The 115,343-nt window shown below is 43.7% G+C and carries 99 protein-coding genes, 1 tRNA gene and 1 pseudogene (2 of these 101 only partly in view); 58 read left to right on the top strand and 43 right to left on the bottom strand.

Features of this window, described 5'->3' with window-relative positions:
• The 12 genes from FLA_RS24895 to FLA_RS32095 all read left to right on the top strand — a co-directional run.
• A protein-coding gene (locus FLA_RS24895; protein WP_076375431.1) for a T9SS type B sorting domain-containing protein crosses the window boundary here: on the top strand, nt 1–200 show its end. It extends 2,611 nt beyond the left edge of the window; only the last 200 of its 2,811 coding nucleotides appear in the window; the start codon falls outside the window, past its left edge; the stop codon is at nt 198–200.
• Between the two features lie 56 nt (nt 201–256).
• Nucleotides 257–1,267 (top strand): PorP/SprF family type IX secretion system membrane protein, encoded by a 1,011-nt coding sequence (locus FLA_RS24890; protein ID WP_076377302.1) that lies wholly within the window; start codon nt 257–259, stop codon nt 1,265–1,267.
• Nucleotides 1,268–1,299: 32 nt separating this feature from the next.
• Nucleotides 1,300–3,291 (top strand): OmpA family protein, encoded by a 1,992-nt coding sequence (locus FLA_RS24885; RefSeq protein WP_231940325.1) that lies wholly within the window; start codon nt 1,300–1,302, stop codon nt 3,289–3,291.
• Nucleotides 3,292–3,581: 290 nt separating this feature from the next.
• Complete coding sequence (locus tag FLA_RS24880) at nt 3,582–3,896, top strand: hypothetical protein (protein ID WP_076375429.1); 315 nt, start codon at nt 3,582–3,584, stop codon at nt 3,894–3,896.
• Between the two features lie 30 nt (nt 3,897–3,926).
• Nucleotides 3,927–4,427, top strand: a complete 501-nt coding sequence (locus tag FLA_RS24875; RefSeq protein ID WP_144263952.1) for a hypothetical protein — start codon at nt 3,927–3,929, stop codon at nt 4,425–4,427.
• A gap of 12 nt (nt 4,428–4,439) precedes the next feature.
• Nucleotides 4,440–4,727 carry a hypothetical protein gene (locus FLA_RS24870; RefSeq protein WP_144263951.1) on the top strand — a complete coding sequence of 96 codons (288 nt, stop codon included), beginning with the start codon at nt 4,440–4,442 and terminating at the stop codon, nt 4,725–4,727.
• Between the two features lie 846 nt (nt 4,728–5,573).
• Nucleotides 5,574–6,197: a hypothetical protein gene (locus tag FLA_RS24865; RefSeq protein WP_076375423.1), complete on the top strand. Its 624-nt coding sequence runs from the start codon at nt 5,574–5,576 to the stop codon at nt 6,195–6,197.
• A gap of 3 nt (nt 6,198–6,200) precedes the next feature.
• Entirely contained in the window at nt 6,201–6,602 is a 402-nt protein-coding gene (locus tag FLA_RS24860; protein WP_076375421.1) for a DUF5675 family protein, read from the top strand.
• Between the two features lie 18 nt (nt 6,603–6,620).
• Nucleotides 6,621–6,872 (top strand): hypothetical protein, encoded by a 252-nt coding sequence (locus tag FLA_RS24855; protein WP_076375419.1) that lies wholly within the window; start codon nt 6,621–6,623, stop codon nt 6,870–6,872.
• Entirely contained in the window at nt 6,859–7,056 is a 198-nt protein-coding gene (locus tag FLA_RS24850; protein WP_076375417.1) for a hypothetical protein, read from the top strand. Before FLA_RS24855 ends, FLA_RS24850 begins: the two co-directional genes overlap by 14 nt.
• Before the next feature lie 78 nt (nt 7,057–7,134).
• Complete coding sequence (locus FLA_RS24845) at nt 7,135–7,566, top strand: MauE/DoxX family redox-associated membrane protein (RefSeq protein WP_076375415.1); 432 nt, start codon at nt 7,135–7,137, stop codon at nt 7,564–7,566.
• Nucleotides 7,567–7,667: 101 nt separating this feature from the next.
• On the top strand, nt 7,668–7,922 hold the full coding sequence (locus FLA_RS32095; RefSeq protein ID WP_394337436.1) for a DUF6520 family protein: 255 nt from the start codon (nt 7,668–7,670) through the stop codon (nt 7,920–7,922).
• Here the strand turns inward: FLA_RS32095 and FLA_RS24840 are convergent, their stop codons facing one another.
• Genes FLA_RS24840 through FLA_RS24830 form a run of 3 tightly spaced genes read right to left on the bottom strand, consistent with a single transcriptional unit; the run spans nt 7,923 to nt 13,662 of the window.
• Nucleotides 7,923–9,278: a RagB/SusD family nutrient uptake outer membrane protein gene (locus tag FLA_RS24840; RefSeq protein WP_076375413.1), complete on the bottom strand. Its 1,356-nt coding sequence runs from the start codon at nt 9,276–9,278 to the stop codon at nt 7,923–7,925.
• Nucleotides 9,279–9,287: 9 nt separating this feature from the next.
• Nucleotides 9,288–12,719 (bottom strand): SusC/RagA family TonB-linked outer membrane protein, encoded by a 3,432-nt coding sequence (locus tag FLA_RS24835; RefSeq protein WP_076375411.1) that lies wholly within the window; start codon nt 12,717–12,719, stop codon nt 9,288–9,290.
• Between the two features lie 13 nt (nt 12,720–12,732).
• Entirely contained in the window at nt 12,733–13,662 is a 930-nt protein-coding gene (locus tag FLA_RS24830) for a FecR family protein (protein ID WP_159445053.1), read from the bottom strand.
• A gap of 359 nt (nt 13,663–14,021) precedes the next feature.
• On the opposite strand from FLA_RS24830, the gene FLA_RS24825 reads away from it, so the two are divergent.
• The 8 genes from FLA_RS24825 (at nt 14,022) to FLA_RS24790 (ending at nt 26,230) form a co-directional block, all read left to right on the top strand.
• On the top strand, nt 14,022–14,663 hold the full coding sequence (locus FLA_RS24825) for an RNA polymerase sigma factor (RefSeq protein ID WP_076375407.1): 642 nt from the start codon (nt 14,022–14,024) through the stop codon (nt 14,661–14,663).
• Between the two features lie 289 nt (nt 14,664–14,952).
• Nucleotides 14,953–16,371, top strand: coding sequence for a hypothetical protein (locus tag FLA_RS24820; RefSeq protein WP_076375405.1), 1,419 nt, complete (start codon nt 14,953–14,955; stop codon nt 16,369–16,371).
• A 19-nt stretch (nt 16,372–16,390) separates the two neighbouring features.
• Nucleotides 16,391–19,654 (top strand): RHS repeat domain-containing protein, encoded by a 3,264-nt coding sequence (locus FLA_RS24815; protein WP_144263949.1) that lies wholly within the window; start codon nt 16,391–16,393, stop codon nt 19,652–19,654.
• Nucleotides 19,655–19,685: 31 nt separating this feature from the next.
• Complete coding sequence (locus FLA_RS24810) at nt 19,686–20,093, top strand: hypothetical protein (RefSeq protein WP_076375401.1); 408 nt, start codon at nt 19,686–19,688, stop codon at nt 20,091–20,093.
• Nucleotides 20,090–24,466, top strand: coding sequence for a DUF6443 domain-containing protein (locus tag FLA_RS24805; protein WP_076375399.1), 4,377 nt, complete (start codon nt 20,090–20,092; stop codon nt 24,464–24,466). Before FLA_RS24810 ends, FLA_RS24805 begins: the two co-directional genes overlap by 4 nt.
• Before the next feature lie 15 nt (nt 24,467–24,481).
• The gene (locus FLA_RS24800; RefSeq protein ID WP_076375397.1) at nt 24,482–25,153 is read left to right on the top strand and encodes a hypothetical protein; all 672 of its coding nucleotides are present in this window, start codon (nt 24,482–24,484) and stop codon (nt 25,151–25,153) included.
• 206 nt (nt 25,154–25,359) lie between these two features.
• Complete coding sequence (locus tag FLA_RS24795) at nt 25,360–25,788, top strand: hypothetical protein (protein WP_076375395.1); 429 nt, start codon at nt 25,360–25,362, stop codon at nt 25,786–25,788.
• Nucleotides 25,763–26,230 (top strand): hypothetical protein, encoded by a 468-nt coding sequence (locus FLA_RS24790; RefSeq protein WP_076375393.1) that lies wholly within the window; start codon nt 25,763–25,765, stop codon nt 26,228–26,230. The genes FLA_RS24795 and FLA_RS24790 overlap by 26 nt, the downstream gene beginning before the upstream one ends.
• Before the next feature lie 93 nt (nt 26,231–26,323).
• Here the strand turns inward: FLA_RS24790 and FLA_RS24785 are convergent, their stop codons facing one another.
• Nucleotides 26,324–27,562: a hypothetical protein gene (locus FLA_RS24785; protein WP_076375391.1), complete on the bottom strand. Its 1,239-nt coding sequence runs from the start codon at nt 27,560–27,562 to the stop codon at nt 26,324–26,326.
• Between the two features lie 328 nt (nt 27,563–27,890).
• On the opposite strand from FLA_RS24785, the gene FLA_RS24780 reads away from it, so the two are divergent.
• A complete protein-coding gene (locus tag FLA_RS24780) occupies nt 27,891–28,961 on the top strand; it encodes a hypothetical protein (RefSeq protein ID WP_076375390.1) in 1,071 nt (356 codons plus the stop codon).
• Nucleotides 28,962–29,076: 115 nt separating this feature from the next.
• On the opposite strand, the gene FLA_RS24775 is transcribed toward FLA_RS24780, so the two are convergent.
• Nucleotides 29,077–29,403, bottom strand: coding sequence for a hypothetical protein (locus tag FLA_RS24775; protein WP_076375388.1), 327 nt, complete (start codon nt 29,401–29,403; stop codon nt 29,077–29,079).
• Nucleotides 29,404–29,524: 121 nt separating this feature from the next.
• Here FLA_RS24775 and FLA_RS24770 point away from each other — a divergent pair, with 121 nt between their 5' ends.
• A complete protein-coding gene (locus FLA_RS24770; RefSeq protein ID WP_096511285.1) occupies nt 29,525–29,998 on the top strand; it encodes a DUF6438 domain-containing protein in 474 nt (157 codons plus the stop codon).
• Between the two features lie 62 nt (nt 29,999–30,060).
• Here the strand turns inward: FLA_RS24770 and FLA_RS24765 are convergent, their stop codons facing one another.
• A complete protein-coding gene (locus FLA_RS24765; protein WP_076375384.1) occupies nt 30,061–30,522 on the bottom strand; it encodes a DinB family protein in 462 nt (153 codons plus the stop codon).
• A 134-nt stretch (nt 30,523–30,656) separates the two neighbouring features.
• Between FLA_RS24765 and FLA_RS24760 the strand changes: the two genes are divergently transcribed.
• The 4 genes from FLA_RS24760 to FLA_RS24745 all read left to right on the top strand — a co-directional run bounded on the left by FLA_RS24760 (nt 30,657) and on the right by FLA_RS24745 (nt 36,104).
• Nucleotides 30,657–31,628 carry an ABC transporter ATP-binding protein gene (locus FLA_RS24760; RefSeq protein WP_076375382.1) on the top strand — a complete coding sequence of 324 codons (972 nt, stop codon included), beginning with the start codon at nt 30,657–30,659 and terminating at the stop codon, nt 31,626–31,628.
• Nucleotides 31,629–31,735: 107 nt separating this feature from the next.
• Nucleotides 31,736–32,833 carry a BamA/TamA family outer membrane protein gene (locus FLA_RS24755; RefSeq protein WP_197705828.1) on the top strand — a complete coding sequence of 366 codons (1,098 nt, stop codon included), beginning with the start codon at nt 31,736–31,738 and terminating at the stop codon, nt 32,831–32,833.
• 76 nt (nt 32,834–32,909) lie between these two features.
• Nucleotides 32,910–33,461: a hypothetical protein gene (locus FLA_RS24750; RefSeq protein WP_076375380.1), complete on the top strand. Its 552-nt coding sequence runs from the start codon at nt 32,910–32,912 to the stop codon at nt 33,459–33,461.
• Nucleotides 33,462–33,575: 114 nt separating this feature from the next.
• On the top strand, nt 33,576–36,104 hold the full coding sequence (locus FLA_RS24745; RefSeq protein ID WP_076375378.1) for a DUF5686 and carboxypeptidase regulatory-like domain-containing protein: 2,529 nt from the start codon (nt 33,576–33,578) through the stop codon (nt 36,102–36,104).
• Between the two features lie 110 nt (nt 36,105–36,214).
• Here the strand turns inward: FLA_RS24745 and FLA_RS24740 are convergent, their stop codons facing one another.
• From FLA_RS24740 to FLA_RS24725, 4 genes are all read right to left on the bottom strand, one after another.
• Nucleotides 36,215–37,639, bottom strand: a complete 1,425-nt coding sequence (locus FLA_RS24740; RefSeq protein WP_076375376.1) for a DUF2339 domain-containing protein — start codon at nt 37,637–37,639, stop codon at nt 36,215–36,217.
• A 65-nt stretch (nt 37,640–37,704) separates the two neighbouring features.
• Nucleotides 37,705–39,114 carry a bifunctional UDP-3-O-[3-hydroxymyristoyl] N-acetylglucosamine deacetylase/3-hydroxyacyl-ACP dehydratase gene (locus FLA_RS24735; RefSeq protein WP_076375374.1) on the bottom strand — a complete coding sequence of 470 codons (1,410 nt, stop codon included), beginning with the start codon at nt 39,112–39,114 and terminating at the stop codon, nt 37,705–37,707.
• A 65-nt stretch (nt 39,115–39,179) separates the two neighbouring features.
• Complete coding sequence (lpxD, locus tag FLA_RS24730) at nt 39,180–40,235, bottom strand: UDP-3-O-(3-hydroxymyristoyl)glucosamine N-acyltransferase (RefSeq protein ID WP_076375372.1); 1,056 nt, start codon at nt 40,233–40,235, stop codon at nt 39,180–39,182.
• Nucleotides 40,236–40,340: 105 nt separating this feature from the next.
• The gene (locus FLA_RS24725; protein ID WP_076377296.1) at nt 40,341–41,561 is read right to left on the bottom strand and encodes an HD domain-containing protein; all 1,221 of its coding nucleotides are present in this window, start codon (nt 41,559–41,561) and stop codon (nt 40,341–40,343) included.
• A gap of 53 nt (nt 41,562–41,614) precedes the next feature.
• On the opposite strand from FLA_RS24725, the gene porX reads away from it, so the two are divergent.
• The 6 genes from porX to FLA_RS24695 all read left to right on the top strand — a co-directional run bounded on the left by porX (nt 41,615) and on the right by FLA_RS24695 (nt 47,582).
• Nucleotides 41,615–43,168 (top strand): T9SS response regulator signal transducer PorX, encoded by a 1,554-nt coding sequence (porX, locus tag FLA_RS24720; RefSeq protein ID WP_076375370.1) that lies wholly within the window; start codon nt 41,615–41,617, stop codon nt 43,166–43,168.
• A 24-nt stretch (nt 43,169–43,192) separates the two neighbouring features.
• The gene (locus tag FLA_RS31745) at nt 43,193–43,690 is read left to right on the top strand and encodes a hypothetical protein (RefSeq protein WP_076375368.1); all 498 of its coding nucleotides are present in this window, start codon (nt 43,193–43,195) and stop codon (nt 43,688–43,690) included.
• 15 nt (nt 43,691–43,705) lie between these two features.
• Nucleotides 43,706–44,479, top strand: coding sequence for an MBL fold metallo-hydrolase (locus tag FLA_RS24710; protein ID WP_076375366.1), 774 nt, complete (start codon nt 43,706–43,708; stop codon nt 44,477–44,479).
• A 67-nt stretch (nt 44,480–44,546) separates the two neighbouring features.
• Entirely contained in the window at nt 44,547–45,242 is a 696-nt protein-coding gene (locus tag FLA_RS24705) for a ComEA family DNA-binding protein (RefSeq protein ID WP_096511281.1), read from the top strand.
• Nucleotides 45,243–45,306: 64 nt separating this feature from the next.
• Nucleotides 45,307–46,446, top strand: a complete 1,140-nt coding sequence (locus FLA_RS24700; protein ID WP_076375362.1) for an acyl-CoA dehydrogenase family protein — start codon at nt 45,307–45,309, stop codon at nt 46,444–46,446.
• A gap of 53 nt (nt 46,447–46,499) precedes the next feature.
• Entirely contained in the window at nt 46,500–47,582 is a 1,083-nt protein-coding gene (locus tag FLA_RS24695) for a sensor histidine kinase (protein WP_076375360.1), read from the top strand.
• A gap of 68 nt (nt 47,583–47,650) precedes the next feature.
• On the opposite strand, the gene clpX is transcribed toward FLA_RS24695, so the two are convergent.
• The 9 genes and pseudogenes from clpX to arfB form a co-directional block, all read right to left on the bottom strand.
• Complete coding sequence (gene clpX / locus FLA_RS24690) at nt 47,651–48,886, bottom strand: ATP-dependent Clp protease ATP-binding subunit ClpX (protein ID WP_076375358.1); 1,236 nt, start codon at nt 48,884–48,886, stop codon at nt 47,651–47,653.
• Between the two features lie 92 nt (nt 48,887–48,978).
• Complete coding sequence (locus FLA_RS24685) at nt 48,979–49,611, bottom strand: ClpP family protease (protein ID WP_084206001.1); 633 nt, start codon at nt 49,609–49,611, stop codon at nt 48,979–48,981.
• 34 nt (nt 49,612–49,645) lie between these two features.
• A complete protein-coding gene (locus FLA_RS24680) occupies nt 49,646–50,335 on the bottom strand; it encodes a ClpP family protease (protein ID WP_076375356.1) in 690 nt (229 codons plus the stop codon).
• Nucleotides 50,336–50,440: 105 nt separating this feature from the next.
• A complete protein-coding gene (locus FLA_RS31565) occupies nt 50,441–50,611 on the bottom strand; it encodes a hypothetical protein (protein ID WP_170022689.1) in 171 nt (56 codons plus the stop codon).
• Nucleotides 50,612–50,702: 91 nt separating this feature from the next.
• On the bottom strand, nt 50,703–52,064 hold the full coding sequence (gene tig, locus FLA_RS24675; protein WP_076375354.1) for a trigger factor: 1,362 nt from the start codon (nt 52,062–52,064) through the stop codon (nt 50,703–50,705).
• Nucleotides 52,065–52,143: 79 nt separating this feature from the next.
• Nucleotides 52,144–52,225 (bottom strand) — tRNA-Leu (locus tag FLA_RS24670).
• A 27-nt stretch (nt 52,226–52,252) separates the two neighbouring features.
• Nucleotides 52,253–53,449: a hypothetical protein gene (locus tag FLA_RS24665; RefSeq protein WP_076375352.1), complete on the bottom strand. Its 1,197-nt coding sequence runs from the start codon at nt 53,447–53,449 to the stop codon at nt 52,253–52,255.
• A 93-nt stretch (nt 53,450–53,542) separates the two neighbouring features.
• The gene (locus FLA_RS24660) at nt 53,543–55,042 is read right to left on the bottom strand and encodes a lipopolysaccharide biosynthesis protein (RefSeq protein WP_076375350.1); all 1,500 of its coding nucleotides are present in this window, start codon (nt 55,040–55,042) and stop codon (nt 53,543–53,545) included.
• Nucleotides 55,043–55,124: 82 nt separating this feature from the next.
• A pseudogene (arfB, locus tag FLA_RS24655) lies at nt 55,125–55,511 on the bottom strand (alternative ribosome rescue aminoacyl-tRNA hydrolase ArfB); the annotation flags it as partial.
• Nucleotides 55,512–55,556: 45 nt separating this feature from the next.
• Here arfB and dtd point away from each other — a divergent pair.
• The 7 genes from dtd (at nt 55,557) to mfd (ending at nt 63,859) form a co-directional block, all read left to right on the top strand.
• Nucleotides 55,557–56,009 carry a D-aminoacyl-tRNA deacylase gene (gene dtd, locus FLA_RS24650; protein WP_076375346.1) on the top strand — a complete coding sequence of 151 codons (453 nt, stop codon included), beginning with the start codon at nt 55,557–55,559 and terminating at the stop codon, nt 56,007–56,009.
• Between the two features lie 2 nt (nt 56,010–56,011).
• On the top strand, nt 56,012–56,338 hold the full coding sequence (locus FLA_RS24645; protein ID WP_076375344.1) for a nucleotide pyrophosphohydrolase: 327 nt from the start codon (nt 56,012–56,014) through the stop codon (nt 56,336–56,338).
• An 18-nt stretch (nt 56,339–56,356) separates the two neighbouring features.
• Nucleotides 56,357–57,313 carry a YihY/virulence factor BrkB family protein gene (locus tag FLA_RS24640; RefSeq protein WP_076375342.1) on the top strand — a complete coding sequence of 319 codons (957 nt, stop codon included), beginning with the start codon at nt 56,357–56,359 and terminating at the stop codon, nt 57,311–57,313.
• Nucleotides 57,314–57,463: 150 nt separating this feature from the next.
• A complete protein-coding gene (locus FLA_RS24635) occupies nt 57,464–58,930 on the top strand; it encodes a glycine--tRNA ligase (RefSeq protein ID WP_076375340.1) in 1,467 nt (488 codons plus the stop codon).
• A 48-nt stretch (nt 58,931–58,978) separates the two neighbouring features.
• Complete coding sequence (locus FLA_RS24630; protein WP_076375338.1) at nt 58,979–59,560, top strand: Crp/Fnr family transcriptional regulator; 582 nt, start codon at nt 58,979–58,981, stop codon at nt 59,558–59,560.
• A gap of 146 nt (nt 59,561–59,706) precedes the next feature.
• The gene (locus FLA_RS24625; protein WP_084205999.1) at nt 59,707–60,351 is read left to right on the top strand and encodes a hypothetical protein; all 645 of its coding nucleotides are present in this window, start codon (nt 59,707–59,709) and stop codon (nt 60,349–60,351) included.
• Nucleotides 60,352–60,421: 70 nt separating this feature from the next.
• Nucleotides 60,422–63,859, top strand: coding sequence for a transcription-repair coupling factor (gene mfd, locus FLA_RS24620; protein WP_076375336.1), 3,438 nt, complete (start codon nt 60,422–60,424; stop codon nt 63,857–63,859).
• 75 nt (nt 63,860–63,934) lie between these two features.
• On the opposite strand, the gene FLA_RS24615 is transcribed toward mfd, so the two are convergent.
• Complete coding sequence (locus FLA_RS24615; RefSeq protein ID WP_084205998.1) at nt 63,935–64,141, bottom strand: hypothetical protein; 207 nt, start codon at nt 64,139–64,141, stop codon at nt 63,935–63,937.
• Between the two features lie 71 nt (nt 64,142–64,212).
• Nucleotides 64,213–66,192 carry a DNA topoisomerase (ATP-hydrolyzing) subunit B gene (gyrB, locus tag FLA_RS24610; protein ID WP_076375332.1) on the bottom strand — a complete coding sequence of 660 codons (1,980 nt, stop codon included), beginning with the start codon at nt 66,190–66,192 and terminating at the stop codon, nt 64,213–64,215.
• A 203-nt stretch (nt 66,193–66,395) separates the two neighbouring features.
• On the opposite strand from gyrB, the gene FLA_RS24605 reads away from it, so the two are divergent.
• The gene (locus FLA_RS24605; protein WP_076375330.1) at nt 66,396–67,325 is read left to right on the top strand and encodes a helix-turn-helix domain-containing protein; all 930 of its coding nucleotides are present in this window, start codon (nt 66,396–66,398) and stop codon (nt 67,323–67,325) included.
• A gap of 146 nt (nt 67,326–67,471) precedes the next feature.
• Complete coding sequence (locus FLA_RS24600) at nt 67,472–68,302, top strand: hypothetical protein (RefSeq protein WP_076375328.1); 831 nt, start codon at nt 67,472–67,474, stop codon at nt 68,300–68,302.
• 87 nt (nt 68,303–68,389) lie between these two features.
• Here the strand turns inward: FLA_RS24600 and FLA_RS24595 are convergent, their stop codons facing one another.
• The 9 genes from FLA_RS24595 to hemA form a co-directional block, all read right to left on the bottom strand.
• On the bottom strand, nt 68,390–69,070 hold the full coding sequence (locus FLA_RS24595) for a hypothetical protein (protein WP_076375326.1): 681 nt from the start codon (nt 69,068–69,070) through the stop codon (nt 68,390–68,392).
• Between the two features lie 127 nt (nt 69,071–69,197).
• Entirely contained in the window at nt 69,198–70,490 is a 1,293-nt protein-coding gene (hemL, locus tag FLA_RS24590; RefSeq protein ID WP_076375324.1) for a glutamate-1-semialdehyde 2,1-aminomutase, read from the bottom strand.
• 12 nt (nt 70,491–70,502) lie between these two features.
• Nucleotides 70,503–71,483, bottom strand: coding sequence for a porphobilinogen synthase (gene hemB, locus FLA_RS24585; protein WP_076375322.1), 981 nt, complete (start codon nt 71,481–71,483; stop codon nt 70,503–70,505).
• 35 nt (nt 71,484–71,518) lie between these two features.
• Nucleotides 71,519–72,424 (bottom strand): oxygen-dependent coproporphyrinogen oxidase, encoded by a 906-nt coding sequence (hemF, locus tag FLA_RS24580; RefSeq protein ID WP_076375320.1) that lies wholly within the window; start codon nt 72,422–72,424, stop codon nt 71,519–71,521.
• Between the two features lie 40 nt (nt 72,425–72,464).
• Nucleotides 72,465–73,472: an alpha/beta fold hydrolase gene (locus tag FLA_RS24575; RefSeq protein ID WP_076375318.1), complete on the bottom strand. Its 1,008-nt coding sequence runs from the start codon at nt 73,470–73,472 to the stop codon at nt 72,465–72,467.
• A gap of 50 nt (nt 73,473–73,522) precedes the next feature.
• Nucleotides 73,523–74,551 carry a uroporphyrinogen decarboxylase gene (hemE, locus tag FLA_RS24570; protein WP_076375316.1) on the bottom strand — a complete coding sequence of 343 codons (1,029 nt, stop codon included), beginning with the start codon at nt 74,549–74,551 and terminating at the stop codon, nt 73,523–73,525.
• A 5-nt stretch (nt 74,552–74,556) separates the two neighbouring features.
• Nucleotides 74,557–75,258, bottom strand: a complete 702-nt coding sequence (locus FLA_RS24565; RefSeq protein WP_076375314.1) for a uroporphyrinogen-III synthase — start codon at nt 75,256–75,258, stop codon at nt 74,557–74,559.
• Nucleotides 75,245–76,198, bottom strand: coding sequence for a hydroxymethylbilane synthase (hemC, locus tag FLA_RS24560; protein ID WP_076375312.1), 954 nt, complete (start codon nt 76,196–76,198; stop codon nt 75,245–75,247). The genes FLA_RS24565 and hemC overlap by 14 nt, the downstream gene beginning before the upstream one ends.
• Nucleotides 76,199–76,224: 26 nt before the next feature.
• A complete protein-coding gene (gene hemA, locus FLA_RS24555; protein ID WP_076375310.1) occupies nt 76,225–77,484 on the bottom strand; it encodes a glutamyl-tRNA reductase in 1,260 nt (419 codons plus the stop codon).
• Nucleotides 77,485–77,676: 192 nt separating this feature from the next.
• On the opposite strand from hemA, the gene hemH reads away from it, so the two are divergent.
• Nucleotides 77,677–78,720, top strand: coding sequence for a ferrochelatase (gene hemH, locus FLA_RS24550; RefSeq protein WP_076375308.1), 1,044 nt, complete (start codon nt 77,677–77,679; stop codon nt 78,718–78,720).
• Nucleotides 78,721–78,724: 4 nt separating this feature from the next.
• A complete protein-coding gene (locus FLA_RS24545) occupies nt 78,725–79,285 on the top strand; it encodes a CopD family protein (RefSeq protein WP_076375306.1) in 561 nt (186 codons plus the stop codon).
• 31 nt (nt 79,286–79,316) lie between these two features.
• Here the strand turns inward: FLA_RS24545 and hemN are convergent, their stop codons facing one another.
• Together hemN and FLA_RS24535 are read right to left on the bottom strand one after the other, a co-directional pair.
• Nucleotides 79,317–80,684 carry an oxygen-independent coproporphyrinogen III oxidase gene (hemN, locus tag FLA_RS24540; RefSeq protein ID WP_076375304.1) on the bottom strand — a complete coding sequence of 456 codons (1,368 nt, stop codon included), beginning with the start codon at nt 80,682–80,684 and terminating at the stop codon, nt 79,317–79,319.
• 80 nt (nt 80,685–80,764) lie between these two features.
• The gene (locus tag FLA_RS24535) at nt 80,765–81,205 is read right to left on the bottom strand and encodes a nuclear transport factor 2 family protein (protein WP_076375302.1); all 441 of its coding nucleotides are present in this window, start codon (nt 81,203–81,205) and stop codon (nt 80,765–80,767) included.
• A 129-nt stretch (nt 81,206–81,334) separates the two neighbouring features.
• Here FLA_RS24535 and FLA_RS24530 point away from each other — a divergent pair, with 129 nt between their 5' ends.
• Both FLA_RS24530 and FLA_RS24525 read left to right on the top strand, forming a co-directional pair.
• Nucleotides 81,335–82,093: an energy transducer TonB gene (locus FLA_RS24530; RefSeq protein WP_076375300.1), complete on the top strand. Its 759-nt coding sequence runs from the start codon at nt 81,335–81,337 to the stop codon at nt 82,091–82,093.
• Nucleotides 82,094–82,229: 136 nt separating this feature from the next.
• The gene (locus FLA_RS24525; protein ID WP_076375298.1) at nt 82,230–83,492 is read left to right on the top strand and encodes a pepsin/retropepsin-like aspartic protease family protein; all 1,263 of its coding nucleotides are present in this window, start codon (nt 82,230–82,232) and stop codon (nt 83,490–83,492) included.
• 80 nt (nt 83,493–83,572) lie between these two features.
• Here the strand turns inward: FLA_RS24525 and FLA_RS24520 are convergent, their stop codons facing one another.
• The 6 genes from FLA_RS24520 to FLA_RS24495 form a co-directional block, all read right to left on the bottom strand.
• On the bottom strand, nt 83,573–86,143 hold the full coding sequence (locus FLA_RS24520; RefSeq protein WP_084206094.1) for a membrane or secreted protein: 2,571 nt from the start codon (nt 86,141–86,143) through the stop codon (nt 83,573–83,575).
• A gap of 30 nt (nt 86,144–86,173) precedes the next feature.
• On the bottom strand, nt 86,174–87,202 hold the full coding sequence (locus FLA_RS24515; protein ID WP_076375295.1) for a glycoside hydrolase family 53 protein: 1,029 nt from the start codon (nt 87,200–87,202) through the stop codon (nt 86,174–86,176).
• Between the two features lie 38 nt (nt 87,203–87,240).
• Nucleotides 87,241–88,290 (bottom strand): SusE domain-containing protein, encoded by a 1,050-nt coding sequence (locus tag FLA_RS24510; RefSeq protein ID WP_159445052.1) that lies wholly within the window; start codon nt 88,288–88,290, stop codon nt 87,241–87,243.
• A gap of 28 nt (nt 88,291–88,318) precedes the next feature.
• Entirely contained in the window at nt 88,319–89,911 is a 1,593-nt protein-coding gene (locus tag FLA_RS24505; RefSeq protein ID WP_076375291.1) for a RagB/SusD family nutrient uptake outer membrane protein, read from the bottom strand.
• A gap of 12 nt (nt 89,912–89,923) precedes the next feature.
• Nucleotides 89,924–92,899: a SusC/RagA family TonB-linked outer membrane protein gene (locus FLA_RS24500; protein WP_084205997.1), complete on the bottom strand. Its 2,976-nt coding sequence runs from the start codon at nt 92,897–92,899 to the stop codon at nt 89,924–89,926.
• 66 nt (nt 92,900–92,965) lie between these two features.
• Entirely contained in the window at nt 92,966–93,988 is a 1,023-nt protein-coding gene (locus tag FLA_RS24495; protein WP_076375289.1) for a LacI family DNA-binding transcriptional regulator, read from the bottom strand.
• Nucleotides 93,989–94,127: 139 nt separating this feature from the next.
• Here FLA_RS24495 and FLA_RS24490 point away from each other — a divergent pair, with 139 nt between their 5' ends.
• On the top strand, nt 94,128–94,565 hold the full coding sequence (locus FLA_RS24490) for a hypothetical protein (RefSeq protein ID WP_096511275.1): 438 nt from the start codon (nt 94,128–94,130) through the stop codon (nt 94,563–94,565).
• 41 nt (nt 94,566–94,606) lie between these two features.
• On the opposite strand, the gene FLA_RS24485 is transcribed toward FLA_RS24490, so the two are convergent.
• Together FLA_RS24485 and FLA_RS24480 are read right to left on the bottom strand one after the other, a co-directional pair.
• Nucleotides 94,607–95,239, bottom strand: a complete 633-nt coding sequence (locus FLA_RS24485; RefSeq protein WP_076375285.1) for a class I SAM-dependent methyltransferase — start codon at nt 95,237–95,239, stop codon at nt 94,607–94,609.
• Nucleotides 95,232–96,545: a DNA recombination protein RmuC gene (locus FLA_RS24480; RefSeq protein ID WP_076375283.1), complete on the bottom strand. Its 1,314-nt coding sequence runs from the start codon at nt 96,543–96,545 to the stop codon at nt 95,232–95,234. The genes FLA_RS24485 and FLA_RS24480 overlap by 8 nt, the downstream gene beginning before the upstream one ends.
• Nucleotides 96,546–96,778: 233 nt before the next feature.
• On the opposite strand from FLA_RS24480, the gene ileS reads away from it, so the two are divergent.
• Complete coding sequence (gene ileS, locus FLA_RS24475; protein ID WP_076375281.1) at nt 96,779–100,207, top strand: isoleucine--tRNA ligase; 3,429 nt, start codon at nt 96,779–96,781, stop codon at nt 100,205–100,207.
• A 4-nt stretch (nt 100,208–100,211) separates the two neighbouring features.
• Complete coding sequence (locus FLA_RS31265; protein ID WP_144263948.1) at nt 100,212–101,201, top strand: TraR/DksA family transcriptional regulator; 990 nt, start codon at nt 100,212–100,214, stop codon at nt 101,199–101,201.
• A gap of 71 nt (nt 101,202–101,272) precedes the next feature.
• Here FLA_RS31265 and FLA_RS24465 read toward each other — a convergent pair whose 3' ends face one another.
• Entirely contained in the window at nt 101,273–103,072 is a 1,800-nt protein-coding gene (locus FLA_RS24465) for an ABC transporter ATP-binding protein (RefSeq protein WP_076375279.1), read from the bottom strand.
• A 54-nt stretch (nt 103,073–103,126) separates the two neighbouring features.
• Between FLA_RS24465 and rbfA the strand changes: the two genes are divergently transcribed.
• From rbfA to FLA_RS31260, 3 genes are all read left to right on the top strand, one after another.
• Nucleotides 103,127–103,531 carry a 30S ribosome-binding factor RbfA gene (gene rbfA, locus FLA_RS24460; RefSeq protein WP_076375277.1) on the top strand — a complete coding sequence of 135 codons (405 nt, stop codon included), beginning with the start codon at nt 103,127–103,129 and terminating at the stop codon, nt 103,529–103,531.
• A gap of 18 nt (nt 103,532–103,549) precedes the next feature.
• Nucleotides 103,550–104,767, top strand: a complete 1,218-nt coding sequence (locus FLA_RS24455; protein ID WP_076375275.1) for an FtsX-like permease family protein — start codon at nt 103,550–103,552, stop codon at nt 104,765–104,767.
• Between the two features lie 1,150 nt (nt 104,768–105,917).
• Nucleotides 105,918–106,292 (top strand): hypothetical protein, encoded by a 375-nt coding sequence (locus FLA_RS31260; RefSeq protein WP_144263947.1) that lies wholly within the window; start codon nt 105,918–105,920, stop codon nt 106,290–106,292.
• Nucleotides 106,293–106,384: 92 nt separating this feature from the next.
• On the opposite strand, the gene FLA_RS24445 is transcribed toward FLA_RS31260, so the two are convergent.
• Nucleotides 106,385–107,227, bottom strand: coding sequence for a transketolase (locus tag FLA_RS24445; RefSeq protein ID WP_076375271.1), 843 nt, complete (start codon nt 107,225–107,227; stop codon nt 106,385–106,387).
• A 122-nt stretch (nt 107,228–107,349) separates the two neighbouring features.
• Between FLA_RS24445 and frr the strand changes: the two genes are divergently transcribed.
• The 4 genes from frr to FLA_RS24425 all read left to right on the top strand — a co-directional run bounded on the left by frr (nt 107,350) and on the right by FLA_RS24425 (nt 110,238).
• Complete coding sequence (gene frr / locus FLA_RS24440) at nt 107,350–107,913, top strand: ribosome recycling factor (RefSeq protein WP_076375269.1); 564 nt, start codon at nt 107,350–107,352, stop codon at nt 107,911–107,913.
• A gap of 85 nt (nt 107,914–107,998) precedes the next feature.
• The gene (locus FLA_RS24435; protein ID WP_076377286.1) at nt 107,999–108,748 is read left to right on the top strand and encodes a PPK2 family polyphosphate kinase; all 750 of its coding nucleotides are present in this window, start codon (nt 107,999–108,001) and stop codon (nt 108,746–108,748) included.
• Nucleotides 108,749–108,782: 34 nt separating this feature from the next.
• Nucleotides 108,783–109,211 (top strand): large conductance mechanosensitive channel protein MscL, encoded by a 429-nt coding sequence (mscL, locus tag FLA_RS24430; RefSeq protein WP_076375267.1) that lies wholly within the window; start codon nt 108,783–108,785, stop codon nt 109,209–109,211.
• Between the two features lie 181 nt (nt 109,212–109,392).
• Entirely contained in the window at nt 109,393–110,238 is an 846-nt protein-coding gene (locus tag FLA_RS24425; protein WP_084205996.1) for a segregation and condensation protein A, read from the top strand.
• A gap of 74 nt (nt 110,239–110,312) precedes the next feature.
• On the opposite strand, the gene dxs is transcribed toward FLA_RS24425, so the two are convergent.
• The gene (gene dxs / locus FLA_RS24420) at nt 110,313–112,274 is read right to left on the bottom strand and encodes a 1-deoxy-D-xylulose-5-phosphate synthase (protein ID WP_076375265.1); all 1,962 of its coding nucleotides are present in this window, start codon (nt 112,272–112,274) and stop codon (nt 110,313–110,315) included.
• Nucleotides 112,275–112,520: 246 nt separating this feature from the next.
• Between dxs and FLA_RS24415 the strand changes: the two genes are divergently transcribed.
• The 3 genes in view from FLA_RS24415 to FLA_RS24405 are tightly spaced (at most 29 nt apart) and all read left to right on the top strand, a layout consistent with a single transcriptional unit that may run on beyond the window.
• On the top strand, nt 112,521–113,450 hold the full coding sequence (locus tag FLA_RS24415) for a sensor histidine kinase (RefSeq protein WP_231940324.1): 930 nt from the start codon (nt 112,521–112,523) through the stop codon (nt 113,448–113,450).
• A 29-nt stretch (nt 113,451–113,479) separates the two neighbouring features.
• Entirely contained in the window at nt 113,480–114,217 is a 738-nt protein-coding gene (locus FLA_RS24410; protein ID WP_076375261.1) for a LytR/AlgR family response regulator transcription factor, read from the top strand.
• 20 nt (nt 114,218–114,237) lie between these two features.
• Nucleotides 114,238–115,343, top strand: partial view of a M28 family metallopeptidase gene (locus tag FLA_RS24405; protein ID WP_076375259.1) — the 5' portion only. The gene runs 181 nt beyond the window's last position; the window shows 1,106 of its 1,287 coding nt (coding positions 1–1,106); its start codon is at nt 114,238–114,240; the stop codon falls past the right edge of the window.

Raw genomic sequence — 115,343 nt, 5'->3', positions numbered from 1 at the left:
CCAACCTGGCCTATTATGCCGGAGCTACGGTAGATGTGTATAACCGCTATGGGCAGGCTGTGTATCATTCCAGTGGTTACAGCACAGCCTGGGATGGCACTATGGGCGGTAAGCCGCTGATGGCCGGTGTGTATTATTATATTATTCAATTAAAAAACGGGTATAGCCAGTTGCAGGGATCGGTGTGTATACTGCGCTAGCCACCATTTATATATTTAAATATTGATCACCAAAAACTAACTAATACAGCATGAACATGAAACGCATACTAACAAAAACCTCGTTGGCGCTGCTCACCTGCGTTGGGTCTATGAATGCTTTGCAGGCACAGGACCCGCATTACACGCAATACTACATTTATCCTTCGTGGTTAAATCCTGCTCTTACAGGTGTTTTTGACGGCGATGTTCGTGTGTCGGGCATTTACCGCAGCCAGTGGGGTAATGTATCGGCCCCTTATAAAACCCCCGGTATATCGGCCGATTTCAATACAGCCAAACATGCTGCTTTTGGTGTAAGCGCCTTACAGCAAAAAGCGGGTGATGGCGGCTATAGCTACACCACTGCTTATGGAAGCTTTGCCTATTCGGGTGTTCGGTTTGGGAAAGAAGGCTATCATCACCTGAACCTGGGACTGCAGGCGGGGTTAATTCAAAAGAAATTTGATCCTACCAAGGCCAGCTTTGGTAGCCAGTATAATCCTGTTACCGGCGATTTTGATCCGGGCATGGCAGGCGAAACGTTTTCACGTACTTCTTCGGCCAGCTTTGATGCCGGTGCGGGTGTGCTGTATTTTGACGGAACGCCTGGTAAAAAAATGAACCTGTTTGCCGGCTTTTCGGTTTCACATCTCACGCGTCCTGCCGATAAGTTTATGGCAGATGGCGAAAACGCCAAACTGGCCATGCGGTATACTTTTCACGCAGGTATGCGTATTATGCTCAATGAGCGGTTAAGCCTTACCCCTAACGTATTGTATATGCGGCAGGCAGGCGCGCAGGAAAAAATGATCGGGGCCTATATGCAATGCAGGGCTATTGAAACCACCGATGTAATGGTAGGCGCTAACTATCGTTTAGGAGATGCACTGTCGCCTTTTGTGGGCTTTAATTACAGAGATTGGGTGTTGGGCGCCAGCTACGATATCAATACCTCCGACCTGGGTAAAATAGCCAGGGGCTCCAGCAGCTTTGAGGTATCGTTGTCTACTGTTATACGCCGTAAAGTAAAAACAGAAGAGGTTGAATTTATTTGTCCACGTCTTTAATTGCTTACCCCCACATTCAAATCTGCCAGAACATGATGAAGAAAATATATGTTAGCGTTGCGTTTTTATTAAGCGGATATACGCTGTATGCACAGTTTGGAGATAACTATCTGAAAGCTGCTGATAATTATTATACCAATGGCGATTACTCTTCAGCCAGCAACTATTACGAAAAATACCTCACTGCCGGCAATAGCAAGGAAAGCGGCCATTACGATCCTTACAATGCCGAAGCTTTGGCCCGTAAAACCAGTAATGCCAAAAGCGCCGGACATTTGCAGGCGGTGTATAAGCTGGCCGAAAGCTACCGGCAGCTGACCCATTATGCGAAGGCTGCACCCTACTATAAAGAAGTGGTAGAAACCGATAAACAGGCTTTTCCACTGGCCCGCTTTTATTATGCATCCGTATTAAAAAAGCTGGAACAATATAAAGAAGCAGAAACCACACTGCAATCCTTTTTACAGGAGTATACTGCAGACGATGCCTACGCACGCACGGCTAAGCAAGAGCTGCAAAGTCTTCGTTTTATACAGGAGCAATTGCAAAAAGCCGATGTAAAGCTGTATACGGTGTCTAAAGCAGCTATCAATAGCGAAGGGGCTACCTATGCCCCTGTATGGCTGGATAATAATACCGTGTTATTCACTTCTACCCGTGCCGATAATGCGGCTGCCAAAAATACTGTCCATATCAACCGTATTTATGAAACAGCCTTGCCAGCCGGCGCGGTTACCAAAACCAATTTGCCCCAGGTTGAGGGGGGGCATCAGGGTGTGGTAAGCGTAAGTGCCGATGGTAATCGCATGTTTATCACCCGCTGGACAGTGAAAGCAGGTAAAAAAACAGCAGGTATTTACCGCAGCGAACGCAGCGCTACCGGCTGGAGTGCGCCCGAACTGCTGGAGCCTTCTGTAAATGCACCCGGCGCTAACAATCAACAACCTTTTGTAAGTGCCGACGGTGCCTGGTTATGGTTTGCCAGCGATAGAACCGGTGGTGCAGGCGGTTACGATTTGTGGTATGTGCCGCTGGATGGTAGCGGCCATGCAGGCGCTGCTCAAAACGCGGGAAGTGTTATTAACACCGCGGCAGATGAACAGGCTCCGTATTATCATGCCCCTTCTGCAACCTTGGTGTTTACCAGTAACGGACGCGTAGGCATGGGCGGTTACGATTTATACAGCAGCAAAGGAACACCAGGCCAATGGAGCGAGCCTAAGAACATGGGCTACCCTGTTAACTCGGTAAAAGACGATATGTATTTTGTAAGTAAAAGCCATAATAAAAACCTGTTATCCGATGTGTTTGTAAGCAGTGATCGTTCCAGCGCCTGTTGCCTGGAAGTGCTGGCTTTGCAAAAACAACAGCCTGCTAAACAAGTAGCTGGCCAGGTAGTAGATTGCAGCAACGGCAGTCCGCTGGCAGGCGCTAGAGTAGTTGTGCTGGATACCGTGAGTGGTAAAATGGTATATAGCCAGGCGGCAGATGCACAAGGTCGTTATAGCTTTACCATCCCTGCATTTGTTCCATTGAAAGTAACTGCTAATGCCGCTCAATATAAACCAGGCCAGCTGTCTGTAGCTGCTCCGGCTGATGAAGAAGCATTGAGTCTAAACAATCCGGCTTTATGCCTGCAACACGAGCCGTTACCGGAAGTAGGCGAGGTAGAGGTGATGCACTATATGTATTTTGAGCTGAATAGCGCGGCTATTCTCGATTCGTCCAAACCAACGCTGGACGAACTGGCTAAAACCTTACTGGATAATCCCGCTGTTACCATCGAAATCAGTGGCCATACCGATAACGTAGGCACCAAGGCCTATAACCAAAAATTGTCGCAGGAGCGTGCGGATAATGTAGTGGCTTACCTGGAAAGCAAAGGAGTGGCAGCTGCACGCTTAAAAGCAGTAGGCTATGGCGACACCATGCCTGTGGCGGAGAATACAAAAGCAGATGGCTCAGATAATCCGGAAGGCCGTCAGCAAAACCGTAGAATTGAATTTAAAATATTGAGTAAATAATGCGTAGGAACCTTTTTTAAAACAATCCTGCATCCAGGGACCTGCGACGGTTTATAGTTATAAACTGTTTAGCAGGTGTTGCTGGTTATAAGGTTTGTTACCTCCAAAGCTGCCCCATACGGGTAGCTTTTTTTATGGGAGTGAACTACTTTAAGTATAATGAATAATTAAATCTATATCAATTGTTCATAAGCCTACCCTATTTATGTAATAAAGTATTTAACTTAGAAAATAGTAAGCCGATGTCCTGTAAGCCATATATCTAACCCTGTAATAGCATCGGTTTGCTTATGAAAATATCTGCTGCCCTGGAGTTTCAACCCTCCAAATGTGTAATCACACAACTGCACTTTATCGTTTTCACGGTATTGCATCCCGGCAATATCCATCAGCAAAGGAGGGAAGAGCTGCGCTTGTTTATACAGGAAGCTGCGGGTTATTTCACTACCCGGCTGCGTATGCACGAGCAGCGGCTACCGGCGGCAGAGTTTGCTATAGTAGTAAACCGGCATCGGAAAGGGCTGCATGACATGATTGACCGGTTGAATAGCTACCGGCGGTTTATGAAAAACAATAAGGCTTGTGTGGTATTTTACGAGCAATGAACACAATGGTTAAAAGAGGTGAGTGATGATGTGGAGCGATATTGGAGTAAAGAATGTGAGGTGGATTATATTATGACGCATGTGCAGCTGGGCGAGATAAAGCCGGTGTTGCGCAAGCGTTGGAATGAAATAAGGTTGTGCCTGATGGATGCCAATATATGCCAGCAATTGGTGTTGTTGCTGAAAGAGCCGGTGATGAACCTGCTGTATAATGATAGCAGGAAAAGGCCGGGTAAAAGTGAAATGTTATATGTACTGGACCTGATGGATGCTATAGAAGGGCTGGCGCGCTCAGGCCAGATGGACACGGAAGAAGTGGCCTGGTTGCTGGTGGCGCGTAATTTTAATAGCAGGCCTTTTGTTGACTATTATATCCGGTTGCTGGAAAAGGAGCTGAACGGTAAAGAGTTGGATGAAGAGAAATTATCCCTGCTGGTAAGCATGCAACGTCAAACAGCTTACCTGGGTTTGTTTGCGCAGCCTGGTTTGGTGCCGGCAGCGCTGCCGGTAAAAGATGTGGTGAATGCCTGATTACAGTTGCGTGTGCTGGAATGCAATGCCCGGCTGGCGGAGAGTAAAAGCGAACGCTGGCACTTTGCGGTAAGTGCCGCGGTGCTTACCATGCTATTTCATGTGATGCTGGGCACCGGCTTTATAAAGGGCACCTTCCGGCAGGCGTTGCTGAATATATCCCGGTGGTGCCGGCTTATTAAAACAGAAGCGCCTGGTTTCGACTACCTGGAGAAGGAGTTCTATAACAAAAAGCATACAGCCAAAAGAGAGCTGCTGTTGTGGCTGGATAGGTGGGGCCAGTTCCTGGATAAGATGTAACATTGGCTGGCGCCTACATAGCCCCTACACACAGGGCTTGTTTTTTATACACAGTAATGAGCTGTTACTCATATGCTTAGGAAGCTTGCTCCGCTTCCGGAAAGTATCACAATCATAAATATGTGAAAAATATTTCCTTACCTGGTAAGGGTTTGCGCCAATGTAGGGGCAGTGTAGGTTTTGTAGGTGTACACATTTCTTTGTCTCTTTACATTGCAATCGGGCATAGGTGCAGAACGGCCGTTCGGCCGCGGGTCACTTACTCTTGTTTCACCGGTTACTGCGCAGGAAGCAAGGTATGTGTACCGCGGTTTGCCACCGCCCTTTCATTCCGGTTTTTAGCACTTACATACCCTCTGTATCGTACTCCGCTTACCGTGGGGAGTACTGTACGGAGGAGGAGAGCGTACTCCGCTTATGGTGGGGAGTACGCTCCCACACATGGGATAGTACTTACATGGGGTTTGTAACAGTGTCCCCACGGTAAGGGGAGTACAAGCACACGCGTGTGCACAGTGTGCGCGCCCCTTTGTAAGTACAGTACCATGGTGGTGAACACACTCCGCTTATGGTGGGGAGTACGCTCCCATACGTGGGATAGTACTTACATGGGGTTTGTAACAGTGTCCCCACGGTAAGGGGAGTACAAGCACACACGTGTGCACAGTGTGCGCACCCTCTTGTAAGTACAGTACCATGGTGGCGAACACACTCCGCTTATGGCGGGGAGTACGCTCCCGCACGTGGGAAAGTTGTGCGCACGATAAGTAGACAACAATACAACGGGTGTGTAAGTGCCCTGCCGGACTCATTTATTACTTCACAACACATTGTAAACTAAAAGAAATGGCAAAAAAATATAATCATTTCATTCCGCGCAACGATGCGGAAAGGGGCAGATGGTCGTACAATTTTGGCGAAAAAGTGCCTGTGTATGCAGATGTATTAAACCTGCCGGCTGAGCTGGTAACGTTGGTAGCTACCCTTACCGGCAGCGTTACGGATAAAACCAATAAGGTAACCATTAAGTACCAGGAATACCAGGAAGCCTTATCGGCCAAAAATGGCCTGGATGGCAATGAATTGTCCGAATTGGTACGCATTGCAGGAATCATTAAGCGCAGCACCGGCTATACCGATAACATCGGACGCGATCTGGGTATTGTAGGTACCAGCACCAACATTGATACTAACTATGTAAAGCCGGTGCTAAAAGCCGAAACCTTTCCGGGCTTTGTTGCTATCACTTTTAATAAAGCGCAACAACTAGGCGTATGCCTGTATGCCCGTATCAAGGGCACGGTAGGCTGGGAATTACTGGGCCGGCCCCGCGTGTCGCCTTTTAAAGACCGTCGCGAGCTTGGCACAGACGGCATTGCCGAAACCCGCGAGTATATGGGTGTGTGCTGGAACGGCGAGGAAGAGTTTGGGCAGCAAAGCGATATTGTATTCACCTTATTTGGAGGATAGTATATGGAAATTAAAATACACCGAACCTACCATAAACAGGGCACCAATGGCAGGTTAGAAATAGATGGTAAACCATTTTGCTTTACCATTGAACTGCCCTGGAAAGAAAATGAATCACAGATATCCTGCATACCGGAAGGTACTTATCCTTTGGCTAAGCGCTTTAAAGTAGAACGGGGACATCATTTGCTGGTGCAAGAGGTAAAGGGCCGCAGCCTGATATTAATTCATCCGGCTAACAATGCCCTCAATGAGCTTCGCGGGTGTATCGCTCCCGTAAGCACACTTACCGGAGCAGGCCGTGGCGAAAGTTCGCGGGCTGTGTTTCTACCGCTGGTGAAGTTGGTAAACGCAGCGCTGGACAAAGAGGAAGCCGTAACACTGGTGATTGTAAAAAGTGAATAACCATTTAAAAGGGATGTTATGTCAAAACCATTAACCGTTTCACAACGCATCAAAGCGCCCACACCACCCTTTTTTAAAAAGCTGCGTACTATAGGCCTGCTATTAGCAGCAGTGAGCAGTGTGCTGGCGGCAGCGCCCATAGCCCTGCCAGCCATCGCGGTAAAAGTGGCCGGTTACCTGGCACTAACCGGAAGCGTGATCACTGCTGTAAGCCAGACAGCAGTGAGTGATGAATTTCTCAGGTCGTTGCTGGGCGATGAACAGCAATAATTATTGGGATGGCAACTCCATAGCAGGCATGGCCGGGGGCACGCTTTGTACACTGGCGGTAACGGTGCCGGCCACAGAGCTGTTCAAAACTATTGTGCTGGCGGCAGTGGGGGCGGTGGTAAGCTTTGGAGTTTCTTTTTTATTAAAAACCATTGTATCTCAATCTAAAAAAGGAGGAAAATAACAGAACAGAAGCTGCTGTAACAGGCAGCTTCTGTTTTTTGATGCCATAGGTAGTATATTGTGCGCAAACTTCACTGAAATGAGAATGAAACACCTTTTTGTAGAAGGGGTGAATAGCTTGCTTGTTTTCTTCTTTACTATTATCTGCATGTATAAAATGATGAATGTACGCGCCATGCGTCACGACATGTTGAACCAACCTCTGCCCTTATGGCTGTCTAAAGTACTAATCTGGATAATATTGTTATATGAAATAGTGTTGGTGGTATTGCTATTGAAAAGAAGTACCCGTAAGCTAGGTATGTATGTTGCGTTGTTTTTATTTGTGGTTTATACTATTTATACCCTGCTGATAATTAATAATTTTTTCGCTTACGTTCCCTGTTCGTGCGGCGGGGTGGTTCGGTTTTTAAGCTGGAGCCAGAATTTATGGTTGAACCTGTGTTTTTTATTGCTTATTGTTATAGCTATCGTGTTTAGTAGTAACAAGCGGGAAAAGGCAATTGGGTAAGATGGTAGCATCTGTATAAAATATTACAGAAATAAGCAGGGAAATACCTAGTTTTAAGATATAACCATTTCCATTTTTTCTTGTCTATAAAGCTTTATCGTATGAAAAAGTTCTCTTTATCATTCTTGGCTTTAGTGTTTGGTGTAGGCATTAGTTTTGCTTTGAAAAAAATACATAGCCCTTGTGAGGATCAGCCGCAGTTTGTTTACATTAGCGGGCAGGGATTTGTATATGCAGGAGAGTCCTGGGTTTGTACAGAGCAACCCCGACCCGACCCATGTACATATGTTGTATCAGCTTCTTCTCCCGACGGATATAGTGTTTGTGTGTTTGGCGTTTATTTAGGATCGAATTAATTAGCGTGGGTTTTGCGGTAAATTTAAGCCTGGTGGTAAAGGCAAGGTATATAGATTGCTGTTAGGGGATAACAGATATGTTATGCCATGGAGGTGCCTGCGTGGCGAAATCGCATATCCTTCGAGATTAAGCCTTCTGAGGTCGGTAAACCGGGCTCCGCGCATCACCATTTCCTTTCTTCTTTCCTGCAATACTATTTGTAGGGCTTCCGAATAATTACCAGGATTATAGGGTGTGAAAGTGTTTTTTTTATACCGGGTAGTTAATAGTTGATTTAACCAGTTGATGCCTTCTGTTGTATTGCCTGTTCTTACCAGGCATTCGCTTTTTACCAGGTACATTTCGTCTACCGCAAAACCTGTGTATAAAGTAGCAGCTGTGCCATCATAAAAGTTTTTTCTACGGTACAACTTATTGTCTGTAGTGGTGAAGAACAAGGTTTTTCTTACATCATTATTTGGGATGTAGGAGTTGTATAGCAAGGTGTCTATATAAGCCTGCCCTATCACAGGCAAAATAGATTGAAAGTAATTGGAGGGTATTTTGGATGTATACAGGTTTTCTGCATTATATACCGTAAAAGGTGAAGAGGAAGTAGCGCTGATGGTGTTGTAGTCAATTAACCTGTTATATAGTAATAAACTGCTATCTGCATAGCGCAGAGCATTGTGATAATTTCTCATAGAAAGGTATACCCGAGAAAGTGCCGCAAATACTGCGGCTTTGCAAGGCCGGTTGCGCGAGGTGTCGGGTGTGGGTTGTTTGATAAGGGTGGCCGCTTCCTGTAAATCCTGTATAATTCTATCGTAGTTAGCTTGTACGCTGGGGCGATATATGGGTTCATTAGCAGATGCGGTTAAGCGTAAGGGGATGCCCATTTGATTAACCATGGTAGTACTGTCAAAAGGCGGGGCAAATAATTGTGCCAGGTTGTAAAAGGCCATGCTGCGTTTAAACAAAGCGGTAGCTTTTAGGTTTTGCCATTCATACTGCCTGTCAGCTTCGAAGTATTTGTTGTATCCTTCCAGTGCTACATTACAATGCAGCACCTGGTAATAAGGGCTGTTCCAGTCGGTAATGCTGGTATTGCCCTGGTAAATGTCCTTTGCCCATAAGTAGGTGTTTTGTTGTATGGTGAGTATGTTGTCAAAGTAGGCATCCGTAAAAAAATAATCATCGGCCGATGCTTCTATCGAAGCCGGTGTTTGGTCCATTACATTTTCATTGTCCAGCAGGGCATAAAAATCGCCAAGGGTAACAGGCTCTGTTGTTTGGGAAGAGGGAGATTCGTTTAATAAGCTTTTGCTACAGCAAGTGAATAGCAGTAACATACTAATGGTGATCAATGCTTTCATATATTGGGTTTATAAATGAAGGGTGATGTTAAAGGTGAATGTTTTGGCGGGTGGGCTAATTCTTTGCAGGCCATTGGGTATATAGTCCGGGTCAATGCCTTGTGTATTGGCTTTCCAGATAATCCCCAGGTTGTTGCATAAAAGGGATAGCGTACATGTAGGGAGTTGATAACTCATCTTAATATTCTCGCACCGGATATGATCCGCTTTTTCTACCAATGTATTAGAGTAAGTGTAGATAACATCTCTGTTGATATCAATAGGATATTTAAATGTGGGTATCATGGTGTTTTGTTCATCGCCTGCTTTTTTCCAGCGATTATCAAAATCAGGATGTCCCATATTGCTGCCCGTGCTGGTAGTATAATATGTAATACTGGGGCGTCGGAAGTAATAACCTGCTTTCAATGATAATAGAATGCTTACAGATAGCTTTTGAAAAGTAAGTGTATTGATGAAAGATCCCCATATGGTAGGCCTGCTGGGGCCATAATACTTTACATTATTGATGTTCGTGGAAGACAGTAAAGCAATATAATTGTTAGAAGGCGTTCCATTCAAAAGGATAACAGGATTGCCGGTTTCGTCAAGTCCTTTGTAGTGAAGTGCATAAATAGAGTATAATGGGGTGCCAGGTGGGGCATTTAAAGCTGTATTTCCCAGAAATTCATTAATAGCAGGGTTATTGTATTTATTCTTACTTACCCTATCCACATTCCAACTCAACAATAGTGATGTATTCCAGCGAAATGATTTCCGCAGCACTGGTGTATAATGAATAGCAATGTCTACGCCTTTTGATTGCATAGAACCGAAGTTGCCTACGTAAGAAGTTAATCCAAGTGTAGGATCTACATTGCCTTCGCTTATCAGGTCATCGGCTTTTTTCCAGTAAGCGTCAATGCTGCCATTTAGCCGGTTTTGTATGGTAAAGTCAATGCCCAAGTTAAATGTGCTTACTTTTTCCCAGCGCAGATTTTCGTTCTGAGGGCTGGTAATGCGGCCGATTCTGTTTTTAAAGCGGTTGGTGGCGCTGGAATAAGTGGCTGATGCCAGGGCCGAAACGTTATTATCTACATTGCCTGATTTGCCATAACTGATGCGCAGTTTGAGTTCTTTGATGGCAGGGGTTTTAAAAAAAGGTTCCTGGTCTATACGCCAGGCGCCACCTGTTGACCATAGCGGAACGCCTTTGTTGTTGGTGTTTGCGCCTACCAGGTTGGTGGCGTCGCGTCTTATACTGGCGCTAATGCTATAGCGGTTGCTGAAAGTAAGGATGTGGTTGGTGTAATACGAAATAAAATTATTGCGATACCGCACCTCTGAATAAACATAAGGTATTTTGCTACTCAGGGTTTTGCCTAATAGGGGATAAGAGGTGTAGTAGTCGGGTTGTTCTGCCATGCTATTGGTATGGTAGTTATAGGTACGTTGGGTGGTAAATACGTTTGTTTGAGTGTAGATGTCTGCACCCGCCATGCTGATGATGTTCAGGTTAGGCAGCAGGTGTTTTTTATAGTTCAATAACAGCCGGCCATTATGGGCGGTAATGGGGTTGGTGGTTTTGTCGGCTATATCTCCATACGGGATGGGACGGTATACAGTACTGGCAGCATAGTTAATTTGTGAATATTGATTTACCAGCGTGGTTACATAGCTGCTTTGTTTGTTTTTCCAATCCAGGTAAGTATCGGCAGCGCCCGTGTATTGATATAGCAAGTTTATATGCAAGGCTTTCCACTGGTAGGAAATAGACAGGTTAAAGCGCAGATGGGTGCTGTTGGTTTGTACGTTGTTCAGTCGCAGGTCTTGCAGGGGCTTGTTGCTCCAGGGTAATAACAAGCCTTTGCCCACTGTGTCCATAAAGCTTTGCCGGTAAGGGGTGGTAAGCGCGAGCGGATTGCCGTTGGCATCTGCCAGCCGGAAGTAGGGGCGTAATCCGGGCGCTCCTTCATTAATGGCAGATACTGCCCCCCTGGTAATAAACAGATTGGCGGCCAGTACCAGGCGTTTTTGCAGCAGGTAATGCGTGTGTTTACAGGTAAGGGTGAATTGCCGGCTACCGTTGCGGGTAAGGTTGTCCTGTTGCTTTTCCAGGCCCATGGCATAATAGTGTTTAAAGTAGTCATCCCCGCCCTGGGCGCTGATAAACAACTGCTGGTTAAAACCTGTTTGTGTATAGTAACGGGCAATATCGTTACGAATATCGTTGTGGGCCATGCTATCCAGTTGCTGGTTCAGCTGAGCAGTGCTGATAAGGTGGTCTTGTTCCTTTTTGAGTAACTCTACCGCAGGGGGCAGGTAGGTGGTAGAGGTGGGCGAAACATCGTAGAAATTGTTTTTATATAATAGCTGCTCCATTTCTATATACGATCGTGCCGATAGGGTTGGGGTATAATACACATCAGGTTTAGTAATAAGGGTGGTGTTGCTTACCACCTTGAGTGCATTTTTTCCAACGCTGGCATTGCGGGTAGTAATGGTAATAACGCCGTTGCTGCTAAACGCGCCCCAGATGCTGGTAGCGGTGGCGTCTTTTAAAAAGGTGATGCTTTCTATATCATTGGGGTTAATGTCGCTAAGGTTTCCCTGGAATGGAAAGTTGTCTACTATCAGCAAAGGCAGCGGGTTGCTGTTAATGGTGCTGCGGCCGCGTAGCGAGTAAGCGCCTTCATTGGCAATAGAACCCAAGGGTATGTTTTTGGTAATGCTGATGGCATTGGTAAGGCTGCTGATGCGGTCTAAAAAATTGCCCGGAAAATTATTGCGCTCTAAGGCTTCGGCAGTGAGCACATTATAGGCGCCGGTGGCCAGTTCGGCAGGCAGTTTTTGAATGCCGCTTTGAATGGCTACGGCGGGAAGTTGTTCCGTAGCGGGTTGCAATACTGTTTCCCGGGTGGTGGCAGGATAAATAATAGCAGTGGCATAGCCGGTATAGGATATGGTGGCTGTGTTGGTGGGGTGGGTAGTGGTTATTTCATACATACCTTCTTCGGAGGTAGTACTCACCTTATGCTCGTTGAGTAAGGTAACCACTGCTCCATATAAAGGCTCGCCTTCCTTATTCATTACTTTACCAGAAAAGGTATAGGTTTTGGGTACATGGTTACTGGTGTCGGCCCGGGGGGCAGGCTGTATAATAATCAGCTGGTCGTGCACAATACATTGCAAATGAAGCTTGCTGCTCCATATCTTTAATAAATCTGCCAGCTTTATCTGTGGGTAATGTATATAGCCTGTGGTATAAGCAGCCAGCGCTGTTTTACTAAACGAAATGTTGAGATTGTATTTTTTATTCAGCTGGTTAAAAGCGTCGGTGAGTTGGCAGTTATTAAACCAGGCGTTCACTACCGGGTTGACTTTCTGGGCCAGCAATGGGAAGGGATGCAAGTTTACGATAGTCAATATTAACAGCAGGTATAGTAAGGTAAATGGCTTCATAATAGTGATCGGGTTAAAAAAACGATACTTTCTTTTCTTCCAGGATGTAGCTACAGGTAGTTAGTTCGCAGATTCGCGATAGTACTTCATGCAACGATTCGGTGCCCTGGAATTTAGTGGTGACAACGGTATGCGGAATGCGGGCTTTTTTAAACTGAAATTGTATACCATACCTTTTGGACAGCTTGTTTGCAATGCTATCCATCCGTTCGTCTGTAAACTGCAGGTCGCGCTTCATCCAGTTTTGCTGAATAGGGTCGAACGGTAATTTTTCAATGCTATTGTTGAATGCTATACGCAACTGTTCTCCCTCTTTTACCTGTATTTGCTTCTGCTGGGGCATACTTATTTGAACTGTTCCGGTAGCTACATTAATAATGTATTTATACCCCTGTGCAGTAGTGTTGAGGTTAAACGACGTACCCAGTACTTTGGTTTCGATATTGCCAGTGCTTTTAATCACAAAAGGATAGGCGGGGTTGTGTGAAATATCAAAAAAAGCGGTGCCGGTTAGGGTGGCTTCCCTTTTGTTCTGGTAATTGTGTTGTAAGGCTGATCCTGCCCGCAATATAATTTTAGTGCCATCGGCAAAAGTGTTGTACGTGTCGTAAGGCCAGGTTTCCATGCGGGGCTTATGGCACAGGTATACCACCAGGGCAGTGATAGCCAGCAAGGCTGGCAGGCCGGCTCTGAACATAAAATACCGGCCCCGGTTAAATTGCTGTAATGTTTTGTCGAATTGTTGTTGAGCGGCTATGTTTTCCTGCCGGCTAATGGCGTCCAGCTTTTGCTGGTTGGCAGGGTTAGATAAAAACTCCTCGTGCCGGTCAGGGCCGTCCATTGCATAAATAAGGTCTAAAAATTCTGAAGCCTCGCTTTGTGTCATTTTGTTCTCAATAAACAGCGAAGCCAGGTAGGTTAAGCGTTCCCGTTTTTCTTTCATGGGCATTTATTATAAATAAATAGAAAGCAGTTGCTGGTTAGGGCAACAGCAATACCGAACGGGAACCAGTATTGTGCAGTAAAACTAAGGAGTAAAAAACAGTAAAACAAAATGCTTTACTATAAATTTTATTCATACTGGCATTTAAAAGGAACAAGTTGTTCATATAATAAATATTCTATAGGTTATGGCAGCGGAAAGTTGTGCAAAAACTTTCTTTTTTGCAGGTAAAAACATTATTTTTATTACAGATCATGTAAAATCCTCGCCCTGCGGCATATATCCTTCCCGTTTGCTTTACAAGTGGAGTTGCTTGTAAAGCTGCCATGGTCCAGACTAACACTCTTAAAAAGAAAACAATGACGCTAATTTTTGAATTCCCCTTCCGCTGGCTAATACTTTTATTTGCACAAAGCCTGCAGGCATTTAAAATGCTTTTCGAACGTTTAAGTAATCACTCCTCCTTTGAGCCGCCCGACACATCCGCAGCAGCAGTGCTTTCCGGAAACCATGCTTATGAAAAGGCACATAAAAAACTGCATTCTTTTCTATTAGTGTTAACGCGATCGAAAGGAGTAGCGGCAGAAATTATGCAGGATACCCTGGTAAAATGCTGGATGTACCAGGAGGGGATAGCGGCTAACAAGCTGGATAGCCAGCGGGCTATAGAGAAATACCTGTTCCGGGTAGCGCGTAACTGTTATGTAGATTATCAAAAAAGAGAGCGAAAGCACCGGTATGTATATTTAGATAACCGGCTATCCGAAGCCGAAAGTGAACCAGGAGGTTCCCTGCATTATAACACTTTGGCAGGCGATGCCAATTATGTATTGGAACACAGCCTGGAACGCAGGGAAGCCAGGGTTTTTCGGCTGCTTTTGCATGGCCTTACCTGTAAAGAAATTGCACAAAGCGAAAAGCTGTCTGTTACTACTACTGAATATATTATTAAGCAGGCCCGGTTAAAACTGCGCGGCCAGCTGGCAGATTATGTATGTTAATTAAACGTTAAAGCGTTTTGTCTCACTCCGAAATCAGTATCTCCCTCCGGTTTATAATAAGAGAAGGCGCTTACTTTTTTATTGACGGGAAGTAAAAAGGTAACTGTTTTTATGATACGTTCTTATTTATCCTGGAGGGGGTAAAGGGTGGGCCATGCTGCATTGGCTGGCCTGCCTTATTTATGCAACTCCTGGAAAAAACTGATTGCTGTAAATTCTATATCCTCACCGGGTATTGTTGTTATGTAAGTGCCTGGTAAACCATTTTTATAAGCTAAATAACAAGGTCATGAACTATGTTCTTACGGCCCTGGGCATGCTGTTGTGTTTACACGCCAATGGCCGGCAAACGCCACAACAGTCTGCACCCGACATGCTACACTTACCGGATAAAGCGTTCCGGCAAATAAACAGTGAGCTGGATGCCACAGGTGTGCGCATACAAAAGCAAACGAAACGCTATATACACCGTTTGCAAAAGCTGGAAACGGCCATGTACAACAAGTTGGTGCTAAAAGATAGTCTGCTGGCAAAGCAATTGTTTTTGAATGCAGATACTGGCTATGTACAATTACTGCAACCATTGCCACCTGCGGATGTTTTTCGTAGCGTGTATAACAGTGGGGTGGATTCAATAGCAACTGCTTTGCATTTTGTTCAAAGTAAATTGCCTGCAGTCGATTCTCGTATTACACAAAGCCTGGGGCAGGTGGCACAGGTGCAACAGCAGTTGAATATTTCCGAGCAGGCATCCACGTTTCTGCAACAACGGCAGCAGCAATTACAACAACTGGGCATGTTAAAACAGTGGCAACAGTTTAATAAGCAGTGTTATTACTACAAAGCCCAAATGCAACAATATAGGCAAATGCTTAGTAACCCGCAGTTGATGCAAAATGCGTTGCTTTCTTCCGTAAAACAATTACCTGCTTTTCAGCGCTTTTTTGCACAACACTCGCAACTGGCTGCTTTGTTTGCCATTCCGGGTAGTGCAGAGGTAAGTGATGCTACAGTACCTGTAGGCCTGCAAACCCGCGAAATGGTCACCTCCAGCCTGACAAGCCGTTATGGAAGTATGCAGGTGGCGAATGCGGCTATGCAGCAAAATATGCCATCTCCACAAAGCCATCTGCAACAGGTGCAAAATAAGCTTACAGGTTATAAAGAAGGTGGCTATGGTAGCGGCAATGCGGATATGTCTTCTTTTCAGCCTAACAATCAAAAAACAAAAAGTTTATGGCAGCGCATCACCCTTGGAATGAATATACAAACACAAAGGGCCAGTTACTATTTTCCGGTAACTACAGATGTCGCTGTTTCTGTAGGATATAAGCTTTCTGATAAATGGATAGTTGGTACGGGGATAAGCGGAAAAATAGGTTGGGGAACCGGTTGGAGCCATATACAACTATCTGCCCAGGGGCTAGGCCTGCGTTCTTTTATGGAAGCGCAATTGAAAGGTAGTTTTTGGGCCACCGGTGGTTACGAGTTAAACTATCGTCCTTCTCTTGACTCCCTGGCCAACCTCCATGCTTCGCCTATTAGCAGCTGGCAAAAGAGCGGGCTGGTGGGTATCTGTAAAATCATTTCCCTGCGTAGTAAAACCTTTAAACGCACCAAGGTGCAGGTGTTGTGGGATTTTCTCAGCTACTCACAAGTGCCCCGTACACCAGCGTTGCTGTGGCGTATAGAATATTCATTCAAATAACATATAAATATAAGCTTGTATGTTTTGTAAACGACTATACTTTACTATAGTGTGTTTAGTAGTGGCAGGTATAAGTGCCGCCCAAACACCTTTTAACGGGTCTTATCCACACCCGGTGCCGGTTTCGCCCAATTCGGCGGCGTTATTCAAGGCTGAACAAAAGCCCGTGGGAAGTTTTACGGGCACCACGCCCATTAATATTCCACTTTGTCAGTTATCTGATGGGCCGCTTACTGTGCCAGTAGGTATCAGTTATAATAACGGTGGCATTAAGGTGGAAGAAATTGCCAGTTCAGTAGGGTTGGGGTGGAATTTGGCAGGCGCAGGTGGGCGTGTTACCCGTGTTATGAACGGTGTACCGGATGATGGGCCTTACGGTATCCTGCCTTCATCGCTGAAGCCATCGGGCTTCCCGGGAACTTCTACTACTTTTTTACAAAATGTGAATGAAGTGTTGCGAAACCGTTTAGACATGGAACCTGATCTCTATTACTTTGAATGTAATGGCATTAGTGGTAAATTCTTTTTCGATGAAACAGGTACCATCAAGCTAACCGAGCAGCTGCCTGTTACTATTGAGCGTTTGGCAAGCGGCAGTGCTGAAACTACCGGCTGGCTTATTACAGATGATAAAGGTAATCGGTATGAGTTTGGCGTTCCGGAATTTTCGCAGGTGATTTTTACTACATCAGGTGGCTATGGTATACCACCTGGGGGGAGTAATTATTATAACACCTGGCATATGATTAAAATGGAAGATAAAACGCAGGAACATTCTGTTGATTTCTCTTATAGTACTACTAACACTTCTATTACAACCGTTTCGGGAAGTCATTACCGCATTACGGGGGCGGTGGGGGTTGATTGTACTCCGGAGGATAACATGTCTAATGTAACATGGGTAACTACTTTAGTGTATGAAAGTACCCTGGAAAGCATTACTGCCGGAAATGCAAAACTGGTTATCTATAATTCCGGTGGCAGAACTGATTTGTCGGGCGGTAAAATGATTGATTCTATTAAACTATTCAGTTTACCCGATTTGCAGGTGCAAAAATCATTTCACCTGAACCATGGTTATTTTACTGGTAACCGGTTGAAATTGAAGAACCTGGCAGAAATGAGCTTAAACAATACAGATAGTGTTGTACATTCCTTTAGTTATCTTGAAGGGGAAAATTTGCCAGCTACTACTTCATTTGATACAGATTATTGGGGATATTATAACGGACCTAACTATAACAGCTCACAATTGCCTAATGGTGTTTATACCTGGTTTAACGCACCGTTAGTGGTTGATGAGTTCGCTGAACGCAGGGCCAATCCACATTTTGCAGAGACTTATACGTTAAATAAGATTACGTATCCTACAGGTGGCTATCGTGAGTTTATATATGAGGGTAATAAAGCGTTACCTGAAGAAATTAATCAGTTGCGACCCGATCTGAAATATTATACTACCGAGCAATTTGACACATCAGCTTTTACCTTTGATTATCCATCACAGCCTGCTTACCAGCACTCATTTACTATAAACAGTACTGAGAAAGGTGTTTCATTTCGTTATTATATTAATGGGTACACCTATAATACATTTACGGTAAAGATAATTCGTGTATTTGAGTATACAGAGTACGAAGTGATACACTTTACCAATGATTACGATAGAAAAATAGATTTAGATAACGGAAATTACAGGCTGGAGCTTTCTTTTAGTAGTTCTTTTGGAAATGAAGGCATATATGGAATATATGCTTATTGGCAGCAATTGAACTATAATGCCCCTTTGATATATTATAAAGAGAATTATTATTACAAAGATGCTTTCACTGTAGGTGGTATTAGGGTAAAAGAATTAAGAGAATATGACCCTGTTACTAATGTAACTAATACCGTGAATTATAAGTATAACTGGTTTACAGATACTACTATCAGCAGCGGGTTACTGATTAGTCCTGTAATAGTGATACATGCAGGAGGTTGTGCAACGCCTATACGTTTTTGCGAATATCTACGTCTTTCTTCCAGTAGCCAGTATCCTCTTTCGGCTGAGGGTGGTTCCTATGTTTGTTACCCCGAGGTTACAACGAGGGAAACGGGTAACGGATATACCGAAAGGGAATACAGTTTTGCAGCCGATGGCAACCTGAGTTATATTAGTGATGATGAATTTCCGGTAGCCCCCTGGCCTGATTACGGTTATATGCGAGGTAAGGTGGTGTCGGAAAAAGTGTATGATAATTCGGGACAGCTGCTTATAAAAAATTTGTCGCTGGGGCTGGGTTTTTGGGGCGAAGAGTTGCGCTTTTCTCCGGACGATCATACCATAGGCACACAAATGATGATAAACAGGCAATTGGCCTACAAGGTTACCGGTTATTACAGATCTCAGTATTGCAATAACGAAGAATCGCCTAATTTGTATCCTTGTCTGGGATGTTGGAAGCCATATTATTTTACCAGTCTTTTCAGCGGCCTGAAAGTGGAGCGTGCCATGAAGTATGGAGTGGGACAGGTTAACGAATTGAGGAAAGAGTATGATTATCATACCGCCGCGCTTCGCCCGGTTTTAAAGTGTGAGCGAACCTATCTGAACGATGGTAATATACAGCTTACCTATCACCAGTATGCATTTAATAGCAACAATAGTTTCAGGCTTGGATTAAATGCTACAGAAAGTTTGCGGAAAGATGTTTTGCTAACAATGAATTACCTGCAGCCTATTGAAACCGTTACCTATATAAAAAAAGGGAATGATTCGTTAATGTTGTCTGCAACCAAAACTGTATATCAATATTTTAATGGGAAGTTGAAGCCTGCCGAAATACGGAATTATACCAGCTTTTCAGATTCGTCAGTATTGTACATTACCCGCTACGATGGTAAGGGGAATGTACAGGAGCAGCGGGTGGATAATAAACCAAATGAAGTGTTGTTATGGGGATATAATAACACTTACCTGGTGGCAAAGATCACAGGTAGTGATTATGATACAGTGGCATCACTGGTCAACAACAGTATATTGCAAAGCCCTGCCAATGATGCTGCTTTACAAAGTGAACTCAATAACTTACGCAATGCATTGGCTAGTACAGTGGCGCAGGTGACTAGTTATACGGTGAAGCCGTTGGTGGGTATTACATCAGAAACAGATCCTTCCGGAAAAACAACCTATTATACTTATGATGCTTATAACCGGCTACAGCTGGTAAAAGATGATGATGGTAATATTATTAAAAAGCATCTCTATCATTATTACGGGCAGCCTGTAAGCACTTATTAATTCCTGTTTACAATAACATAAAAGAAAATGTATGAAAATATTGATACTCATTGCGGTGTTGATATTTACCGCGTTTGTTCCGGTAATGGCACAGCAAAAGCCTGACTCCAGGAAGGAGAATGGGCAAAAGGCTGATTCGCAGCAAGTGCGTAAAGTTTGCCTGTTGATAAATCGCATATTCAGCTTGTCAGCTGAACAGCAAACCGCGCTGTTTAACGGCCAGTTGAAGATAGCTGAACAGAAACGATATGTATTCAGTCAATTCTGGAAAACACCAGAGTTCAGTAGCAAAATGCTGGAAGTGAACAGAAGCAGGGATTCTTTATACTATACCGTATTAGGAGAGAATCAGTATCGTATGTATAAAGATTCAGTATGGGTGTTACAGGAGAGAGGGAAAAGGCCCGATTCTACCATCTTACAAAAAAACAGGCCATGAAAACAAAATACTACTACTTATTGCTTTTGATGGTATTAGGCGTATTGCCTGTTTCATATGCAATTGCACAGGATGCAACAGTGCCGGCTACTACCGCTTATGTTACCAATCTGAACAATTATATCTGTTCCTGGCAGGTGGTAAAACCAGAAACCAATACTGCTAATATCACGCTAACGAATACTTTGCACCAGGCACAGCTAACGTTTCAGTATGTTGATGGATTGGGCAGGCCTTTGCAAACGGTAGCAAGAAAGGGTTCTATGATAACAGGCAGCGCTGCAGTTGATTTGGTAACACCGGTGGTGTATGATGTGTATGGGCGTGTGTTGCGTCAATATTTGCCTTATGCAGCTAATGAAGTGACTGGTGCTTTTAAACTGAATGCGCTGGCTGGGCAACAAAGTTTTTATGCTGGTGCCAGTAGTCCCATTAATGGACAGGGTGAAACCTTTTACTATAGTAAAACAGAATATGAAGCGTCACCCTTAAACCGGGTGGCCCGAACATATGCAGCAGGGAATAGCTGGGTAAAAGATACTGGCAATGGCATTATTCAAAAATTCTTGTGCAATACCACGGTCGACGAGGTGCGGTTATGGCGGGTGCAAAGCACAGGTGGTAGCTGGCCCAGTTATATCACAGACAGCAGTTATCGTGCCGGCGATTTGTTGAAGACAGTTACGCGGGATGAGCAAGGTAAGCAGGTAATAGAATTTACAGATAAGGCTGGTAAGATAGTGCTGAAAAAAGTGCAGCTGACAGCTGCTGTGGATACTGGTATTGGCAGTGCGCATAGTGGCTGGTTATGTACTTATTACGTATACGACCTGTTAGGGCAGTTGCGGGCTGTGATTCAGCCCGAAGGGGTAAAGTTGTTGGAGGCAGGCAGCTGGATGTTTACTGCCACTTTGTATAATGAACAATGTTTTCGGTATGAGTATGATGGTAAGCGGCGGATGATTGTAAAAAAGGTGCCAGGCGCTTTTGAAACAGAAATAGTGTATGATGCCCGTGATAGGGTGGTGCTTACCCGCGATGGAAACATGCGTGCAGCAGGTAAATGGGTGGTAAGCCGTTATGATGCGATTGACCGCCCTATACAAACCTGGTTGTGGAACAATGTTACTACCCGTAGCGCACACCAAGCTGCGGCTAGTTCTAGTATCGACTATCCGGGTGTAAGTGGTTTGACTGAACTTTTAATAGAAACTTATTACGACAACTATACCTGGTCGGGTAACCCCTTTGGAACTACACGTAGTACTACTGAAAGCAATGGAGTAGCGGCCAGTAATTCTGTGTTTCCTTACCCGCAGGATAACATTTCCCAAAGCAGCAAACTCAAAGGGCTGGTAACCGGTATGAAGGTTAAAGTGCTGGATACTGCCCAATACTTATATAGTATCAATTTTTACGATAACAGGGGGCGCGTTATACAAACTCAAAGTAATAATTACAGCGGCGGTATTGATCTTGTTAATACCCAATATACATTTAGCGGACAACCTTATATAGTAATCAACCGCCAAACCAAAAGCGGCACCAATGCGCAAACGACTGTTACCGCCAGCTATTATACCTATGATAGTCTGCTACGCTTAGCTTACATCAGCAAAGGAGTACGTAATACCAATGTAAACAGTGGCACCTGGTTGCCAAATGTAACTATCAGTGAACTGGTCTATGATGCACTAGGACAGGTGCAACAGAAGAAGCTGGGACGTAAAAAGAATGGATCAGGTGGATATTTGACCACACCCGTTGAAACGCTCACCTACAGCTACAATATCCGTGGATGGCTGTTGGGCATAAATAAAAGCTACATTACCAACAGCAGTTCCACCGCCAACTACTTTGGTATGGAACTGGGCTATGATAAAAATGCAGTTTATTCCAGCTCCGCTAAATACTATAACGGCAACATTGGTGTGCAGGTATGGCGTACTCAAGGTGATGGAGAAAAGCGCCGGTACGAATATGCGTATGATGCTGCGAGTCGCATACTTAAAGCCGACTTTGGCCAATACACCGGAAGCGTCTGGAGCAATACCACGGTAAACTTCAATATGAAAATGGGGGATGGGGCTGATCCTAATACGGCTTATGATGCCAATGGTAATATTAAACGGATGCAGCATTGGGGCTTGAAGGGAACTGGTATCCTACAGTTGGATAATCTTAGTTATAATTATTATTTCGGTAGTAATAAGCTGATGAACGTAGTCGATAGTAGTAACGATGTAAACACCGGTTTGGGCGATTTTAGAAGTTCTTCTATCTATTTGAGTGCTTTAGGTGGCACAAAAACCAATGCTGCTGTAGATTATACATATGATAGCAGTGGCAATTTGCTGAAAGATCTGAATAAAGATATTGGGACAGCCACTATAAAGGGCATTAGTTATAATTTTTTGAACCTGCCCCAGTTGATCACTGTTGCCAATAAAGGCACTATCAGGTATGTGTATGATGCCACAGGAAAAAAGTGGGCCAAGGTTGTGAATGAAATCGGCAAGCCGGCTAATTATACCGTTTATTTAAATGCTAATACGTTTATTAATAACGAGCTGCAAACTATTAGTCATGAAGAGGGACGTGTTACTTATACTGCGGCAGCTGGCAGTATAGCGGCGAAGTTGAGCTATGATTATTTTGTAAAAGATCATTTAGGTAATGTGCGCATGGTGCTTACGGAAGGCGAGCGGTCAGATGCTTATCCGCCTGCGAGTATGGAAACCGCTCCTGCTGCTACGGAGGAAACGTTTTATTCCAACGTAAATACCACCCGTGTTAATAAGCCTAGCGGTTATCCCACTGATACCTACACGAATCCCAACGATAAGGTGTCGATGGTAAATGGCAGTGGTAATAAAATAGGCCCGGGCATATTGCTGAAGGTAATGGCTGGCGATGCCTTTACTTACCGTGCAAACAGCTGGTGGTCCGATTCGCAGATTGATGTGCCTGTGAACTTGCTGAGTGATCTGGTAACAGCTTTGAGTGCAGGTATAGGCGGAGTATCTAATAAAGCAAGTGTTGCAGAATTGGCAGCTAGTAGTTCTTTCAGCACTCAGATAGGAACTTTTTTAAACAGCCGGGGCAATAACCCCATAGTGCCTAAAGCCTATGTGCAATGGGTGTTGTTTGATGAACAGTTTAACTATGTTGCTGCCTGCTCTGGTAGCTCCCAGGTAGGGGCTGGTAATTCGTTTACCACACACATGCCGTCAAGCGCCATTAATCTTACCAAGAATGGTTATTTGTATGTGTTTGTTTCGAACGAAACACAGAATCAGAACGTATATTTTGATAACCTGCAGGTGACACATATACATGGGGCGATACTGGAGGAAACGCATTATTATCCGTTTGGGTTAACGATGGCAGGAATTTCTACAGGGGCATTGAACTTTAGTAAGGTTAACAGGTTAAAGTTTAATGCAGGTTCTGAGCTAAATGGTGATGTAGGTCTGAATTGGTATGAAACTAAAATAAGAGGGTATGATCAACAATTAGGACGGTTTCATCAGCAAGATCCGCTTTGTGATGAATTTAATAACTGGTCTTCTTACTCTTTTGCTTACAACGATCCTAATTACTGGATCGATCCGATGGGGGCTGAAAATATAAGCTGGGAGGAATTAAAGAAAAGAATTGAGAACGGTACAATTCAACCAGGGCGCTATCAGCATACATCGGATGGTAATACCTTTGAAGGAAGCCCTGCTTCATTCTTTTTTGATAAGTCGGCCCAAACTCTGCATGTTTGGACAGATCCTACATATAATTCATCTACCTCTACCGATGCAAACGGCGTAACATCTAAAGAAGGTTTTTATACAACAGGAATTCATTATAAGATGCCTATCTCTGATGAATATATGCCATATGAAGAGAATGGGTGGGATTATGTGCCATTTGTGGGTGAAAGCAAGAAAGCGGCAGATGAATTTTATAAGGGAAGGTGGATGTCGGGTGCCATTCATTCTGCTTTGGCTGCTTCAGATTTGTTCTTGATCAAAGCTGCTTTTACCGGATTGGGAAAGGTGGCGATTAAAGCTTCAGTTAGTGGATTTGTATCTTTGGCAAATAGAGAGACAAAAATATATCGTATAATTGATAATGCTACAGGCACTGTTTATAAGTATGGGATTACATCAAAGTCTCTTTCTGGTTCTTATACAAGACTTGAAAGGCAGTTGGCTAAACTGGGGGGCGGTTATTCAGGTGCCTATATTGCAACTTTGCCTAATAGAGCGATTGCTTTAGATTTAGAAAGGTATTTGGTTACATTTTATAAGTATAATGGACCAACCGGTTTTAGACCGCCTAAAAACTTTTTACCTCTTCTTGATCACTGGTTATGGTAGAATAAAAAAAAGTTTATGATTAACGAAATCGATCTTTATTATTACGACGAGAATGGATTTGATAAAGAACTTATGTCTGCGAATGTTCATCTTTCCTTTTTATTCAGAATGCTGTTAGGGAAATATGATGTAGGTAAGTTTAAAAAGGTTTTACTTAAACTTACTTCACCAACCATAGAAGTGAGTAATGGTGTTGCTATTGTAAAGGGGAAAGTTAGTGATTTGATAGATATTGTAGAGTTGTGGATAGAGTTTGATAAGGAAAAGTATTATTCCAAAGATGTAGAGGCGCGAAGATTGGATGTTTGGGAGTGCATAAAGAATGGTCTTTTTAGCATAGCTTCTTTTTACAAAAGCGATACTACTGTTATAGAAAACGCTTATAAAGTTGGAATAGAAAGAGCGTTGAAATGCGAGTTTGTTACACAGTATAGTGAGTTTAATAATAAACTGAAATTAAATGGAACTTTGGTGTTAGAAGGCGATGAAAATGCTTTTGTATATTACTGTCTACTTAACAATGAAGCTGGTGATAAAGTGGATAAGATTAAGATAGCGGAGTTTCGTCCGTATGATGGCTATGAGATTGCTTATTTTGTGAAAAAAGTAAAATGGATTAATAACACGTTTGTTGTAGAGTTGAAGAATAAGAAGCGCTATTCTTGTGAAGTGTTGAATAATGTATAGGTTACAATATTATTGTGTTTTTATGGTATTTATAATATGTCTTATAGTTAAGTTGATGCATGTGTGTTAGTTTGTATATGTTGTAGAGTGTTGGATGTGTTTCAGCTTTCTTCTAGTGATAAATTGAACTGTTATGGATAGATTGGCTATTTCTAATATTTTAAAGAAGTGCAAAACAATTTTAGATTTTTTTTAATATTATTAATATGAAAACAGTTGAAGAGATAGGGAAGAGGTGTATTACAATTCTGGATTTTTTAGAGAAGACATCTAAGGAAAAAAATTCTATCATAGAAGAATTTAGGAATGTTATTGCTATGGGAGTAGCTAGGCAAGATCGGAAAGGGTTAGTAGCTGTGCTTAAAGATTTTGTCGAATGGGCAAATGATTTAAGTACAAGTGATTTTGCGTCTCTTAATGCTCTATATGGTCAGTTGTATGGTGAGACTATTAATGATAATAACAATAGGTTGATTAAAAGAATTATTAAGGCGGAAAAGATTAATACGGAGGATGAATATAGAGTGATTCAAAATTATTTAGAGCAGAATTTTGAGAAAGAAATGTCAGATAAAAACGTGCAAAAAGCAAAATCGATTATTATAGAATATGAGAAAGAAAGGAGTGTTGGTTGATGTAAAGCAGGCTTCTGTATATAAATTCACAAAAAAAGGAGATTATTTAATTCATAGTGTATCAAGAACGAAGGGGCCAAGTATTGCAACTCCTCCTTATATATGGCTTAAGGGGAATGTTTCTTTGGTTGATGTTGTTGAACAAGTATTTGTTGCATTGCAGAGTAGTCAAAATGGAGTTCCCCTCCCTACGGATTGGGAAGAAGCTACTAAGGATTTTTTGAATTCAGCCGGACTGGAAAAGGAATCTGCATTTTATAAAGATTGTATTCATGTTAGTGTTTCATTAAAAGAGGGTTCTTTGACCTTCTCTCCTATGTCTAATATTGGAAGGAAGGGATTTTTGAATATTGTTCCCTATCAGAAGGTAGAAGTGCCAATAACTGCTGGTGCAAAAGAGATTGCTTCAGCGCTATCGGAAGCGTTGGAGCTATGTGAGTGATTGGTTGTTGGTGTATCAGGATAGCGCTTCCCAGCTTTGTTGATGACTGTTGCAGGCCTGATCAGGGCTTTGCATAAATTTTATCTATTATCCTTACTTCTGTCTCAAATACTGTAAAATAGTATTCGCTATCTGCACTTCCGTTTGCTCTTCCTGGTTATGATAAAGCCCTTTGCCTATATTAAAAAGACTTTCACAACCCGCTTCAATAAATAGCTGTTTTACTTCGGGGTGTGTGGCTATGTCGGAGAAAACAAATGCTTTCAAGGTATCTATGGATAAATAGTTTTTGTCTAGTTTGGTCAGCTGGTGCTTCTGGTATAGTTTATCTCCTTCGGGTGTGCTGGTGTGGGTTAGGAAGAGGAAGGTGGTGAGAATTACTTTGTTATCTACAATTTCTCCGGTAAAATACCCCGCTTTATTACCTAGCAGGTAATATTCAAATAGCAAGGTGCCGTTTTTTGTTTTGCATATTTTAAGATTGTTTAGGGATATAAAAAAGCAGCAATGAATAAAGTTTTTGTGTACGCCTTGCAAGCGTTCCTGTAATCGCTCTATGGCGTGTGACTGTATATATACATCAAAAATTTGACCGGGAGGAAGGAATAGGTCTTCGGAAAGAACGGAAACAAAAAGGAGGGTGTTGTAGGAAGGTGTTTGTCCTTGCATATTAGATAATCCGGTTGCCACGTGATAAATCGGCCTTACTTTGTTTTTAATACAGATCTGTGTTTTTTCTGCTGGTATTGCGTAGCAGTTTACTAAAATGGTAGTGCTGGTAATGCCATCTTTTGATGTAAGCAGGCATTGGTAATACTGTTTAGATGCCTCGCTATGAAATGCCGAAATAGTTGTCATAATTCTATCCAGTAGCTCGGGAAATGAGCTCAGATAGCTAAAATTGAATTTTTCATGAAAGCCTGCCAGTTTTTGTTGTACGATGTGGGCATGCGGAAAAGAATCGGCTTGTAGATGTTTGGTAAATAGCGACACTGTTAATGCCAGTGATGTAAAGTCTTTCAGGTTTAGCATGTTGATTGCTCCTATGCGAAAAGGGATGAGCTCGTTGTCGAATAAATCCTGGCTTATTTCTCTACAGCTTTTAAGAATGTTGCCTGGAATTTTCTGCCCTGGGGCACATTCTATGCGCAAAGGATTTGCCCGAAAGTGGTACATGAAATCCAGATCGGGTTTGGGTATCAGTTTCGAAACAGGTTCGCCTGCTGCCTTATCTATAAAGGCGGTGAGTTTACTTATGAATTCTTTTTTATGCAGGATTTCTGCCTGCTTTTTTGCCTGGTTGCTTTTGGGTTTTCTTTTCAGTTGCGGCATGTGTATGTATAGATATATTAATAATATTCAATAACAGTATTGGTGTAATTGGTGGTTGTTGGCTATTAACAGAGGATATACAGAAGTGTAAGAATAAATATATAAACAGGTGATAAGAAAGCCGTGTTTTTGCCTGTTCATTTTGTTCAGGGGGGAAGGAGGTGTTATAGTAAACCTTAGATCCACTTCTGCAAAAGATAGTGTCACATTCCAGAGCAAGTTCAAAAAATGGAGTAGGAATGGCGAAGGAATTTTACAGCGTTAATTTTTGTTATCATTTTTAACTCTCCCATCTTGGTTACTTATGCAGAATAAATACTTGTTGTTAATGATGTGTCTTTTGCCTGTAATGGTTGCTGCTCAACGCCGGCTTCCACTGTCTTCTGGGAAGCCCCGGGAAATAGAGGAGTTTAAAGTAGTGGGTAAAGAGGTGTGGGCCCTTACCAGCAACAGTGTGTTGGTAAGGTATTGTTATCAGGAGGAAGGGCAGCATCAGTCGCAGATAATGGATAGTTTGGTTACTACACTTGCTGTTGATCGTAGTAATCGGGTGATAACAACAATGAGGGATAAATCGATAAAGCGATGGATGTCTGAAAAGAATGCATGGGAAGTTATTGGCCATTCTATGGATTATGCTTATGGTCTTGCCTTTGATAAGCATAATAATATGTATGCTATTACGCAACACGGTGTTGAAGCGATGTTGTCACACAGGAGGTATTTTACAGATAGTTCACTCAATACAAATAGAGGGATTGTTGCTATTGATGGTGGCTGGTTAGCTCCTGCTACTTTACTGGTTGCAGATATATCGGATAAAAGTCAGCTTTGGATGGGGTATTATTTGGGGGAGTTTGGGGGAGATTTAAGGGTGTTTGATCTGGATGAAAAAAAGTTTATTCCGGTATTCGCCGATTCTATGGAGTTCGCAATGGATGGTGTGCGCGCATTAGTTCAAATGGGAGATGCAGTTTATTCTGTACATACACTAGAGCATATGTCTTCATTAAGAGCGGCGCTATGCAGGATGAATAACTACAAAGCCACTGTTCTTTGTTATTATAATAAAAAGTACAGAGATGACGAGGAAGACTATGGTAAAATAGATACTGCTAATGCTATGCGTGGTTTAAGTGCTGCTTGTTTTAACCCTTTTGATAGTTGTATGTATGCTTGCTCGGCAAGTGGAATTTTTGCTATAAAAGCAGGTGAGCAGATTTCATGCCTGGAAAATTGGCGTAAGGTGTACAATCCACTATCGCTGGATGTTACTGATAAGGATATAGTAATGATGGACTATAAAAAGGTGGCAGCATTAGGGCCAGGTAAATTACTTATTACAGATGGTGGGGATAAATTTCACGTGCTATCTGACGGTAAGATACGGGAGTGGTAGCTTAAATGCTGATGTGAATGAATTATAATTTACAGGAATTGATTAAGATAACAGTATACTGCTGACCTTAATCAATTCCTATATGAATATTCCTAATAAGGCAAACTACCTTACCTTATTCCTCATCCTCCTCTTCTTCATCTTCCCAATCCAATACATCTACCCAATAAGTCCAGGCGTTATCCAGTATTTCCTGTATGTCGTCGGCAGAAAAGTTGGCGTTATCGCTTAAGCCTTCAAACGGGGTAAACACTAACTGGTACTCTTCGCTGATGTCGTCGTTTTCGTACTCATAAGTTTTATGAACAAACTCATCGCCTTCAATGGCATCCTGCTCGTCCAACAAAATAATTTTAATCAGTCCATTAGGCCTGCCCAGGTGTAAGATATATTCACCTGCTTCTTCGTCTAATGGGTCGTGGCAATACAGAAAGTCACTCATATTGGATATTTTACGATAAGAACAAAGTTAAGCGATAAAGGTTATAACCGTTGGGCGGAAAACGGGGGAGGTGAGCGGGTTATTCGTATTTGTTCCTTACTTTGGGCGAAAATGTACTGGTATGAAAATGATAATGAGCCTGGTATTGCTTACGGCTGTAATGATGGGATGTAAAACCGCTAAAAATACCACGCAATCGCCACCCACTTCGGGTGTGCAGCAGTTGACTATAAAAGCTACCCCGTGTTATGGCACCTGCCCGGTTTTTGAAATGACGGTGCGCAGTGATAAAAGTGCCAATTATTTGGCGCAGCGCCATAATAATGGTCAGCAGGGCTTGTATCGTGCGGTAATTGATGGCAGAAATTACGAGCAACTGATTGCTTTATTAATGGCTACCGATTTTCCTAACCTGAAAGAGGAGTATACAGTAGGCGCTACCGACTTGCCCAGTATGGACCTGGAAATTACCTATGAAGGTAGTAAAGTGAAAAAGATTCATGATTATGGGGCAAGGGGCACCGATGAGCTGAAAGCTTTGTATGATTTTGTAAAAACCTTGCGCGAAACACAGCAGTGGCAGCGTATGGAATAATAGTGATAACCAGGTATGGTTAACAACGCCCTTATTTATCATAAGGGCGTTGTTGTATCTGCCTATTTGGTAATGCAATATTTAATGCCGGAGATAATGCCTGCATGATATCCTTCGTGATGCATCAATAAGTCCATCGCTTCCTGGATGGTAGAAACGGTAATGTCGTAGCGGGAAGTCCAGCTGGTGTAGTGGTGAAAAATACCCTGTTGTACATCTTTTTCCAATTGCAGCAGGGTGGAAAAGAACAGTGCTTTTATTTGCTCAATTTCTTCCGGTCCGGTAAAGCTGGTAGGGCGGGAGCCGGGTTTGTAAGCATGGTAAAAGTCTTCGTCTGTTACCACAGGCAATCCCGCCCGCACATAGCAAATGCCTTGCTGGGCAGCTATCATATGCCCCACGTTCCATACAATGTTATTACTGTAGCCGGGCGGTATCAGGTTCCACTCTTCGGTAGACAAGGTGCGTATTTTGTCGAGAAAGAAAGTCCTGGTTTTGCGAATGCGTTCTACTTGTTGAAGCATATGGGGTGTTTAATGTATAAAGATACTTTTCTTATAGCGGCGGCTGGCTGTTAATCTTTGGTAAACATTCCGGTGCAGGCTGCGGGGCGAAGGTTGCGGTAGTGAATAACAATAGTTTAGTTATTTTTGGTGCAATGGCAAGCAGTAAATTTTTAGAAGTAGCAGGGGTAGGCAAGCAGGAGCGCAAAGGTGGGGATGTGGTGAAAAACGTAAGTTTTGAGCTGCCGCGGTTTCGCAAACTGGCGGTAGCAGGCGAAACGGGTTCGGGTAAAAGCACCTTACTGAAAATGGTGGCGGGTTTGGCCCAGCCCGATAGCGGTAATGTGTATTTTAATGGTGTGCGGGTAGAAGGCCCTTACGAAAAGCTGATTCCCGGCCATCCGGGCGTTGCCTACTTGTCGCAGCAGTTTGAACTGGCTACTTTTTTAAGTGTGGCACAGGTGCTGGAGTATGCCAATTTACTGGAAGAGGAAGATGCCCGTTTATTATATGAGGTGTGTAAGATCAACCACCTGATGGCCCGGCGCACCGATGAATTATCTGGTGGCGAAAAACAACGTATTGCCCTGGCGCGCCTGTTGATTACGGCGCCTAAGTTGTTGCTGCTGGATGAACCCTTTTCTAACCTGGATATGATTCATAAAGGTGTTCTGAAAACGGTGATACGGGATATTGGCGATAAACTGCATATTACAACGGTGATTATCTCGCACGATCCGTTGGATATTCTGCCCTGGGCCGATGAATTGCTGATTATGCAGCAGGGCAGCATTGCCCAGCAGGGGCCTGCCCGTGAGGTATATTCCCACCCGGTAAATGAATATGTAGCCGGTTTGCTGGGTAAATACAATGTAATACCTGCCCATTGGCCGCATATGGCTCAGTTAGCGCCTGCCGCAATAGCAGATAAGCCGGTAATTATACGTCCTGAACAACTGACCCTGGCAACAAATGGCAAAGCTGGCGTGCCTGGTGTGGTGAAAAAGATATTATTTATGGGCAGCTTCTACGACCTGGAAATAGAAACCGGTGGCATTTTGCTGGTGGTGCGGGTGATGGAATGCCTTATAAATGAACAGGATACTGTAAGTGTAGCGTTGAAATAAGCCGTGCAAGCAGTAGATGTTATCAATAATTAACGTGATTTTCAGGTTCAGTAGCCCTGTTTAAGGGACAAACATGCTTATTATTGCAATCCAAATCCCAATTGTAGTTGAAACCTAACAGGCTGTTTACCCTTATTGCCATGTTGGTGTTTTGTTTGTCGTCCTTTGCGCAGAAAGATAGCAGCAGCACCGCATTACCCACTAATAAATTTCTCGCCTTTCCGGTGGTGGCGCGGTCTGTAGAAACAGGCTGGATGTTTGGCGGCGTAGGGGTAAGCATTTTCAGGGTCAATAAAAAAGACACTGTTTCACGCGCTTCCAGTATTCAGGCATTAGCCCTGTATTCGCTGAACAAACAATTGCTTACAGTCATTAATGGCACCATTTACCTGCCTGGCGAAAAATATATCCTCAATCATCAGTTCTCTTACAGCTATTTTCCGGATAAATTCTGGGGCATGGGCCCTCATACCCGCGATTCTTTTGTAGAGCCTTACCAGTTTAAACAGTACTATGTGTTTTTGCATGGCATGCGTAAAGTGAGCAGAGGGTTGTTTGTGGGCGGTGTGTACGAGTTGCAGCGGGTAATGGATATGCAATACAAGCACAATGGACTGTTTGATAAAGAACAGGTGGCTGGCAGAACCGGGTACCTGATTTCGGGTGTGGGCGGTAGTTTTACCTACGATAACCGCAACGATGCGTTTGCTCCCAGCAAAGGCACTTTTTTACAGTTCACCGGTAAATATTATAACCCGCTTTTTGGGTCGGATTTCACTTATTGGAACGTTATCCAGGATGTGCGGCAGTATATTCCTGTGAATAAGAAAAATGTGCTGGCCTTGCAGTTGTATAATTTTATGAACATGGGGCGTGAAGTGCCTATCAGAAGCCTGGCGGCATTGGGCGGTAGCAGCATTATGCGGGGTTATTATAGCGGCCGTTACCGGGATAAGCAATTACTGGCTTTTCAGGCCGAGTGGCGCATGCAGGTGTATAAACGAATTGGGGTGGTGGCTTTTGGTGGTACCGGTGATGTGGCCAGCAAAACCATGAACTACGATTTTAAAGATTTGAAATATGCGTATGGCGGTGGTTTGCGCTTTGCCCTGAGCAACAAGGAAAGGCTGAACCTGCGGCTGGATTACGGTTTTACCAACAAGCACGACCAGGGATTTTACCTGCAACTGGGTGAGGCTTTTTAGTTTAGGACGATTTTACTAGATTTGACCTTTCCGAACCGGAAATCTGAACATCCAGGAGAACCCTTAAAAAATAAAAATGCCTTTTACGTTCCTACGTTTTACTGTTTTTGTTTGTGTGCTGGCTGGCATCCTTATCGTTGGAAATCAGGCATGTGCGCAAGCTCCGGGTAACATAAAAGACTATCTCACCAATAAAGAAATTCCCAAGGTAATTATTGACTACTACAACGGTAAGCTGAAACCGGCCGACGAATTAAATATTCTGGCGGCGCTGGATAGCATGAGTTCCCGTAATGCCGAGCTACGTCCTTTTTATATGCTGGTTGTGAGTAAAATGGTGGAGAAAAGCATCAGCGCCTGGAAGGATGATTTGGGAAAAGGCTGTAAAGAGTTTATGGAACAAAGGCCCGATTACCTCATAGAGTTTTTAAACGCCCAAAGTCCGCTGCTTCCTCCAGGCTGTGCAGATAAATGGATGAATAAAATTGCCGACGAAATAAAACGTACCTGTGAGGGGCGCGAGAAAGATTGCCTTTCCCGCTCGTATCAAAGCGCGTGGACACGCTGCCGGGCCAGCAACAAAGCCACTTTATCGGTTTTGTATAAAAAAATAGAAGCTGGTTTATAATCGCTCCCCCCTTTCCGCTTAAACAGCGGGTTAACCACTAATACATATTAACGATCAGTTGTAACCGGGTTACATAGGCGGCCTGTATATTCGTTTTATACATTATAACCGCTTATGATAAAGCCGATCTTTTGCCTGACAACTGCTTTACTTTGTTTTTTCAGTGTTTTTGCCCATACCATTACCGGAACGGTTACCGATGAAAAGGGGCGGCCTTTGCCCTATGCTTCGGTGCAGGTGAAGGGCGACAACCGGGGCACTACCACTAATTCGCAAGGCCGTTATTTACTGGAGGTGAATGCCAGTGGCAGCGTGGTAATTGTGTGCCAGTATGTAGGCTATGCCCGCCAGGAAAAAACAGTGAGTATAGAAAAGGGAGGTGAGGTGAATTTTCAGTTGCAGCCCATACAGGCGGTAATGAAAGAAGTGGTGGTGAAATCGGGCGGAGAAGATCCGGCCTATGCTATTATCAGAAGTGCTATTAAAAAACGTCCTGACTATCAAAACCCGCTGGACTCTTTTACCTGCGAAGCCTATATTAAAACCCTGGTGAAAACGCGTAAGCTACCCAACCGGGTGCTGGGACAAAAGATTAAAGATGCCGATAAAAAAGAGATGGGGGTTGATTCGGCAGGCAAGGGTATTATATACCTCTCTGAATCGCTTACTAAAATTGCGTATAAAAAGCCAGAGCAGTTAAAAATGGAAGTGATCTCGGGCAGGGAAAGCGGGGGTAATGGCTATGGCTTTAACTTTCCCACCTTTATTAATTTTTATGATAACAACGTAACGGTGCTTACCAGCACGCTGGCGCCACGTGGTTTTATATCGCCCATAGCAGATGGGGCTTTGAAGTATTACCGATATAAATACCTGGGCTCGTTTTGGGAAGAAGGTAAAGAGATTACCCAAATAAAGGTGATACCGCGCAGAAAGTATGAGCCTTTGTTTTCCGGCACCATTAATATTACAGAAGGTGAATGGCGTATTCATAGTTTAGATTTAATGCTTACCAAACAATCGCAGCTGGAAATGCTGGATACCCTGCAGGTGAAGCAAATTCATGCACCTGTAACCAATGGGGTATGGCGTACCAAAGACCAGTCGTTGTATTACACCTTTAATATACTGGGGATAGATGCGGTGGGTAATTTTTTAAACGTGTATAATAAATATGATACCCGTCCGCAGTTTGCGAAAAAGTATTTTAATAAGATATTGGTGGCCTATGATACCGCAGTGAATAAGAAATCAGCTGGTTATTGGGATAGCATACGTCCGGTGCAGCTGGAGCCTGATGAAATAAAAGACTATGCTGTAAAAGACAGCATTTATAAGCAACAACAGGATTCTGCTTATTCCACGGCCTATCGCGATTCGCTGCGCAGGCGCCAGGGAAGGATTACGGTAGGATCGCTTGTTTGGGAAGGCTTTACCCGTAGCAATTATCATCCGCAGCATCCGTTCTATTTTACCTGGGCAGGGCCTTTGAAACATTTTTACTATAACTCCGTAGAAGGGTATGTAGTAAACCTGCAGGCTAGTTTTACCAAGGTATGGAAACCGCAAGGGAAAACACTCAGCTTTATACCGCATGTGCGTTATGGCTTTGGCAACAAACATGTAAACAGCTGGGCATCGTTGAACTATTACCGTTACCCTAAAGGTGCCGCTGGTGGCGAAGGGCGGGCCATAGATAGCTGGGAGCTACGCGGTGGCAAACGGGTGAGCCAGTTTAACCCACAAAACCCGATAGGGGAGTTGCTGAATAGTGCTTACACATTACTGGAGCATCGCAACTATATGAAAATATATGAAAACTACTTTGGCGAGTTGCGGTATACTAAACGCTTTGATAGTGATGTAAGGGTAACCGGTAGCATTTTATATGAAAACAGGATGCCGTTGAATAATCTGAATGAGTATTCTTACTTTAAAAAAGACAGGGTGTTTTCACCTAACTATCCTTACGAGCAACTGAGTAGTCAGTTTACTAAACACCAGGCAGTGGTGGCGAATGTAGAAGTGCAATACAAGCCAGGGCAGCGGTATATACAGTATCCTAAGCAAAAAGTGGCTATCGGTTCTAAGTATCCCACCTTTTCTTTAGCATATAGTAAAGGCATTGACAATGTGCTGGGCAGTGATGTGAATTTTGATAAGTGGCGCTTTGCAGCGTGGGATAAAGTGAACTTTAAAATAATGGGTGCCTTCTCGTATCGCATAAGTGTAGGGGGCTTTCTGAATAACAATAAAGTGAACATACAGGACTATCAGCATTTCAATGGCAACCAAACTCTCTTTGCTTCGGAATACCTGAACAGCTTTCAGTTGGCGCCTTATTATGCCAACAGTACTACCGCTTCTTTCTTTGCCGAAGCACATGTGGAGCATCATTTCAACGGCTTGCTTACCAATAAAATCCCTTTCTTTAAAAAACTGAACTGGCACCTGGTGGCAGGGGCCAATGCTTTTAGGGTAAATGCTTCCAATCATTATACAGAGGTGTTTGCGGGTATTGAAAACATTTTTAAAGTGCTGCGGGTAGATGTGGTAAATGGTTATTGGAATGGTAGTAATGGAACAGTAGGCGTTAGACTTGGCTTTGGTGGCTTAATTGGCGGAAGCATGAAAGTGCAGTAGTTAATATAAAATGGATGTGGTATACAGCTTTCTGAACGGGCGTAGTGCAGATACACAGCTGCGTATAGGTTTAGGAGGTTACTGGCCCCTAACATGTGGCGTAAATAAATTTAGGGTAAAGAGGTGCTACTATCGTTGTTTTCTTTCTCTTCGACAAACAGCACCTGTTTAAACTTCTGGTAAAAGAAGGCCACCAGCAACAACACGCAACCTAACAAAATATAGCATAGTGTTTTTTGAAGTGGGGTAAAGCGCTGGCTGTCTATTATAATAAGTTTGCATAGCGTAAATGCCAGCAACGCCATAGCCGAAAGCCTTGGCCAGCTGGCTTTTACCCGTACCCCTGCAATAAAAAGCAGGATGGCAAGCAATAACCACAATAGGGTTACTATTACGCCATCCCAGTATTGCACTATAAAAAGCGTTGTTAACACAATACTTTGAATAAACATGTATTTGCTTAATGTTTCGGGCTGTCTTTTCAGTTGCTGAAAGCCCCATGCCATGCACGTATAAGCTATGGCGAAAGCTGCAGATACATAGGCTGTTTTTTCAGGATGACCCGGGTACCGGGGATTAACGTTTAAGTCGCCTTCTATCATGTGATTGATGTGTTGGGCTACCAGGTAGAATACCGTGTTATTGAGGAGTAACAGCAATAGCTTAGTCTGGTGGGCTTTGTCCTGTTCGGCAACAGGAAACGTCATCAATGATATAGTAAACAACAAATAATAACAAAGGGCAAAGGCAATAGTCATGTATATGGCCTGGTGAAATACCAGATTATAAGAAGCTATCCATACCGCAAAGATGAGCCAGGAAAAAGCAATGGCTATTCCATTGGTAGTGCGCCATGACTTTTTAAAAGAAAGAAAAGCAATGCCTGTGTTGATCAATAGTATATAGCTTAAAAACAAGAAGCCGCCTTCTTTATCGTGGCTTACCAGGAAGGGAATAGCGTAGGCGCCTACCATGCCCAATAGGGCAATCTGCTGCCTGTTATAGCTTATGGCCATCCAGGTAGTGTATACAGTAATCACCAGCATGATGGCAAACGCGGCTCCTTCCTGTAGTAGATTATAATAATTGCAGGTGGCAAACGTGGTTATGTAAAAGGTGGCCATTGCGCCACTAAAGAGAATAGCACTAAACAGGTGATAGTTCTTTTTTAGCCATACCGATAGCCCAAACAAGATGCCGCCTGCCAGGTAGGCCAGACCAATGCGCCCCCATATGCTGATGAGTTGTTGGTCAATAGCGTATTTTACACCGAGGGAAAGGCCTATTACCAGCACTACTATGCCGGCCACATGTATCAGTTTCAGGCCTATATAGTTTTCGAGGTCCAGGTTTGGGGATGGTGCAGCATGGGGCGTTTTATAGCGTGCTTTTGTTGCCGGTGTTGGTTTGCCAGGTAAAGGTGAAATATTTACCTGTTGCTGAAGTGCCTGAATCTGTTGCTGCTGTTGTTGCAATTGTTGCTGCAGTTCCTGTATCTGTGCTTGCAGTTGGGCAATATCGTTTTCAGTAGCCATTACTAAATATATAAAAAAAGCCCGGCATGTGGTATGCCAGGCTCTTCTATATAGTAGGTTGGATATTAATCGGTTCTTTTTACCAGCTGCGCTACCAGGTCGGCTTCTGTAGCCACCTTGCCGCCTACGTATACGGTGCCGTGCATTTCGCAGATTCCGCGACGTATAGGAGCCACCAGTTCCATCTTCAACAGCATAGTGTCGCCTGGCTTCACCATTTGCTTAAACTTACAGTTGTCTATTTTCAGGAAATACGTGTTGTATTTTCCTTCCGGCATAGCGTTGATACATAATAAACCACCGGTTTGTGCCAGTGCTTCAATTTGTAACACACCGGGCATTACAGGGTTGCCGGGGAAGTGACCCTGGAAAAACCACTCATTGAAAGTAACATTCTTTACCCCTACAATGTGCTTGTCGGTTAACTCGATAATCTTGTCCACCAACAGGAATGGGAAGCGGTGCGGTAATGTTTTTTCAATATGCTCCAATGTGTAAACAGGAGGTAATGCAGTATCGTAAACAGGGATGTCTTTAACGTGCCTGTTCTTTTTAATGTATTGCTTGATTTTTTTAGCAAACTCCACGTTGCTGCTGTGGCCGGGTCTGTTGGCAATGATACGTCCTTTGATAGGGTAGCCGATCAAAGCCAGATCTCCTACTACGTCCAGCAGTTTGTGGCGGGCAGGTTCGTTCGGGAAACGTAATTCCAGGTTGTTGAGGTAGCCTTCGCTTTTTACTTCAATGTTATCGCGGCCAAAAGCTTTTGCCAGGCGGGTCATTTCTTCCTGGGTTACCGGTTTGTCTACAATAACAATGGCATTGTTAATGTCACCACCTTTAATCAGGTTGTGGTCCAGCAGCATTTCCAGTTCGTGTAAGAAGCTGAAAGTACGGCATGGGGCAATATCGTTTACGAAGTTGCGCATGCTTTTAAGTTGCGCATATTGGGTACCCAGTACAGGGCTATTAAAGTCGATAAGGGTGGTTATCTGGTAGTCAACGGCAGGCATAGCCACCATTTCTACTCTTTTAGCCTCATCGTAGTGGTAAATGTTCTCGTCAATGCTGTACCATGCCTTAGCAGCTTCCTGCTCCTGCACACCAGTTTCTTTAATCAGCTCTACAAATGGTTGTGAGCTGCCATCCATGATAGGAATTTCAGGGCCGTTCAGCTCAATTAAAACGTTATCTACACCAGTGCCTACCAGGGCAGCCAGAATATGTTCTACTGTGCTAACGCGTGCGTCGCCTACCTGTAAGGTAGTGCCACGGCTGGTATCCGTAACCAGGTCACAATCGGCTTTAATAATAGGCTGATTTGGCAGGTCAATACGCTGAAACTGAATACCAAAGCCTGGGTGAGCCGGGTTCAGTGTCATATCTACTAAAATACCGGTGTGCAAACCTGTACCACTGATACTAACAGGTGCTTTCAGCGTATGCTGCTTGTCTGGATTGAAATTTACGTCCATGAATATAGATAAATTAGAGCCATAAAGGCCGCAAAAATAGGGGTTACAACTTTATGAGCTGTTTTTTATGCATTCTCTCTTTCGTCTACCAATTGCTGAATCATCTTTTCCAGATCTGCAATACGTTTTTCCATATCCGGTAAGTTACGGCTCAGGGCCTGGCTGCGAAGAGCGCTGGTATAATCGTGTGCAGGGGTTCCGGTTACAGAACGGCTGCTGTTGGTTTTAATAGATTTGGTTACACCGCTCTGGGCGTTGATTTTAGAGTTGTCGGCAATTTGCAGGTGTCCTACAATACCGGCCTGACCTCCAATCATTACATTGTTACCAATTTTGGTGCTGCCACTGATACCTGCCTGGGCAGCTATCACGGTGCTGCGGCCAATTTCTACGTTGTGGGCAATCTGGATAAGGTTATCCAGTTTAGCGCCGTCTTTAATAAGGGTAGAACCGATGGTAGCGCGGTCAATAGTAGCATTAGCGCCTATTTCTACATTGTCTTCAATCACTACATTTCCAATCTGGGGCACTTTTTTATAGGTACCATCTGCCTGTGGTGCAAAACCAAAACCATCACTGCCAATAACGCTGCCGGCGTGAATAATCACGTTTTTGCCCACTTTGCATTCCTGGTAAATTTTTACGCCGGAGTGTAAAATAGTGTTATCGTCTACCGTTACATTGGCGCCGATAAACACATGCGGGAAAATTTTTACGTTTTTGCCAATTTTAGCGTTTTCACTGATATAAACGAAAGCAGCTACAAAAGCGTTCTCGCCAACGGTAGCAGTAGGGGCAATAAAGCTGGGTTGTTCAATACCTGCCAGTTGCTGGGTCATAAATTCCTGGTACTTGTGCAACAGGGTGGCAAAGGCGGTGTAGGCATCTTTTACCTTCACTAAGGTAGCTGCCAGGGGCTGTTTCAACTCTTGTGTTTCATTAATAATAATAATAGAGGCAGAGGTGGTGTACAGGTAGTCCTCATATTTGGGATTAGCGAGAAATGCCAGCTGACCGGCTTTCGCTTCTTCAATTTTCCCAAACGAGTTAACAGTAGTTTCACTGTTACCCTCCACCTGGCCATCAATGAGCATGGCTATTTGCGCTGCGCTGAATTGCATAATCTTTTTTTTACTGCACAAAGCCGGGTTCTCATTCCTTCTTTGTTTGTGCAAACGAATTGTTTAATGAAACGGGTTCTGCCTCAAGTTATTGCAATAGCAACGTTAAGAAGCAAGGGTGCAAAAATAGAATTTTTTAACAGGCGTAGAAAGAGTTTGATGGATGAGTGCGTTGTCAACCTGCGAAATATTCTTCACATCGCCCGATTTAAAGTAAATGTTAATATGTTCAGCCACTAAATTATAGGTCGTATTGGCCGCTTCACCGGTAAATACGAGATAAGAAGCTTCTTCTTCTGTGATACCCAAACGGGCACAAACGTCCAATGTATGTTTTGTTAAAGTTGCCTGGTCAAAGGCTTCGGCTTGTATGGTACACTTCAATAGTTTCCTGTTTAAAAGATTGGTACTCAGTGTGCTAAGTGCCACATCGGGGTGCTTGCTCCACCGTTTTATGGCAAAAGTAACATCCGCGTCGTCCAGGCTGCAAAAACGCTCCATAGAGTCGGCGTTGATCACTCCATCAAAGTCGCCCCCTAAAAAATAATCCAGGGCCGAGTGGGTGAGAATATATGGATCGTCTTTCCGGTAAATTTTACGGGCGCGCTCAATTATTTTTTTCAACATTTTTTCGGCCGATAACACCGTTTTATGCAAGTACACCTGCCAATACATCTGCCGGCGGGCAATTAAAAACTTTTCTACGCTGTAAATGCCCTTTTCTTCAATCATCAGCTCATCGTTGTGTACCAGCAGCATTTTTAGAATGCGGTCGTAACCAATAACGCCCTCGCTTACACCAGTAAAAAAGCTATCACGGGTGAGATAGTCCATCCGGTCCATATCCAGCTGGCCGCTAATCAGTTGATGTAGAAAGGGTTTATGATATTTTCCGGTAAAAATGTCTATGGCCAGCGATAAGCGACCTTCCAGGTTTTCGTTCAGCTGGTGCATAATGCCCAGGCTCAGCGTTTCGTGGTGAATGCCGGGAGCAAGCCTGTTTTCCAGGGCGTGCGAAAAAGGTCCATGTCCAATATCATGCAATAAAATGGCCGCTTTTACGGCTACATCTTCTTCAGGCGTAATTTCAACCCCCTTATTCCTCAACTCCGTTACCGCCTGACACATCAGGTGATAAGCACCCAGTGAATGGTGCAAACGGGTGTGCACAGCCCCCGGATATACCAGGTGGGCCATAGCCATTTGGTGTATCCGGCGTAAACGCTGGTAATAAGGATGCGCTATAATATCAAAAATCAATGGGTGATTAATGGTGATAAACCCATAAACCGGGTCGTTTATAATTTTACGCTTGGTAGATGGCATGTTTTTGGTACTTTGTTGACCGCTCCGCAATATAAACATTAAATATCCCTCATATGGCATTAGGATTTATACTATGGGTAGATGATGAGATAGAAAGCCTTCAATCGCAGAAGATTTTCTTAGAACACAAGGGATATACCGTGCAAACGCTCACCAATGGATTTGAAGCCATTGACTTTGTGCGCGACAACCCGGTAGATGTGGTGTTGCTGGATGAAAGTATGCCGGGTATTACCGGCCTGGAAACGTTATCACGTATTAAAGAAATAAACCAGCAGGTGCCGGTGGTGCTGATTACCAAAAACGAAACCGAGAACCTGATGGATGAAGCTATTGGAAGCCAGATTACCGATTACCTGATTAAGCCGGTGAACCCTAACCAGGTGTTGCTGAGTTTAAAAAAGGTAATGGACAATAAAAGGCTGGTGGCCGAAAAAACCACTACTGCTTACCAGCAGCAGTTCCGTAACCTGTTTATGGCACTGAACAGCGACCCCGGTTACAATGAATGGATGGATATTTACCGTAAGCTGGTATACTGGGAGCTGGAAATGGATAAAAGCGACAGTCCCGAAATGCAGGAAGTGTTTCACACGCAGAAGCAGGAAGCCAATACGGAATTTTTCAAGTTCATTAGCAAAAACTATCTCAGCTGGATGCAGCCGGCAGCCGATGCGCCGGTGATGAGCCATAACCTGTTTCAGTTTAAAGTGCTGCCCCACGTAGAAAAGGGTACACCTGTGTTTTTTGTGCTGATAGATAATTTACGGTTTGACCAGTGGAAAGCCATACAGCCTTTGTTTATGGAGCACTTTCGTATACTGGAAGAAGAAACTTTTTACAGCATATTACCTACTGCCACGCAATACAGCCGTAACGCCATTTTTGCCGGACAGATGCCGCTACAAATAGAAAAAACGTTTCCGGATCAATGGAGAAACGACGATGATGAGGGCGGAAAAAACATGTTTGAAGAAGAATTTTTTAAAGCACAACTAAAACGTTTGCGCAGGGATGATATTAAATACAGCTACACCAAGGTGGTGAACCATCACGATGGACAGCAGCTGGTAAACAATATCCATAACCTGCTGCAAAACGATTTGAATATTATCATTTACAATTTCATGGATATGCTTAGCCATGCACGCACCGAAATGGAGGTGCTGAAAGAGCTGGCAGGCGACGAAACCAGTTACCGTAGTGTTACGCGCAGCTGGTTTGAACATAGTCCTTTAAACCAGGCATTGAAAAAAATTGCCGGTAAAAAAATAAACCTGGTATTGGCTACCGATCATGGCAGCGTGCGGGTGAAAACGCCTTATAAGGTAATTGGCGATAAGCAAACCACGGCCAACCTGCGCTACAAACATGGCCGTAACTTAAACTACGAACCTAAAGAGGTGCTGGCTTTCCGCGATCCTAAACTGGGAGGTTTGCCTGTGCCTAATGTAAACTCTTCTTATATATTTGCGCGCGAAGATGGTTTCCTGTGCTACCCCAATAATTATAATCACTATGCCAACTATTATAAAAATACCTTTCAGCATGGTGGGGTAAGCCTGGAGGAAATGATAGTGCCGGTTATTAAAATGACCAGTAAGTAGGAAAATACTTTTTACTTTTGAGCGATGAAGTATACACAGGCTAATTTAGACAAACTACAAGGTATACTGGGCGATGCAGATTATGTTGTGCGTTTTGAAAGAGGCACATTCCAAAGTGGATGGTGCCTGCTGGAACAAAAGCGCGTGGTGGTATTAAACAAATTTCTGAACGTAGAAGGACGTATTAATACCCTGCTTGAAATTATTCCCCAGCTGAATATTGAATTTGACAAGCTTACACACGAATCGCAAAAGCTATACGAAACCGTGATGAAAAGAAGGGCTGCAGCAGATGCCGAAGCGGAAGCAGAAGATGCTGCAGCGGCAGCTACTGCAGCAGAAGCAGCCGCTATTGCGGAAACAGATGCTGCTGTTGCAGAAGGGCAGGAAGCTACTTCTGAAGTTAATACAGCCGGCACTGAAACAGGGGCGGATACTACAGAAACCACTGCGCCGGCTTTAGAAGCACAGGAAGCTGCAGAAGAAGCTTCAGCAGAGCAAACACAAGAAGAAAAGGAATAAAATATATACAGGTACATGTCTCCATCGCTTCGTATTACATTTTTAGGAACAGGCACCAGCAGCGGCGTACCTATGATCGGGTGCCACTGCCCGGTGTGTACGTCTGCCGATGCCAAAGACAAACGCCTGCGTAGTAGCGTGTTGGTAGAAACGCCTGCTACTACTTTTGTAATAGATACTACTCCCGACTTTCGCGAGCAGATGCTGCGTATTGGCAATGAAAAACTGGATGCAGTATTGTTTACGCACCCGCATAAAGATCATACGGCGGGTTTGGATGATATACGGCCTTATAACTTTTTTCAGCAAAAGGCCATGGAGGTATATGCCAATGCCATGACCATCAATCAGCTGAAAGTAGAGTTTGCTTATGTGTTTGCCGAGCATAAGTATCCCGGCATACCTGATATTAACCTGCACGAAATTGATCTCACGCCATTTACCATTGCAGATGTAACCATTACACCTATTCTTGTATGGCATCATAAACTTCCTGTGTATGGTTTTCGCATAGGCGACTTCACATATATTACTGATGCCAACAGAATTGACGATGCCGAAAAAGAAAAGATAAAGGGTTCGTCTGTGCTGGTGGTAAATGCGCTGCGTCGCGAACAACATATCTCACACTTTACATTGGATGAAGCAGTGGCATTAACAGAAGAGCTGCATATTCCGAAGGCTTACTTTACACATATCAGTCATCAGTTAGGAACACATGTAGCAGTAGAAGAGGAACTGCCTGCACATATAAGGCTGGCTTATGATGGCCTGGTGGTAGAATTGTAACACAGTTTACAACTTACATCGTTATCTGCTTTGCTTTTTGGGGTTGAGTTTTTATATTTATAGTGATATGAAAACACAAGCCTGGAAAGAATACCTCTATTTCTCCCGTAAAGAACGAGCAGCGGTTTTAATACTGTTATTAATTACTATCACTTGTTGTTTATTGCCCCGCTGGGTAAAAACAAGTCCGGTGCCACCACGGCTGGCTACCGTTATCTTACAGCAATCGTCTGATAGTTTACACCTGATGGCTGCACCACCTTCTACGGAAGTAAGGCCTGTTAACAGCACTGTTGCCAAGGCTTCCCTCTTCGCGTTTAATCCTAACACTTTGCCACTGGAAGGCTGGTTGCAATTGGGGCTTTCCCCAAAAGTGGCACATACTATTATCAACTACCGCAACAAGGGTGGGCATTTTTACAAACCAGATGATATTCGCAAAATCTATGGTTTACCCGAAGCAGAAGCCAGCCGTTTATTGCCTTATATACAATTACCGGCCAATGTACCTGTAGCTATTCCCGGCACACCTTACTCATCGAAGCACGCGGTTTCTATAGATATTAACACGGCTACTGCCGAAGACTGGAAACGGTTTCCCGGCATTGGGGAAGTGTTAAGCAAACGTATTGTGGCCTTTCGCAACAGTGTAGGAGGCTTTACCAGCATTGATCAGGTGGCGCAAACCTATGGTATCAAGGATAGTGTGTTCTTACTCATGAAACCCTATTTACAGCTACATAGCATCCCTTCAAAAGAATAGTAACAAAATCGCCACCTATCGAATCTATAAAAACCACTATCTTTAAACCTAACAATTGTTAGTCATGAATTTCCAGCCAGATGAGATTACGCAGCAGGTTACACAAACTGCCAGAGACTTTGCACAACAGCACATTAAGCCACATGTAATGGAATGGGACGAAAGCCAGTTTTTCCCGGAAGCCTTGTTTAAAGAATTGGGTAAGCTGGGGATGATGGGGGTGTTGGTGCCTGAAAAATACGGAGGTTCAGGCCTTTCTTATTTTGAGTACAAAGCAGTGATTGAAGAAATTGCCAAAGTGTGTGGCGCTGTTGGGTTAAGCGTAGCAGCGCACAATTCGCTGTGCACCGGTCATATATTGTATTTTGGTAATGAACAGCAAAAACAGCAATACCTGCCCAGGCTGGCCAGTGGCGAGCATTTGGGCGCATGGGCATTAACCGAGCCTTCTACCGGCAGTGATGCTGGTAATATGAAATGTGTGGCGGTACAGGAAGGGGATGAGTGGGTGCTAAACGGTACCAAATGCTGGATTACGCACGGCCGTTCGTGCAATGTAGCTGTTATTATAGCCCGCACAGGCGAGCCGCGGTCTAAAAACAACAGTACTGCTTTTATTATAGAAAAGGGTACGCCAGGTTTTAGTGGTGGTAAAAAAGAAAACAAGCTGGGTATGCGCGCCAGCGAAACCGCAGAAATTATATTGGATAATTGCCGTATTCCCGATGCCAACCGTTTAGGCGAGGTAGGCGATGGGTTTCACCAGGCCATGAAAGTGCTGGATGGTGGTAGAATTTCTATTGCATCCCTATCGCTGGGAATTGCCAAAGGTGCTTACCAGGCAGCAGTGCAGTATTCGAAAGAACGCCACCAGTTTGAGCAGCCTATTGCTCATTTTCAAGGCATTGGCTTTAAACTGGCCGATATGGCTACTGAAATTGAAGCGGCCGACCTGCTAACACTGCAAGCCTGCCATTTAAAAAATGAAGGGTTGCCTTTTACACGGCAGGCTGCCATGGCTAAGTATTATGCCAGTGAGGTGGCTGTGAAAGTGGCCAATGATGCTGTACAGGTATTTGGTGGATATGGTTATACCAAAGACTTTCCGGTGGAGAAGTTTTACAGGGATGCCAAGCTGTGTACCATAGGAGAAGGGACTTCGGAGATTCAAAAGGTGGTGATTGCGAGGGAAGTGTTAAAATAGTTTCCTATTATACTAGATTCTTTGATTAATTTAGGCGCATAGCAGCCCTGTACATGAAATCAGCACTTGTTATCCTGGCCCTGTTGTTAAGCGGTGCAGTTACTAACCTGACTGCTCAACGTCGTGCAATAGAGGAAGCCAACACCAGGATTGATTCTTTGCAACAAGCGGTTACCCGCATACAGCAGGAGAAGGATGCGGCATTGGCTAAGGTGCAGGAAGCGGAGCGCATTTTACAAAATCAAAAGGCTTTACTGGTATTGGCAGGTGTGCTGTTTATACTGTTAATAGTAATGGCCATTCCGTTTTACCTGAACTATAAAAAGGTGCACATGTTTAGTGATGCACTGAAACAAAAGAACAGTATTATTCAAAAAAATGCTGCTTCGCTGGATCAGTTAAACCGCGCTATTTCCAGGCAGAACCAAAAGCTGGAAGAGGACAATAAATTAAAAGACAAGTTGCTTTCGGTTATCTCGCACGATTTGCGACACCCGCTGGTGAACACTAAAAGTATACTAGACTTAATAAACCTGAAACTGGTAAGCCCCGAAGAAACGGAAGAACTGCTGGAACAACTGGAAAATCAGTATGTGCGCAGTTTAAGTTTACTGGATAACCTGTTGTTCTGGATTCGCGGACAAATGAAGGGATTGAAAATAGAGCGGTCTGATATTAACATGTTCCGTATTATCACCTCTTTAATTGAAGAGCAACGCGTGTCGTTACAGGCCAAACAGATACAGGTATTTAATAAGATAGATAACCAGCTGATATGGCGTGCGGAGAAAGAGATGCTGAAAATTATATTCCGCAACCTTATTACCAACGCTATTAAGTTTACGCCCTCTGGTGGCGAAATTACTATTAGCTCTGTAATAGACGAGCAGTATGCTTATATCCTCTTAAAAGATACCGGCATTGGTATGACGCCGGAAATACTGAATAAGATCAACAGCAGGCAGTACATCTCTTCTAAAGGCACTTCCAATGAAAAGGGTAGTGGCTTTGGATTAATGCTGGTGAAAGACCTGATTCATAAAAATGAGGCAGAGCTGCTTATTGATAGCGAGCCGGGGCGTGGTACTACCATGGCAGTGAAGTTTAACCGGCACCAGGCAGTAAAAGAAGCATAACTTACTTACATAAATAAAGGGTTGGTAACTAGTTACCAACCCTTTATCGTTATAACAAACAACGAACATTATGCTACTTTCAGCATGCCCATCTTGCTTTTGTTGAACTGTTTCTCTGCATAAGCCAGATCTACCACCAATTCTTTGGTTTCACTGCCAGGCATTTCAAACATGGCTTCGGTAAGAATATGCTCGCAGATGTTTCTTAAACCACGGGCACCCAGTTTAAATTCCAGGGCTTTGCCAACCATAAAGTCCAGCACTTCTTTCTCCATTTCCAGCTTAATACCTTCCAGTTCAAACAAACGGGTGTATTGCTTGATCAAACTGTTTTTAGGCTCGGTTAAGATAGCGCGTAAGGTTTCGGCATCTAATGGTTCCAGGTGAGTAACCACCGGTAAACGGCCTAATAATTCCGGAATTAAACCAAAGGATTTCAAATCCTGTGCATTGATAAACTGCAACAGGTTTTTCTTTTGCAATTCCTGTATGTCCTTATTAACGCCAAAGCCAATAGCATTGGTGTTAATACGACGGGCAATAACCCTGTCAATACCATCAAAAGCACCGCCACAAATAAATAAGATATTGCTGGTGTTCAGCTTAATCATTTTTTGCTCGGGGTGTTTGCGGCCACCTTGTGGTGGAACCAGTACCTCGGTGCCTTCCAGCATTTTTAATAAACCCTGCTGTACACCTTCACCGCTTACATCGCGTGTAATAGACGGGTTATCGCCTTTACGGGCAATTTTATCTATCTCGTCAATAAACACAATACCTTTTTCTGCTGCGGCTACATCGTAGTTACAAGCTTGTAACAGGCGGGTAAGCATGCTTTCCACATCTTCCCCTACATAACCCGCTTCGGTAAATACAGTAGCATCTACAATGGCAAAGGGCACATTCAGCAGTTTTGCTACTGTTTTAGCCAGTAAGGTTTTACCGGTTCCGGTTTCCCCTACCATGATAATGTTGCTTTTTTCTATCTCTACTTCGTCTTGCTGCTGCTTTTGAGTGATACGTTTATAGTGGTTATAAACGGCTACAGACATTACTTTTTTCGCTTCGTCCTGGCCAATGATATATTGGTCTAAATAGCGTTTAATTTCAACGGGACGCTTGACAGAGAAAGTATATTGAGCTGATTGCTGCTCGCTTTTTACCTGCAGTTCCTGAGCAATGATTTCCTGTGCATGCTCTACACAATTCTCGCAAATATGCCCTTCCTGACCTGCTATCAGGATCTTGACCTCGTCGCGACTTCTGCCACAAAAGGAGCAATGCAAGCTTGATTGTTTTGCCATAATACAATATGTTCTAAAATGCCTGTTCTGCAAAAATACTAAAACCGCTGACCGGCAGCGGTTTTAATAGCAAAATTTAAGAGAACGTATGATTAAATTTTGTCCAATATACCATCTACAATGCCGTAAGCCACTGCTTCTTTGGCATCCATCCAGTAATCACGGTCAAAATCCTTCAAAATCTGCTCTACTGATTTACCACAGTTTTCCGCCAGTATTTGCGCACCCAGTAACTTGGTTTTTTCCATCTGAATGGCGTGAATTTCGATATCTGCCGAAGTAGCCTGGAAATAACCGCCTAAGCTGGGCTGGTGAATCATTACCTCGCCGTGCGGGTAAATAAAGCGTTTGCCCTTGGTACCTACGCTTAACAGGATAGAACCCATGCTGGCAGCTAATCCCATACAGATGGTGCTAACAGGCGACTGAATCATTTTAATGGTATCGTAAATAACCATACCGCTGGTTACTACACCACCCGGGCTGTTGATATACAGTTTAATTTCTTTACCAGGCTTATCAGCATCCAGCAGTAACAGTTTGCTTACAATGTCTTTAGCTGATTTGTCTTCTACGCCACCCCACAGATATATTGCCCTTTTTTCCAGGAACAACTTTTCCATTTTTTTCATTAATAAGGGCGACATAGGTTCCGCTTTTTCCTCTTTGGGGCTTTCTTCCTCATCTTCAGATAAAAACGGATTGATATATTTAGCATGTATCATATCTGACTAACTTTTAACAGGTCTGTAAAATCAATTATTTTCTTTCTTTACGTGGGTTGGTCAACAACACCTCATCTACCAGGCCATATTCTTTGGCTTCCTGGGCCGACATCCAGAAGTCACGGTCGCGATCTGCGGCAATAGCTTCTACGGTTTTGCCAGTGTGCTGGGCCAGAATTTCGTCCAGTTCTACTCTTATTTTCCTGATTTCACGGGCAGTGATCTGGATATCAGAAGCCTGACCTCCAATAGAGCCGCTAGGTTGGTGTACCATGATGCGGGCATGCTTTAAAGCGCTACGTTTGCCAGGAACGCCGGCAGACATTAATATAGCAGCCATACTGGCAGCCATACCGGTACAAATAGTAGCTACATCGGGGCTTACAAACTGCATGGTATCGTAAATGCCTAAACCAGCGTATACGCTACCACCTGGGCTGTTGATATACATCTGAATGTCGCGGGTACGGTCAGTGCTGTCTAAAAACAACAGCTGCGCAGTAACAATGTTGGCAACATAATCATTCACCGGCTCGCCCATAAATATAATCCTGTCCATCATCAAACGGCTGAATACATCCATGCTGGCTACATTCAGCGGCCTTTCTTCTATAATATAGGGAGTAAGGTTGGTTATATCCTGATGCTTGTAGTTATGCAGGGTGGCACTGCTAATACCGCGGTGCTTCACAGCATATTTCTCGAATTCCTTTCCAAAATCCATAGTATGTTGTTTTGAATGTGTAGAATCTTAATTCCTGTGGGTTATTTCTTCCAAATATTATGCAAATAGAGTAATGCGACACAACGTCAGTTTTATAACCGGGGGTTATGGCATAAAATCATCTTCCTTGGGACTGTATTTTTCAAATACCTTATTAATAGCACCGGCAAAAAAAGGGAATTTTTCTTTGGCAAAGTCTTTCATCACTTCAATCGATTTTAGTGCCTGCTCATCACTGAGCCCCAGGGCCTTCAGCCGGTCTATTAATTCTTGCATAGGTACTAATTTGGTCAAAAGGTAGGTAAAAAATTAAAATCCCGCACAGGGGCGGGATTTTAATTCAATATAGTAGAAGAACTTTTAACTACTAGTGGTGGTGATTGTGCAGCTTCTCTGCAAAAGCTTCTGCGCTGATGGCTTCTTCTTTCGCTTTCACCTGTGTTTCCAGCGCCTGGAACAGTTTGGTGGTTTGCAGCTGGAAGTAAGTATTCTCTACAAACTTCTGGTCCTGCAGCATACGGTTGGTATACTCGTCCATCCATGGCGCTTCACCAAAATCCTGACCGCCCATGTAACCTCTGATTTGCTCTTTTGCAAATTCTTTGATTTCAGATGGGTCAACAGTGATGTTGTTTTCGTTTACCAGTTTAGTGGTTACTAAAGTCCATTTCAGCTGGTTGGTGAAGTTGGGGTATTCCGCTTCTGCTTCTTCAGCAGATTTAGGCTTTTCGCCACCGTTTTGTAACCAACGCTTCAGGAAACCCGCAGGAAACTCCATACTGGTGTGGTCTACCAGGTGATGATAAATTTGATCATGAACCTGGTTGCTGGATTGCTGAGCGTAGTATTTCTCAATTTCAGATTTCACTTCATTACGGAAAGCTTCTTCTGTTTTGATTTCACGACCAGCATATACTGTGTTGAAGAATTCTTCGTTCAATTCTGCTTTTTCAATTAAGCCCACTTTGGTGATGGTTAACTGGAAAGTTTTTTCCGTATCAGCAGCGTTGTCTTTGTCTAAACCTAAGTCGCTGATCACCCACTCTCTTTCTTTAGGCTCAAAAGCAGTGCTTAACTGAATGTTCAGCACGTCATCTTTCTTCTTGCCTTGTAATTCCTTACGGATAACTTCTGTAAAGTATTTAACCAGTAAAGAGTTGGATTTGGTAACACCACCTTCAATCACATTGCCGCTGGCATCTGTTTCTTTGAAGTCAACGTTTACAACGTGGTCGTCGCTGGTAACTGACTCTGGATCGGTCATTTTACCATTGCGAATTTGTAAACGGTTAATTTCTTCATTAACCATTTCATCTGTTACGTTGATTTTGTAGCGGGTAACGTTGATAGCGTTGGTGTTTACTGTGAAATCAGGCTTCAAACCAATTTCAAAAGCAAAAGCATAATCGCTCAGGTTGTTCATATCCAAAGCGCGTGCATCGCTATCTAAAGGTAAAGGCTGTGCAAAAATGTCCAGTTGTTCTTTAGACATGTAGCCGTTCAGCTCTTTTTCAACAGTTTTCAGGATTTCTTCGGTAAAAACGCTTTGACCGTACATTTTCTTTACAACTCCGGATGGCACCATGCCTTTACGAAATCCAGGTATATTAACGGTTTTTGCGTATTTTTTAAGGCTCTGCTCGAACGCAGGAAAGTAGTCGTCTTTGCCTAAGGTCACGGTCAGCTTGTCTGTTAAAAGACCAATGTTTTCCCTCGTAATTGTTGCCATTTAATTGAAGTTGAAAAGTTATAAGGTTGACTTGTTGATACCTTTCAACTTCTCAACTATCAACCCCACAAAAAAATAGTGCGGATGGAGGGACTCGAACCCCCATGCCTCGCGGCGTTAGATCCTAAGTCTAATGCGTCTACCAATTTCGCCACATCCGCATTATCGGGGTGCAAATGTAGGGGTAATTAATTTACTTTATACATTTTGTTGGCAGAATTTATATAATCTAATGGATCAAAGGCTTTGTCAAAGGTTTCCTGTAGCTCTTTTAAGCGCACTTCCAGGTCTTTTATACGGCTGCCAATTTGTTTGTCTTCGCGGTATTTGGCAAATAACTCGCTGTATTTCACTATGTTTTGACTAATTCTAAATGTAATTTGTCCAAAACGAAGTTTTAAACCCTGTACTTCGTTCATGGGAATAAAAACTTGCTGTTTCCATTCTTTCTGATTCTCATTTTTTTCCTTGCTCACAAATTCAGCGGCCTTTTTACGCAGTTCTGTTAAATACAGGTATCTTTTTTCTGCGTCATTCTCTTTGGTAAAGTTGGCCGAAAAGTCGGTAGTGCTAATATTGAGGGTTTTTAAATTATTGCTGATAGACTTGTCGTATTTGCTTTGCAAATCGTTCAGTTCTTTGGTAATGTTTTCCCACTCATGCTCAATCTGGTCTTTATCATAATTAAACTGGCTCAGCTTCATGGTAAGGGCCATCATCTGCTCACTCTGGTCTTTCAGGTCCTTTTGCTTTTTAGGAATATTGTCAATATAGCTGGTCATGCTGCTAAACAGGGCGCTGGTAATAGGGCCCGTTAATGGCACAGCGCTGGTAAGGCTGTTGCTAATGCTCAGCAGGCTGCTGGTAACGCTTAGCATGGGGCTTTTGTCTTTATTGCTTTGCAGGTAAGTATTGAACGATTTATACCAATCCTGGAAGCCGGGATAGTTGAGCGGGTTGCTGGCTTCGCCCAGTGAGCCAAAAAATGCTTTAGTGGAATTAAACAGGATCAGTGGCTTTATTTCGCGATCCATCGATACCAGATTCACCAGGGCCGACTGGTAGTTGGCCTGGAAAATATTCATTTCATTCTGATCTATAGCTTTTTGTTTGTCTTCCAGTGCCTGTACGCGTAATAACAGTTTATCAGCTTTTTCCTTGGCGTCTTTCGATTCTTTGATAGACTTATCCAGGTCGCCTACTTTTTCATCTAAACGAAACACGGTGGAGTCAATAGTACGGGTCTTTTTGTCAAAGTTTATTTGAATTTCGCTCAACACCCTGTCTTTGAGTTGTTTGTCGTTCAATGTGTCTGATAATTGAGCAAAACACGTGCTTGCACCGGCAAAAAAAAGTCCCGTCGTTAATATGGCTACAGTTTTCATCCGCTATTCGTTTAATTTATCCCTTTTAAGGGCATGAATATAGGTAAAACCTATTTGTTAGTAGCGAAATTCAAATTGCATGCCACGCGTGTTTTACACGAATTTTCCGATCACCGGTAGCTTGCGGAATTCTTTCTTTTCCACCTGTAGTAAAAACCAGCCATAAGCTCCTAAAAACAAGGTAGCCAGGATGAAACTGAATACAGAAGAATGAATGAGGGAGGTAATGCCTTTATGCAGGAAAAACAACAATAGCACTATCACCATATAAGCCACCATCTTTTTCCATACATAGGGTACGGGATATTCTTTCTGTCCCCATATAAAAGATATCACCATCATAGAGCCATAACACAGGCAGGTAGCCCACGCACAAGCTTTATAACTGAAATGAGGAATGAATATAAAATTGATGAGCAGGGTAATGGCAGCACCTATTAAAGTAATCCAGGCCCCGGCCATGGTACGGTTAGATAATTTATACCAGATGCTAAGGTTATAGTAAATGCCCAGGAACATGTTGGCAAACAATAAAATAGGCACTACACCTAACCCGGCCCACATGGCTTTATTGCGGATAAAATGCTTCCATATATCCAGGTACAATGCTACAAACAGGAACATGAAGGAGATGATGATGACAAAAAGTTTCATCACGCGTGCATAGGTTTTTTGTGCATTACCTTCTGCTGCCTGTTTAAAAAAGAAGGGTTCAGCCCCCATTTTAAAAGCCTGTATAAACAAAGTGATGAGAATAGACAGCTTATAGTTGGCGCTGTAAATGCCCACTTGTTCTTTGGCTGCCAGTTCTCCACCACCCGGAGCCCACCAGCCCAGCATAATACGGTCAAATGTTTCATTAATCACACCTCCAAATCCTACTATTATCAAAGGAAGCGTGTATATCATTATTTCCTTCCACAATTTGGCGTTGAAAGAAAATTTCAGCTGACTTATTTGTTTGTATAGTAGCAACATGGCTACTGCACTTTGAATAACGTTGCCCAGAAGAATGTAACCTACGCCCATGTTAGGATTATACAAGAGCAGAAAAGGTGATCCTGCCGGGTTTTTAGCCAGTTGAGGACATATGCTTAAGAAAAAATAAACAAATATGATATTCAGCACCACACTCAATATGCGTATGAAGGCATATTTAACGGGTCGTCCTTCTTGGCGTAGTTTGGCAAAAGGGAGTGCGGCAATAGTATCCAGTGCCACAATGTAAATGCCCCACTTAATATATTCCGGATGAGCTTCCAGGCGTAAAAACTGTGCAATAGGCTGTGTAAAGGACAATAATAACACTGTAAGAAAAAGTGTACTGCCTAACAGTGATATAAAAAGGGTGTTATACACCTCATTAGGACGCTGTTCTTTTTGGGCATACCGGAAAAAAGCCGTTTCCAGCCCGTAGGTAAAAACAATATTTAAAAATGGAATGGCGGAATAAATCAGGCTCATATCGCCATACAAAGCAGTACTGAGTTTGCTGGTAAGGTAGGGAGTAAGCGCATAGGTTAGAAAACGGGCAATGATGGAGCTTACACCATACCACATTGTTTGACTCGCTAATTTCTTAATACTGCTCAATTACCTGGTTGTTTTGGAACAAAAATACAGTAAAGCCATGTACACGCTGTAATGGCGTTTTCACATTGCGTGCAGCAATATGTTAATAATCATGCCGGTTTACTTTGCGGCGGCCTTCTTTTTTGCGGCCATCCAGCTTTTTACCTTCTATTCTTTTCTCTACAGCCCCCTTGCCCGGTTTGGTAGCTAAACGGGTTTTCTTTTTTTGTAAAGCCTGGAAAACAAGCAGGTTCATTTTGTTGATCACCTCTTCTTTATTGCCCAGCTGGGTGCGCTTCGACTGGCTTTTTACCAGCAAATGGCCATCAGAGGTGATGCGGTTAGCCAGTTTCTCCTGTAAAATGTGTTTTTGTTCATCAGTTAATAAAGCAGAGGTGGCAATATGCCAGCGTCCTTCTACCATCGTTTCCACCTTGTTCACATTCTGCCCGCCTTTACCTCCACTACGCGCCGTTTGAAAAACGATTTCCGGCGTTATATTTATCTTCATTGCATAAAGGTAGAAACAAAAACGATGAGAGCGGTAATACAACGGGTTACAGAAGCTTCTGTAACGGTAAATGGAGAGGTGAGTGGGGGCATACAGCAGGGATTGCTGGTGCTGGTGGGAATAGAAGACGCCGATACTGCGGAAGACGTTGCGTGGTTAAGTGGTAAAATAGTAAACCTGCGTATTTTCAACGACGATTCGGGGGTAATGAATGTGAGTGTAAAGGAAGCGGGGGGCGATATTTTGCTGGTGAGCCAGTTTACCTTGCATGCCAGCACTAAAAAAGGCAACCGTCCTTCGTATATTAAAGCCAGTAAACCCGATATTGCTATTCCCCTGTATCAGCAAATGATACAACAGGTAGAAAGCGACCTGGGTAAAAAAGTACAAACCGGCATATTTGGGGCAGATATGAAAGTGCAGTTGTTGAATGATGGCCCGGTTACTATTATAATAGACACAAAAAACAAGGAATAACAATGACAATAGAAAATGCCCAGCTGAGTGTGGACGAATGGATTAAAACAGTGGGAGTCAGGTATTTTAACGAGCTAACCAATCTTGGCATATTAATGGAAGAAGTTGGGGAGTTGTCGCGCCTGATGGTTCGTACCTATGGGGAACAAAGTTTTAAAGCGTCTGATAAAGACCGCGACCTGGGCGATGAAATGGCCGATGTATTATGGGTATTGCTTTGCCTTGCCAACCAAACGGGCGTTAACCTTACCGAGGCTTTGCAAAAGAATTTTGAGAAAAAAAACATCCGGGATATAGACCGCCATAAGAACAACGAGAAATTGCTGTAACCTAAACGTATAAAGACTATGAAATTTCGCGACATAGGGAAAATGTTGATGCAAACTTTCAACGATTTTATGGAGTATAAAGTGCTGCGCATGAGTGCGGCACTGGCGTATTATACTGTTTTTGCCATTGGCCCTATGTTGATTGTTATTATAACGTTATGCGATGTGTTTTATGGCAGGGAAGCTATAGAAGGTTCTATCTATGACCAGATTAATGATTTTGTGGGAGCAGAAGCGGCGGCGCAGATACAGGAAATTTTAAAAAACGCTTCTATTTCCAATGATATTACCTGGGCCAGTATTGTGGGCGGTGTGTCGTTGGTATTTGCGGCTACCGGTGTTTTTACAGAAATACAGGACTCTATCAATACCATCTGGCGATTAAAAGCCAAGCCTAAAAAGGGGCAGGGTCTGCTGAAGTTTGTGTTAAACAGGCTTCTGAGCTTTTCTATGATAATAGGACTTGGGTTTGTATTATTAGTGTCACTACTTGTGAACGCCATTATGGATACGTTGCTTACCCGGTTAATAAGCCGTTTTCCGGAAGCACAGGTGTTTTTAGCCTATATTATCAACTATGCAGTTACCTTTTTTGTCATCAGCCTGTTATTTGCCGGCATTTTTAAAATACTGCCCGATGCCCGTGTGAAGTGGAAAGATGTTTGGAAAGGGGCTTTTGCTACGGCTTTATTATTTATGCTTGGCAAGTTTGGCATATCGTTTTACTTGGGCAAAAGCCATGTAGGCACTGCCTATGGGGCCGCCGGATCACTGGTGATTATACTACTGTGGGTGTATTACTCGTCGGCCATATTATATTTTGGTGCGGCTTATACACGTGTGCATGCCTGCTTTAAAGGCCGACAAATTTACCCGAACGAGTATGCCGTGTTTTTAAAACAGGTAGAGGAAGAAACCAAAGCGCCTATTACAGAGGTGCCCGCTGTAGTACACAAAGAAGTTGTTTCTGTATAACATCCTTATCAGATATTCTAATTTTTCCTAACTTGTTGTGCCTTTACAAGCAGAACCTACAAACGTATGTTAGTACTATTGATTCCCTTTAAGCAAGCCATTGATTCCTTATTATAAATTATATTTTCACCCCTTATCTTTGCCGCTACTATGAGCAGTATACAGGACAATAAATTCCAGGCGATTATATCGCACGCTAAAGAATATGGCTTTGTGTTTCCAAGCAGTGAAATTTATGATGGTTTAAGTGCCGTATATGATTATGGTCCGTATGGAAGTGAGCTGAAAAAGAACATCCGTGACTACTGGTGGAAAAGCATGACACAACTGCACGATAACATTGTGGGTATTGACGCCGCTATTTTCATGCACCCGACTACTTGGAAGGCCAGCGGCCACGTAGATAATTTCAGTGATCCGATGATCGATAACAAGGATAGCAAAAAGCGCTACCGGGTAGATCATTTGATTGAAGCATATGCGGATAAGCTGACCGAAGAAGGTAAAGGGCAGGAAGCGCAAGCTTTGATTGCAGAAATGGAAAGACTGCTTTCTACTGACGACTTTACAGGATTGAAGCAATTATTGATTGATAATAAAATTGCTTGCGGCGTTAGCGGAACTACTAACTGGACAGATATCCGTCAGTTTAACCTGATGTTTGATACCAAAGTGGGTTCTGTTGCGGAAGATGCTGACACTATTTACCTGCGTCCTGAAACTGCGCAAGGTATTTTTGTAAACTTCCTGAACGTGCAAAAAACAGCACGTATGAAAGTGCCTTTTGGTATTGCCCAAACAGGTAAAGCTTTTCGTAACGAGATTGTTGCCCGTCAGTTCATTTTCCGTATGCGTGAATTTGAACAAATGGAGATGCAGTTTTTTGTACGTCCTGGCACAGAAGGGGAGTGGTACAAATACTGGAAAGAAGCTCGTTTACAGTGGCATCTTTCTTTAGGTATTGACCAAGCTAAATATCGCTATCACGATCATGCTAAATTAGCTTTCTATGCTAAAGAAGCGTGTGACATTGAATTTGAATTCCCAATAGGTTTCAAAGAAGTAGAAGGTATTCACTCCCGCACCGATTACGATTTGACCCAGCACGAAAAATTCAGCCGTAAAAAGCAACAGTATTTTGATAATGATCTGGATGAAAATGGCAAGGCTTACGGCAACTACGTTCCATACGTAATTGAAACGTCTATTGGTTTAGATCGTATGTTCCTGTTGATATTGTCTAATGCTTACGAAGAGGAAACTTTAACAAAGGAAGATGGCAGCACAGACAGCCGTACTGTACTGCACATTCCAGCTAAGCTGGCTCCTGTTAAACTGGCCATTCTGCCTTTAACCAAGAAAGATGGGTTACCAGAAATTGCCAGAGAGTTGATGGATGAGTGTAAGCAACATTTCAGATGTTTTTATGAAGAAAAAGATGCTATTGGTAAGCGTTACCGCAGGCAGGATGCTATTGGCACCCCTTTCTGTATAACTATCGATCATCAGACCAAAGAAGATCAAACAGTTACTATTCGCCATCGCGATAGCATGTTACAAGAGCGTGTTCCATTGTCTAAAGTGCGTGAGATTGTTACGCAGGCAATTGAAAAATAAATTCTCCAACAGGGCCGGTGCAAACACCGGCCCTGTTTTTTACTGCTTATGAACAATCCACATTTTCTTACCACTATATTCACGCATAAGTATTTTACCCGGGAAGAGCAAGACAGGATACTGGCTCAATTTGCCAGGGTAGAGTTTGCGAGGAACGACTTCTTATTGCGAGAAGGCAGTATCGCTGTCAGGCACTGGTTTATAGAATCTGGTTTTGTACGTTCTTATGTCACAGATGCTGAGGGTAAGGACATCAGTACCCAGTTTTATGCAGCCGGGGATATCGTAATAGACTGGGCTTCTCTTTTCCTGCAACAGGCTACCCGGGAAAATATACAGGCGCTTACTGATTGTGTTTGCTGGCAGGTGAATTATGCTGATTTTCAACAACTGTTTCATGGCATGGAAGCTTTTCGCGAACAGGGCAGGGCCAGGCTGGCCGGTAGTTATTTTGCGTTAAAAAATCATAGTATCTCCCTTATTGCCGATCAGGCGAAGCAGCGTTACAAGCAGCTGCTACAGGAAAAGCCACACATCCTGCAGCATGTTTCTTTAAAGCATATAGCCAGTTACCTGGGTATTACAGATACATCGCTCAGTAGAATACGCAAAGAAATAGCGGAAGAATAAACGGTGCAGGTAATCGTTGTGTGTCATGGGTGCCACCAATGAAATGGAGACATGTTGTGTTTCCGGTTACCACCCCATATTTCTTGCCATATGCAAAGAATGACGGATAATACAAGCGCTAGCTTTGTAATATAAAATCCGGAAACATGCAGCAGGCCTTATTTATCGCCATTACTTTCACTACTGTTTTACTGCTATGGTTAGCTACCGGCCGCAACAAACAGCTGGGTGTGTTTTACCTGGCATGGATGCTGGTTGCAGGTTACCTGGCTTATAACGGCTTCTTTAATAATCCCGCTGCAACACCACCGCGCCTGCTGTGGGCCATTTTACCCGCCATGATTGCTACCTTCTATTTTTATAAGCGTATTCCTGCACCTCAGTTACATTATGGCTTGCTGTTATCTGTGCACCTGGTACGTATACTGGTAGAGGGGATGTTATATCTGTTATATAAGCAGGGAAAGATTCCAGTGAGCATGACTTTTTGCGGCTGGAACTATGATGTGTTAACCGGTATTTCGGCGTTGATACTGTTGCTATATTATGTACGGGTAAAGCGTTGTTCTGTACGGCTTTTGATGGTTTGGAACTGGCTGGGGTTATTGTTGTTGGCTATTATTGTGGTTACAGCTATTTTATCAGCACCATCACCTTTTCAGCAACTGGCTTTTGAGCAGCCGAATGTGGCAATATTGCAGTTTCCTTACACCTTGCTACCGGCGGTTATTGTTCCCGCTGTGTTGCTTTCGCATTTGCTAATGCTGAAAATGGGCAAAACAGCCAGATAGCAGGCAAATATCATAGGATTGTTAACGCTAAACGGTATTCTAATGAATAAGCTTACCTTTGCTGCGCGTTATGAATTTGAGTGTGTTACTGGATCAGTACAAACAATCCCCCCGCCTTTTACAATTGGCGGCCAGGCTAGCTTTTGCCGCTACTGATACAAATAGTTCTACCAGGCAAAACATCTTTCTTAAAAATTTACAAGGCAGTAGTGCTGAGTTTTTGTTAACAGCCATCTTCGGGCATGATCAGTGCAAGGAGGTAAACCACCTGGTGGTGCTGAACGATGCCGAAGAAGCTGCCTATTTTCATAATACACTGGAAAACCTTACCAGTGCATTAGATCTGTTTTACTTCCCGTCTTCTTTTAAGAACAGGAAAAACTTCCGTTTGCTCAACAGCTCACATGTGATGTTGCGTACCGAAGCGCTGACCAGGCTGGCGGCAGGCGGGAATAAAAAAATTGTGATCACCCATCCCGAAGCATTGTTTGAGAAGGTGGTACTACCTGAAACGCTGAAGGGGAACATCATTCATATTAAAACAAACGACACCATTAACCTGGAAGGTTTGATGGAACTGTTTGTAATGTATGGCTTTGTGCGTACCGATTTTGTGTACGAACCGGGACAGTTTGCTATTCGTGGTGGCATCCTGGATATTTACTCGTTTGGCAATGACAAGCCTTACCGCGTAGAGCTGTTTGGTAATGAGGTGGACAGTATCAGGATATTTGATCCCGAATCGCAGCTGAGTGAGAGAAAGCTCATGCAGGTAAGCATTATTCCTAACGTGGAAACACAATTTGATAGCGGCGAAAAAGTAACCCTGATGGAGTTTTTGCCGGAGAATATGATTGTGTGGCTGAAAGACTGGGATGTGATCAAGGAAAAGATAAGCCAGCAGGAAGAAGACCTGGGCTTGTTTTTACAAAGAATAGAAACAGCAGGCAATACCGAGGTAATAGCAGAGGTGCAGGATGATGAGGATGAAACCAAAATATGGAAGGATGTAAGCCTGCAGGACTTTGTGCCTGTTGCCACTATTGAGCGACAGATGCAACAACGCATGATTGTGGAGTTTGGCTATAAGCCGCAGTTGTCTACCGAAGAAATTGAATATAATACCAAGCCGCAGCCCGCTTTCAACCGTCAGTTTGATTTACTGATTAAAGATTTAAAGGCGCATGAAGCACAAGGCTATGCTATTTACCTGTTTGCCGAGCAGGCTAAACAGCTGGAAAGGCTGCATACTATTTTCACCGATTTAAATACTGAACTGGAATTTGTTCCGGTAGCTACCTCCATACATAGCGGATTTATTGATGCCGATTTAAAGGTGGTATGTTATACCGATCACCAGATATTCCAGCGTTATCATAAATACCGCATTAAGCAGGCCTATAATAAAAACAAGGCTATTACACTGAAAACCCTGCGCGATCTTCAACCGGGCGATTTTGTAACACACATCGATCATGGTGTAGGCACTTACAGCGGGTTACAGAAGATAGAGGTGGCGGGTAAAATGCAGGAAGCGGTGCGCATTTTATATAAGGATGGCGATATCCTGTATGTGAACATTAACTCCCTGCATAAAATTTCCAAGTTTACCGGTAAAGAGGGCACCGCGCCCAAAGTAAACAAATTGGGTAGTGAGGTATGGAGTAAGCTGAAAGAAAAAACCAAGGCGAAGGTTAAAGAAATTGCCTTTGATTTAATAAAGCTGTATGCGCAACGGAAGGCGCAGCAAGGGTTTGCGCATATGCCTGATAACTACATGCAAACCGAGCTGGAAGCTTCATTCGTGTATGAAGATACGCCTGACCAGGCCAAAGCTACAGAAGATGTGAAGCGTGATATGGAACAGCCGGCACCTATGGACAGGCTGGTGTGTGGTGATGTAGGCTTTGGTAAAACAGAGGTGGCTATACGTGCTGCTTTTAAAACAGTATTGGATGGCAAGCAGGCAGCCGTGCTGGTGCCAACTACTATCCTGGCTTTCCAGCACTATAAAACGTTTAGCGAGCGTTTAAAAGACTTCCCGGTAACCGTTGATTTTATCAACCGTTTTAAATCGGCCAAAGAGAAGAAAGAAACCTTCAAACGTTTAGAAGAAGGTAAGATTGATATATTGGTAGGGACCCATGGTGTGTTGGGTAAAGAGGTGAAGTTTAAAGACCTGGGGCTGATGGTGATTGATGAAGAACAGAAGTTTGGTGTGGCACATAAAGAGAAGCTGAAAACATTAAAAACCAATGTAGACTGTTTAACACTTACGGCAACTCCTATACCACGTACCCTACAGTTTTCGCTGATGGGGGCACGTGACTTAAGCATCATTAATACACCACCACCGAACCGCCAACCTGTACAAACCGAGATACAGGTATTTAATGAAGATGTGATACGCGACGCCATTTACTTTGAAACAGAACGTGGTGGCCAGGTGTTCTTTATTCATAACCGTGTGTTGGGATTACAGGAAATGGCTGGCCTGTTACAGGCGCTTTGCCCGGATTTAAGTATTTCCTATGCGCATGGACAAATGGAAGGAGATGAACTGGAAGAGCGTATTATGGATTTCATTGACAAGAAATACGATGTGCTTATCTGTACTAACATTGTAGAAAGTGGTGTGGACATTCCTAATGTAAACACCATTATCATTAACAATGCACACCATTTTGGTTTAAGCGATCTGCACCAGCTGCGTGGCCGTGTGGGTAGAAGTAATAGAAAAGCATTCTGTTATTTGTTGGCACCACCTATGAGTACATTGCCAACCGATTCGCGCAAACGCCTGCAAACATTAGAGCAGTTCAGTGATTTGGGCAGTGGTTTCCAGATTGCTATGCGCGACCTGGATATTCGTGGTGCAGGAAATATGCTGGGTGGTGAGCAGAGTGGTTTTATGGCAGATATCGGCTTTGAGATGTACCAGAAAATATTGGAAGAAGCGATTAAGGAATTAAAGCGTACTTCCTTTAAAGAATTGTTCAAAGACGAGATCAGCAAGCAGGATGATTATGTAAGCGATTGTACTATCGATACCGATTTACAGATATTAATTCCTGATTCTTATGTAGAAAGTATTACGGAACGTTTATCGTTGTATACGCGTTTGGATAACTGTGAAAAAGAAGAAGAGTTAGTGGCGTTTCATGCAGAGATGGCCGACAGGTTTGGGCCTATTCCACCGGAGGTAGAAGACCTGTTTACCACAGTAAGATGCCGCTGGCTGGCCGTGGGATTAGGTTTTGAAAAGATGGCATTGAAGGATGACACGTTGCGTTGCTATTTCATCAACAAAAACGATTCGCCTTATTTTGAATCAGACCTGTTTCAAAACATTATTCAATACCTGCAGGTAGGTACTAACAAAGCGAGGTTAAAACAATCAGCTAAAAACTTTTTGCTGGTGGTAGATGATGTGAAGGATATGAACCAGATGCACCAGTTTTTAGGGCGGATGTATAAGGGCGTTATTATAGATAAAAAAGAAGTATAACCCATTTTTTATATACAAGAAAAAAGGCCCGCTTTTATAAAAGCGGGCCTTTTTCATAAAAGTTTCTAATATATACTAGAATTCTTTTTTAGCTACTCCGTCAGCAATAGCCTGTAAAGCTTTTGCTTCGCTTAAGATAGCAGTCATTTTGTTGCCTTTGCCATCGTGGCCTTTAGCAATATAACCACCTTTTGCAGTTTTAGATACCACAGCATCCTGCATAGGAACATCTTTCTCTTTGGTTTTTAAACAATATGCCTTTAACATTTTAGACGTGTCCATCGTTGTCATTTTTGAGGTTAATAAATATAGGTTGCCGGGCAACACTTGTTCGTTTATATTTTCTACTTTTTCTATACGTCTATTTTAGCATACTTGGCGTGGGTTTCAATAAACTCTCTGCGTGGAGCTACTTCATCACCCATTAACATGCTAAATACACCATCTGCATTTGCCAGACTTTCTATAGTTACCTGCTTCAGCGTTCTTCTGGATGGATCCATGGTTGTGTCCCATAACTGGTCAGCGTTCATTTCACCCAAACCTTTGTATCGCTGAATAGTAACGCTATCTTCTTTACCTGCGCCTAATTTTTGAACCAGGCCTTTACGCTGTTCTTCGTTATACGCATATGCCTGCTCTTTACCTTTCTTTACCAGGTACAATGGTGGTTGTGCCAGATACACGTAACCATTTTGTACCAGTTCTTTCATATAGCGGAATATAAACGTAAGAATCAGGGTGGCAATGTGCGAACCATCCACGTCGGCATCGGTCATAATAATAAGCTTGTGATAACGAAGCTTAGTAATATTTAATGCTTTAGGATCTTCAGGCGTTCCAATAGTAACACCCATTGCGGTGAAAATGTTGCGTATTTCCTCGTTTTCGTAAATTTTGTGTTCCATGGCTTTTTCCACGTTCAAAATTTTACCGCGTAACGGGAGGATAGCCTGAAAACTACGGTCGCGGCCCTGCTTGGCAGTACCACCGGCCGAGTCACCTTCCACCAGGTATAACTCACATTTTTCAGCGTCTCTTTCCGAACAATCGGCCAGCTTTCCTGGTAAGCCCCCACCGCTTAATACGGTTTTACGCTGTACCATTTCACGGGCCTTTTTGGCTGCTACCCTTGCCTGAGCCGCCAATATTATCTTCTGGATAACGTTTTTGGCTTCTTTCGGATTTTCTTCCAAATAGCTCTGCAAAGCCCCTGCCACAGTTGTTTGTACAATACCACTTACGTCACTGTTACCCAGTTTTGTTTTGGTTTGTCCTTCAAATTGCGGTTCCGGAACTTTCACTGATATAATGGCGCTTAAACCTTCCCGGAAGTCATCGCCTTCAATTTCTACCTTGGCTTTTTCAAATAAGCCTTCTTTATCGCCGTACTGTTTAAACACACGGGTTAATGCCTGTCTGAAACCGGTTACGTGTGTGCCGCCTTCAATGGTATTAATGTTGTTTACGTACGAGAAAATATGCTCTTTAAAATCACTGTTGTAGGTCATGGCCACTTCAACCGCTACATTGGCTTTCTCGTCATGTCCTTCTACATATAAGGTTTTCGGAATTAAAGGAGCCCGTTTGGCAGCTTCATCCAGCATTTCTACAAACTCAATGATACCACCTTCGCTGTAAAAGTTTTTTGTATATACATTCCCTTCTTCGTCCTTCTCGCGAAGGTCAGTTAAGTTAATGTTGATGCGTCTGTTGAGGTAGGCCAGTTCGCGTAAACGTCCTTCCAGAATCTCTTTATTGTAAACAGTTACCGTAAAAATAGATGCATCGGGCCAGAAATGTACTTTGGTACCTGTAAGCTCAGAAGTGCCTATTTCACGAACAGCGTATTGAGGAACACCAATTCTGTATTCCTGCTCAAATATTTTACCTTCCCGCTGTACAGTTACCTGTAACACCGTACTTAATGCGTTTACGCAACTCACACCCACACCGTGCAAACCGCCGGATACTTTATAGGTGTTTTTATCAAACTTACCACCCGCGTGTAACACGGTCATTACCACTTCCAGCGCACTACGTTTTTCTTTCGTGTGCATGGCTGTAGGAATACCCCTTCCATCATCGCTTACGCTGATGGAATTGTCTTCATGAATGGTAACCTGGATGTTTTTACAATAACCCGCAAGGGCTTCATCAATAGAGTTATCAACTACTTCGTATACCAGGTGATGCAAGCCTTTTACCCCTACATCGCCAATATACATCGCCGGCCTTTTTCTAACGGCTTCCAGCCCTTCAAGTACCTGAATGCTGTCTGCCTCATAACCCGGTTGCGCGGGGGCGGCTATGTCTAATATTTCTTCACTCATAAATTGATATGAACGGTTGTTTGTTATCGAATGAAAGCTGGCAAAATTACGGAAAAAAGAGCGCTTTTCCTGTTAAAAGAGCGCTTTTACAGCCTTATTTACCCCCATATTGCCCCCACTTTAACGTCATTTTATTGCCATAATCCACGAATGTTGAAAAGTTACCCCGGATTTACATGTTGATACATTAATTTTGCCTCATCATGTTACAAGCTCTCGATATATTGAAGGTGGCGCACAGGAACACGGTAGAGCCGAGTATGAACCTGTTACATATGAAAGAACAGCACGTGCCTGGTTCTATTCAATATGTTATCAGAAGATACTACCCCCAGCAGAAGTGGTCAGGCGATGACACCGGTATGCTGGTATATCACTACAGTGCATCTGCTCCGGAAGAAAACTTCCTGGAAATGCGCTATTGTACCACCGGAAACAAATATTGTTTCGACAAAAGCTGTGCCCAATGCAGCGAGGTGCCTACACAAAACTGTAGCGGTAAACATGAAACCATTGATGTATTCTCTTTCCATTTTTCGGCCAACTTCCTCGGCCAGTTTACACACAACGTAAAACTGACCAATAAAAAAGATGAAGTGCTGGCTTTTAAACATCCGAATTCATTTACCAAAATATTCCCCGTTTGCAGCCGTAAACGTGTGGTGCTGGATGCGCTATTAAATCATAGCTACAGCGGCGCCATGGAAAATATTTTTGTAAACGCTAAGGTGCAGGAACTGTTGTTATACAGCCTGGAATGTTTAATTGAAGAGAAAGAAGAATCAGGCTTTGCCTGTAAATTCCTGGCAGATGAAAGCGGACGCGATCGCATTTACCAGGCAAGAGAGATACTACTTCGTCACATAGGTGACCCTATCACCATCAAAGAACTGAGCCGCAAAGTAGCTATGAACGAATGCTACCTGAAAAAAGGCTTCAAGGAAGTGTTTGGTACCACCATATTCGACTTCTACCAGCAGCAGCGTATGGAGCATGCAAAATACCTGTTGTACGAGAAGGCGTTAAGTGTTACCGACGTATCGGCTATGCTGGGATATTCTTCTATTTCCCATTTCTCGGCGGCTTTCAAAAAGCATACAGGATTGAAACCCTGTGAACTACTGTTCCGATAATTATAGCGGGTAAATAATTTATGTAAAAACACCACGGGCTAAACTGAAAATAGCGTGTACATTTGCGTGCCTTTTAGTTAAGTAAAAGTGAAAGCCCTCTCCCAACTGTAGAACCCGACATAATAATTGTAGTTCAAAACCAAGCAATGAAAAAAACAGTAAAAGTCGCCTTTGCTATATTGGCGGTAGCAGTAATGTTTACTGCACAGGTACAAGCTCAATCTCAGGAAAAGTATTTTCAACCTGGTAAGAAAGGTGAATTTTACGGATCATGGGGATACAACAAAGAGTGGTATACCGCAAGTTCCATCCACGTTAAACAACCCGGTTTAAATAACGACTTCACGTTTGTGCGTGTACAAGCGAAGGACAAACCAGGATGGGACGAAAATATTTTCAAGCAAGCTATCAGCATTCCTCAATACAACTACCGCGTAGGTTACTGGTTTAAAGACAACTGGGCTTTTGAAGTAAACTTCGATCATACCAAATACCAGGTAAAGCAAGATCAACTGTTACATGTTAAAGGCACTATTGATGGAAAGCATGTGGATGAATATCGTCGCAACGATGATCTTGCTAATCCGCAGTTACAGTATCAGTTAAATAACGGCGCAAACTTCCTGTTGTTTAACCTGGTACACCGCAAGCAGATCTCTAACTTTCATCAAAAATGGTTTAACCTGTCTTTATTGCTGAAAGGTGGTGTAGGTGTGGTTATTCCACACGTTCAAAATACCATTTTTGGACAAGACAATGATCAGGGCTTCCAGTTCGGTGGCTTTTGTATAGGTGGTGAAGCAGCTGTACGTGCAACTTTCTTTAAATATGGTTACCTGGAATTTTGTAACAAACTGGTAGGCGCTCATTACTACAACCTGAAAGTTTATCAGGGTAGAGCCAAGCAAACTTTTGGTTGTTATGAAATGATAGCCAACATTGGTTTCAGTGTTCCTTTGAAAAAGTATAAGAGCTAGTTTTGATATAAAGTATCATGTATATACAAAAGCCATTTCGGATAATCATTCGAAATGGCTTTGTCTTTTATATGGGTTGGTAGTTGCTTATAACATAAAAGGAACAAATCCACCCTGTGTACATCCGGGTGTGGGTATCAGCAGATCGCCGGTTTGATCTACATGTGGTAATTGTCTGATGTTATTGAACCAGCTTTTGCTGAATTGTTCTTCTATTGTGGATGGATCAATCAAAACGTGAAACCCGCCACGGGTTTCAATAAACTGTACTTTGGCTGCTGGGCCTGTATACTCGTAAATCTGCGATTGGAGTTGAGTGGCAAATCCTTCTGCTTTGTAATCAAAATCGAAATCGATAAAGCAACTCCTGCTTTTACTTTTTTGTATTTCGCTCATGATTTCCTGGTGGGGATTGGTATCCCGCTGTTGATGCTGTATACATTTTGCCAGTGCTGTTAGGCCGGTGAACATGGCATCGTATAGGCTTCTGGGGTTAGGAGTAATGTAGAGTGCAAGCGCTTCTTGTGGAATGGGGTTGCCTTTTTGTGTATAAGCGCCGAGCGGGCATTCCAGTTGAAGTATTTTATAATACAGATCGCCCTTTTTACTGGTGAAACGTTTTAATTGTTGCTTATCTGATTTGATAACATCGGAGTATTTATTTCTGGCCAGTAAAGACACATAATAGGCTTCGCCTTCTTCGAGGTCGGGTAGCCAGTCAATAAACGAGCGTAACATGGCTTCGTCCTGTATAATCTTATAGTACATTTCCTGGAATTTAGGGTAGCGTAAATGTACTCTTAAATTATTATATGCATTTTCAGTAACGGATGTGTCAAGGAACAGGGGGGCACAAAAAGAAGCGGGTGTATCAACTGATACACCCGCGCTAGATTTATATGATTTCTTTTAAACTATCTGCTGCTGCTGCAATGGTTTTGTCTAAATCATCGCGGGTGAGCGCGTGATTGAGGAACCAGCTTTCAAAGGCACTTGGAGGTAAGTAAATACCTCTTTTGAGCATGGCATGAAAGAATTGTTTAAACCTTTCAATGTTAGTGGCAGAAGCACTTACGAAATCTGTAACGGCATGTTCCGCAAAATGTAAGCTGATCATGCTGCCGAGTTGGTTAATAGTGTATGGGATACCGGCTTCTTTGCATACGCGGTCCAGACCATTACGCAGGTACACGGTTTTCTGTTCCAGTTCCGTATAGATAGCGTGGTTCTCTTTCAATTCTTTTAACAGGGTATAACCTGCAATCATAGCCAGCGGGTTACCGCTAAGGGTGCCGGCCTGATATACATTGCCCAGTGGGGCTATGTATTGCATGATATCTTTTTTACCTGCAAAAGCACCTACGGGCATACCTGCGCCAATTACTTTGCCATAGCAAATAAGATCGGCCTGTATGTTCAGTTTTTGTTGAGCGCCGCCAGCAGCCAGGCGAAAGCCTGTCATTACTTCATCAAATATCAGTACAATGTTTTCGGCAGTACAGATGGTACGCAGGCCTTCTAAAAAGCCTGGTTCCGGTAATATACAACCCATGTTACCAGCAACGGGTTCTATAATAATAGCGGCTATTTCGTTTTTATGTTCTGCTACCAGTTGCTTTACTGCGTCCAGGTTGTTGTAAGGAGCCGTTAAGGTATCGTTGGCAGCACCGGCAGTGATGCCAGGCACAGTTTGAATGTTGAAGGTAGCTAAACCACTGCCTGCTTTTACGAGGAAGGCATCTGCGTGGCCATGGTAACAGCCTTCAAATTTGATGAACTTGTTTTTGCCGGTATAGCCACGGGCTAAACGTAAAGCACTCATGCAGGCTTCGGTGCCGCTGTTTACCATACGTACCATGTCCACATTAGGTGCCATGCTTTTAATCAGCTCGGCCATTTCTATTTCCAGCTGGGTAGGTGCACCAAAAGAGGTAGAGTCTTCCGCTTTGGCCTGTATGGCTTTTACTACCGGTTCGTAGGCGTGACCCATAATCATGGGGCCCCAGGAAGCTATGTAGTCTACATACTGGTTTCCATCTACATCGTATAGATAAGCGCCTTTGGCTTTCTCCATAAATACCGGGGTGCCGCCTACACTTTTAAAAGCACGCACCGGGGAGTTAACGCCACCAGGAATGCTTTGCTGTGCTCTTTCGAATAATGTTTTGCTCGATTCGTATTGATACATAATACAGGTTATTTACAGGCCGTTTAATAAACGTACGGCATCTTTTGCAAAATAGGTGGCAATAAGGTCGGCCCCGGCTCTTTTAATAGACGTAAGGCTTTCCAGTATGGCTTTGTTCTCGTCCAGCCAGCCTTTTTCGGCGGCTGCTTTAATCATGGCATATTCACCGCTTACATGGTAAGCGCTTACAGGCACATCTACGGCGTTTTTAATTTCACGTATAATATCCAGGTAAGCCATAGCAGGTTTCACCATCACAATGTCTGCGCCTTCTTCTACATCCATCAGGGTTTCTTTGATGGCTTCTTTGCGATTGGCGTAGTCCATCTGGTAAGTTTTTTTATCGCCAAAGCCGGGAGCGCTGTCCAGTGCATCGCGGAACGGGCCATAGAAGCAGCTGGCATATTTAGCGCTGTAGGCCATAATACCTACTTTGGTAAAGTTGTTTTCTTCCAGCACGGCGCGCATAGCAGCTATACGGCCATCCATCATATCGCTGGGGGCTACAAAGTCCACTCCGGCTTCGGCATGGCTTAATACCATTTTCACCAATGCTTCAACGGTTTCATCGTTTACTATTTCGCCATCTTGTACAATGCCATCATGGCCGTATATGGAGTAGGGGTCCAGTGCCACGTCGGTCATTACCACCATGTCGGGACAAGCGTCTTTAATGGCTTTAATAGTACGTTGCATCAGGCCATTAGGGTTCCAGGCTTCTTTGCCGGTATTATCTTTCAGTTCATCCGGACATTTAATAAAAATATCTACGCTTCTGATGCCCATGTTCCAAAGTTCTTTCACTTCTTTCACGGTAAGGTCTAACGAGCGGCGAAACTGGCCGGGCATAGAAGGTATTTCATATTCCACGTTAGTGCCTTCATCTACAAATATGGGCAGTATAAAATCGGCAGGAGTTAAAATGGTTTCAGCCACCATTGCGCGAATGGCGGGAGTTTGTCTGAGTATCCGGTTTCTTCTCTGTAAGTACATATACTATCTTTTAAAAATTACACTATACATATTGGTTATGCCCATTGTGCCGGGTGCAGGCAAGCCTGTAATAGCTTGTCTTCTTCGCTTCCGGGAGCAGGCTGGTAGTTATATTCAAAACGTACGGTAGGTGGCAGGCTCATCAAAATGCTTTCGGTGCGGCCATTGGTTTTTAAACCGAAGATGGTTCCCCTGTCATGAATGAGGTTAAACTCTACATAGCGGCCACGGCGTATTTCCTGCCAGTGTTTTTGTTGTTCGGTATACGCTATATCTTTTCTTCTGGCTACAATAGGTACATAGGCGTTTACAAAGTTGTTGCCATTGGCTTGCTGAAAGGCAAACAATCTTTCGGCATCTGCTGTGTCTGCCGGCACCAGGTGATCGTAAAACACACCACCAATACCACGCATTTCATCCCCCCTGTGTTTGTTTACAAAATAGGCATCACATTGCTTTTTGTATTTCGGGTACAGGTCTGCGCCAAATGGTTCCATCGCTTGTTTTAAAGTGCCATGAAAATGACGGGCGTCTTCTTCAAACAGGTAATAGGGGGTAAGATCAGCACCGCCACCAAACCAGCTGTTGATTACATTTCCTTGTGTGTCGTATACTTCAAAATAACGCCAGTTGGCATGCGTGGTAGGTACAAATGGATTGAAAGGGTGTAGCACCAAACTAAGGCCACAGGCAAACCACGTGCTGCCTTCTATTTTCAGTTGTTGACGCATGGCATCGCTTACATCGCCAAACACTACAGAGGTGTTTACGCCGCCTTTTTCAAATACATTACCATTGGCTATGATACGTGTTTTACCGCCGCCACCACCTTCACGTTCCCATTTGTCTTCTGCAAAAACGGCTTTGCCATCGGCTTGTTCCAGTGCCGCACATATCTCATCCTGTAATTGGTGAATGTAATTGATCCAGTTCTGTTTCATATTCAATTGATGCCAGTGTTATAATGTTTGTTGGTAACGATCAGGGTTGTAAAAATTGTAATAAAGGCTGTATAAAGCGGTCAAAAGCTTCTATGTGGGGCAGGTGGCCTACGTTATCCAGCGGTACCAGCTGCGAGCCTTTGATTTTTTGCTGGGTAAGCTTACCCAGTTCGGGATACAGGCCCATTGTTTTACGTACCTCATCGTTAACATTGGCCTTACCCAGTGCAGTGCGGTCGCGCTGACCTATAATCAGCAGGGTAGGAGCCGTAATTTGTGTAAACTCGTAGCAAACGGGTTGGGTAAATATCATGTCGTAGGTAAGCGCTGCATTCCAGGCTACCCTTGCATATTCAGGGCTAAGCGTCCAGCCTGCTTGCAGGTTTACCCATTCGTCATACTCCGGTTTCCACTTGTTATCGTAATAGCTATCGCTCTGGTATTTGCGAATGCTTTCATAATTCTGTTTCAGTTCGTTTTTATACCAGGTTTCTACCGGTTGGTAAGGTACTTTCAGCTTCCAGTCTTCCAGGCCTATAGGATTTTCCAGTATAAACTTTTCTACCACCTGTGGATACATGAGGGTAAAACGGGTAGCCACCATGCCACCCATAGAATGGCCCAGCACGTTTATTTTAGTAATGCCCAGTGTGTCCAAAATGGCTTTGGTGTTTTGCGCCAGCAACTGAAAGGTGTATTGCAGGTGGGTAGGTTTGGACGATTTACCAAAGCCTATCTGGTCGGGCACAATTACACGAAAGCCTTTTTGTGTTAAAGCCTGGATGGTAGTGGCCCAGTAAGCGCCGTTGAAGTTTTTACCATGTAATAACAATACGTTGTGGCCATTGTAGTTATCAGGCTTTACGTCCATATAAGCCATTTGCAGGTTTTCGCCCTGCAGGGTAAGCTTCAAATACTGTACAGGATAAGGATAGGTGTAGTTTTCCAGGCACAGACCCAGTGCTTTTATATTGCTTTGTGCCTGTGTTGTAAACACTGTGGTAGCTAACAGGCAACAGGTCAATAAAATGGTAAACCGTGTTTTCATAATCTATTGCTTAATGGTATACAAAACGGGCCCATGCGGGCCCGTTAGTTTTATGCGTGTCTGTATTGTTTAACCGTATCAACAAAAGCACGTGCATGATCAACGGGCACATTGGGTAGTATGCCATGTCCCAGGTTGGCAATATGCCTGCCGGGGCCAAACTGCTGCAGCATTTGTTTTACTTCTTTTTCAATAACAGGAATAGGCGACAGTAGTTTAGCCGGATCAAAATTACCTTGCAGCGTAACGGTGTTTCCAGCCATCTGGCGGGCCATGTGTGGTGGAATACACCAGTCAATGCCTAAGCCATTTGCTCCAGTGGCAGCCATCTGTGGCAGCGAATGCCAGGCGCCTTTGGCAAACAGTATGGTTAACACTTCGTCTTTTAATGCGGCTATAATCTGGCGCATATAACGAAGGGATAAGTTTTCAAAATCTTCCGGACTCAACAGGCCACCCCAGCTGTCGAACACCTGTATTACATCTGCACCGGCTTTCACCTGCTCTTTCAGGTAAAGAATGGTGGTGTCGGTAATCATTTGCAGTAACTGGTGGGCAGCTTCTGGCTGTGTGTAACAAAAAGCTTTAGCCTCGTCAAAGGTTTTAGAGCCTTTGCCTTGTACCATATAGCATAAAATAGTCCAGGGTGCGCCGGCAAAACCAATCAACGGCACACGGCCATTCAAGGCAGCTTTGGTCATGCGCAGGGCGTCGAATACATAGCCCAGCGACTCGTGCACATCCGGAATGTGCACACGCTTTAAATCGGCAATAGATTTAATAGGATCAGGTAACACCGGGCCTTTATGTTCAATCAGCTGCACTTCCAGGCCCATAGCCTGGGGTATCACTAATATATCAGAGAATATAATAGCTGCATCTACACCCACCTGGTCAATGGGCTGCAAGGTAATTTCAGTAGCCAGCTCGGGCTTCTGACAACGTTCAAAGAAAGTATACTTATCACGTAGTACTCTGTAGTCGGGTAAATAACGGCCTGCCTGGCGCATCATCCACACCGGCGTTCTTTCCACAGATTCCCCTTTCAGGGTACGTAATAACAAATCGTTTTGTAGCATATCATCTATTTAAAATAATCTATCACCAGGTCTATCATGTGTTCCTGACCAGGCCATTCACTGGTAACTATCTTATTACACACATACGAGTGTATGGTGGCGGCAGTGGTTTTGCCAATGGCAAACAACACTACATCGGTGTGAATGGTGTTGGTAGAAAAAAAGCTATGCACGGCACTGGGACTAAAAAACAGTATACCGTCGTAGCTTACTTCTATTGTGTGCGGGGTTTGTTGGGTGGTATAGGCTATAATTTCCTGCACAGCTATGTTGTGTTGTTGCAACAACTGTGGCAGATCGTCCATACGCTGGTCGCCACAGAAAAAAAATACTTCCTGTGGCAGGGGGCTGGCTTTCAGTATTTTTTCAGCCAGCGAAGTAGCATTTTTAGAAGCGCCTGCAATGGCTGCTTCGCCAAAATGCTGCACCAGTAATTCTTTGGTAACACCGCCCAGGCAGTAAATGCGCCATTGGGGTGTGGCAGGCAATAATGGCAATACAGCTTCTACCGCTTTAATACTGGTAAATACCACTGTGGCAGGTTGTGCAGCAATTTCCTGTACCCTGGCCTGTAGCTCAGGGGTATGTATGGCTTCTGTGTGAATAAAGGGAACGGTAACCAGGTGTAAACCATGGTCCACCGCTTTTTGAACATGCGGGCCTTCCAGTGAGCGGGTGCATAATATGTTTGCTTTAGTACCCTGCATTGCGTATCTCTTCTACTATTTTATCTGCACCATTCTGTAATAACTCCCATGCAGCCTTGTTACCGGTTTGTGCTAAAACATCGTGCCGGGTATCCATAGGCAATTCCATATGGGTTTCTTTTTTCTGGCTACCATCCAGTGAATAGATGTTGCCGGTAAAAGTGAGGGTATTATTGCTGATAGCGGCCAGTGCACTGATAGGTGTAGAGCAACCGCCCATTAATGTGCGCAGAAAATCTCTTTCCAGTTTCACGCACAATGCGGTATCGGCATCGTTTAACAGGCCACAGGCTTCTTTGGTGTCAGGCTCTTCTTCGCGACAAACCACCATAATGGCGCCTTGTGCAGCGGCGGGTAGCATCCAGTCCAGCTCAAAAGAGTTGTCTGGTCTTTTTTCTATGCGTTCTAAACCAGCGGCGGCAAAAATGGCGCCTGTCCAGTTGCTGTCGGCCACTTTTTGTAAACGGGTATTTACATTACCACGCAGGTTTTCAATAGTATGATGGGGGTAACGGTTTAACCATTGTGCTTTACGGCGTATGCTGCTGGTGGCAATGATGGCCGCCTGCTCCGGATTGGTCATGGTCCATTCGCCATTTACCAGTTCCCATCCGCCTTTGTGTACCAGTATGTCTTTGCTGGAAGCTCTTTTTAAAACGGCAGCCTGTGTAATACCTTTGGCCAATTGAGTAGGCACATCTTTCATGCTGTGCACTGCTATGTCAATGCGTTTGCTCAGCAGCGCTGCGTCCAGTGTTTTGGTAAAAACACCCTGAACGCCAATTTCATACAAAGGGGTAACCAGGTCTATATCACCATCACTTTTAATGTACACCAGCTCACTGGCAATATTGTGTGCTGCTAACTGGTTTTGTACCAACGTAGCCTGCCATACAGCGAGTTCGCTGTCTCTGGTGCCTATTTTTAATATCCTGCTCATTTGTTATATGCTTCCGGGCCGCGAAACTAATTCATATTTCCTGCGGAAATAAAATCATTAATGGCCTCTATATAAGAACAACCGGGAAGTTGCTGGCGGCGCATTTTCAGCGCCATATTATTAATTACCTTCTGGATAGTTTCTTCGGAGGAGGGTTGCTTGTGATGAAAAGGGCACCCACCGGTAGCAGGTGTGTTTTCTGCTTCTGCTGCCAGGGTAAACAGGCCACACTCGTGCAGTTCCTGTAATTTCAATTTGGCGGCTTTCAGGGCGGGCACATGCTGGCGCATGCCATACCACTCTAAAAATTCCTGCATGTGCTGTACAATAATAGCATTGGCTTTGGGCACTTCTGCTATCCTGTTTTGCAGGGTTTCATCATTTATTCTGGATAAACCATCTACGTTTACCAGTGCCACGCCTGGCAGTTCACCTGCAGCGGGCTCAATATTGTTGGGAATAGAAAGATCAATCAGAATTTTAGCACCAAAGCCTTCCAGGTCTTTTTTGCAAATCACTGGTTCTTCGGCGTTGGTAGCCACAATAACCACATCGGCTTGTTGCACTACCTGCATCATCTGGCTGTAAGGTGCTGTTTTTACCTGCAGTTCCTGGGCCAGCGCTTCGGCTTTAGCCTGGGTGCGGTTAACAAGTGTAATGTTGTTGCTGTCGGCCCCGCAATAATCCACCAGGTTTTTACAGGTGTTACGGCCAATTTTACCAGTGCCCAGTAATACTATTTTCTTGTGGGAAGCATCTGGTAAATGTTGTTTTAAAAACTGGATAGCGGCAAAAGAAACAGATACAGTGCCTGAACTTAACTCGGTATGTGCCTTAATGGCTTTAGACGATTGCAGCACCGTATTGTATAAACGCTCTATAAAAGTGCCTACAAATTCATTTTCGCGGGCAAATTTGATCGCTTGTTTTATCTGTCCTACAATTTCGTAGTCCCCTAATATCTGGGAGTCAAGGCCGGCACCTACGCTAAAAAGGTGCTCTATGGCAGCCATGCCCTGTTTAATATAGGCGAGTTCTTTAAAAGAATCGGCAGACCCGGAAGTTTGTTTACAAAGAAGGTCAATGAGTACGTTTGGGCTAGGGGCCAGTCCAAATACCTCTGTACGGTTACAAGTGCTTAATACAAACATTTCCTCCACCCCGTTCTGCCCAGCTTCTTCCAGAATGGCTGCATACTGGTCAGTATTAACAGCAAATTGTCCCCTGATAGAAGCGTCCGTTTTTTTGTAGTTAATTCCCGTGATGTAAAATTCGTTCAGATTCATATACTTACCTGCTAGTCAAAAACCTTTCTTATTCAGATGGCACAAAGGTACTTGCCAAGGGTAGCATAAAGGAATGATTTCGGTCATTCCATTGTCATTTCTCTGTCATAGATAAAAAACGGCTTTAAATCCGTAAATGCAGCACCAAACCTGCTTTCGTTGGCATAACTTTGCGCTTATTTTTTCCCACATATGCAAGAGAAGAAGCGTGCAATTATATTGATGAACCTGGGATCGCCCGATTCTACAGAAGTGAAAGATGTACGAAAGTACCTGGATGAGTTTTTGATGGATAAAAGAGTTATTCATGCGCCCTGGTTTTTCCGTGCATTACTGGTAAAAGGCCTGATTGTGCCTTTCCGTGCGCCTAAATCGGCAGAAGCTTACCGTACTATCTGGTGGAAAGAAGGCTCACCGCTGGTAGTATTGACCCAACAATTACAGAAAGCAGTACAGGAAAAAGTATCTGTACCCGTTGAAATAGCCATGCGTTATGGCAATCCTACTCCTAAAGCGGCCTACGATAGCTTGTTGAAACAAGTGCCTGACCTGGAAGAGGTGATTTTATTCCCGCTGTATCCGCATTATGCCATGAGCAGTTATGAAACGGCAGTGGAGTATATGAAGGAAGTGAAGGAGAAACAGGGCTATAAGTTTACCCTTACTATTGTGCCCCCTTATTACAATGATAAGGATTATATCAAAGCATTATCTGCCAGTATTCAGCCTTACCTGAAAGAAGATTATGACAAAATCATATTCAGCTATCATGGTATTCCTGAAAGACATATCAAATTGGGAGATGTTACCGGTTGTCATTGCCTGCAAACTGAAAACTGTTGCAGCACGCCTTCTCCGGCACATGCCTATTGTTACCGTCACCAGACATTTGAAACTACCCGCCTTGTACAACAGGAGTTGAATTTACCAGCCGAAAAAGTAGAACAAACCTTCCAGTCCCGACTGGGACGTGATAAATGGTTACTGCCTTTTACAGCGGTACGTTTAGCGGAGCTGCCGAACGAAGGTGTGAAAAAGGTATTAGTGGTATGTCCTGCTTTTGTAAGCGACTGCCTGGAAACACTGGAAGAAATGGCTATTGGCGGTAAAGAAATATTTGAGCATGCGGGTGGCGAGCATTTTACGCATATCCCTTGCATGAACGTGCAAACGCAGTGGGTAGATGCATTGGTAAAATTGTCTGGCGCACCTAAAACCGAACCGGTAAAAGCATAGCACCATGGCCTATTTATACCTGAAAGCCCTTCACATCATTTTTGTAGTTACCTGGTTTGCAGGTATTTTTTACATGCCACGGCTTTTTATCTACAACGTAGAAGCCGGTGAAAAAGAGGAAGCTGCCAAAAACGCCTTGCGTGAGCAGTTTTCTATTATGATGAAAAGGCTATGGTACGGCATTACCTGGCCTTCTGCTATACTTACTTTGATACTCGGCCCCACTGTAATGTTTTACTACGGCTGGAATCTTATACTATTTGCACCGGAAGGTCGCTGGTTATTATTGAAGTTGGTTTTTGTAGTCGTATTATACGCATACTTCTTCTTCCTGCATGGCATTTTTAAGCAACAGGTAGCAGGCGTATTTAAACATACTTCGCAACAACTACGTGTGTGGAATGAAGTGGCTACTATTTTACTCGTAGCCATTGTAATGCTGGTTACTGTAAAACAAAGCATGAGCTTTGTGTGGGGCGTGGTGGGGTTAATCCTGTTTATTATAGTGCTGATGAGTGCTATAAAAATCTATAAGATAATAAGAAACAAAAAGGCGGCTAAGTAGCCGCCTTTTTAATTTACTTAATTTTATATACTTACACTGCTTTACTAAACATGGGCCTGTCGCCACTTTCACCGTTACGCAACAAATGCAGGTCGAATGCACGACAGATGTTGCGAATAAAATTCTTACCGGTGTCGGTTACTTTTATGCCATTAGAATTGCGGTAAATAAGATCATCGGCTTCCAGCTGGTCTAATTCAGGGTAGCTGTATTGTTCCAGTTGTTCGCGGTATTTGTTTACGAAGGTGGTTTTGCCGCGGCAGCTGATGTCCAGTATGTATTGTTTAAACAGACGGTCTTCTTCGGTTAAGAAAATGCCTTTTGCTACGGGTAGCTCGTTATTCTCCAGGCGTTGGTAATAATCGTGAATGGTTTTTTCGTTTTGTGCGTAGGCTATGCCTATGTCGCTGATGGCCGATACACCCAGGCCCACCAGCACGGCGGTGTGCTGCGTGGTGTAGCCCATAAAGTTCCGGTGTAGCATGCCGGTTTGTTGTGCTTTATACAAGGCATCACCCGGAATGGCAAAATGATCCATACCAATATCCTGGTAACCGTGTTCGGCAAATATTCTTTTGCCTTGCTGGTATAACAGCAGTTTTACGGCAGCGGTAGGTAAATCAGCTTCAGAAAAAAGGCGCTGGGCTTTGCTGGTCCACGGCACATGTGCATAGCTGTAAAAAGCAATACGATCAGGATGCAGTTCCAGGGAGCGGTTAATGGTGTTGGTAATGCTGTCTATGGTTTGCAGGGGCAGGCCATAGATCAAATCGAAATTAACGCTCTGGTAGCCAATGTTGCGGGCCAGCCTGGTTACTTCTTCCAGTTGTTCAAAAGGCTGTATGCGGTTAATGACGTGTTGCACTTGTGGGTCCAGATCCTGTACGCCAAAGCTTACTCTTCTAAAACCCAGGTTATAAAAAGTCAATAAATGTTCGGCAGTGGTATTGCCAGGGTGACCCTCAAAACTCATTTCGGGAGTAGGGGCCAATGTGCCCAGCTCAAAAATGCCGCTTAACAGGCGCTCTAAGTTTTCGGGCGAAAAGAAAGTGGGGGTACCGCCACCCAAATGCAGCTCTTTAATCACCGGCTTTTGGGGTAGTTGCTGCACATACAGTTCCCACTCTTTTAACACGGCATCAATGTAGGGGACTTCTACGTTGTGGTTGGTGGTGATTTTTTTGTTGCAACCACAGTAGGTGCAAAGCGACTCGCAAAAAGGAAGGTGTATATACAGGCTAATACCTTTAGAAGCGGCATGGCTGGTAAGTTGTTCCCCGGCGGTAACTATCCATCTATCATAATCGATATCGGCCGGCCAAACAGGCACGGTAGGGTAGCTGGTATACCGGGGAACAGGAATATTGTATTGATGTAACAAGGCAACTGGAACAGACATGTGATTATTTTTCTGTAACAAAGCTACCCAGGGTAAAAAGGGGATACAATGATATTCGTCAGTATATACCCTTTATTTCATCAGTGCTTGGTTTTTACTGCCTGGCGGGCCAGCAGTTTCCAGTCGCCTGCTTTGGTTTTGTGCCATACCAGCAAAATCAGCAGATCTACTGTGCCGGGTTCTTTGCCTTTGTCATTGGTGCTGGCAACCAGGCGGTGACGTACTACAGCAGTAGCGCCTTCTACTATAACTGTTTGATCTGTAAGGTCAATGCTTACAAAATCAGAGTTACCGTTCACAATATTATCAATAAACTCTTTTTTGGTTTCCGCTTTAGCGCCGCCGGAATGTCCGTAGGTAAGTTTGTCGTCGGTCAGTTTGTTTAAAGTAGCTCCATCTCCGTCTACCAAAGCTTTGCGCAGGTTTTCTGTAGCAGCGGCTACTGCTTTTTCATCTTTGGTCTGGGCCATCGTCAGGTTCATCATTGTGCAAAAGACGAATAATGATAAAATACGCTTCATGTTGTGAATTTTAATAATGCAATTTAAGAAAACAGGAACACCCTAGTAATAGTAGCACGATTTTAGCGGGATTATAAGGGTATTTGTTAATTTAGAATATCTGTTTAACGTTAACCCGCCGGTATTGCTATGCGATATGTACTGTTAGCTGTTATGGGTATTGTTATATGGGGCAACGTGTGTGCCCAGTCAGATACTATCTACACATATTACAACCCTATCTGGAAACCTGTAGCCAAAGATTCCGCCACTTTTTACGAGAAAAAATACTGGCAAAACCAGCTATTGAAAAAAGAAACCTACCGGGCAGACAGTGGTATTGTTATGCGCACCGGCTCGTTCAGTGACACGGCAGGGAAGATTGAACAAGGTTTTTTCAGTCGTTACGACCGGTACGGTGTTATCCGCGACTCTATTTACCAGGAGGGCCGAAAAAGAAAAGAGGGCTGGTATTTTTATAATAATGGTGCTAAGCGCGCTTATTTTCACACCAATGCCCAGGGGAATTACGACATTCAAAAAGGATGGGATGAAAACGGTGGCGAAATACCCAATTACATTGCCTTCAGGCCTGCTACTTTCCCGGGTGGCGATTCGGTCTGGAAAAGTTACCTGGTGCAACATGTGTCGGCCAACCAGCCTATTGATTATGCAGCCGGGAAAATAAGCGGCGAGGTGGAAATACTGTTTACCATTGCTCCGGATGGAAAGGTTACAGATGTGCGGCTGGGTAAATCATCGGGCTACAAAGAACTGGACACCCACGCCCTGGAAATTATTAAAAGCAGTCCGCAGTGGATTCCCTGTATCCAGTTTAACGAACACGTGCGCTATTTTCAGCGCCAATCCTTAACTTACTCCGCCCAGCAACAGGTGATTCCCCAATAAAATATGGACGACTTTTAAGGTATAGGTAATGATTATTATTTACTTATGCATACATAATGATTCTATTACGCAATTCATTTGTAACGGAATAAGACGCTATGTATTTTCGCTCTCTATAAAAACCTAAACCGGCGTAATGGAGAGGAAGTTGGCACTGCTTATTGTTTGTTTGGTTGCATGGAGTATGAATAATGCTTACTGCCAGGAGAGGAGCTATTCGGATATTGCAGATAGTGTGTATAGTGCGCTGGATAAAAAAGAGGTGGGTTATTTATTGCCCTTAATGGATGACAGTTGTGTTATCAGCAGCTTACCCCGGGGCATGAATGCCCGTGTAGTTCCCTTATTACTGGCTAAGTATCCACCGGTAAAAGCCTATAAAATTATTGCCGTAGATAAAGAAACCACCGGTACCCGTGTAAAAATGGAGGTGATGTACGACGGTGGCAAAGCGGCGTATCCCGATTTTTTACTAAACAGCGGCGGGCGTATTGCCGAGTTGAACGTGGTAAAAAGCGCTGCATTGAACGAGCATAAATCTGCTGTGCATGTGCTGACGGCGCCTGATACTTTATCACTCCCCTTTATTATTAAGGACGATCGTGTATATATCAAAGCAGAGGTTGACGGCCGCAAAGGCCTTTTTTTGCTGGATACCGGTTCGCCGGAAATGATTTTAAACCGTGCTTATTTTGCCGATTCGCTAAAGCTATTGGCCGCCAATACTGCTACAGAAGCGGGTGCGCATAGTAAAGCAGAAGGCATATGGATGCGTAGGGTAAATGCGTTCACTGCCGGCCGTATGCGGTTAACCAATTTTATGAGCATGGTAATGACTACCGGTGCTGTGGGTGGAGATGGGGCATTACCCTTTTTGGGTAGCATTGGATATAACACTTTGCGTGATTTTGAAATTCGCTTTGATATTGCTGCGGGGAAAATTACCCTGGTAAAAACAGATGTGCTGGGCGACTATACCAGCCAGCAATACCGCCCGGCCAATATTACTTATATGGGGCCGGTGGAAATGCGCAGGCATATTCCGGTGATAATGGTAACTATTGGTGACCAGCCTTTTCGTATGGGTATAGATTGCAGCATTACCAATACCGTATTGTTTGCCCGTCACAAAAATGCGGTGCTGCCTTTTATGGAGCATGTGGCGGATGTGGCAGCTGAACGTGAAAATGTACAGCCAGAGCGCATTAAAGGAACTGTTGGTAAAATGAAAATAGGTTCACTGGACTTTAACAATATGCCGGTGGTAGTGGAGGGCAACAGCCAGGTATACGATGGCGTAACGGATACTTACCCTTTAGATGGCTTACTGGGGCTTGACTTTTTGAAAAGCTATAAAACTGCCATCAACTTTAAACGAAAACTCATCTACTTCCGGTAATATACCATACCGGTAATAAAAAAGCCCCTGAAAAGTAAATAACTTATCAGGAGCTTTTTATATGAAGTGCTGTATGTCTCTTATTGCAGTTGAACAGATTCAATGGTAACGCCGGCGCCACCCTCTTCCTGCTTTATCACTACTTCCAGTTTTTCTACCTGTTGCAGGTTAAAAGCATTGTTGCTATTGCTGTTAAACCACAAAGCCTGGAAAGAAGGATAGGGGCGTGGCAGTAATAACATCTCCTCTTTATGTAAACTGCTTAACGGAATGTGGATATCCTGTAAAGTGTTGTTTACTGTAATTGTAGCACTGAATGCTTCGGCGTTGCTATTGATCAGTATTATTTTTACCTGTGCGGGTTTGTTATAATACGATCTGGCACGTACCTGTAAGGTGGTAAAGCGTGGCAGTTCGGTTGAACGGGGGGCCAGCTTATCGCCTACAAACAACTGCCAGGCAACAGCAGGTTGCGCGCTTTCAGGTGCTTTGGAAAAGATACTATACAGCATGCTGCCGATAGTGTTGCCGGTAACAAAGTCGGAGGTTTTGCCATCTTCTGACCAGTTGGGATAAGCAAACATATGACGGTCAGTGCTGGCAGTAAACAAGGTTAATGCACTGCCTGGTGCTGCCACTAATGTGCTCCATGTGTTGGTGTGGAAGTAATCCCAGGCAAACGGATAGCCCTGGATATTACCGGGGAAAGAATAGTAACCGGTATCTGCTTTTTGCACTACAATGGTATAATTTAATACGCCGGGTGTTACCAGTTCGGCCGGCACCACTGCACTGTAATCAACAGGCGTAACCCTTTCCATACCTACCTGTTTGTAATCGCCATTGAGCCGGTTAATAAACAGCGTTACTTTATCGGTAGTTGCTACACCGATAACAGTGGCTTTAATAGTAAAAGCTTTATTGGCGGTTACTTCGGTAAAAGGTGTATGAATCACCAGCGGTGTGCTGTTAACAGCAGCAGGTGCTACATATTCACTAAGGGCAATAACACCTGTTTTGCTTTCACCTTTCCAGGTACTGGCATCTTTACCTTTAGCTACAACCAGGTAGCTGCCGGGTTGTATAGTAAAGCTTCCGTTGCTTACGGCGGCCTGCCAGTTGTTACCTGCATTTAAAGGTGCAATGGTAAAGTCGCTACCAGTAGCTGGTAATTGCAGGTGCATGTTTTGTGTGTTCCACAAAATGCGCGTCACCTCTTTACTTAAAGAAGCCTTCTGAAACGGATCGTTTATCACTACCGCATCGGGCATTACCTCTAAACGCCAAACGCCTTCAGCCAGCTGATCTATAAAATACGCGCCGTGGCCGCTGTATTGCACTATGGGTGATGAACCCACGCCTGCAATATGTTGCAGTGCGTTTACATTTACCGGCTGTGTTTGCGTGGTATTGGAATAATAGAACGCATCGGCGGTGTTCATCTCACTTAACTGATTGTTATAGGAAGTACGGAAAGCGCTGAAAGAAGAATCTTTCGGATACGCTTCGTACTGCTGAAACCTGGGCAACATATGAAATGCCTTACCAGCTATTAACAGGCTGATGGCTTTGCCTGGCGTATAGGCCAGGTTAAGGTAATGTGTCTGGTATTCGGTATTGGCATAGGCCGTAACCATGGGGTCGTAAGCAAAATGCGTGGCCCACTGAAAACCCGCTGCCCGAAAGCTTCGGGCCATAGCAGGATACATGACAGATTGCAGTACATCCCCTGCATCAAACTCGTATACCATTTTGGCCTTACCAGCCAGCTCAGGTATGCTGTCGGTAAAAGGAATGCGGTATTGATCTACGTTCGGTAAAAAGTTGCCTTGTATGGTATGGTTGGCTACCAGACCGGTAGGATACCATTGAAAGCTAAAACCATCTACATTGGCTTTGGCTACTACACCCGCATAGTTGGGCGATTCGCTGATGTTGTAAAACACCGGCTTGTTCCAGCCTGCACTTCTTACAGCTTTGGCCATGCGGTTAATGTAGTCGGTTACCTTGTTACGCGGGCCGCTGTGAAACGGCTCGTTGTTCACTTCCAGCAGTATAATGTCCCTGTCGGCAGTGTAGGTTTTACCCGTATACGGGTTTACGTGCTTTAACAATTGCTGCAGGTAGTTTTCCTGTGCTTTAATAGCGGCTTCGGTAACCAGCACCTGCTTTTTGTTATACACAGAAGAGAATCCCGCTGTGTGCTCATCTTTTTCAGGATAACCATTACCCCAGAAAGCCAGCGGGGTAATGGTTATTTTAATATTACGTTGCTCTAGTAAAAACACCAGGTAGTCGAACAAAGCCAGGTGATCGTTTTCCTGCAGGTTGCCCAAAGTATCGGTTAACTCAGTATCCCACATATGTACACGAAAAGCATCCAGCCCCAGCCTTGCCAGGTGATATACATCCTGCTCCATTGCTTTTTTAATGTCTGCCTTCAACACTTTGTGCGAACGGTAGCCGTAAGCGAACGGAACGGTATAGTTGGTGCCAAAAAACACTGCCTCTTTATTGTCGGCAGTATAACGCAGCACGCCCTTTTTATCTACATACACTAATGGCTTGTTGTTCTTATCCCTGCCCTGTGCAAAGCTTGTATGCAGCACCAGCAGTAATAAACAAACAAAACCGGTTTTTATGAAAGCCATATTCATCAGATTATATCAAAAAATTGGCAACTAGTTAAAAGCTTCCAATGCGCTGGTAGGAGTGCCGTTGGTGTTGAATGCACCCAGCAGGTAACCTTGCCAGCCACTATATGCCTGTGGTTCCCAGTAAAACATACCCAGACCCTTGTGGTCAGGCAGGTTATATACTCTTTCTGTAAGGTCTTCAATAAACCTTTTACAAGCTGCCCCACTGGCTACCGGCATGCCAATCTCGCACAACATCACTTCTTTGTTATAGCTTTTAATCATGTTTTGCATGTTGGCTTCACAAAGTTTGTTCAGCGACTGCCAGGTAGTAACATCCGGATATAACGACATACCAATTACATCATACTTCGCATTGTTGGCTGTTAAACCATCAAACATCCAGCGAAATAAACTGGTGTCGTACCCGTTACTTAAATGTACGATTACTTTGGCTGCAGAGTCTACTGCTTTCACCGCATTATAACCGGCGTTGATGAAAGAAGCAAAATTGGCCATGCTGCTAGAAGCCTGCCCTTCGGGCCACAGCATACCATTGTTGGTTTCGTTGCCCACCTGCACCCATTTAGGGGTGATGCCGTTGCCTTTCAGGCTATTCAATACAGAATAGGTGTGCTGGTAAATAGCATCCTGCAGGCCTGCCACATCCAGGCTGGCCCACGCGGCTGGCTTGGTTTGGTTGGCGGGATCGGCCCAGGTATCGCTATAATGAAAATCTATCATCAGCCCCAGACCGGCTGCCTGCACACGTTTGGCTTTGGCAGTAACATCTGCCAGGTTGTTATAGCCCGATGTAGGGTTTACCCAAACACGCAGCCTGATAGCTTTTACACCCAGTGTTTTTAATAATTCTATACAGTCTTTTTGTACACCGGCGGTGTCGTAAAACACTTTTCCGGCATCTTCCATTTCTGTAAGCCAGCTTACATCGGCTCCCATGGTCATGGCCGATACATAAGGATGTGCTGTAGGCACATTGGAAGGAGTATCGTATTTTTTACAGCCGGTGCTTAGTAACACCAACAATCCGGCTGCCAGTAAAATATTCTTCATTTTGTAATGGTTTGTGTTCCTCAGAAAATTTGGATGAACTAAAGTTTCTCAATGGAATATTTCAGATTGGCCAGGTCGTTTAAATCCAGCGTTACTTTATAATTGCCGGTTTGGCTAACTCCAAAATTGCCACCGTTAAGAACAATGCTGCCGTTGGTAAGTCCATAGTTCAATGTCCAGCTTTTATCAGCCCTGAATTTAAAGCCACCACTGCTGGTAATAGTTACCGGGTTGGCTACTAAAGTTTTGCTGGTTGCATCGTAGGTCATGGGTATGTCTGTTACCCAATCACTGCTAACAGCGTCACCTACCAATGACCAGGAAATAGAGGTGGCACTCCAGGTTTTTGCTTTGGTATCGGCCAATATCCGAAACAGACCTGCACCACTGGTATATAAGTTGCCGCTCACTCCTTGTTCCATAGTGGTAGAAGAGTTGTAACCCCAATAGGGTTTGTCCCAGCTCAGTTCGGTAAGGAATTTAAAACCACCGGAAGTGGGGCAGTAAACAAATCCTTCAAACTTGCCAGAGTTGGCTGTGTCCGCTATTACTGGTGGGTTTGTTAAGCTCCATCCCTGGAAATCGCCAAGTACATACAAATAAGTGGCAGGTAAAGAGTACGGAGTTACCGTAATAGAAATCACTTCAGAGTATACAGCGGGTATAGAAGAGGTAAGCGCGGAGCTTCCATTCTGCAATACTTCTGCTTTTACTCTCACATCCAGCTTGCCGGTTCTTTCTCCTTTAATGCCACGGGCCAGTGCAATGGTATTTAATGCATTGGTGATAACAGCTGCACTAGCGGTATCCGTACCTGCAATAATGGTAGAAGGAGTGCTAAAATTGCCACCGGCAGTATCAAACTGCAGTGTATAGGTAATAGATGCGTTGATGCCGTAGCTTACTGATGACCAGTTAAAGCCCAGGGCTACAGACGACTTTGCGGCGCTGTCTAATACTTTAACAGTAGTCGTGCTGGTAAAAGAGGCTACTGCCTGTGGGGCAGTATATACTATTCTGGTTTCATCCTTTTTGCAGGATACTGCTAAAAGGATAAGGGTGAATAGTGCTATAATAGACTGTTTCATAAAATTGATTTTATGTGAGATAGAACTATTAGTATCCATCATTCTGAACAAGGTTGGTATTAGCAATCATGTCGGTAGTAGGGATAGGGAATACATTGTATTTCTTATCTACGCCAACACCCTCAGCAGCACCACCTTTAAACGGCCATACATAGCTGGCATCGGTAAACTTGCCAAAGCGCACAAGGTCGGTTCTGCGGCTGGCTTCCCAATACAGTTCTCTGCCACGTTCGGCCAGTAAAAAGTCCAGGGTAAGATCGCCGGACGAAATATTGCCGGAAGTATTATTATACGCTCTTTCTCTTAACTGGTTCACATAGCCTACAGCCTGTGTAGTGCTGCCACCACTGCCACCTCTTACTACTGCTTCTGCATACATCAGGTAGGCATCGCCCAAACGGAACATTGGAAAGTCGGTATCTGTAAACCGTTGATTAGAACCTGCTGTACCGGTAGAAGTGATGTTGGTAAACTTAGGCACAGCATAACCTTGCTGAAAATTGCTCAGGTTGGTAATGTCCAGGCTTTGGTCTTGCCTGTAAAAAATAGCGCGTGAATCTGTGCTGCCGGTTACATCTACAAACTGGTTTACCAGTCCTTTGGTAGCGCGCATACCCGACCAGGTAGTGTTCATGCCATAGTCAGCTGCCTGCATACTTCCACCCAATGCGCTTAACACGATGAAGGTGGTGTTGCCATACGATTGAGAGTAATTGCCATCTGCTACAATAGGAAAGATAATTTCATTGCTGGCAGCGCTACTGTTGTTGTCGGCCTTAAACAGGTTGGCATATACAGGCGACAGGCTATAGTTGGCGTTGATTATCTTGTTGCAATAGGTAATGGTTTCAGTATACTTATCAGCACCAGTGTATATTTTACCGTTCAGGTACATTTTAGCCAGTAACATCCAGGCCGCACCTTTATCCACCCTGCCGTATTCGTTGGTACGGGTGTTGGGCAACAGGTTTTCCAGGTCTTTCAATTCGGTTTCCAGCCAGATAAATAAATCGGCTCTTGATTTTTGTGGTGGCATGAAAGTGCCTACCGGATCAGATTCTGTAACAAAAGGCACTTTGCCATACATATCCATGGCTATCCAGTAATAGAAGGCACGTAAAAAACGGGCTTCGTAACGGTAACCTTTAATGTTTTCCTGGATATTGGTGGCGAAGCCGGCCATTTTGCTATCAGGTGTCTGGCGTAAGAATTCGTTGCACGCTGCTATGCCAAAATACAGGCGATCGTACATAATTCTCAGGTAAGTGCCATTAGCGTTCCAGCTAAGGTTATGGTAAGCCTGTAAGTCGGCGTTGTTCCAGCCAATGATCGCTTCATCGGTAGTAAACTCCTGTAAGCTCCAGTAGGTACGTAAAAATACAATATCGCCGGCGTCGGTAGTTGCCAGATCGGCAAGGCTTGCGTTTTCGTAATCCTGACCGCTCAGGCTAAGGCCGCCATATAATTTGGCCAGTACCCCTTTAATCTTTGCAGGGTCTTTATAAATGGTTTCAGATGTTTCCTGCACATAAGGCAGGCGGTCCAGGTCGCCGGTGCAGGAACTAAATCCGGCAACAAGTGCAGCAAAGGCTGCTATAATGGATAATGATTTTATATTCATGGTGTTGCTGTATTAATAGATAAGGTTAATGCCTACTGAATAAATGCGTGGCTTAGGATAAGGGTTATTATCTATACCACTGGCAATTTCCGGATCAAGACCAGAGTATTTGGTAATCACAAACACGTTTTGCACCGTAGCGCTTAAACGCAGGGATGCAGTGTTGCGTAGTATTTTACCAAAGTTGTAACCTAACGATACGTTATCCATTCGCAGGAACGATGCATTCTCTACATAGTAGTCGCTAAAAAACTGGCTGTTCTGGAAACGGGTGTGCAGGTAATCGGCATTTACGTTGCCAATGTAACCGGCACCAGTGCTTACGCTGTTATAAGCGCCACCACCTGATTTTACGTTGTTGTATACATAGTTGCCAATGTTGCTGCGCACTACAAACGACATGTCCCATTTCTTATAGCTCATTTGTGAAGTGAAGCCCATGGTTACTTTCGGGTTAGCCGATTTGTAACGGTACAACAGATCGCCCGAGCTGCTTTTGTTGTATACGCCTTCTACCGGGTTGCCGTTTTGGTCGTATACCTGCTTGTATACATAAAAGGTTTGCGGTGCATAACCTACGGTGTTTACCTGTATGGTATTACCTGTTGCACCAGAGATGCCGCCGGTTAAAATGCCTTCCGAAGTAGAGTCTTTTACGTTACTCAGTTTCAGAATTTTGTTGTTGTTATAGCTGATGTTATAGCTTACACGCCAGGTAAAAGGGCCTTTGTCTATAACGTTGGCGTTAATAGCCAGTTCAATACCCTTGCTTTCAATGTTACCTACGTTGGTTAACACGTGGTTGCTCAGGTTGGCGCCGGCAGCCAATCTTACATCGGCCAGCAGGTCTTTGGTTTTCTTATAATACACATCGAGGGTACCGGTGATCCTGTTTTTCAGGAAACCGAAATCGATACCTGCGTTCCAGGCAGTGGTGGTTTCCCACTTAATGTTAGGATCGTATGGTTCGGCACGATAGGTGATAAGCGTAGTATCGCCAAAAGGATACTGCACGTTGTCAGAGCCTTTGGTGTAAATAGGCAGGTAAGGATAATAGGATCCTACTTCCTGGTTACCGGTGATACCAAAGCCTGCACGTACTTTAAAGTCGGACAGGGCAGTAACGTTTTTCAGGAATTTTTCCTCTTTGGCTTTCCAGGCAAAAGCGGCAGAAGGGAAGTTACCCCATCTGTTGTTTTTGGCAAAGCGGGAAGTACCATCGCGACGTACAGAAGCGGTTAATAGATATTTGTTTTTGAAGGTATAGTTTACACGTGCAAAAACAGATAACAGGGTGTTGCGGCTGGAGTCTGCTATAGGGGTAGACAAAATGTTGCCATATGCATCTCTGTAAGGATAAGCAGGGCTGCCACGGAAGAAGTCCTGGTAAGAATAACCTACCGTTGCATCCATGCGGCTGTCTATCTCTTTCAGGTCTTTGGTATATAACAGGTAAAAATCCAGCAACTTGTCCTTACGTCTTTGTGTGTATTCCGTCATAGAGCCCTGCTTCTGATAAGACAAGGCTGCATAAGCGGGAATAAAGGTATTACCATTGGTTTTAGAGATATCATAACCTGCATTCACCGTAGCAGTGATAGCCGGGAAGAATGGCAGTTTGTAATCCAGTTTAATACTACCTATGCTTCTGTATACATCACTTAAGCCGCTGTTCAATAATAATTGACCTAATGGGTTTTTAGGAGCCAGTTGAATAGGTGTGCCACCGGCATCTACCCACTCGTAAAAGTTACCGTACTGGTTGCTTACATGTACAGGCTGCGTGGGGTCAAAACCGATAGCGGCACCAATAGCGCCTTCATTGGCAAAGCGCGTTTTCTGGTAAACACCTTTCAGGTTAATGCTTACTTTCAGGGTGTTGTTAAAGAAAGAAGGAGTGAGGTTTAAGGCCACAGATCCTCTTTTCATGTTGCTGGTTTTTAAAATACCATCCTGGTAAGTATAACCGGCAGATAAGCGATAAGGCAGTTTTTTAACACCACCGGTAGCGTTCAGGTTATAATCTCCACCAAATGCTTTCTGATATATTTCATCTTGCCAATTGGTATTGGCTTTCCCCAGCATTGCTTTTTCGGCATCAGTGCCCTTTTCATTTACGAGTGTACGGTATTGATCGGCGTTTAATACATCTACTTCATTCCGTTTTACAGATTGGGATACTACAGAGTTGAAGTTGAGTTTTAGCTTACCGGAAGAGCCGCTTTTGGTAGTGATAATGATTACGCCGTTAGAAGCACGGTTACCATAAATGGCGGTGGCCGATGCATCTTTCAGTATGTTAAAGGTTTCGATGTCATTAGGGTTAATCAGGCTTAAAGGGTTGCTTACACCTGATACGGCATCGTTGGTTAAAGGAATACCATCTACTACAATTAACGGGTTGTTGCTGGCGCTTAAAGAGGTTCCGCCACGAACACGTATAGTACCACCTGCACCAGGTGCACCGCCATTGGAAGTGATCACCACACCGGCCACTTTACCTGTTACCAGTTGGTCGGGAGTAGTAACAGCGCCTTGCTGGAAGTCTTTAGAACTTACAGTAGCTACCGAACCGGTAAGGTCTTTTTTAGAGCGGGTACCATACCCGATCACTACCACATCGTTCAGCACCTGTTTGTCGGCAGCCATGTGAATGTTAATGCTGCTGCTGTTGGTGCCGGCAGTTTGTATGGCATAACCTACATATTCAAATGTTAATGAGTCGCCTGCATTGGCAATAATAGTAAAGGTGCCATCCGCCTTGGTTTGGGTGCCCTTGTTTTTGCCTTTGATAATTACCGAAACGCCTTCCATAGGCTTTTTTTCGGCGTTGGTTACAGTTCCGGAGATGGTTTTTTGCTGGGCTGATACCGACAGTGTGGTAAACAGCATCAGCAGTACAAGCAAGAGTTGGCCTATTCTGCTTCCATACTTTTTCTGGCCCATAGCCATAGAAAGCACTGCAGAATTACCTGGTAATTCTTTCATGGAATTTCTGAGTTTATTGGATTTATGAATGTAAACGTTTGCACAAGGCAGCCCAAAATTACCCCCTCAATGGCGGGTAGATGACTGCCTGTAAACGGGAATAGGGTCTAATACTACTTTCTTTGCTTTCATTTGGGTACTCGTTTTCATATTTATTTGTTCTTGTAAAAGTGTAAAGGCCGCCTCACCCATCAGCACCGTCTGTTGATCGAGGGTGGAAAGGGATGGGGTGGTATGTTCGCCAAATTCTTCATTGGCAAAACCAATTACACCAAATTGCTCGGGAATAAGGATTTGATGCTCTTTCAGGGCTTTGAGTGCGCCTAAAGCGGTAAAGTCTTCCACCGAAAAAACAGCATCGGGCGGATTGGGCAGCGATAAAAAATGCTCAATAGCCGTTTTACCAGCTTCAATGGAAATGTTACCTGTGTATATGAGCGAGGAGTCTATAGTAATATTATTGGCCTGCAAAGCACCCAGGTAGCCGCGCAGCCTGTTATTGAACAGGCGTATGTGCTGTGGGCCGGCAATATGGGCTATGCGTTTGTATCCCTGTTGTATCAGGTGTTCCGTAGCCATATAAGCCCCTTTGTAATCGTCAATGACCACACTGGCAATATCCAGGTCTTCATTGGCACGGTCGAAAAACACAATAGGGGTGCCGCTGTCTCTTGCTTCCAGGAAATGTTTGTAATCGTGGGTTTCTTTGGCCATAGAAACCAATATGCCATCCACCCTTGCATTTAAAAAAGCCTGTATCCCCTTTTTTTCATGCTCACGGCTTTCGTTGGTCTGGTAAATAAGCACATTATAACCATGTTCACTGGCCAGGCTTTCTATACCATGTACCACCGAGCCAAAAAAGTTGATTTTAGCGCTGGGAATAATCACGCCAATCAGATGGCTTTTTCCGCTGCGGAGTGAGGTGGCAATGCTGTTAGGGCGATAATTTAGCCGTTTGGCGACTTCCCATACACGCGCACGGGTTTCTTCACTTATGGAGGAGTGATTGTTAAGGGCACGGGACACCGTGGCAGGGGTGGTATTTAGCTCTTTAGCAATATCTGTAATCGTTACGTTCGTGGCCATTACGCAATCGTTTACACAAAAGTCGCAAAATATTTGAAACCGGGCTGTATTTTTTATGTGTGGCAATGACACTACCCTGTAAAAACAAAGATTTGACTATACTTTTGTGCTGATTTTCAAAAACTTCAACCTTATAACTATGCAGGAAGATATTTTGGTAGAAACCCCCGAAGGGAAATTGTATTCACAGAAAGCTATTACAGTTGCTACTGTTTTCACTGGTATGCTGGGCGGTGGCTATATGCTTACTCAAAACCTGAAAGTACTGGGAGATACCAGGCCCATAAAATATGTATGGTTGGCGGTGATTATCAATTTTGTGTTGATAATGGGGCTGGCTTTTTCTGATTTCGGTGAGAAAATCCCCGGACTTGTGTATGCCTTGCCGGGATTGCTTACAATCAACTATATTCTAAAAAAATATAACACGCCACTGGCTGCCGATTTTATGGAAAGGGGTGGTGAGGTGTACAATAGTGGAAGGGTGGTTGTGATAGCAATTCTTTCCTTAATAATAACGGTAGCTGTTGCTTTTGGAGTAGGTGTTATTGTTGGTCTTTATCAATCATTAGGATAGCTATATCTGATAATATAATACATGCTTTGCAGGAACAGTGATTAATGCTGGTTACTTAATTCCAGTATAGTTACCTGTGTATCCTGCACGTTTACTTCTTGTTGCGCAACACACCAGGGAAGTAATTGCTCAATAAAAGGCTTGGCCATTAACCGCTGCGGAGTGGTTAATATAATATGCGTGCCCATTTGCAGAAAATGCAGAAGCACCTGGTATAAGTGTGAAAAATCTTCCGGGTTGTAGTTGATGTCACTCATTAACAACACATCGGGCTGTAGCTGCGGAGGTAAGTGATGCCAGTTTATCAGGCTACCCGTTACATTGGTGAGCTGGTTGTGTCGAATGTTTTGCTCCATGGTATCCACTGCTTCCTGTAAGTAATCGCTACAGCAAACAGTGGCTGCCTGCCGGGCTGCTATTAATGAAGGCAGACCCAAACCAGCGGCCAGCTCCAGCACATTTTTTTGCCGGATAAGTTCAGGATGCGTGTGCAGATAATCTGTTAATGCCAATGCTGCTGGCCATAAGCGTGTCCAGTGTGGAAAAGGGATAGTATTGTCCTGTTCTTTTTGATGGTAATAACTTGCCTGCACTGCCGCCGCATCCGGCACCCACAACGACACACTATATCCTTCCCTGTTTATTTGCTGTAACTGCAGTGGCAACTTAGTCATATGCTTTATTGTCTAATAAACCTTGCTCGGCTGGCAACTCCTGTACATCGCGTAGTTTGCGTTCAATAGCACGTGAGCGGCGTCCTGCTTCGTCAATAACATTACTGGCTTCCTGTAATTTCTTTTGTGTTTTATCCAGTATGCCGCCAAAAGTAACAAACTCCGCTTTTACAGCACCCAGTAATTGCCATACCTCACTGGATCGCTTTTCTATAGCCAGTGTTCTAAAGCCCATTTGCAGGCTGTTTAGCAAGGCAGATAGTGTAGTTGGGCCCGTAATGATAATTTTGTACTCGCGTTGTATTTGTTCAAACAAGCCTGGTGTGCGCAGCACTTCTGCATACAGGCTTTCAAACGGAAGAAATAAAATAGCAAAGTCTGTAGTGTTAGGAGGGGCAATGTATTTGGAAGCAATATCCAATGCGCACTTTTTCATACTGCGCACAAAGTTGCGACGTAGCTCTTCTATGAGTTCAGGGCTGGCTTTGTCATAAGCATCGGTGAGCAACTCAAAATCTTCTTTCGGAAATTTAGAATCGACGGGTAACCACACAATAGATTCCCTGCTATCCTTGCCGGGTAGTTTTACAGCAAATTCCACCACAGCATTAGAGCCTTCTTTGGTTTTAACGTTCTTAGCGTATTGTTCCACGGTAAGCAATTGTTCCAGCAAGTTTTCCAGCTGGTATTCGCCCATAATACCGCGGGTTTTCACGTTGGTGAGTACCCGTTTTAAATCGCCCACACCAGTGGCCAGTTGCTGCATATCGCCCAATCCTTTGTGCACAGCTTCCAGCCGTTCGCTTACTATTTTAAAGGATTCTCCCAGGCGGGTTTCCAGCGTTTTTTGCAGCTTTTCATCTACCGTGGCCCGCATTTCATCCAGTTTTTTCTCATTGCCGGCTTGCAGCTCGGAGATTTTGCGTTCCACCACTTCCCGTATATGATCCAGCTTTACAGAGGTATTCTGGTTTTGCTCGCTTTGCTTTTGCATCAGCGCCCAGAAATTTTCTTTTTGCAGGCGATTGAAGTCTTCTACCGATTTATTCACCTGTTCGCCAAAGGCCCGGAGTGATGTGGAGAGTTCGTTTCGGGCATGCCGGGCTGTTTCGTTGCCTTCCTGCCTGTTGGTGGCAATTTCCTGTTTCACGGCCTGTTCAATACGGCTTACCTGTGTGTGGAGGTGCTGTAACTGGTTGGCGAGTTGTTGCTGCTGATTGGCATCAGCGCTGGTTTTATACACCAGCACCAATATTATCACCAACAGTATTATTATTATGCCTAATGCCAGGTAAGTAATCATCATCACGGTTTTATGAAAGTTCCTTGAAATTTGAAGTAGATCCGACCATTTTGTTGACGTCAACAAAATGGTCATTATTGTGCAAGGTGCTATTGTTTTTATCCAAATGTACTAATTAGATTAGTATTTGCGCTGCAATCTGTTATACGCAAAGCATTCTTTTGCCAACCAAATGCACGGGCAATTTCTTACCTTTGCTGCCTTTAAATTTGCCCACTTACTGTCTTTTTTTGATTATGAGTAATAAGTACCAGGAATTTTCAGGATTAAATCTGCCTTCGATAGAAAAAACTATCCTGGCGAAATGGAGTGAAAGTCAGGCGTTTGAGAAAAGCGTAGAACTACGTAATGGCGCAATTCCCTTCGTATTTTATGAAGGTCCGCCAAGTGCTAATGGTATGCCTGGTATTCACCACGTAATTTCCCGTACATTAAAAGACCTGGTATGTCGCTACAAAACGATGCAGGGGTTCCAGGTAAAAAGAAAAGGCGGTTGGGATACCCACGGCTTACCTGTAGAATTACAGGTAGAAAAGGAGCTGGGTATTACCAAAGAAGATATCGGTAAGAAAATAAGCATTGAAGAGTATAACCAGAAGTGCCGCGAAACGGTGCTGCGTTTTAAAGATAAATGGGACGACCTTACCCGTAAAATGGGCTATTGGGTGGATTTGAACGATCCCTACATCACTTTCGACAACAAATACATTGAGTCGCTGTGGTGGTTACTGAAAAAAATGTACGACAGGGGCTTACTGTATGAGAGCGTGAGCATTCAGCCTTACTCACCGGCAGCAGGTACCGGTTTAAGCTCGCACGAGTTAAACCAACCAGGTTGTTACAAAGATGTAAAGGATACCAGTGCCGTAGTGATGTTTAAAGCAGTGCTGAACGAAACCATCACTGGCAGCCAGTGGTATAAAAACATTGACAGAAGTGAGCTGGTGAGCGAGGAACTGTTCTTTACTGCCTGGACCACCACGCCATGGACTTTGCCTTCCAACCTGGGCTTAACCGTAGGGCCCAACATTGAGTATGTGCTGGTAAAAACGTTTAACCCTTATACACACCTGCCTGTAAACATTATACTGGCGAAGGCTTTACTGGGTAAATACTTTAAACCAGAAGGTGAGAATGGTGATTTTGCCGGTTACAAAGAGGGTGAAAAATTACTGCCTTGGAAAATACTGGCTTCTTTTACCGGTAAAGACATTGATGGTGCCCGTTATGAACAGCTGATGCCTTACGATGCTAACACTGTCGAAGTTGCCGGTGGCGATCCTTTCCGTGTAATAACAGGCGACTTTGTTACAACAGAAGATGGTACTGGTATAGTACACACTGCCCCTGCGTTTGGTGCAGATGACTATAAAGTAGGTAAGAAAAACAATATAGGTATACTTACCATGGTAGACAGGCAAGGTAAGTTTGTAGATGGCCTGGGTGAATTCAGCGGCAGGTATGTGAAGGATTATAAAAATGAGCCTAACTACGTAGATGTAAACGTTGACATTTCCGTAAAGCTGAAAAAAGAAAACCGTGCCTTTAAGGTAGAGAAATACGAACACAGCTACCCACATTGCTGGCGTACCGATAAACCCGTATTGTATTATCCGCTGGATGCCTGGTTTATTAAAACCTCTGCGCTGAAAGACAGGATGGTGGAACTGAACAAAACCATCAACTGGAAGCCTAAATCAACCGGCGAAGGCCGTTTTGGTAACTGGCTGGAGAATATGGTGGATTGGAACCTGAGCCGTAGCCGCTACTGGGGCACTCCTTTACCTGTATGGAGAACAGAGGAAGTGGAAGGAGAACAGCCAGAAGAAATATGTATTGGTTCTATTGCTGAGCTGACTACTGAATTTGAAAAAGCAGTAGCTGCCGGTTATAATAAAGACATAGCTGCCAAAATTGAGAACGGTCAGCTGAATGTGGACCTGCACAAGCCGTTTGTAGACGACATTACGCTGGTGAGTGCTTCTGGCAAGCCGATGAAAAGAGTGTCTGACCTGATTGACGTATGGTTCGATTCAGGTGCGATGCCTTATGCGCAATGGCATTTCCCATTTGAGAATAAAGAAATATTCGCTCAAAACTACCCTGCTAACTTTATAGCAGAAGGGGTTGACCAAACCCGTGGCTGGTTTTATACCCTGCATGCGATCGGTTCTTTAATTAAAGAAGACATCCATGCAGAACTGAAAGCGGCTGGTTTAGAAGTGAGCGATGAAAAATATCCGGGTGTAGCTTATAAAACGGTAGTAAGTAACGGTTTGGTGCTGGATAAAAACGGCAACAAAATGAGTAAACGTTTGGGTAACGTGGTAAACCCGTTTGAAACCATCGACACTTTTGGTGCCGATGCTACCCGCTGGTACCTGATTACCAACGCTTCTCCATGGGATAACCTGAAATTCGATATTGAAGGCATTAAAGAAGTGCAGCGCAAATTCTTTGGTACCTTATATAATACCTACCAGTTTTTTGTACTGTATGCGAATGTAGACGGTTTTGCTTTTAAAGAAGCCTACATTCCATTGACAGAAAGACCGGAAATTGACCGCTGGATCTTATCCTCCTTAAATACACTGATTAAAAAAGTAACAGTGTATATGGATGATTATGAGCCAACTATGGCCGGTCGTGCTATTGAAACTTTTGTAGATGAGCATTTAAGCAACTGGTACGTTCGCTTATGTCGGCGCCGTTTCTGGAAAGGTGAGTATGAGCAGGATAAAATAAGCGCTTACCAGACCTTATATGAGTGCATCGAAACATTGGTAAAACTGATGGCACCGGTTTCTCCTTTCTTTAGCGATGCCGTATTCTGCCACCTGAATGCCGTTACCGGCCGTTTTCAGGGCGAAAGCATTCACCATGCACCGTTCCCCGTTGCCAACGAAGCAGCTATCGACACTGACCTGGAAGAAAGAATGCAGCTGGCGCAGGATACCTCTTCGCTGGTGCTGTCGTTGCGTAAAAAAGTAAATATCAAGGTAAGACAGCCTTTACAAAAGATACTGATTCCGGTACTGAACCCTGAAATGAAGGCGCAACTGGAAAAAGTAGCAGATTTAATTGTGAGCGAGGTTAACGTAAAAGAAATTCAATACCTCACCGAAACCGAAGGCATCATCAGCAAAAAAATCAAGCCTAACTTTAAGGTATTGGGTAATAAGCTGGGGGCTAAAATGAAAGCGGTAAGTGCAGCTGTGAATAATTTTACTCAACATCAGATAGCCGAAATTGAAAAAGAGGGGAAAATTACTTTAAACATTGATGGTGAACCAGTGTTGTTGAATTTACCAGAAGTGGATATTACGGCGGAAGATATTCCGGGTTGGAGCGTGGCAAGCAAAGGAATGCTTACAGTGGCGCTGGACATTACCCTTACAGATGAGCTGAAAAAGGAAGGAAATGCCCGTGAATTCGTCAATCGTATACAAAATATCAGAAAAGAGAGTGGTTTTGATTTAACAGACCGTATATTCGTACAAGTGCTTGATAATGCCCTTCTGCGCGACTCGCTCACCGATTTTAAAAATTATATCTGTGCTGAAATATTGGCAGATGAATTGGAGTATGTGTCTGAATTGCAGGGCGGCATTGAAATTGAGGTGAATGACACTTTGCTAAATGTAAGCGTTAATAAAAAAGGTTAATCGTATGGCTACCAGCAAGAAAGCAGCGAAACCAGCCTCTAAATCCGCTAAAGCAGCTAAACCGGCAGCAAAACCCGCAACAAAAGCAGCGGCAGCAACTCCGGCGAAAAAGGCATCGAAGCCTGTGGCTAAACCTGCGCCTAAAAAGGTAGCACCCGCAAAAACAGCTTCGAAACCAGCTAGTAAATCAGCCGCCAAACCCGCTGTAAAAGCAACGGTAAAGGCAGTTGACAAGAAAACGTCTGCGGAAAAAGTAGTGGTTCCTGCGAAAAAGGTAGCGGTGAAACCGAGTCCTGAAGTACCTGTGAAATCGGTAAAACCAGCTACACCAGCCGTAAAGGAAACGGCTCCTGTTAAAAAGGAGGCTGCAAAAGTTGCTACTGCACCAGTAGCAGAAACCCCGGCAACGCCCCCCAAGCCGAAAGCAGCCGAAGTAAAACCACAGGAGGTAAAACCTCCTGCACCTATTCCAAGGCCAGCTCCTAAAAAAGAAGAGCCTTTGAAAGAGGTAAAAGTGCCCAAAATCTCTGTAAAAACAAGCGTACCTTATTCACCAGAGTACAAACCATTAGAACAAAGAGACAATAACTTTAAATCTAGCGAACCATTGGTAAGATATAGCGACGCAGACCTGAACGATTTCAGAGATCTGATTAACAAAAAACTGGAAGCTGCTAAAAAAGAACTGGCTTATTTACAGGGCTTGATTACCCGTAAGGATGAAATGGGCGGTGACGAAACTGAAAATCGTTACATGACCATGGAAGACGGTAGTATGAGCATGGAACGTGAGCAGTTGAGCCAAATGGCCAGCAGGCAAATTACTTACATCGATCACCTGGAAAAGGCGCTGATCCGTATTGAAAACAAAACATACGGCATTTGTCGCGTAACCGGTAAGTTGATTGATAAAGCCCGTTTACGTGCCGTACCACACGCTACGTTAAGCCTGGAGGCAAAACTGGGTTTAGTAAAGCCTTCTAACGATCAGTAATTAAGAAGCAGTTTTATACAAAATCGGGAAACGACATCGGTAAATCATTTACAATGCCGTTTCCCGATTTTTTATTTCACTTCCTGTAAGGTAACCAAACGGTTATAAATTCCTTGTTTGGCTATTAGTTCGTCGTGCGTACCTCGCTCGGCAATTTCTCCTTTCTGCAATACAATAATTTCATCGGCATGCCTGATGGTGCTTAAACGGTGTGCAATAACAACAGAAGTTCTGTTTTGCATCATATTGTTAATCGCATCCTGTACCAGGCGTTCACTTTCTGTATCCAGCGAAGAGGTGGCTTCGTCCAATATTAAAATAGGAGGATTCTTTAACACAGCGCGGGCAATGGTAAGGCGCTGACGTTCGCCACCGCTTAATTTGCTGCCCCTGTCGCCAATGTTGGTGTTAAACGATTCCTCTTTGCGTAAAATAAACTGGTGCGCATTGGCCACTTTGGCCGCGGTTTCAATTTCTTCCAGCGAAGCTTCAGGGCGGCCTAAGGCTATATTATGAGCAATAGTATCGTTAAACAGGATAGGTTCCTGCGTAACAATGCTTATTTGCTGCCTTAATTCTTTCAGCGAATAGTCTTTAATATTTACCCCATCCACCAGTATTTCGCCGGATGTGCTGTCGTGAAAGCGGGGTATTAAATCGGCCAGGGTGCTTTTACCGGCACCACTGCTACCCACCAGTGCCACAGTTTTGCCTTTGGGTATGATTAAGTTGATATTATTTAAAATGGTATGCTCGCCATAAGTGAACGATACATTTCTGAATTCAATGCCCTGGTTAAAGGTTAAGCTGCGTTTGCCATTGTTTTCTACAGTAACAACTGCGCTCAATAACTCTTCTACTCTTTCAATGGCGGCTGCGCCCCGTTGTATATTAAAGAAGGCGGTGGACAGGTTTTTAGCCGGGTTAATAATAATAGCAAACAAGGCTATATAAGTAATTAAATCGCCACCGGGCAGTGAATGGTATTTGAGCGCCAGCATGCCGCCGAAATACAGAATAGTAGACAATACCACTACTCCTAATAATTCGGTAAGCGGAGATGCCAGGTCGCGGCGGGCGTTCATCTTGTTCCGCACTTTAAATAACTCGTCGTTCACCTGTACAAAGCGGTTGTGTAATATTTTTTCGGCCAGGAAAGCTTTAATAACGCGAATGCCGCCCAGTGTTTCATCCATAATAGACAAGGCTGTGCCCAGTTTTTCGGAAGCTTCCTGCGACTGGCGCTTTAACGTGCGGCTAATGCGGCCGATAATAAAAGCGGTGGCGGGTAGTAATATGAGCAGAAACAGCGAAAGGGTAGGGCTTATATAAACCATATAAGCCAGGTAAGAAAGTATAGTAAGCGGGTCTTTTATTAAACCTTCCAGTGTACTTACTACCGAAGATTCTATTTCTGCCACATCGTTGGTCATGCGGCTAATAATGTCACCTTTTCTTTTTTCTGTAAAATAACCTACTGGCAACACCAGTATCTTCTCATACAAATCGTTTCTAAACCTGGTGGTAATAGCACTCCTGATAGGGGCAGAGATATAGTTAGACAGGTATAAGAACATGTTTTTGAGCAGGGTGGTAACTATAATAAAGGCACAAATAGCACCTAATGCAACCATTTTACCATGTTGTACAATCAGTCCGTTTAAGAAATGGGAGACATTGCTACCTACCGCATTCGATTTAATAGTTTCGGAGGCTATATTGGTTTCGTTAAAAATAAGGCCCATGAATGGAGAGAGCATGGCCAGCGAAAAAGCACCAAAAACAGTTCCCAGGATAGTACAGATAACATATGTAAGCAGCTTGCTTTTATAAGCACCGATGTACTTAAAGATTCTTTCAAAACGTTTCATATCTTCAATAAACCAGCAAAGTAACTACTTTTACAGCCAATTAAATGTTAGATTATGGAGGAAGGCAAACGTCAACGGCAGGTGGCCGGGGTTCTGCAGGAAGAACTGAACGACATTTTCAGAAGGCTGGGATTCAATATGATGTATGGAGGAATGGTGTCTATTTCCTCTGTAAAGGTTACTCCCGACCTGTTGGAAGCACGGATATATGTAAGCTTTTTTAAAGTAGCCGATGAAAAAGCCGCCATGAAAAAGATTGATGAGCGGTCGTGGGAAATTAAAAAAGAACTGAGCGATAGGGTAAAACATCAGCTGCGCAGAATGCCGGTGCTGCATTTTTTCCTGGACGATACCCTGGAGCATGTGTTTAAAATGGAGGAAGTATTTAAGCAAATAAACGCAGATGACGCACAGCGCAAAGCAGATGGCAACGAAAAGGCTACAGAAGAACAACCATAAACGATAAAGCCCCCACACTTGGAATTACTATTTGCCTGGCGCTATTTTAAGAGTAAAAAAAGTACAAACGCAATTAATATTATTGCCTGGATAAGTGTGCTTGCCATTGCGGTAGGCACCACTGCTTTAATAGTAGTGCTAAGTGTGTTTAATGGTTTTGAAGACCTGGTAAAAACACTGTACACCGATTTTTACTCCGATATTAAAGTGGCTCCGGCTAAGGGTAAGTTTTTTGTACTGGATAATAACCAGCTGGCTGCTATTAAAAAGGTGACTGGTATTAAACAACTCAGCTTTGTGGTGGAAGAAAAAGCCATGTTGCTGAATGGCGATTTTCAAACCATTGTAAGTATTAAAGGAGTCGACGAACATTTTACTGCTACCAATAACTTAAATGCACATATCTCCCATGGCAAGTATGATGTAGGCACCACCGACAAGCCTATGCTGGTAGCAGGCGTGGGTATTGAAAACGCTGTGGTGGCTGATCCGGGAAAACAGGGCCTGCCATTAACGTTGTATCTGCCCGACAGAAGTGCTACCAGCTTTTCTGCTGAAAATGGTATGCGCTCGTTTAATGTAGATGTAAGCGGTGCTTTTACAGTGCAGCAGGAGTTTGATAACAAATATGCTTTTACCAATCTGCCTTTTATTCAATATATGCTGGACCTGAAAGCCAATGAGTACAGTGCTATTGAAATGGCAGTAAGCAACCCGGATGATTTGAATAAGGTGAAAAAGAACCTGCAGCGCACCCTGGGTGATAACTTTATTGTACGTACCCGGTTAGAGCAAAATCAAAGCCTGTTTACTGTAATGCAGGTAGAAAAATGGTTTATTTATGGAGTGCTTTCTCTTATTCTGCTGGTGGCAGCTTTTAATATGATCGGCGCCTTAACCATGCTGGTAATGGAAAAGCAAAAAGACATTACCCTGCTTAAAGCAGTAGGTGCCAGTGATAATTTAATCCAGCGCATTTTTTTAAGCGAAGGATTTGTGTTAGCTACCGTAGGTGGTGTAATTGGTATGGTGCTGGCTTATCTCATTTGCGTTATCCAGTTACAATTTAAACTGGTGAAACTACAGGGCGGCACTTTTATTATAGATTACTATCCTGTTAAAATGAGTGGCTGGGATTTTATACTGGTAGCCTGTACCGTATTCCTGGTAACCATCTTTGCCGCCTGGATTCCCGCACGTAAAGCTTCGGTGCAGGCATATAGCCTGAAAAGCTAGTTTAATAGCGTTCTTAGGCAATCTCAATTGAATTTCAACAACATCTGAGTCGCTTGTAAGTACTTACAGAGGACATTGTAAGTACTTTAAAATGGTTCGTAAGCACTTACAGAGTGCATTGTAAGTACTTTAAAATGGTTCGTAAGTACTTACAGGGTGCATTGTAAGTACTTTAAAATGGTTCGTAAGTACTTACAGGGTGCATTGCAAGTACTTTAAAATGGTTCGTAAGTACTTACAGAGTGCATTGTAAGTACTTTAAAATGGTTCGTAAGTACTTACAGGGTGCATTGCAAGTACTTTAAAACGGCTCGTAAGTACTTACAGAGTGTATTGCAAGTACTTTAAAACGGTTCGTAAGCACTTACATAGTGCCTTGTAAGTACTTTAAAATGGTTCGTAAGTACTTACAAAGTGTATTGTAAGTACTTTAAAATGTTTTACAAGTGTATAAAAAATGTCTGTAAGTACTTTTAAGCAGTTGTGAAACACTTTGGTAAGAGTTGTAAGTGCTTACAGGGCATTTATAAACATTTGCAGTCGTCTATTCAGTATTATAGAATGAATGGTAAGTGTTTTAAATGAACAGGTAAGTACTTTCAGTATGATTGCCCATATTGCAAAGCGATGAATGAGGGAATACTATTGCATAAAAAGCAAACTGCAACTATTCGTAAGTTACTACAATTTCATGGCAAACCCTTTTGACACCCTGAAAGTTATAACAAGAAAGCTGGAAGTTTTACAGGAGTTGCCTGGCAGCATTTTGTACATCACCTATAATGCAATACCATAAACTTTAAATAAAAGAATATCTTTATTTGTACTATCACAATAGATTTACTGCTATGAGATTATTGTTTCAAAATGCAGGAATAGAGTGGAATAACAAGTTAAAAGAATCTGGTAGCAGTGAATCAGCACAGAGAGGAACATATTAATGAAAGCAGGTAAAGGGTGGCAATGGGTGTTACAAAAATGGCATTTTGGGTTGCTGATACTGGCGATTGGCAATTTTATTTGCAGACGTGCAATTGGGTGGCACTTGCATGAATCTATAGGACTTGTGATAAACTGGCTGTTGTACACGTTAGGGATTGTATTGTTTATTTCAGCTGTGTCTTCCTTGAAAAAACGGGCTTTTTATTATATGATATACCCGCTAGCCAGTATAGTGATAGGACTTTTCTTTTGGTTGGGTGGGATATTCCTGGCTTTACCTGCTTCTCTTGCATTAACACCTGTTTATCCGGTGCAAAAAGTATTGGATAATAGAGTGATTCGTTTATATGAAGCACCACCTGCCTTTTTAGGTGCTGCTATTTGCGGGTTTAATGTAGAGCGGCCAGCTTTTTTGTTATTGGAAAAGCATGAAGGTGTGCTGTGTAATGAAGACAGAACTCCGGTGAATAACGGGATATGGGATGATGAAAAGAAAGAGTTGGTTGTTCGGAAAGCACCTGTAGATATTCATGAAACTGGCATAGGTAACACATATGACACCTTACGTTTACAAAAAGAATGATACGGCCAGGGTATACGTTTTTTCCAAAAGCCTGATAAAAAAGCGGCTACCTCACAGGAGATAGCCGCTTTGCTATTTACAATAAGAAGTGTTTAGTAGTCGCCTAAAGTTTCTGGTAACTGAGCCAGTGCTTTGGCCAGTTGCTCGTCGTTAGGTGCAATGCCGTGCCATTCGTGGCTGCCTTCCATGAAATCAACGCCTTTGCCCATAGAAGTTTTCATAATAATAGCAATAGGCTTGCCTTTACCGGTTAAGGCTTTGGCTTCGTCCATTACTTTAATAACATCGGCAATGTTATTACCATCCATATCCAACACGGTCCATCCGAAAGTTTCGAATTTAGCGTGCAGGTTACCCAGGTTCATTACTTTATCGGTAGGGCCGTCAATTTGCTGACCGTTGTGATCAATAGTAGAGATTAAATTATCCACGCCTTTAGAACCGGCAAACATAATAGCTTCCCAGTTTTGGCCTTCGTCCAGTTCTCCATCTCCATGCAGGGTGTATACCAGTTGCTTGTCGCCATTGATCTTTTTAGCAAGTGCTGCACCAATGCCCACACTCATGCCCTGACCTAATGAACCACTGGCTACGCGAATACCTGGTAAGTGTTCGTGGGTAGTAGGGTGGCCCTGTAAACGGGAATTTAATTTACGAAAGGTGGCTAATTCTTTTACGTCAAAATAACCGGAACGCGCCAGTACGGAGTAAAATACAGGCGAAATATGTCCGTTAGACAAAAAGAAAATATCTTCATTAGTACCATCCATGTTGAAATTGGTATCGTGCTTCATCACCTTGAAATACAGGGTGGTTAAGAAGTCTGTACAACCTAATGAACCACCAGGGTGACCGCTTTGCACTGCATGAACCATTCGTACAATATCCCTTCTAACCTGGGAGGCAATCTTTTCCAGCTCTTGAACGTTAGCCATGATAAAAAATAATTTTGACAAACCTACCTAAAAAAGCCCATTTGAGATGCAGGAGCCTGTGAAAATTGAGCTGCTTTTTTGGCGGGATTTATTAGCTTTGCCGCCATTAAAATGAATGAAATATGTCAGAAGAACTGGACCTGATATTGGACGATGCTGAGTCGACCATGAAAAAGGCAATAAATCACCTTGAAACGGAATTGACTAAGATCAGGGCAGGTAAGGCCAGTCCGGCTATGCTTGATGGCATAACTGTTGAATATTATGGAGCGCCTACTCCTATAGCACAGGTATCTAACATTGTGATACTGGATGTGCGCACCGTTAGCATACAGCCTTGGGAGAAAAACATGATCGCTCCTATAGAACGCGCTATTATGATGGCCAACATAGGCGTTACCCCGCAGAATGATGGTATTATGATCAGGCTGTTTTTACCCCCGTTAACAGAAGAAAGAAGACGGGAGTTGTTTAAAAAAGCCAGCGGCGAAGGCGAATTTTCAAAAGTGGCTATCCGCAATATCAGGCGTGATGCTATTGAAGACATTAAAAAATTACAGAAGGATGGCCTGAGCGAAGATGCTGCCAAAGATGCAGAGAAAAGCGTGCAGGATATCACAGACAAATACATTGCCCTGGTAGAGAAGCACCTGGCGGCAAAAGAAAAAGAAATGATGACTGTATAACCAGCATCGTTTCAACAAATGATAGTGTATCCCGGTTATGTTATGTACCCGGGATATTTTTTTTCCGGAACAAAATAATAAACGCATGGGAAGGATTAAACTGGAAGAAATTGATACCAGGGCGCCTGGTGCATTGCAGAAAGAACAGGTGAAGCTGGAAACTGCCGGTATTATCAGCGAGCTGAACGAGCTGCAGAATTTGCTGTATGCCGAGAGTAAACATTCGGTATTGGTGGTGCTGCAAGGCATGGATGCCAGTGGCAAGGATGGCTTAATTCGCAAAGTATTTGGCAATCTGAACCCGCAAGGGGTGATGGTGCATTCTTTTAAAGTGCCTACGGCTGAAGAGCTGGGACATGACTTTTTGTGGCGCATTCACAAGAATGCCCCGGCAAAGGGCATGATACAGTTGTTTAACAGAAGTCATTATGAAGACATACTGGTTACGCGGGTGCATAACCTGTGTGATAAAGAAACGGCCTATAAGCGCATGCGGGCTATTAACGATTTTGAGTGGTTGCTGGCAGAACATAATAACACCACCATTTTGAAGTTTTACCTGCATATTTCGGAAAAAGAGCAATCACTACGCCTGAACGAGCGCCTGGACGACAAAACCAAGCAATGGAAGTACAACGAAAGCGATTTTGCGGAAGCGAAGTTGTGGCCAGAATACAGGAAGGTATATGAAGATTGTTTTGAAGAATGTAACAAAATACCCTGGACAATAGTGCCCGCCGATCAAAACTGGTATAAAGAGTATATTGTTGCTAAAAAGCTGAAAGATGCCCTGAGTGCATTAAAAATGCGCTATCCGGGGTTGAAAAAAGCATAGTAATCCGTATCTATCACAATAAAAATGTAAGCGTATGAGTTTTGTAAAGGAGTTTAAGCAGTTTGCCATGAAGGGCAACGTAGTTGACCTGGCAGTGGGTGTTATTATCGGTGCGGCTTTTGGAAAGATTGTGGACAGTGTGGTGAACGACCTGATTATGCCTATTGTAGCGGCTATTATAGGCAAGCCCGACTTTAGCAAGATGTATGTAGTGCTAAGAGGAGCCGTTCCGGAGGGAACAAGTTTGGAAGATGCCCGTAAAGTAGCTGATACTGTGATCTTTGCATATGGGAACTTTCTAACAGTTTTGATCAATTTCGTTTTACTGGCGTTAATAATTTTCCTGATGGTAAAAGGCATTAACAGATTGAAGGCCAAAGAGGAAGCTAAGCCTACAGCGCCTCCTGAGCCAACTACCACTGAAAAGCTGTTGATGGAGATAAGGGACGGATTAAAAAAATAGCACCTATTTTCACAAGTTATTCAGAAAGTTGTCCACACCTTATTCATATGTGGGTAAGGTGTGATTTACTTCAATTGGAATGGCTTAACTGCATCCCTACATTTGCTACAGACACCTTGGTTAATTCGCTTATTGGCCGTATCGATGTCAGATTGAATCAGTTATAAAAAAGGGAGGAATAGTGCAAACAGCAGTTAACTACCAGATTAAGCTACCACAATTTGAAGGTCCGTTTGACCTGTTATTGTTCTTCATTGAGCGTGACGAGCTGGATATCTACAATATTCCCATCAACCGTATTATACAGGATTTCCTGGCCTATATCCATTCCCAGGAAAAACTGAACATTGAACTGAGCAGTGAGTTTATCCTGTTCGTTTCTACCTTAATGCGTATTAAAGCCAAGCTGCTGCTGCCCCGTAAGGAGATTGACGCACAAGGCAACGAAATTGATCCTCGCCAGGAACTGGTAGATAAAATATTGGAATACAAGCGCTTTAAGCAGGCGGCAGCTGAAATGGTGGAGTTGGAAGCTATGCGTATGCTGATGATGAAGCGTGGTAACCTGCAAAAGGAAATAGCATCCATTGGGGAAGAAGCTTCGGAAGGTTCGGAAATACAAACCGTTACCCTGTTTAAGCTGATGAAAACCTACGAAAAGGTGCTGTCCCGTATGCAAACCAAAACCAACAAGCCGGTGCATACGGTGGTAAAGTATAACTATACCATGGAAAGCAGTCGTACACATATGTTGGGGTTAGTGAAAAAGGAAAAAACGGTTGCCTTTGAGAAAATATTTGACATTGTAGAAGACAAGGTACACGCGATATTCCTGTTTCTCTCTTTGTTAGAGCTGGTTCAGCTGAACTATATGGCTATTATGATTGGCGAAGGCAAAAACAACTTTGTGCTGGAATGGAACAACGAGCGTAAAGAAGAAGATTTCAGTGGTCTTTTTGCGCAACCCGATGATAATGGTGGTGTTGGTCCTGTTTCGGCCCTGAACCACGGTCCAAGATTAAACTAATCACCTTATTTACATAGAAAAGCCCGCTTCGGAATTACCAAAGCGGGCTTTTTAGTATTTACAAACCAAAGCAGTTATCCTGCTATGGTTAATTCGCCAGATCCGTTTACGGCAGTGCTTACAGAAGTGCCGGTTGCCTTTACGGCGCTGCGTACAGCAGCAGCAATAGCAATAGCATCATATTCACACTCGCGGTACAGTTCTTTTAAAGTGCCATGTTCTACAATACGGTCAGGAATACCTAAAATAGTAACACTGGCCTGGTAACGGTGCTTTGCCATAAACTCTACAACAGCACTGCCAAAACCACCTACTATAGTGCCATCTTCTACCGTAATCACGTGTTTGTATTTGCTGAACACTTCGTGCAGGAGCTCTTCATCAATAGGCTTAACAAAGCGCATATCGTAATGAGCCGGATCTATGCCTTCGGTACGCAGTTCACGAATAGCGGTAGTGGCAAAATTACCAGGATGACCAAAACTGAGGATAGCCACTTCTTTACCGTCTTTGATTTTGCGGCCTTTGCCTATGGTAATTTCCTCAAACGGAGTACGCCATTCAGGCATCACACCTTCGCCACGTGGATAGCGGATAACAAAAGGCGACTGGTTGCTTTCCAACTGCGCAGTATACATCAGGTTACGTAGTTCCTGCTCGTTCATAGGAGCGCTGATAACCATATTAGGAATACAACGGAAATAAGGAATATCGTATGCGCCATGGTGGGTTGGACCATCTTCACCTACCAAACCTGCACGGTCTAAACAAAGTACCACCGGCAGTTTTTGAATAGCAATGTCATGCACTACCTGGTCGTAGGCGCGTTGCATAAACGACGAGTAGATGTTGCAGAACACGCGCATACCCTGGGTAGCCAGACCGGCACTTACCGTACCTGCATGCTGTTCGCAAATGCCTACGTCAAAAGCACGGTTGGGCATTTGTTCCATCATGAACTTTAACGAGCTGCCGCTTGGCATAGCCGGGGTTACCCCCATTATTTTATCGTTCTTTTCCGCCAGTTCAATCATCGTGTGGCCAAACACATCCTGGTATTTGGGTGGCTGAGGAGCGGTATAAGCTTTCTTGTAAATTTCACCGGTTACTTTATCAAATAGCCCGGGAGCATGCCATTTGGTCTGATCTTTTTCGGCCAGTGCATATCCTTTACCTTTTACAGTAACAATGTGCAGGATTTTGGGACCGGGTATCTGGCGCAGATCTTTCAGGGTATCTACCAGTTTGGTGATATTATGTCCATCAATAGGGCCAAAGTAACGCAGGTTCAATGCTTCAAACAGGTTGCTATGGCGGTTAACCATCCCTTTTACACCTGCTTCCAGCTTGCTGGCCATGTCGCGGCTAAAGTTTTTACCTACCGGTAACTTGCCCAACAGGGTCCAAACGTCGTCTCTGAACTTATTATAGGTTTGAGAAGTAGTAATGTCGGTAAGATATTCCTTCAAGGCTCCCACGTTAGGGTCAATGCTCATGCAGTTATCATTTAAGATAATCAGCATGTCGGCATCGGCAACACCTGCGTGGTTCATGGCTTCAAAAGCCATACCTGCGGTCATGGAACCATCGCCAATTACGGCTACCGATTTACGGTCCTCACCTTTGTATTTAGCAGCCATGGCCATACCCAACGCGGCAGAAATAGAAGTGGAAGAGTGGCCTACACCAAAGGTGTCGTATTCACTTTCTGTTCTTTTAGGAAAACCGCTCAAGCCGTTGTATTTACGGTTGGTAGGGAAAGCATCCCGGCGACCGGTTAATATTTTATGACCATACGCCTGGTGACCTACGTCCCACACCAGCTGGTCGTATGGAGTATTATAAGCATAATGCAGGGCTACACTCAGTTCCACCACACCCAGGCTGGCCGCAAAGTGGCCACCATACACGCTTACTACATCAATAATATATTGACGCAGCTCGTCGCATACCTGGTGTAATTGTTCTCTGTTAAGCTTTTTAAGGTCAGCTGGACTATCAATGTTTTGCAGTAATGGTCCGGGTGTAATGTTCATGAATGCGGAATTTATTGGTAAAAGTAATAAATTTCATCACGTTCTGTACCAACTGCCCTTGCTTTGGGCCATTGATCATTTTTAGAAGATAAATAACCGGTAGCCTTTTCTACTTTTGAACCAATCATGCGAAAGGAGTTATCCCCATATTGGATGTGTCAGCTGGCCGGATGGTTGGCTTATTGTATTGTATATACATTTTTTTACTTTACGTTACGCACTAAGGCTGATCCACTTTTCTTCCGAATGTTGTTTTGGGAAGCATTCTGGGGTGTGGTAGTTACGCATATCATGCGTTTTTTTATTCGTGAGCTGGGCGTGTTACGGCTGGTGCTGGCCAGGCAGATTTTTTATTTGTTTATCACGGCAGTATTGTTCTCCTTTTTATACGCTTTCCTGAGCATTTTTACAGAAAACCTGATAGGTTTTGATGCCGATGGAAATGTGCATAGCCCCTTTGTTAATAAACTGCTAAAGGCGGCTTATGGCACCTCATTGATCCTGCTAATATGGAACCTCATCTATTTTACGTATCATTACATAGTTAAAAACAGGACGGAAAAGCTGGATAAAATAAGGCTGGAAAGCCTGGTGAAGGAGCTGCAGTTAAAGACGATTAAAGCACATATCAATCCGCACTTTATTTTCAATGCACTGAACAGTATCCGGGCATTGGTAGATGAAAATCCGGCCAGGGCGCGAACCGCCATTACAGAGTTGAGTAACCTGCTACGCAGCAGCATGCAGGTAGAGAAAATGGAAACCACACCCCTGGAAAGGGAACTGAATATAGTAAAAGATTACCTGGCCCTGGAGTATATACGGTTTGAAGAACGTTTGCGGGTGGAGTATGATATTGACGAAGACACTTTAGACCAGCCGGTGCCGCCTATGATGTTACAAACCCTGGTAGAAAATGCCATTAAACACGGCATCAGTAAACAGGTGAACGGTGGGTTAATTAAAATCATTTCTGATTTCAGAGAAGATCATCACGAATTAATAGTGCAGAATACCGGCAGGCTGGAAGGTGTGGTAAGTGGCGAAGGGTTTGGTTTGGCCAGCACCTATAACCGGTTGCGGTTGTTGTTTGGGGCAAAGGCCTCTTTTGAAATAAAAAGTATTAATGACAGCACAGTGGAAGCCAAGTTAATTTTCCCGGTGCATACGTTATAAATTGAATGCGTAAATAATATTAATAGAGTATGTCTGTTAAAGCTATTATTGTAGACGACGAACGTCTGGCAAGAAATGAACTGAGAAAACTATTGCAGGAATATCCCAACATTGAAATTATTGACGAGGCCTCGAATGCAGATGAGGGCATTGAAAAGATAGAACAGCACAATCCCGATCTGATATTCCTGGATATTCAAATGCCCGGCAAAACGGGTTTTGATTTATTGTCGGGACTGGATCGTGCGCCACATGTAATTTTTACCACCGCTTATGATGAATATGCTTTAAAGGCATTTGATGTAAATGCGTTGGATTACCTGTTAAAACCTATTGAGCCTAAGCGCCTGGCCGATGCCGTGGGTAAACTGCACGACGAGTTGTATAAGGAAAAATCGGAAGAGCATGGTGGTGTTGTAAACCGCGGTGCTTTAACCGACGAAGACCAGGTGTTTGTAAAAGACGGTGAACGCTGCTGGTTTGTAAAGTTGGGCGAGATACGATTATTTGAAAGCGTGGGTAACTATGCCAAGGTGTTTTTTGGCACTAACAAACCTTTGATCTTAAAATCGCTGAATGCCCTGGAAGAGCGACTGGACGAGCGTACTTTTTTCCGTGCCAACCGTAAGCATATTATTAACCTGCGTTGGATAGAGCGTATTGAACCTTATTTTAACGGAGGACTGTTGCTGGAACTGAAAGGAGGAGAGAAGATTGAAGTGAGCCGCCGCCAGACGGTGAAGTTTAAAGAAATGATGAGCTTATAAAACAGGAATAAACCAAAAGCATGAAACAACTGATTATTGTAATAGCATTTATTGCGGGATCGCTTTTTTCTTTTGCGCAAAGCATTGATGTGATTATTAACAGCAAAGAAGCGCTGCGTATAGAAAATACACTGGCAAGCAACGACATGAAGGGGCGTAAAACGGGTACACCCGGTAACACCAAGGCGGCCCTGTTTATTGCGGAAGAATTTAAGAAAGCCGGGTTGCAGCCTGCCGATAGTAAGAATGGTTATCTGCAAAAGTTTGCTATGGTAGAAGCCAAAGTAAGAAGCAGCAATATTGTGTTAGGTGGCTCTAAGCTGGAAACAGAAAAGTTAATTGCCATCACTCCCAAGCGTATGCTGCAGGTAAATGAAAAGTCTGGCTACGAAACAGGCAAAATTGCTGCCGGTGATAACCTGGGTGCAAAGGCTATGAGCTTTGTACAATCCGGCAAAAACTATATTGTGTGGGTTGATAACAGCTTTGCCAAAAACTTTAAAAGACTCAACTACTTTAAAAGCAAGCTGTTTGCCAATACGCCTGATGTGCTTTTTGTGTTAGCAGATGCTGCTCCTGAAACCTATTTACTGGAAGTGGTGCAGGAAGTAGAAGAGATTGAGCTGATGAACGTGGTAGGTGTATTACCCGGCAAGAGCAAGAAAGAAGAGTATGTGATTTTCTCTGGCCACTACGATCACCTGGGTGTTACAGATAAACCTGAAAATGGCGATAGCATTTACAACGGCGCCAATGACGATGCAGCAGGTATTACAGCTGTGATTATGCTGGCGAATTACTTTAAGCAACTACATAATAATGAACGCACTATTGTTTTTGCTGCCTTTACAGCCGAAGAGATCGGAGGTTTTGGTTCGCAGTATTTTTCTAAACAATACAACCCGGATAAAGTGGCAGCCATGTTCAATATTGAAATGATTGGTACTGAATCTAAATGGGGTAAAAACAGTGCTTATATTACCGGTTATGAAAAAACGGATATGGGAGCTATACTGGAGAAAAACCTGAAGGGCTCTGCTTTTTCTTTTCATCCCGACCCATACACTGCCGAGCAGTTGTTTTACCGTTCGGATAATGCTACCCTGGCACGTTTAGGTGTTCCGGC

The organism is Filimonas lacunae, assembly GCF_002355595.1.
GTDB classification, from domain to species: domain Bacteria; phylum Bacteroidota; class Bacteroidia; order Chitinophagales; family Chitinophagaceae; genus Filimonas; species Filimonas lacunae.
The sequence above is the reverse complement of the archived record's forward strand: the minus strand, read 5'-3'. Positions and strand labels throughout refer to the sequence as shown.

Bases quoted from the DNA above. Each gene is read 5' to 3' on its own strand.
- FLA_RS24890 (WP_076377302.1), top strand. From the start codon at position 257: ATGAAACGCATACTAACAAAAACCTCGTTGGCGCTGCTCACCTGCGTT.
- FLA_RS24885 (WP_231940325.1), top strand. From the start codon at position 1,300: ATGATGAAGAAAATATATGTTAGCGTTGCGTTTTTATTAAGCGGATAT.
- FLA_RS24880 (WP_076375429.1), top strand. From the start codon at position 3,582: ATGAAAATATCTGCTGCCCTGGAGTTTCAACCCTCCAAATGTGTAATC.
- FLA_RS24865 (WP_076375423.1), top strand. From the start codon at position 5,574: ATGGCAAAAAAATATAATCATTTCATTCCGCGCAACGATGCGGAAAGG.
- FLA_RS24860 (WP_076375421.1), top strand. From the start codon at position 6,201: ATGGAAATTAAAATACACCGAACCTACCATAAACAGGGCACCAATGGC.
- FLA_RS24855 (WP_076375419.1), top strand. From the start codon at position 6,621: ATGTCAAAACCATTAACCGTTTCACAACGCATCAAAGCGCCCACACCA.
- FLA_RS24850 (WP_076375417.1), top strand. From the start codon at position 6,859: ATGAACAGCAATAATTATTGGGATGGCAACTCCATAGCAGGCATGGCC.
- FLA_RS24845 (WP_076375415.1), top strand. From the start codon at position 7,135: ATGAGAATGAAACACCTTTTTGTAGAAGGGGTGAATAGCTTGCTTGTT.
- FLA_RS32095 (WP_394337436.1), top strand. From the start codon at position 7,668: ATGAAAAAGTTCTCTTTATCATTCTTGGCTTTAGTGTTTGGTGTAGGC.
- FLA_RS24840 (WP_076375413.1), bottom strand. From the start codon at position 9,278: ATGAAAGCATTGATCACCATTAGTATGTTACTGCTATTCACTTGCTGT.
- FLA_RS24835 (WP_076375411.1), bottom strand. From the start codon at position 12,719: ATGAAGCCATTTACCTTACTATACCTGCTGTTAATATTGACTATCGTA.
- FLA_RS24830 (WP_159445053.1), bottom strand. From the start codon at position 13,662: ATGAAAGAAAAACGGGAACGCTTAACCTACCTGGCTTCGCTGTTTATT.
- FLA_RS24825 (WP_076375407.1), top strand. From the start codon at position 14,022: ATGACGCTAATTTTTGAATTCCCCTTCCGCTGGCTAATACTTTTATTT.
- FLA_RS24820 (WP_076375405.1), top strand. From the start codon at position 14,953: ATGAACTATGTTCTTACGGCCCTGGGCATGCTGTTGTGTTTACACGCC.
- FLA_RS24815 (WP_144263949.1), top strand. From the start codon at position 16,391: ATGTTTTGTAAACGACTATACTTTACTATAGTGTGTTTAGTAGTGGCA.
- FLA_RS24810 (WP_076375401.1), top strand. From the start codon at position 19,686: ATGAAAATATTGATACTCATTGCGGTGTTGATATTTACCGCGTTTGTT.
- FLA_RS24805 (WP_076375399.1), top strand. From the start codon at position 20,090: ATGAAAACAAAATACTACTACTTATTGCTTTTGATGGTATTAGGCGTA.
- FLA_RS24800 (WP_076375397.1), top strand. From the start codon at position 24,482: ATGATTAACGAAATCGATCTTTATTATTACGACGAGAATGGATTTGAT.
- FLA_RS24795 (WP_076375395.1), top strand. From the start codon at position 25,360: ATGAAAACAGTTGAAGAGATAGGGAAGAGGTGTATTACAATTCTGGAT.
- FLA_RS24790 (WP_076375393.1), top strand. From the start codon at position 25,763: ATGAGAAAGAAAGGAGTGTTGGTTGATGTAAAGCAGGCTTCTGTATAT.
- FLA_RS24785 (WP_076375391.1), bottom strand. From the start codon at position 27,562: ATGCCGCAACTGAAAAGAAAACCCAAAAGCAACCAGGCAAAAAAGCAG.
- FLA_RS24780 (WP_076375390.1), top strand. From the start codon at position 27,891: ATGATGTGTCTTTTGCCTGTAATGGTTGCTGCTCAACGCCGGCTTCCA.
- FLA_RS24775 (WP_076375388.1), bottom strand. From the start codon at position 29,403: ATGAGTGACTTTCTGTATTGCCACGACCCATTAGACGAAGAAGCAGGT.
- FLA_RS24770 (WP_096511285.1), top strand. From the start codon at position 29,525: ATGAAAATGATAATGAGCCTGGTATTGCTTACGGCTGTAATGATGGGA.
- FLA_RS24765 (WP_076375384.1), bottom strand. From the start codon at position 30,522: ATGCTTCAACAAGTAGAACGCATTCGCAAAACCAGGACTTTCTTTCTC.
- FLA_RS24760 (WP_076375382.1), top strand. From the start codon at position 30,657: ATGGCAAGCAGTAAATTTTTAGAAGTAGCAGGGGTAGGCAAGCAGGAG.
- FLA_RS24750 (WP_076375380.1), top strand. From the start codon at position 32,910: ATGCCTTTTACGTTCCTACGTTTTACTGTTTTTGTTTGTGTGCTGGCT.
- FLA_RS24745 (WP_076375378.1), top strand. From the start codon at position 33,576: ATGATAAAGCCGATCTTTTGCCTGACAACTGCTTTACTTTGTTTTTTC.
- FLA_RS24740 (WP_076375376.1), bottom strand. From the start codon at position 37,639: ATGGCTACTGAAAACGATATTGCCCAACTGCAAGCACAGATACAGGAA.
- FLA_RS24735 (WP_076375374.1), bottom strand. From the start codon at position 39,114: ATGGACGTAAATTTCAATCCAGACAAGCAGCATACGCTGAAAGCACCT.
- lpxD (WP_076375372.1), bottom strand. From the start codon at position 40,235: ATGCAATTCAGCGCAGCGCAAATAGCCATGCTCATTGATGGCCAGGTG.
- FLA_RS24725 (WP_076377296.1), bottom strand. From the start codon at position 41,561: ATGCCATCTACCAAGCGTAAAATTATAAACGACCCGGTTTATGGGTTT.
- porX (WP_076375370.1), top strand. From the start codon at position 41,615: ATGGCATTAGGATTTATACTATGGGTAGATGATGAGATAGAAAGCCTT.
- FLA_RS31745 (WP_076375368.1), top strand. From the start codon at position 43,193: ATGAAGTATACACAGGCTAATTTAGACAAACTACAAGGTATACTGGGC.
- FLA_RS24710 (WP_076375366.1), top strand. From the start codon at position 43,706: ATGTCTCCATCGCTTCGTATTACATTTTTAGGAACAGGCACCAGCAGC.
- FLA_RS24705 (WP_096511281.1), top strand. From the start codon at position 44,547: ATGAAAACACAAGCCTGGAAAGAATACCTCTATTTCTCCCGTAAAGAA.
- FLA_RS24700 (WP_076375362.1), top strand. From the start codon at position 45,307: ATGAATTTCCAGCCAGATGAGATTACGCAGCAGGTTACACAAACTGCC.
- FLA_RS24695 (WP_076375360.1), top strand. From the start codon at position 46,500: ATGAAATCAGCACTTGTTATCCTGGCCCTGTTGTTAAGCGGTGCAGTT.
- clpX (WP_076375358.1), bottom strand. From the start codon at position 48,886: ATGGCAAAACAATCAAGCTTGCATTGCTCCTTTTGTGGCAGAAGTCGC.
- FLA_RS24685 (WP_084206001.1), bottom strand. From the start codon at position 49,611: ATGATACATGCTAAATATATCAATCCGTTTTTATCTGAAGATGAGGAA.
- FLA_RS24680 (WP_076375356.1), bottom strand. From the start codon at position 50,335: ATGGATTTTGGAAAGGAATTCGAGAAATATGCTGTGAAGCACCGCGGT.
- FLA_RS31565 (WP_170022689.1), bottom strand. From the start codon at position 50,611: ATGCAAGAATTAATAGACCGGCTGAAGGCCCTGGGGCTCAGTGATGAG.
- tig (WP_076375354.1), bottom strand. From the start codon at position 52,064: ATGGCAACAATTACGAGGGAAAACATTGGTCTTTTAACAGACAAGCTG.
- FLA_RS24665 (WP_076375352.1), bottom strand. From the start codon at position 53,449: ATGAAAACTGTAGCCATATTAACGACGGGACTTTTTTTTGCCGGTGCA.
- dtd (WP_076375346.1), top strand. From the start codon at position 55,557: ATGAGAGCGGTAATACAACGGGTTACAGAAGCTTCTGTAACGGTAAAT.
- FLA_RS24645 (WP_076375344.1), top strand. From the start codon at position 56,012: ATGACAATAGAAAATGCCCAGCTGAGTGTGGACGAATGGATTAAAACA.
- FLA_RS24640 (WP_076375342.1), top strand. From the start codon at position 56,357: ATGAAATTTCGCGACATAGGGAAAATGTTGATGCAAACTTTCAACGAT.
- FLA_RS24635 (WP_076375340.1), top strand. From the start codon at position 57,464: ATGAGCAGTATACAGGACAATAAATTCCAGGCGATTATATCGCACGCT.
- FLA_RS24630 (WP_076375338.1), top strand. From the start codon at position 58,979: ATGAACAATCCACATTTTCTTACCACTATATTCACGCATAAGTATTTT.
- FLA_RS24625 (WP_084205999.1), top strand. From the start codon at position 59,707: ATGCAGCAGGCCTTATTTATCGCCATTACTTTCACTACTGTTTTACTG.
- mfd (WP_076375336.1), top strand. From the start codon at position 60,422: ATGAATTTGAGTGTGTTACTGGATCAGTACAAACAATCCCCCCGCCTT.
- FLA_RS24615 (WP_084205998.1), bottom strand. From the start codon at position 64,141: ATGGACACGTCTAAAATGTTAAAGGCATATTGTTTAAAAACCAAAGAG.
- gyrB (WP_076375332.1), bottom strand. From the start codon at position 66,192: ATGAGTGAAGAAATATTAGACATAGCCGCCCCCGCGCAACCGGGTTAT.
- FLA_RS24605 (WP_076375330.1), top strand. From the start codon at position 66,396: ATGTTACAAGCTCTCGATATATTGAAGGTGGCGCACAGGAACACGGTA.
- FLA_RS24600 (WP_076375328.1), top strand. From the start codon at position 67,472: ATGAAAAAAACAGTAAAAGTCGCCTTTGCTATATTGGCGGTAGCAGTA.
- FLA_RS24595 (WP_076375326.1), bottom strand. From the start codon at position 69,070: ATGTACTATAAGATTATACAGGACGAAGCCATGTTACGCTCGTTTATT.
- hemL (WP_076375324.1), bottom strand. From the start codon at position 70,490: ATGTATCAATACGAATCGAGCAAAACATTATTCGAAAGAGCACAGCAA.
- hemB (WP_076375322.1), bottom strand. From the start codon at position 71,483: ATGTACTTACAGAGAAGAAACCGGATACTCAGACAAACTCCCGCCATT.
- hemF (WP_076375320.1), bottom strand. From the start codon at position 72,424: ATGAAACAGAACTGGATCAATTACATTCACCAATTACAGGATGAGATA.
- FLA_RS24575 (WP_076375318.1), bottom strand. From the start codon at position 73,472: ATGAAAACACGGTTTACCATTTTATTGACCTGTTGCCTGTTAGCTACC.
- hemE (WP_076375316.1), bottom strand. From the start codon at position 74,551: ATGCTACAAAACGATTTGTTATTACGTACCCTGAAAGGGGAATCTGTG.
- FLA_RS24565 (WP_076375314.1), bottom strand. From the start codon at position 75,258: ATGCAGGGTACTAAAGCAAACATATTATGCACCCGCTCACTGGAAGGC.
- hemC (WP_076375312.1), bottom strand. From the start codon at position 76,198: ATGAGCAGGATATTAAAAATAGGCACCAGAGACAGCGAACTCGCTGTA.
- hemA (WP_076375310.1), bottom strand. From the start codon at position 77,484: ATGAATCTGAACGAATTTTACATCACGGGAATTAACTACAAAAAAACG.
- hemH (WP_076375308.1), top strand. From the start codon at position 77,677: ATGCAAGAGAAGAAGCGTGCAATTATATTGATGAACCTGGGATCGCCC.
- FLA_RS24545 (WP_076375306.1), top strand. From the start codon at position 78,725: ATGGCCTATTTATACCTGAAAGCCCTTCACATCATTTTTGTAGTTACC.
- hemN (WP_076375304.1), bottom strand. From the start codon at position 80,684: ATGTCTGTTCCAGTTGCCTTGTTACATCAATACAATATTCCTGTTCCC.
- FLA_RS24535 (WP_076375302.1), bottom strand. From the start codon at position 81,205: ATGAAGCGTATTTTATCATTATTCGTCTTTTGCACAATGATGAACCTG.
- FLA_RS24530 (WP_076375300.1), top strand. From the start codon at position 81,335: ATGCGATATGTACTGTTAGCTGTTATGGGTATTGTTATATGGGGCAAC.
- FLA_RS24525 (WP_076375298.1), top strand. From the start codon at position 82,230: ATGGAGAGGAAGTTGGCACTGCTTATTGTTTGTTTGGTTGCATGGAGT.
- FLA_RS24520 (WP_084206094.1), bottom strand. From the start codon at position 86,143: ATGGCTTTCATAAAAACCGGTTTTGTTTGTTTATTACTGCTGGTGCTG.
- FLA_RS24515 (WP_076375295.1), bottom strand. From the start codon at position 87,202: ATGAAGAATATTTTACTGGCAGCCGGATTGTTGGTGTTACTAAGCACC.
- FLA_RS24510 (WP_159445052.1), bottom strand. From the start codon at position 88,290: ATGAAACAGTCTATTATAGCACTATTCACCCTTATCCTTTTAGCAGTA.
- FLA_RS24505 (WP_076375291.1), bottom strand. From the start codon at position 89,911: ATGAATATAAAATCATTATCCATTATAGCAGCCTTTGCTGCACTTGTT.
- FLA_RS24500 (WP_084205997.1), bottom strand. From the start codon at position 92,899: ATGAAAGAATTACCAGGTAATTCTGCAGTGCTTTCTATGGCTATGGGC.
- FLA_RS24495 (WP_076375289.1), bottom strand. From the start codon at position 93,988: ATGGCCACGAACGTAACGATTACAGATATTGCTAAAGAGCTAAATACC.
- FLA_RS24490 (WP_096511275.1), top strand. From the start codon at position 94,128: ATGCAGGAAGATATTTTGGTAGAAACCCCCGAAGGGAAATTGTATTCA.
- FLA_RS24485 (WP_076375285.1), bottom strand. From the start codon at position 95,239: ATGACTAAGTTGCCACTGCAGTTACAGCAAATAAACAGGGAAGGATAT.
- FLA_RS24480 (WP_076375283.1), bottom strand. From the start codon at position 96,545: ATGATGATTACTTACCTGGCATTAGGCATAATAATAATACTGTTGGTG.
- ileS (WP_076375281.1), top strand. From the start codon at position 96,779: ATGAGTAATAAGTACCAGGAATTTTCAGGATTAAATCTGCCTTCGATA.
- FLA_RS31265 (WP_144263948.1), top strand. From the start codon at position 100,212: ATGGCTACCAGCAAGAAAGCAGCGAAACCAGCCTCTAAATCCGCTAAA.
- FLA_RS24465 (WP_076375279.1), bottom strand. From the start codon at position 103,072: ATGAAACGTTTTGAAAGAATCTTTAAGTACATCGGTGCTTATAAAAGC.
- rbfA (WP_076375277.1), top strand. From the start codon at position 103,127: ATGGAGGAAGGCAAACGTCAACGGCAGGTGGCCGGGGTTCTGCAGGAA.
- FLA_RS31260 (WP_144263947.1), top strand. From the start codon at position 105,918: ATGATATACCCGCTAGCCAGTATAGTGATAGGACTTTTCTTTTGGTTG.
- FLA_RS24445 (WP_076375271.1), bottom strand. From the start codon at position 107,227: ATGGCTAACGTTCAAGAGCTGGAAAAGATTGCCTCCCAGGTTAGAAGG.
- frr (WP_076375269.1), top strand. From the start codon at position 107,350: ATGTCAGAAGAACTGGACCTGATATTGGACGATGCTGAGTCGACCATG.
- FLA_RS24435 (WP_076377286.1), top strand. From the start codon at position 107,999: ATGGGAAGGATTAAACTGGAAGAAATTGATACCAGGGCGCCTGGTGCA.
- mscL (WP_076375267.1), top strand. From the start codon at position 108,783: ATGAGTTTTGTAAAGGAGTTTAAGCAGTTTGCCATGAAGGGCAACGTA.
- dxs (WP_076375265.1), bottom strand. From the start codon at position 112,274: ATGAACATTACACCCGGACCATTACTGCAAAACATTGATAGTCCAGCT.
- FLA_RS24415 (WP_231940324.1), top strand. From the start codon at position 112,521: ATGTTGTTTTGGGAAGCATTCTGGGGTGTGGTAGTTACGCATATCATG.
- FLA_RS24410 (WP_076375261.1), top strand. From the start codon at position 113,480: ATGTCTGTTAAAGCTATTATTGTAGACGACGAACGTCTGGCAAGAAAT.